86 protein-coding genes, 1 tRNA gene and 2 pseudogenes (1 of these 89 running past the window's edge) are annotated in these 99663 nt (G+C 73.2%); 38 read left to right on the forward strand and 51 right to left on the reverse strand.

Going from position 1 to position 99663, the window contains the following annotated elements:
- Together BUE41_RS07445 and BUE41_RS07450 are read right to left on the reverse strand one after the other, a co-directional pair.
- Nucleotides 1-529, reverse strand: the 5' portion of a protein-coding gene (locus BUE41_RS07445) for an acetoin utilization protein AcuC (protein WP_073456338.1). Its footprint begins 641 nt before the window's first position; the window shows 529 of its 1170 coding nt (coding positions 1-529); the start codon lies at nucleotides 527-529; the stop codon falls past the left edge of the window.
- 60 nt (nucleotides 530-589) lie between these two features.
- Entirely contained in the window at nucleotides 590-1609 is a 1020-nt protein-coding gene (locus tag BUE41_RS07450) for a sulfurtransferase (RefSeq protein WP_073456161.1), read from the reverse strand.
- An 80-nt stretch (nucleotides 1610-1689) separates the two neighbouring features.
- On the opposite strand from BUE41_RS07450, the gene BUE41_RS07455 reads away from it, so the two are divergent.
- Nucleotides 1690-2412 carry an iron-dependent transcriptional repressor DtxR gene (locus tag BUE41_RS07455; RefSeq protein ID WP_073456163.1) on the forward strand — a complete coding sequence of 241 codons (723 nt, stop codon included), beginning with the start codon at nucleotides 1690-1692 and terminating at the stop codon, nucleotides 2410-2412.
- Between the two features lie 92 nt (nucleotides 2413-2504).
- Here the strand turns inward: BUE41_RS07455 and BUE41_RS07460 are convergent, their stop codons facing one another.
- Nucleotides 2505-3737, reverse strand: coding sequence for a DUF4192 domain-containing protein (locus BUE41_RS07460; protein ID WP_073456165.1), 1233 nt, complete (start codon nucleotides 3735-3737; stop codon nucleotides 2505-2507).
- 250 nt (nucleotides 3738-3987) lie between these two features.
- Here BUE41_RS07460 and sthA point away from each other — a divergent pair, with 250 nt between their 5' ends.
- On the forward strand, nucleotides 3988-5415 hold the full coding sequence (gene sthA, locus BUE41_RS07465; protein ID WP_234997034.1) for a Si-specific NAD(P)(+) transhydrogenase: 1428 nt from the start codon (nucleotides 3988-3990) through the stop codon (nucleotides 5413-5415).
- 1 nt (nucleotide 5416) lies between these two features.
- Here the strand turns inward: sthA and BUE41_RS31755 are convergent, their stop codons facing one another.
- The 6 genes from BUE41_RS31755 to BUE41_RS07495 all read right to left on the reverse strand — a co-directional run bounded on the left by BUE41_RS31755 (nucleotide 5417) and on the right by BUE41_RS07495 (nucleotide 13966).
- Nucleotides 5417-6364 (reverse strand): M23 family metallopeptidase, encoded by a 948-nt coding sequence (locus BUE41_RS31755; protein WP_084754561.1) that lies wholly within the window; start codon nucleotides 6362-6364, stop codon nucleotides 5417-5419.
- 360 nt (nucleotides 6365-6724) lie between these two features.
- Nucleotides 6725-10204 carry an indolepyruvate ferredoxin oxidoreductase family protein gene (locus tag BUE41_RS07475; RefSeq protein ID WP_073456168.1) on the reverse strand — a complete coding sequence of 1160 codons (3480 nt, stop codon included), beginning with the start codon at nucleotides 10202-10204 and terminating at the stop codon, nucleotides 6725-6727.
- A 4-nt stretch (nucleotides 10205-10208) separates the two neighbouring features.
- Entirely contained in the window at nucleotides 10209-11066 is an 858-nt protein-coding gene (locus tag BUE41_RS07480; protein WP_073456170.1) for an IclR family transcriptional regulator, read from the reverse strand.
- Nucleotides 11067-11070: 4 nt separating this feature from the next.
- Entirely contained in the window at nucleotides 11071-12117 is a 1047-nt protein-coding gene (locus tag BUE41_RS07485; RefSeq protein ID WP_073456172.1) for a histidine phosphatase family protein, read from the reverse strand.
- On the reverse strand, nucleotides 12114-13043 hold the full coding sequence (locus tag BUE41_RS07490; RefSeq protein WP_073456173.1) for a catechol 2,3-dioxygenase: 930 nt from the start codon (nucleotides 13041-13043) through the stop codon (nucleotides 12114-12116). Before BUE41_RS07490 ends, BUE41_RS07485 begins: the two co-directional genes overlap by 4 nt.
- Nucleotides 13040-13966, reverse strand: coding sequence for a catechol 2,3-dioxygenase (locus BUE41_RS07495; RefSeq protein ID WP_073456175.1), 927 nt, complete (start codon nucleotides 13964-13966; stop codon nucleotides 13040-13042). The genes BUE41_RS07490 and BUE41_RS07495 overlap by 4 nt, the downstream gene beginning before the upstream one ends.
- A 111-nt stretch (nucleotides 13967-14077) precedes the next feature.
- Between BUE41_RS07495 and BUE41_RS07500 the strand changes: the two genes are divergently transcribed.
- The 7 genes and pseudogenes from BUE41_RS07500 (at nucleotide 14078) to BUE41_RS07530 (ending at nucleotide 19334) form a co-directional block, all read left to right on the forward strand.
- Nucleotides 14078-14776, forward strand: a complete 699-nt coding sequence (locus tag BUE41_RS07500) for a hypothetical protein (RefSeq protein WP_073456177.1) — start codon at nucleotides 14078-14080, stop codon at nucleotides 14774-14776.
- A 274-nt stretch (nucleotides 14777-15050) separates the two neighbouring features.
- Nucleotides 15051-15839: an IclR family transcriptional regulator gene (locus tag BUE41_RS07505; RefSeq protein ID WP_073456340.1), complete on the forward strand. Its 789-nt coding sequence runs from the start codon at nucleotides 15051-15053 to the stop codon at nucleotides 15837-15839.
- Between the two features lie 67 nt (nucleotides 15840-15906).
- Nucleotides 15907-16692: a 2-keto-4-pentenoate hydratase gene (locus BUE41_RS07510; RefSeq protein ID WP_234997035.1), complete on the forward strand. Its 786-nt coding sequence runs from the start codon at nucleotides 15907-15909 to the stop codon at nucleotides 16690-16692.
- The gene (locus tag BUE41_RS07515) at nucleotides 16692-17450 is read left to right on the forward strand and encodes a 2-keto-4-pentenoate hydratase (protein WP_073456179.1); all 759 of its coding nucleotides are present in this window, start codon (nucleotides 16692-16694) and stop codon (nucleotides 17448-17450) included. The genes BUE41_RS07510 and BUE41_RS07515 overlap by 1 nt, the downstream gene beginning before the upstream one ends.
- A 28-nt stretch (nucleotides 17451-17478) precedes the next feature.
- Nucleotides 17479-17691, forward strand: a pseudogene (locus BUE41_RS07520) (tautomerase family protein); the annotation flags it as partial.
- Complete coding sequence (locus tag BUE41_RS07525) at nucleotides 17691-18050, forward strand: Rieske (2Fe-2S) protein (protein WP_073456183.1); 360 nt, start codon at nucleotides 17691-17693, stop codon at nucleotides 18048-18050. The pseudogene BUE41_RS07520 and the gene BUE41_RS07525, both read left to right, overlap by 1 nt.
- 90 nt (nucleotides 18051-18140) lie before the next feature.
- Nucleotides 18141-19334: a hypothetical protein gene (locus BUE41_RS07530; protein WP_143172013.1), complete on the forward strand. Its 1194-nt coding sequence runs from the start codon at nucleotides 18141-18143 to the stop codon at nucleotides 19332-19334.
- 206 nt (nucleotides 19335-19540) lie between these two features.
- On the opposite strand, the gene BUE41_RS07535 is transcribed toward BUE41_RS07530, so the two are convergent.
- Complete coding sequence (locus BUE41_RS07535) at nucleotides 19541-19792, reverse strand: hypothetical protein (protein WP_073456187.1); 252 nt, start codon at nucleotides 19790-19792, stop codon at nucleotides 19541-19543.
- Entirely contained in the window at nucleotides 19789-21135 is a 1347-nt protein-coding gene (locus BUE41_RS07540; protein ID WP_073456189.1) for a Rieske 2Fe-2S domain-containing protein, read from the reverse strand. The genes BUE41_RS07535 and BUE41_RS07540 overlap by 4 nt, the downstream gene beginning before the upstream one ends.
- A gap of 76 nt (nucleotides 21136-21211) precedes the next feature.
- Between BUE41_RS07540 and BUE41_RS30065 the strand changes: the two genes are divergently transcribed.
- Nucleotides 21212-21976: an IclR family transcriptional regulator gene (locus BUE41_RS30065; RefSeq protein WP_073456191.1), complete on the forward strand. Its 765-nt coding sequence runs from the start codon at nucleotides 21212-21214 to the stop codon at nucleotides 21974-21976.
- A 2-nt stretch (nucleotides 21977-21978) separates the two neighbouring features.
- Here BUE41_RS30065 and BUE41_RS07550 read toward each other — a convergent pair whose 3' ends face one another.
- The 3 genes from BUE41_RS07550 to BUE41_RS07560 form a co-directional block, all read right to left on the reverse strand.
- Nucleotides 21979-22917, reverse strand: coding sequence for an NADP-dependent oxidoreductase (locus BUE41_RS07550; protein WP_073456193.1), 939 nt, complete (start codon nucleotides 22915-22917; stop codon nucleotides 21979-21981).
- A gap of 190 nt (nucleotides 22918-23107) precedes the next feature.
- Entirely contained in the window at nucleotides 23108-24184 is a 1077-nt protein-coding gene (locus BUE41_RS07555; RefSeq protein WP_234997037.1) for a PEP/pyruvate-binding domain-containing protein, read from the reverse strand.
- A gap of 11 nt (nucleotides 24185-24195) precedes the next feature.
- A complete protein-coding gene (locus BUE41_RS07560) occupies nucleotides 24196-25950 on the reverse strand; it encodes a PEP-utilizing enzyme (RefSeq protein WP_073456197.1) in 1755 nt (584 codons plus the stop codon).
- A gap of 239 nt (nucleotides 25951-26189) precedes the next feature.
- Here BUE41_RS07560 and BUE41_RS07565 point away from each other — a divergent pair, with 239 nt between their 5' ends.
- Nucleotides 26190-26924, forward strand: coding sequence for an HAD family hydrolase (locus tag BUE41_RS07565; protein WP_073456199.1), 735 nt, complete (start codon nucleotides 26190-26192; stop codon nucleotides 26922-26924).
- Nucleotides 26921-27643 carry an SDR family oxidoreductase gene (locus BUE41_RS07570; protein ID WP_073456201.1) on the forward strand — a complete coding sequence of 241 codons (723 nt, stop codon included), beginning with the start codon at nucleotides 26921-26923 and terminating at the stop codon, nucleotides 27641-27643. Before BUE41_RS07565 ends, BUE41_RS07570 begins: the two co-directional genes overlap by 4 nt.
- A gap of 487 nt (nucleotides 27644-28130) precedes the next feature.
- Here the strand turns inward: BUE41_RS07570 and BUE41_RS07575 are convergent, their stop codons facing one another.
- The gene (locus BUE41_RS07575) at nucleotides 28131-28532 is read right to left on the reverse strand and encodes a tautomerase family protein (RefSeq protein ID WP_073456342.1); all 402 of its coding nucleotides are present in this window, start codon (nucleotides 28530-28532) and stop codon (nucleotides 28131-28133) included.
- Nucleotides 28533-28551: 19 nt separating this feature from the next.
- Nucleotides 28552-28965 (reverse strand): DUF4345 domain-containing protein, encoded by a 414-nt coding sequence (locus BUE41_RS07580; protein WP_073456203.1) that lies wholly within the window; start codon nucleotides 28963-28965, stop codon nucleotides 28552-28554.
- Between the two features lie 81 nt (nucleotides 28966-29046).
- Here BUE41_RS07580 and BUE41_RS07585 point away from each other — a divergent pair, with 81 nt between their 5' ends.
- On the forward strand, nucleotides 29047-29985 hold the full coding sequence (locus tag BUE41_RS07585; RefSeq protein ID WP_073456343.1) for an o-succinylbenzoate synthase: 939 nt from the start codon (nucleotides 29047-29049) through the stop codon (nucleotides 29983-29985).
- On the opposite strand, the gene BUE41_RS07590 is transcribed toward BUE41_RS07585, so the two are convergent.
- Nucleotides 29971-30351, reverse strand: coding sequence for a YkvA family protein (locus BUE41_RS07590; RefSeq protein ID WP_073456205.1), 381 nt, complete (start codon nucleotides 30349-30351; stop codon nucleotides 29971-29973). The two genes, BUE41_RS07585 and BUE41_RS07590, sit on opposite strands and share 15 nt — an antisense overlap.
- 63 nt (nucleotides 30352-30414) lie before the next feature.
- Nucleotides 30415-30591: a hypothetical protein gene (locus tag BUE41_RS31200; RefSeq protein WP_200803795.1), complete on the reverse strand. Its 177-nt coding sequence runs from the start codon at nucleotides 30589-30591 to the stop codon at nucleotides 30415-30417.
- A gap of 56 nt (nucleotides 30592-30647) precedes the next feature.
- Between BUE41_RS31200 and BUE41_RS07595 the strand changes: the two genes are divergently transcribed.
- Nucleotides 30648-31904, forward strand: a complete 1257-nt coding sequence (locus tag BUE41_RS07595; protein ID WP_073456207.1) for a vWA domain-containing protein — start codon at nucleotides 30648-30650, stop codon at nucleotides 31902-31904.
- 28 nt (nucleotides 31905-31932) lie between these two features.
- Here the strand turns inward: BUE41_RS07595 and BUE41_RS07600 are convergent, their stop codons facing one another.
- The 4 genes from BUE41_RS07600 to BUE41_RS07615 all read right to left on the reverse strand — a co-directional run bounded on the left by BUE41_RS07600 (nucleotide 31933) and on the right by BUE41_RS07615 (nucleotide 36989).
- Complete coding sequence (locus tag BUE41_RS07600; protein WP_234997038.1) at nucleotides 31933-33495, reverse strand: MDR family MFS transporter; 1563 nt, start codon at nucleotides 33493-33495, stop codon at nucleotides 31933-31935.
- A 97-nt stretch (nucleotides 33496-33592) separates the two neighbouring features.
- Nucleotides 33593-35038 (reverse strand): aldehyde dehydrogenase, encoded by a 1446-nt coding sequence (locus tag BUE41_RS07605; protein ID WP_073456210.1) that lies wholly within the window; start codon nucleotides 35036-35038, stop codon nucleotides 33593-33595.
- Nucleotides 35035-36069: a 4-hydroxy-2-oxovalerate aldolase gene (gene dmpG, locus BUE41_RS07610; protein WP_073456212.1), complete on the reverse strand. Its 1035-nt coding sequence runs from the start codon at nucleotides 36067-36069 to the stop codon at nucleotides 35035-35037. The genes BUE41_RS07605 and dmpG overlap by 4 nt, the downstream gene beginning before the upstream one ends.
- Nucleotides 36066-36989 (reverse strand): acetaldehyde dehydrogenase (acetylating), encoded by a 924-nt coding sequence (locus BUE41_RS07615; protein ID WP_073456214.1) that lies wholly within the window; start codon nucleotides 36987-36989, stop codon nucleotides 36066-36068. The genes dmpG and BUE41_RS07615 overlap by 4 nt, the downstream gene beginning before the upstream one ends.
- 173 nt (nucleotides 36990-37162) lie before the next feature.
- Between BUE41_RS07615 and BUE41_RS07620 the strand changes: the two genes are divergently transcribed.
- Entirely contained in the window at nucleotides 37163-37933 is a 771-nt protein-coding gene (locus BUE41_RS07620; protein WP_143172015.1) for a PadR family transcriptional regulator, read from the forward strand.
- 98 nt (nucleotides 37934-38031) lie between these two features.
- Here BUE41_RS07620 and BUE41_RS07625 read toward each other — a convergent pair whose 3' ends face one another.
- Genes BUE41_RS07625 through BUE41_RS07635 form a run of 3 tightly spaced genes read right to left on the reverse strand, consistent with a single transcriptional unit; the run spans nucleotide 38032 to nucleotide 40727 of the window.
- Complete coding sequence (locus BUE41_RS07625; RefSeq protein WP_073456216.1) at nucleotides 38032-38400, reverse strand: SCO5389 family protein; 369 nt, start codon at nucleotides 38398-38400, stop codon at nucleotides 38032-38034.
- Between the two features lie 11 nt (nucleotides 38401-38411).
- Nucleotides 38412-39374 carry an ATP-binding protein gene (locus BUE41_RS07630; protein WP_073456218.1) on the reverse strand — a complete coding sequence of 321 codons (963 nt, stop codon included), beginning with the start codon at nucleotides 39372-39374 and terminating at the stop codon, nucleotides 38412-38414.
- A 48-nt stretch (nucleotides 39375-39422) separates the two neighbouring features.
- A complete protein-coding gene (locus tag BUE41_RS07635) occupies nucleotides 39423-40727 on the reverse strand; it encodes an MFS transporter (RefSeq protein ID WP_073456220.1) in 1305 nt (434 codons plus the stop codon).
- Between the two features lie 164 nt (nucleotides 40728-40891).
- Here BUE41_RS07635 and BUE41_RS07640 point away from each other — a divergent pair, with 164 nt between their 5' ends.
- The gene (locus BUE41_RS07640) at nucleotides 40892-41815 is read left to right on the forward strand and encodes a proteasome assembly chaperone family protein (protein WP_200803796.1); all 924 of its coding nucleotides are present in this window, start codon (nucleotides 40892-40894) and stop codon (nucleotides 41813-41815) included.
- Between the two features lie 87 nt (nucleotides 41816-41902).
- Here BUE41_RS07640 and BUE41_RS07645 read toward each other — a convergent pair whose 3' ends face one another.
- On the reverse strand, nucleotides 41903-42388 hold the full coding sequence (locus BUE41_RS07645) for a nitroreductase family deazaflavin-dependent oxidoreductase (protein WP_234997040.1): 486 nt from the start codon (nucleotides 42386-42388) through the stop codon (nucleotides 41903-41905).
- 63 nt (nucleotides 42389-42451) lie between these two features.
- A complete protein-coding gene (locus tag BUE41_RS07650; protein WP_073456222.1) occupies nucleotides 42452-44737 on the reverse strand; it encodes a transketolase-like TK C-terminal-containing protein in 2286 nt (761 codons plus the stop codon).
- A 124-nt stretch (nucleotides 44738-44861) separates the two neighbouring features.
- Between BUE41_RS07650 and BUE41_RS07655 the strand changes: the two genes are divergently transcribed.
- Nucleotides 44862-45311 (forward strand): Lrp/AsnC family transcriptional regulator, encoded by a 450-nt coding sequence (locus tag BUE41_RS07655; RefSeq protein ID WP_234997042.1) that lies wholly within the window; start codon nucleotides 44862-44864, stop codon nucleotides 45309-45311.
- A 22-nt stretch (nucleotides 45312-45333) separates the two neighbouring features.
- On the opposite strand, the pseudogene BUE41_RS07660 reads toward BUE41_RS07655, so the two are convergent.
- A pseudogene (locus BUE41_RS07660) lies at nucleotides 45334-46260 on the reverse strand (cupin domain-containing protein); the annotation flags it as partial.
- A gap of 215 nt (nucleotides 46261-46475) precedes the next feature.
- Here BUE41_RS07660 and BUE41_RS07665 point away from each other — a divergent pair.
- Complete coding sequence (locus BUE41_RS07665; protein ID WP_073456228.1) at nucleotides 46476-47321, forward strand: NAD(P)H-binding protein; 846 nt, start codon at nucleotides 46476-46478, stop codon at nucleotides 47319-47321.
- Between the two features lie 64 nt (nucleotides 47322-47385).
- Nucleotides 47386-49092 carry a BCCT family transporter gene (locus tag BUE41_RS07670; RefSeq protein WP_084754563.1) on the forward strand — a complete coding sequence of 569 codons (1707 nt, stop codon included), beginning with the start codon at nucleotides 47386-47388 and terminating at the stop codon, nucleotides 49090-49092.
- Between the two features lie 3 nt (nucleotides 49093-49095).
- On the opposite strand, the gene BUE41_RS07675 is transcribed toward BUE41_RS07670, so the two are convergent.
- Nucleotides 49096-50052, reverse strand: coding sequence for an NADPH:quinone oxidoreductase family protein (locus tag BUE41_RS07675; protein ID WP_073456230.1), 957 nt, complete (start codon nucleotides 50050-50052; stop codon nucleotides 49096-49098).
- 140 nt (nucleotides 50053-50192) lie between these two features.
- Between BUE41_RS07675 and BUE41_RS30685 the strand changes: the two genes are divergently transcribed.
- The gene (locus BUE41_RS30685; protein WP_073456233.1) at nucleotides 50193-51839 is read left to right on the forward strand and encodes a hypothetical protein; all 1647 of its coding nucleotides are present in this window, start codon (nucleotides 50193-50195) and stop codon (nucleotides 51837-51839) included.
- Nucleotides 51840-51954: 115 nt separating this feature from the next.
- Nucleotides 51955-52836: a sterol desaturase family protein gene (locus BUE41_RS07685; protein WP_073456235.1), complete on the forward strand. Its 882-nt coding sequence runs from the start codon at nucleotides 51955-51957 to the stop codon at nucleotides 52834-52836.
- 19 nt (nucleotides 52837-52855) lie between these two features.
- Here BUE41_RS07685 and BUE41_RS07690 read toward each other — a convergent pair whose 3' ends face one another.
- The 4 genes from BUE41_RS07690 to BUE41_RS07705 form a co-directional block, all read right to left on the reverse strand.
- Nucleotides 52856-53359 (reverse strand): nuclear transport factor 2 family protein, encoded by a 504-nt coding sequence (locus tag BUE41_RS07690; RefSeq protein WP_073456237.1) that lies wholly within the window; start codon nucleotides 53357-53359, stop codon nucleotides 52856-52858.
- 47 nt (nucleotides 53360-53406) lie between these two features.
- Nucleotides 53407-55038, reverse strand: coding sequence for a phosphoglucomutase (alpha-D-glucose-1,6-bisphosphate-dependent) (gene pgm / locus BUE41_RS07695; RefSeq protein WP_073456239.1), 1632 nt, complete (start codon nucleotides 55036-55038; stop codon nucleotides 53407-53409).
- A gap of 334 nt (nucleotides 55039-55372) precedes the next feature.
- Nucleotides 55373-55975 (reverse strand): HAD-IA family hydrolase, encoded by a 603-nt coding sequence (locus tag BUE41_RS07700; RefSeq protein WP_073456242.1) that lies wholly within the window; start codon nucleotides 55973-55975, stop codon nucleotides 55373-55375.
- Nucleotides 55976-56003: 28 nt separating this feature from the next.
- Nucleotides 56004-56396: a hypothetical protein gene (locus BUE41_RS07705; protein ID WP_143172017.1), complete on the reverse strand. Its 393-nt coding sequence runs from the start codon at nucleotides 56394-56396 to the stop codon at nucleotides 56004-56006.
- 328 nt (nucleotides 56397-56724) lie between these two features.
- Between BUE41_RS07705 and recC the strand changes: the two genes are divergently transcribed.
- Genes recC through recD form a run of 3 tightly spaced genes read left to right on the forward strand, consistent with a single transcriptional unit; the run spans nucleotide 56725 to nucleotide 65163 of the window.
- A complete protein-coding gene (gene recC / locus BUE41_RS07710; protein ID WP_073456246.1) occupies nucleotides 56725-59982 on the forward strand; it encodes an exodeoxyribonuclease V subunit gamma in 3258 nt (1085 codons plus the stop codon).
- A 7-nt stretch (nucleotides 59983-59989) separates the two neighbouring features.
- Nucleotides 59990-63343, forward strand: coding sequence for a UvrD-helicase domain-containing protein (locus tag BUE41_RS07715; RefSeq protein WP_084754564.1), 3354 nt, complete (start codon nucleotides 59990-59992; stop codon nucleotides 63341-63343).
- Entirely contained in the window at nucleotides 63340-65163 is a 1824-nt protein-coding gene (gene recD / locus BUE41_RS07720) for an exodeoxyribonuclease V subunit alpha (RefSeq protein ID WP_234997044.1), read from the forward strand. Before BUE41_RS07715 ends, recD begins: the two co-directional genes overlap by 4 nt.
- Nucleotides 65164-65669: 506 nt before the next feature.
- Here the strand turns inward: recD and BUE41_RS07725 are convergent.
- From BUE41_RS07725 to BUE41_RS07740, 4 genes are all read right to left on the reverse strand, one after another.
- On the reverse strand, nucleotides 65670-65885 hold the full coding sequence (locus tag BUE41_RS07725; protein WP_073456248.1) for a hypothetical protein: 216 nt from the start codon (nucleotides 65883-65885) through the stop codon (nucleotides 65670-65672).
- A 209-nt stretch (nucleotides 65886-66094) separates the two neighbouring features.
- A complete protein-coding gene (locus tag BUE41_RS07730; RefSeq protein WP_073456250.1) occupies nucleotides 66095-67045 on the reverse strand; it encodes a hypothetical protein in 951 nt (316 codons plus the stop codon).
- Complete coding sequence (locus BUE41_RS07735) at nucleotides 67042-70386, reverse strand: AAA family ATPase (RefSeq protein WP_073456252.1); 3345 nt, start codon at nucleotides 70384-70386, stop codon at nucleotides 67042-67044. The genes BUE41_RS07730 and BUE41_RS07735 overlap by 4 nt, the downstream gene beginning before the upstream one ends.
- A complete protein-coding gene (locus tag BUE41_RS07740) occupies nucleotides 70383-71540 on the reverse strand; it encodes an exonuclease SbcCD subunit D (RefSeq protein ID WP_073456255.1) in 1158 nt (385 codons plus the stop codon). The genes BUE41_RS07735 and BUE41_RS07740 overlap by 4 nt, the downstream gene beginning before the upstream one ends.
- A 117-nt stretch (nucleotides 71541-71657) precedes the next feature.
- On the opposite strand from BUE41_RS07740, the gene rnhA reads away from it, so the two are divergent.
- The gene (gene rnhA / locus BUE41_RS07745) at nucleotides 71658-72098 is read left to right on the forward strand and encodes a ribonuclease HI (protein WP_073456351.1); all 441 of its coding nucleotides are present in this window, start codon (nucleotides 71658-71660) and stop codon (nucleotides 72096-72098) included.
- Here rnhA and BUE41_RS30690 read toward each other — a convergent pair.
- Nucleotides 72095-72256: a hypothetical protein gene (locus BUE41_RS30690; RefSeq protein WP_159444874.1), complete on the reverse strand. Its 162-nt coding sequence runs from the start codon at nucleotides 72254-72256 to the stop codon at nucleotides 72095-72097. The genes rnhA and BUE41_RS30690 overlap by 4 nt on opposite strands.
- 173 nt (nucleotides 72257-72429) lie before the next feature.
- Nucleotides 72430-73527 carry an MFS transporter gene (locus BUE41_RS07755; RefSeq protein ID WP_143172019.1) on the reverse strand — a complete coding sequence of 366 codons (1098 nt, stop codon included), beginning with the start codon at nucleotides 73525-73527 and terminating at the stop codon, nucleotides 72430-72432.
- A gap of 256 nt (nucleotides 73528-73783) precedes the next feature.
- On the opposite strand from BUE41_RS07755, the gene BUE41_RS07760 reads away from it, so the two are divergent.
- Entirely contained in the window at nucleotides 73784-74944 is a 1161-nt protein-coding gene (locus BUE41_RS07760) for a hypothetical protein (RefSeq protein ID WP_073456260.1), read from the forward strand.
- 153 nt (nucleotides 74945-75097) lie between these two features.
- Here BUE41_RS07760 and BUE41_RS07765 read toward each other — a convergent pair whose 3' ends face one another.
- Both BUE41_RS07765 and BUE41_RS07770 read right to left on the reverse strand, forming a co-directional pair.
- On the reverse strand, nucleotides 75098-76111 hold the full coding sequence (locus tag BUE41_RS07765; RefSeq protein WP_073456262.1) for a TerC family protein: 1014 nt from the start codon (nucleotides 76109-76111) through the stop codon (nucleotides 75098-75100).
- A 41-nt stretch (nucleotides 76112-76152) separates the two neighbouring features.
- Nucleotides 76153-76968: a glycerophosphodiester phosphodiesterase gene (locus BUE41_RS07770; protein WP_073456264.1), complete on the reverse strand. Its 816-nt coding sequence runs from the start codon at nucleotides 76966-76968 to the stop codon at nucleotides 76153-76155.
- A 20-nt stretch (nucleotides 76969-76988) separates the two neighbouring features.
- On the opposite strand from BUE41_RS07770, the gene BUE41_RS07775 reads away from it, so the two are divergent.
- The 4 genes from BUE41_RS07775 to BUE41_RS07790 all read left to right on the forward strand — a co-directional run bounded on the left by BUE41_RS07775 (nucleotide 76989) and on the right by BUE41_RS07790 (nucleotide 82180).
- Nucleotides 76989-77657, forward strand: a complete 669-nt coding sequence (locus tag BUE41_RS07775) for an HAD hydrolase-like protein (RefSeq protein ID WP_073456265.1) — start codon at nucleotides 76989-76991, stop codon at nucleotides 77655-77657.
- A 200-nt stretch (nucleotides 77658-77857) separates the two neighbouring features.
- Entirely contained in the window at nucleotides 77858-79378 is a 1521-nt protein-coding gene (glpK, locus tag BUE41_RS07780) for a glycerol kinase GlpK (RefSeq protein WP_073456267.1), read from the forward strand.
- Nucleotides 79379-79415: 37 nt separating this feature from the next.
- Nucleotides 79416-81125 carry a glycerol-3-phosphate dehydrogenase/oxidase gene (locus BUE41_RS07785; protein ID WP_073456269.1) on the forward strand — a complete coding sequence of 570 codons (1710 nt, stop codon included), beginning with the start codon at nucleotides 79416-79418 and terminating at the stop codon, nucleotides 81123-81125.
- Between the two features lie 92 nt (nucleotides 81126-81217).
- Nucleotides 81218-82180, forward strand: a complete 963-nt coding sequence (locus BUE41_RS07790) for a threonine ammonia-lyase (RefSeq protein WP_234997046.1) — start codon at nucleotides 81218-81220, stop codon at nucleotides 82178-82180.
- Here the strand turns inward: BUE41_RS07790 and BUE41_RS07795 are convergent.
- Complete coding sequence (locus BUE41_RS07795) at nucleotides 82173-83075, reverse strand: alpha/beta hydrolase (protein WP_073456271.1); 903 nt, start codon at nucleotides 83073-83075, stop codon at nucleotides 82173-82175. The two genes, BUE41_RS07790 and BUE41_RS07795, sit on opposite strands and share 8 nt — an antisense overlap.
- 104 nt (nucleotides 83076-83179) lie before the next feature.
- Nucleotides 83180-84109, reverse strand: coding sequence for a helix-turn-helix domain-containing protein (locus tag BUE41_RS07800; protein WP_073456273.1), 930 nt, complete (start codon nucleotides 84107-84109; stop codon nucleotides 83180-83182).
- 565 nt (nucleotides 84110-84674) lie between these two features.
- Between BUE41_RS07800 and BUE41_RS07805 the strand changes: the two genes are divergently transcribed.
- A complete protein-coding gene (locus tag BUE41_RS07805; protein ID WP_073456274.1) occupies nucleotides 84675-86123 on the forward strand; it encodes a flavin-containing monooxygenase in 1449 nt (482 codons plus the stop codon).
- A 21-nt stretch (nucleotides 86124-86144) separates the two neighbouring features.
- Here BUE41_RS07805 and gndA read toward each other — a convergent pair whose 3' ends face one another.
- Entirely contained in the window at nucleotides 86145-87584 is a 1440-nt protein-coding gene (gene gndA / locus BUE41_RS07810) for an NADP-dependent phosphogluconate dehydrogenase (RefSeq protein ID WP_073456276.1), read from the reverse strand.
- Nucleotides 87585-87754: 170 nt separating this feature from the next.
- Here gndA and BUE41_RS07815 point away from each other — a divergent pair, with 170 nt between their 5' ends.
- A complete protein-coding gene (locus BUE41_RS07815; protein ID WP_073456278.1) occupies nucleotides 87755-88516 on the forward strand; it encodes a histidine phosphatase family protein in 762 nt (253 codons plus the stop codon).
- 30 nt (nucleotides 88517-88546) lie between these two features.
- On the opposite strand, the gene ygiD is transcribed toward BUE41_RS07815, so the two are convergent.
- The 5 genes from ygiD to BUE41_RS07840 all read right to left on the reverse strand — a co-directional run bounded on the left by ygiD (nucleotide 88547) and on the right by BUE41_RS07840 (nucleotide 92431).
- The gene (gene ygiD, locus BUE41_RS07820; RefSeq protein ID WP_200803798.1) at nucleotides 88547-89404 is read right to left on the reverse strand and encodes a 4,5-DOPA-extradiol-dioxygenase; all 858 of its coding nucleotides are present in this window, start codon (nucleotides 89402-89404) and stop codon (nucleotides 88547-88549) included.
- 15 nt (nucleotides 89405-89419) lie between these two features.
- Complete coding sequence (locus BUE41_RS07825) at nucleotides 89420-90214, reverse strand: SCO1664 family protein (protein WP_073456280.1); 795 nt, start codon at nucleotides 90212-90214, stop codon at nucleotides 89420-89422.
- A gap of 15 nt (nucleotides 90215-90229) precedes the next feature.
- Nucleotides 90230-90790, reverse strand: coding sequence for a DUF3090 domain-containing protein (locus BUE41_RS07830; protein ID WP_073456282.1), 561 nt, complete (start codon nucleotides 90788-90790; stop codon nucleotides 90230-90232).
- An 86-nt stretch (nucleotides 90791-90876) separates the two neighbouring features.
- Nucleotides 90877-91581 carry a histidine phosphatase family protein gene (locus BUE41_RS07835; RefSeq protein ID WP_073456284.1) on the reverse strand — a complete coding sequence of 235 codons (705 nt, stop codon included), beginning with the start codon at nucleotides 91579-91581 and terminating at the stop codon, nucleotides 90877-90879.
- Between the two features lie 25 nt (nucleotides 91582-91606).
- Nucleotides 91607-92431: an undecaprenyl-diphosphate phosphatase gene (locus BUE41_RS07840; RefSeq protein WP_073456286.1), complete on the reverse strand. Its 825-nt coding sequence runs from the start codon at nucleotides 92429-92431 to the stop codon at nucleotides 91607-91609.
- Nucleotides 92432-92484: 53 nt separating this feature from the next.
- Here BUE41_RS07840 and BUE41_RS07845 point away from each other — a divergent pair, with 53 nt between their 5' ends.
- From BUE41_RS07845 to BUE41_RS07855, 3 genes are all read left to right on the forward strand, one after another.
- Nucleotides 92485-93435 carry an aldo/keto reductase gene (locus BUE41_RS07845; RefSeq protein WP_073456287.1) on the forward strand — a complete coding sequence of 317 codons (951 nt, stop codon included), beginning with the start codon at nucleotides 92485-92487 and terminating at the stop codon, nucleotides 93433-93435.
- A 94-nt stretch (nucleotides 93436-93529) separates the two neighbouring features.
- Nucleotides 93530-93781 (forward strand): DUF5703 family protein, encoded by a 252-nt coding sequence (locus BUE41_RS07850; protein ID WP_234997048.1) that lies wholly within the window; start codon nucleotides 93530-93532, stop codon nucleotides 93779-93781.
- Nucleotides 93782-93918: 137 nt separating this feature from the next.
- Nucleotides 93919-95316, forward strand: coding sequence for an alkaline phosphatase family protein (locus tag BUE41_RS07855; protein ID WP_073456289.1), 1398 nt, complete (start codon nucleotides 93919-93921; stop codon nucleotides 95314-95316).
- A gap of 340 nt (nucleotides 95317-95656) precedes the next feature.
- On the opposite strand, the gene BUE41_RS07860 is transcribed toward BUE41_RS07855, so the two are convergent.
- Both BUE41_RS07860 and BUE41_RS07865 read right to left on the reverse strand, forming a co-directional pair.
- Nucleotides 95657-96637, reverse strand: coding sequence for an NADPH:quinone oxidoreductase family protein (locus BUE41_RS07860; protein WP_073456291.1), 981 nt, complete (start codon nucleotides 96635-96637; stop codon nucleotides 95657-95659).
- Between the two features lie 16 nt (nucleotides 96638-96653).
- Complete coding sequence (locus BUE41_RS07865) at nucleotides 96654-97964, reverse strand: M20/M25/M40 family metallo-hydrolase (RefSeq protein WP_084754568.1); 1311 nt, start codon at nucleotides 97962-97964, stop codon at nucleotides 96654-96656.
- Between the two features lie 96 nt (nucleotides 97965-98060).
- Here BUE41_RS07865 and BUE41_RS07870 point away from each other — a divergent pair.
- The 3 genes from BUE41_RS07870 to BUE41_RS07880 all read left to right on the forward strand — a co-directional run bounded on the left by BUE41_RS07870 (nucleotide 98061) and on the right by BUE41_RS07880 (nucleotide 99562).
- Nucleotides 98061-98145, forward strand: a tRNA-Leu gene (locus BUE41_RS07870).
- Between the two features lie 246 nt (nucleotides 98146-98391).
- Nucleotides 98392-98721: a hypothetical protein gene (locus BUE41_RS30075; protein ID WP_073456355.1), complete on the forward strand. Its 330-nt coding sequence runs from the start codon at nucleotides 98392-98394 to the stop codon at nucleotides 98719-98721.
- Entirely contained in the window at nucleotides 98714-99562 is an 849-nt protein-coding gene (locus tag BUE41_RS07880; RefSeq protein WP_200803799.1) for a tyrosine-type recombinase/integrase, read from the forward strand. Before BUE41_RS30075 ends, BUE41_RS07880 begins: the two co-directional genes overlap by 8 nt.
- Nucleotides 99563-99663 lie beyond the last annotated feature (101 nt).

Consider the following 99663-nt stretch of genomic DNA (forward strand, 5'->3'; position numbering starts at 1 on the left):
ACGCGGCCTGCACCCCGTCGCCGTGGTGCACGTCGACGTCGACGTACGCGATCCGCTCGAAGCCGTGGTCGAGCAGCCACGAGATCGCGATCGCGCAGTCGTTGTAGACGCAGAACCCGGAGGCGCGGTCGGCCATCGCGTGGTGCAGCCCACCGGCGATCGACACGGCCCGGTCGGCCCGGCCCTCCGCGATCTCCCGCGCCGCCAGCAACGACCCGCCGCAGACGAGCGCACTCGCCTCGTGCATGTGCATGAAGATCGGGTTGTCCTCGGTGCCGAGTCCGTGCCCGATCCCGAACGGCACCTCCGGAGCCGACTTCACCGCCGACAGGTACGCCGAGGTGTGGATGCGCTCGACCTCGCTGTCCGGGGCCTGCTCCGGCACCAGCAGCTCAACGCCCTCCAGTACCCCCAGCTCGGTGGCCAGCCGCATCGTCAGATCCAGCCGGACCGGATCGAGCGGGTGGTCACCGCCGAGGTCGTAGCTCAGGAAGTCCGGCGTCCAGACGACGGAGGCACGCCTGCTCATGACCGACACCTCATGGCCGACCCCTCACGGCAGACTCCTCATGACCGACACCGTAGGCCGTCACCGCGCCCTGCGCTCACTCCCCGGCCTGATCCGGCGCGTTTCCCGAGAGCGCGCCGTCCCCTCGGGCAGCTGTCCCTCGGCCGGGGCGGGGCTGTCGGCCGGGGCGTACGGTCCGGTGGCGACCGGCCGGCTGGGGTCGGCCACCCAGTTGGACCACGAGCCCGGGTAGAGCGGCAGCGGACGGTCGGCGGGGCGCAGCCCGGCCACCTCGGCGGCCAGCACCAGCGCGGCGGCGGTGATCCCGGACCCGCAGTAGGCGGCCACCGGCTTCCGCCCGGCATCGCCGGCCGGGCCGTCGGCCAGGTCGGCGGCGACGTCGACCCCGGCGAACCGGTCGGCCAGCTGCTCCGGGGGCAACCACCGGCCGTCCTCGCCGACGAACTCCAGCACGGGCACGTTGTGGGCGCCCGGGATGTGCCCGGCCACCGGGTCGAACGGCTCGGTCTCTCCGCGGTAGCGCGCGGCGGCGCGGGCGTCGACCAGCACGCCCTCGCGGCCGATGCGGCCGGCCTCGTCGGCGTCGACGGTGGGCATCGATCCCGGTACGACCACGAGGTCGCCGGGCTCCGGGGCGGGCACCTCGGTGGAGACGGGGTAGCCGGCCGCGCACCAGGCGGCCCAACCGCCGTCGAGCACCGCGACCCGGTCGGCGGGCATCCCCACCCAGCGCAGCAGCCACCAGGCGCGGACGGCGGACAGGCCGTTGCCGTGGTCGTAGGCGACGACCCGCGAACCGGCCGAGATGCCCGCCGCGCGCAGGACCCCCTGCAGCCGCTGCGGATCGGGCAGCGGGTGGCGGCCCGCGGGGCCGGGCGGGTCGGCGAGATCGGCGTCGAGATCGACGAACACGGCGCCCGGGATGTGCCCCTCGCGGTACTCGGGCAGCGTGGACGGGCCGCCGAGCCGGTGCCGGACGTCGAGCACGACCAGCGCGGGGTCGCGTTCCGCATCGGTCCCGACACCAAGCGCAGCAGCCAGTTCGGCGACGTCGACGAGTGGAGTGGATCGATCGTGCATCGGTGCATCTTCCCCGGTATCGCGTGGGTTCGCGACGCACTCACTGGGTAGCATGGGGGCTTGACGAAAGGGCCCTGCGCGTGAACGAGCTCATCGACACCACAGAGATGTACCTCCGCACCATCTACGAGCTGGAGGAGGAGGGCGTCGTCCCGCTGCGCGCACGGATCGCGGAGCGCCTCGGGCAGAGCGGTCCGACCGTGAGCCAGACCGTCGCTCGCATGGAGCGCGACGGGCTCGTGGTGGTGGCGGGCGACCGGCACCTCGAGCTCACGGAGGCGGGCCGGGCCCGGGCGGTCGCGGTGATGCGCAAGCACCGCCTCGCGGAGCGCCTGCTGATCGACGTGATCGGGCTCGAGTGGGAGCTCGTGCACGCCGAGGCGTGCCGGTGGGAGCACGTCATGAGCGAGGCAGTCGAGCGCAAGCTCGTCGCTCTGCTCGACAACCCCACCACGTCGCCGTACGGCAACCCGATCCCGGGGCTGGAGCAGCTGAAGACCCCGCCGAGCGAGCCGGCGCGCACCCTGAACGCGCCGCCCGAGCTGGAGATGGGCCTGCAGCGCCTCGACGAGTACGCGCGCCGCGGCGGCGGCCGGGTGGAGGTGCGCCGCATCGCCGAGCACGTGCAGAACGACGCCGACCTGATGGGCGAGCTGAAGTCCGCGGGCATCGTGCCGGGGCAGGACGTGCAGGTCTCCCCGATCTCCCGGTTCGGTGACCCGGTGCCGGTGCAGGGCGAGGGCACCCCGCCCGGCGAGGTGGCCCCGCTGATCGCGCACGCCGTGCTGGTGCGCGCCCGGTAGCTCGTCGCCGACCACCTCATCCGGCCCGCCCGACCCGTTCGGCGCGGGCCGTTGTGCGTCCACACCCGTCCGCAGGGGCGAGCGCGCCATCGTCAGCACCATCCCTGGGCGGTCTCGAGCAGGACGTCCCGCAGGTCGTCCGGGCGCGGCCCGGACGCGGCGACCGCGCGCAGCCGAGCGCTGAGCACGTGCCCGGGCCAGGCGTCCTGGGCCCGATCGAGCGCCACGTTCGCGAGGGCACCGTCGCCGCGCAGCAGCGCCGAGATCGCGAGCAGGCTGGCCGGGGCGGCGGCCTCCGGATCGGGTGACTCCCGGGTCAGCGTGGCCCACAGCTGCTCGGCGGCCAGGCGTTCCTGCGGGCTGCCGTCGCGGGCCAGCTTCGCGGTCACGACGATCGCGGTGTGCAGCACGCCCGGCGAGCCGAGCGCTACGGCCAGCGCGACGATGCGCTGGTCGTCGAGCGGCCACCGGTTCTCGGCGGCGTCGTGGAGGCTGAGCATCAGCAGGCCGCGCAGATCCTCGGGATCGACCGCGCCGTCGGCGGCGACGACGACGTCGTCGATCAGGTCGGCGACGAGCCGCTCGCGGCGCTCGACGGCAGCGGGATCGGTAGGGGTGACGAGCACCTGCAGCGCCTCCCGGCTCGGCCGCACGACGACGCCGTCGTACGCCGCACCCGCCGCGAACGCGGTGACCGCGGCGGCGGGCACGGTGTCGCGGCAGCGGCACTCGGTGTAGCAGCCCCAGCGGGCGCCCGGCCCGGTGCCCGCGGCCCACACGGCGGTGTGCAGCGGGATCCCGGCCTCCGCCAGCCGCTCGGAGACCTCCGCGGCGAGTCCGGTCATCGGCGGCTCCGGTGGCGATCCCTCGCCGGTCGTCCCGTCCCGCGGCCCGGCCGGGGTGTGTGCGCCTTCGGTGACGACGACGAGCAGGGCAGCGTCCGGCCGGGTCCGCGCCACCGCGGCGACGCCGTGCTCGGCGAACCGCGCCGCCGCTCCCGCATCGTCCGGGCGGGGCAGGTCGCAGCGCAGTAGGAGATCGACGAACGCGCCGCGCAGCGCCACCAGCACCAACGACTCGCGGGGATGGAACCCCAGCATGCTCGGCAGCGCGGCGACCAGCTCGCCGGGACTGCGCACCGGCTGCCTGATCCGGCCCGGCGGGGCACCGGCCCGTGGCCGGGTCGGGGAGGCGTGCTCGCCCGCACTCGTGACGGTGTTCTTCGCGGTGTTCCTGTGCTCGGCGTACGGGTGCTCGGTGTTCCTGTGCTCGGTGTTCCTGTGCTCGGTGTTCCTGTGCTCGGTGTTCCTGTGCTCGGTGGCCATGACCGCAGCGTGGCGGGCCGGGCGGCCGCGTGCCGGGGTGCGTCCGAACGGCTGTGGACAACCGGGACCGGCCCCGGCTCCCGGAGCCCGATGTGGATGGATCGCCCGCGTCGCGGACCGGGTCGCCGAACTCGTCAGTGGGAACCACTACCCTGTCGCGACTTGCCCGCCGCCGGGCGGACGGTAAGGCTGTTCCCGGCACCGTCCGGTGCGCGGAAGGCGACGTGAGGGCGAGGCTATGGCGTCTGACGTGGACACTGCAGAACCGGTGTACGACTACGACCTGCTGGTGATCGGGTCGGGCCCGGGCGGTCACAAGGCCGCGATCGCGGCGGCGAAGCTCGGCAAGAAGGTGGCGGTCGCCGAGAAGCGCAACATGATGGGCGGCGTCTGCGTCAACACCGGCACGATCCCGTCGAAGACGCTGCGCGAGGCCGTGCTGTACCTGACCGGGTTCAGCCAGCGCGACATGTACGGCCCGAGCTACCGGGTCAAGTCCCAGATCACGATCGCGGACCTGCTGGCCCGCTGCGCGCACGTGGTGGGCCGCGAGATCGAGGTGGTGCGCAACCAGCTGCTGCGCAACCGCGTCGACATCCTCACCGGCACGGCCCGGTTCGTCGACGAGCACACGGTGGAGGTCGTCGGCGAGGCACGCGGCGAGCGCCACGTCGTCTCGGCCGCGAACATCGTCATCGCGACCGGCACACGCCCGGCACGGCCGCCGCAGGTGCAGTTCGACGAGGAGTACGTGCTCGACTCCGACGGGGTGCTCGCGCTCGACCGCATCCCCACCACGATGGTCGTGGTCGGCGCCGGTGTCATCGGCATCGAGTACGCCTCGATGTTCGCCGCGCTCGGCACGCGGGTGACCGTGGTGGAGAAGCGCCCGCAGATGCTGTCCTTCTGCGATCCCGAGGTCGTGGAGTCGCTGAAGTTCCACCTGCGCGACCAGGGGGTGACCTTCCGGTTCGGCGAGGAGGTCGAGCGGGTGGAGGTCACGAAGAAGGGCACGGTGACGTCGCTGGTCAGCGGCAAGCGGATCGCCGCGGACATGGTGATGTACTCGGCCGGCCGGCAGGGCGTGACCGACGAGCTGAGGCTGGAGAACACCGGGCTGGAGGCCGACGAGCGCGGCCGCCTCGCGGTGGACAAGACCTACCGCACCACCGTGCCGCACATCTTCGCCGTCGGGGACGTGATCGGGTTCCCGGCGCTCGCCGCGACCAGCATGGACCAGGGCCGCATCGCGGCCTGCCACGCCTTCGACGAACCCGTGCGCGACTTGCAGGAGCTGCAGCCGATCGGCATCTACACGGTGCCGGAGATCTCCTACTGCGGGCGGACCGAGGCAGAGCTGACCGCGGCGTCCGTGCCGTACGAGGTCGGCATGGCCCGCTACCGCGAACTGGCCCGCGGCGCGATCTGCGGAGACTCCTACGGGATGCTGAAGCTGCTGGTCTCCACCGAGGATCGGCGGCTGCTGGGCGTGCACGTGTTCGGCACCAACGCCACCGATCTCGTCCACATCGGGCAGGCGATCATGGGCTGCGGCGGCACCGTCGACTACCTGGTCGACACCGTGCTCAACTACCCCACCCTGTCGGAGGCCTACAAGGTCGCGGCGCTGGACGTGACGAACAAGCTGCGCGCGCTGGAGACCTACTCCGTGGAGTAGGTCAGTACTTCACGCCCTGGGCGTTGAGCCACGGGCGCGGGTCGACGTAGCGCCCGTTCTGCATGACGCCGATGTGCAGGTGCGGGCCGGTGGACTGGCCGCGGTTGCCGACCTCGGCGATGACGTCGCCCGCGTTGACCTTCTGACCGACCTTCACCAGGGACCGGTTGATGTGGCCGTAGACGGTGATGGTGCCGTCGGCGTGCTGCAGGCGCACCCACAGGCCGAAGCCGCTGGCCGGGCCCGAGCTGATCACGGTGCCGGCGGCGGGTGCGCGGATGGGGGTGCCGATCGGGGCGGCGATGTCGAGCCCCTGGTGGGTGGTCCCCCACCGGGCGCCGAAGCCCGAGGTGATCCGGCCGACGATCATCTGGACCGCGCCGCCGGAGCTCGCACCCGCGGCGGCCTTGGTCTGCGCGGCCTTCTTCTCCGCGACCGCCTTCTCCGCAGCGGCCTTCTCCTCGGCTGCCTTCTTCGCGGCCTCGTTGAGCCCGGCTGCCTTGATCAGGGCAGCAGCGTCGGCGATCTGCGGCTGGTCGGCGACGGTCGCGAGCGCGGACTCGGCGGCCTGCGCCACCGCGTCCACACCGGTGGTGGCGACAGTGGCGGGAGCGACCTGCTGCGGCGTGTCAGCAGCGGTGTTCGTCGTGGCCGCGGCGGTCGCGGCGAACGCCGTGCCGATGCTGGTGCCGATGGTGGTGCCGATGCCGTCGAGCGCGCCGGAGGACGAGAGCGCCTGGTGACCCGCGGCCGCCAGCGCACCACCGACGACCACCCCGGCGACGATGCGCAGGGGCGTCGACTGGGTGAGGTCGGCCAGCGTGCTGCCGGCCGGGCTCGCCGCGTGCGAGTGCGGGCGGGCTGCGCCACCTGCCCCCGCTGCCGCCAGTGCGGCGGTCAGCGGGGGCGGGAGGTGAGCGCGGCCCGAGGGGGAGCGGTGCCGTGCCACTACCTTTCCTTCCGGATCGGGCTTGGCCCGGACGTCCCGTCGGGGGTCGGGCGGACCGCTCGGGGATGCGGTCCGTTGTCCGGTCTGTCACCAAGCCGTTATCGATCCGGGGGAAACGTTAGCGAGCCTGCGGCGTTCATGAAGGTTCAGGGGTGAAGAGCTAGCTCGCCGGGCCGGGGCGCGCGACGAGCGGCCATTGCGGCGTGTCGGCCGCGACACGCCGGGTGACGGGACCGCCGTTCACCGCAGCGAACCGGCGAGTCCCCCGTCCACAGGCCGATGTCCCGCGATGTACGGCCCCTCCGGACCGGGACCTACAACGATCGGGTGACCGGCCGGACCGGACGCGGGACGTTCGGCTCAGCGAGCGGGCCTTCCGCCCGGTGTCCCCCCTCGGTGGGAGGGGCGGACGCCGAGCTCGGCAAGTCGATCGTGGTAGCGCGCCACGCCGGCGAGCTTCACGTCCTCGTACCCGCGGACGAGGTCGGCGGCCTCCGCCGCGGCCACGGCCGTCGCGTAGGTGTCCGGGGTCAGCTCGCGCGCCAGGCGCAGCACCATCTCCCGGTACTCATCGCGCAGCTGCCGCTCCAGCCGCCGCATCCGGGTGCGGCCGAACGGATCGAGCGGGGTGCCGCGCAGCACCTTGCCCTTGGCGAGCGCCTTCAGCACCGGCCGCATCCACGGGCCGAACGCGATCTTCTCCGTGCGCCCGGCGGCCCGCAGCACAGGCGGGTGCAGGCGGTAGCGCAGCTTCTTCCCCCCGGGCACCTCGACGGCGAGCTTCGCCTCGAACGCCGGATCGGTGAGCAGGCGCGCGACCTCGTACTCGTCCTTGTACGCGGTGAGCTTGTGCAGCCCGTGCGCGACGGCCTCGGAGAACGCGGTGCCCAGCCCGAGTCGCTGCTCGGCCCGCCACACGGTCAGCACGTCGGCGACGTAGCGGCGGGCGAGCCGCTCGTCCTGGTACTCGGCCAGGTACGCCGCGCGGATACCGGCCTTGCGGCGGGTCTCCCCCGCCAGCTCGCCCAGGTCGTCCCAGGTCCGCGACGGCGCGGCAGCCGGCCGGGCGGTCGCGGCGGCGAACGCCTGCGGGTCTGCCACAGCCACGCGGCCCCAGCGGAACGCGGCGGTGTTGGCGGCGACCGCGACCCCGTTCAGCTCGATCGCGAACTCGATCGCCTCGGCCGACAGCGGCAGCACCCCGGCCTGGTAGGCGGCCCCGACGACGAGGAAGTTCGCCGGCATCGCGTCGCCGAACAGCGCCTGCGCCGCGGCCTGTGCGTCGATCCGCACCACGCGGGCAGCCTGCTCGCCGATGCGCGCGACGAGCGCCTCCACGTCCGGGGCGGGAGCCCGCACGTCGGACACCATCGCGCCGGTCGGCACCGGGCTGGTGGACACGACGGCGGTGGTCGTGGCGGCGTCGGCACGGGCGAGGTTCTTGCCGTCGGCGCCCACGAGGACGTCGAAGGCCAGGTAGGCGGTGGCCGTGCCGACCCGGTTCGCCGGGCCGAGCCCGGCCTCGTCGGGGGCGATGCGCAGGTGGGAGGTCACCGGGCCGGCCTTCTGCGAGAGCCCGGTCTGGTCGAGCCCGTGCACGGCGCGCCCGTCGCGGATCGCGGCCGAGCCGAGCACCTGGTTCACTGTGACGATGCCGGTGCCGCCGATGCCGGCGAGGAACACCTCCCCGGATGCGGGCGGCTCGACGTCGGGCACGGCGGGCGGCTCCGGCCGCTCGGCGCGGCGTCGCGGGGCCTTCGCCGGCGCCTCCACCGTGACGAACGACGGGCAGTCGCCCTTGAGGCAGGAGTAGTCGGTGTTGCAGGAGGTCTGGTCGATGCGGGTCTTGCGGCCGAACTCGGTCTCGACCGGCTGCACGGACAGGCAGTTGCTCGCCGCGCCGCAGTCGCCGCAGCCCTCGCACACCGCTTCGTTGATCACGACGCGCATCGGGCGGACGGGCAGCGCACCGCGCTTGCGCAGCCGGCGGGACTCGGCGGCGCAGCGCTGGTCGTAGATCAGCACGGTGACGCCGGGGATGCCGGCGAGCAGCCGCTGCGCCTCGTCGAGCCGGTCGCGGTGCCACAGCTCCACCCCGCGCGGCAGCGGGTCGAGCGAGCGGAAGCGCTCGGGCTCGTCGGCCACCACCAGCACCTTGGCCACGCCCTCGGCCAGCAGCTTCGCCGCCAGCTGGGGCACCTCCAGCGCGCCGGAGGCGCTCTGCCCGCCGGTCATCGCGACGGCCCGGTTGTACAGCAGCTTGTAGGTGATCGAGACCCCGGCGGCCACGCAGGCCTGGATCGCCAGCTGTCCGGAGTGGGCGAACGTGCCGTCGCCCATGTTCTGGAACATGTGCGTGGCGGTGGTGTAGGGCGCCTGCCCGATCCACTGCGCGCCCTCGCCGCCCATCTGCGTGATCGAGCTGACCGCGCTGGACTCGCGGGTGACGCTGAACGCCACCATCGCGTGGCAGCCGATGCCGCCGCCGGCGACCGCGCCCTCGGGCAGCGTCGTGGAGCGGTTGTGCGGACAGCCCGAGCAGAAGTACGGGGTGCGCTGCACCGGCAGCAGCGGCAGCGCGGCCGGGCGGCGCCGCTCGGGGGCCAGCTCGATGCCGGGCACCCCGGACAGGACCCGGCGCAGCGGCCCGGCGAGCCGGTCGGCGGTCAGCTCCCCCGCCTCCGGCACCAGCGGGCGGCCCTCGGCGTCCTTCGAGCCCTCCACCAGCGGCGCGTCCGGCATCCCGTAGAGGACGTCGCGCACCGCGCCCTCCACGAACGACGACTTCTCCTCCACGACGAGCACCCGCTGCAGGCCGCGGGCGAACTCGCGCACCAGGTCGCGCTGGATCGGGTGGATCATGCCCAGGCGCAGCAGCCGGATCCCGGCGCGGCGCAGATCGGCGTCGGAGAGCCCGAGATCGGCCAGCGCCTGGCGGACGTCGGCGAACGTCTTGCCGCCCGCGACGATGCCGAGCCGCGCGTCCGGGGGGTCCACCTCGACCGTGTTGACCGGGTTCGCCGACAGGAACGCGTGGACCATCGCCCAGCGCGGCCCGTACAGCTGCTCCTCAGCGACCAGTGAGTGCGGCGGAGCGAGGATCGGGTACTGCCGGTAGACGAACGGGGCGCCCTTCCACTCCAGCTGCGGCACGACGGGCGCCACGTCGGCCACGTCCTTGCCGACGGCGAACACCCCGTCGGCGACGTCGGCGACGATCTTCATGCCGACCCACATGCCGGACGCGCGGGAGAGCGCGACCCCGTAGCGACCCAGCCGCACGACGTCCGCGGCGTCGGCGGGGTAGAGCACGGGCAGCCCGTAGCCGGCGAGCGTGCGCTCGCTGATGCACGGGATCGTGGAGGACTTGCAGGCCGGGTCGTCCCCGGCGAGCACGAGCACGCCGCCCTTCGGGTGGGCGCCGCACATGTTGCCGTGCCGCATCGGGTCGCCGGCCCGGTCGACGCCGGGCCCTTTGCCGTACCAGACGCCGACCACGCCGTCGACCGTGCGCCCGTGGCCGGGCACCTCCATCTGGCTGCCCCACACCGCGGTCGCGGCCAGCTCCTCGTTGACGGCGGGCACCAGGGTGAGCCCCGCGTTCTCCTGCAGCTCGGTGGCGCGTGCGAGGGTCATGTCGAGGCCGCCGAGCGGGCTGCCCTGGTAGCCGGACACGAACGTGGCCGTCGAGAGCCCGGCGGCCAGGTCGGCGGCGTGCTGCTCGACCAGCAGGCGCGCGATCGCCTGCACCCCGGTCAGCAGGACCGGGCCCCCTCCGCTGCGGTAGCGGTCGGCGAGATCGATCTCGACCGGTCCGGGACCCAACTCCTGCGCCGTCATGGCCTCACTCCTGGGAACGCTCCAGTGCCGCGGAGACCGTCGCCGCGGCCCGCCGCACGCTCTGTACGACCGCGACCTTACGGGCGCCCAGCACCCGCGACGTCGAGCCGACCACGGAGATGGCCGCCACCGCAACCGTCCGTTCCGCCCGTCGGACGACGATCGGCGCGGCGACCGACGAGATGCCGAGGGTGTGCTCCTCCCGTGAGGCCGCGTAGCCGTCCTTGCGGACCTGCGCGAGCACCTGCTTGTACCGGTTCGGGTCGACGATCGTGAACGGGGTGCGGCGGGTGAAGCCGCGCTCCAGGATCATCCGGGCCATCGGCGGGTTGTGGGCGGCGATCGCCTTGCCCGCGCTGGAGGAGTGGCCGGGCCCGCGCCGGTACAGCTCGGTGTGGAACATCGTGCCGACCCCGCTGCCCTCCAGCCGGTCGATGTAGAGCACGTCCGCCCCGACCGGCACCGCGAGCTGCGCCGTCTCGCGCAGCAGCTCCCGCAGCTCGCCCAGCACCGGCAGCGCCAGCTCGCGCAGCATCAGCCGGTCGACGGCGAGCTGGCCGATCTCGAACAGGCGCAGCCCCAGCCGGTAACGGCCGGACGTCGTGCGCTCCAGCATGCCGGCGGTGGCCAGGGCCGCGAGCATGCGGCAGGCGGTGCTCTTCGCGACCCCCAGCTCCTGCGCCACGCGGGTGGCGCCCAGCTCGGCCTCCCGTTCGAAGCAGCCGAGCACGGCCATCGCGATCGAGACCGACCGCAGCGGCCCCTCGTCCCGCTCGGGTGCGGGGACCAGCGGCGGGGCGTCGGGGCTGAGGACCGCCGGATCCGGGACTGCAGCTTCGAAGTCGAGATCCGTCAGCGTCATCGGCTCAGGCCTCCCAGGCGGGGAACTCGTCCGGTGGCGGGACGTTGACCTCGGTGACCCGGTTCCGGTAGGAGACCAACGCTGTCTGCCCGCCCTCGCGCAGCTTGACCCGGATCTCCTCGGTGTTCAACGGTTCGCCGGGGTCGTAGCCGTGCGCCCAGGTCGCGAACGCCCGCATCGGACCCGAATGGGTGGCGGCGAGGATGCGCGTGTCCTCGGGGTACTCCGCGATCAGCCGGTGGAACCCGCGCCAGAACCGGCGCACGCACATCGCCGGCGGCTCGAAGTACATCAGCGGGATCGTCAGCCACATCTGGATCGGGTCCGCCCCGCCCAGCTGGACGCGGTAGAAGCGGTCGATCTCGACGAGCCAGCGCGGCCGCTCCCCCACCGCCATCCGCTCCAGCTTCTCCATCGTCGACTGGTACTGGCGGAAGGCGGAGGTGACGTCGCGCAGCCCGTCCGGGGTCCAGACGCCGAAGTTGCGCAGCTCCGGGATCGGTTCGGGCTCGGAGACGACGACCTCCTTGCCCCACAGCGCCAGGCCGTCCTTGGCCCCGTTGTAGAGCTGCTCGGCGGTTTGGCGGGCCCGGTTGGTGTCGGCGTGCACGAGCCGGATCCGCTCGCCGTCGTTCCAGCGCCGGGACAGCTCGTGCCCGCGCTGGTGGGCCTGCCAGCTGCCCATCGGGGTCAGCCCGGCGTCGGTGGAGTAGCCCTGGGTGACCCCGTGGCGGATGATCGAGATCTCGCAGACGAACTTCTCCGCCGACCGCCGCTCCAGCGGGGCCGAGATCTCCTTGCCGCGGGTGGCAGCGGCCAGCGCGGGCGTGAACCGCGCTCCCTCGTGCTCGACGAACGTGGTCGGGGGCGCGGTGGTCGTGGTCGCGACGCCGTTGTTCCCGTTCGTGCGCTCGCGGAACCGCCGCAGGTACAGCGGCGTGCCGTCGTCGCCGGCCGGGGCGGCCGGGCCGCGGGCCGTGGTCGCGCTGCGCCGCTCCCGGTACTTCGCCAGGTAGTTCGGCGCCTCGTAGCGGTCGAGGTTCCTCGTCATGAGTGCACCGTGAAGAAGCGCTCGTTGACCTGGCCGTGGTAGTAGAAGATCGCCCGGCCCATCTCCTCCTCGGTCCAGGTGATCGGCTCGAAGTCCGGGTCCACCCAGTAGCCGCCGGTGAACAGCTCGTTGCGGTTGCCGACCGGGTCGAAGAAGTACGTCGTGTAGCCGCGGGTCACCCCGTGCCGCGTGGGCGCCACGTCGATCTCCACACCGTGGTAGGCGAGCGTGTCGGCGGCCTCGCGGATGCCGTTCCAGTCGTCCATCCAGAACGCGAAGTGGTGCAGCCCGCCGTTCGGCCCGGTGATCACCGCGACGTCGTGCGGGGTGTGGCTGCGTTCGAGGAACGTGGCGAGCTGGTGGCCGTCGTTGGCGAGGATCTGCTCGGTGAGCCGGAACTCCAGGACGTCCATGAAGAAGCGGGTGAACGCTTCGACGTCCTCGGCCATGACGAACACGTGGTCCAGCCGGGGCGGGGCGATCCCGACCAGGTCCTGCGGCCGCGGCGGCGGGTTCGTCATCGGCAGCATGTTGCCGACCCGCTCCATCCCGTGCACCAGCTCGACGAGGTGGCCCGACGGCGCCTCGAACCGGATCGCCTCGCCCCAGCCGGGGCCCAGCTCGCGGGCGGCGTAGCGCTTCACCGGAACGCTCACCGCCTGCAGCTTGTCGGTGAAGTAGTCCAGGTCGTCCCGCTCGGCGACCTTGAACGACATGTGGTCCAGCCCGTAGGTGGGGGCCTGGCGCAGGACCACCGAGTGGTGCTCCTGCTCGTCCCAGCACTTGAGGAAGACCTGCTCGGCTCCCCCGCTGGAGCTGCGGGCCGTTTCGACCAGCCCCAGTACCTCGGTGTAGTAGGCGGCGGCGAGCTCCAGGTCCGGGACCCGGACCTCGACGTGCTGCAGGCGAAGGATCCGGTCGCTCATGTGTGCATCCTCAGGAAGCGCTGGCTGACGACGTTCTCGTAGTAGAAGAGCCCCTTCCCGAACTCCTGCTCGGTCCAGGTGATGATCTCCTTGTCGGGGTCGACCCAGTAGCCGCCGGTGAACACCTCGTTGCGGATGCCGAGCGGGTCGAAGAAGTAGATGGTGTTGCCGCGCGTGACCCCGTGCCGCGTCGGCCCCTGGTCGATCTGCACACCGTTGAAGGCGAGGATGTCGGCCGCCTTGCGGATGTGGTCCCAGTCGTCGAGCCAGTACGCCCAGTGGTGCAGCGCGCCGTTCGGCCCGTTGACGACGGCGAGATCGTGCGGGGAGTTGGTGCGCCCGGCGAGCCAGACGCCCAGCTGGTGGCCGTTGCCGTCGAGCACCTGCTCGGTGAGCCGCAGCCCGAGCACCTCGGTGAAGAACTTGCAGGCCTCGGCCACCTCCTCGGCGTTGACCAGCAGGTGGTCCACGCGCGGTGGGGCGATGCCCGGCAGGTCCGGCGGCGGGGCCGGGGCGGGGTTGCGCTTGCCGAGCAGGTTGCCGGTCTTCTCGATCTCCCAGACCAGCTCCATGATCTGCCCGGACGGCACCTCGAAGCGGATCGACTCCCCCTGCCCGACCGCCTCCCCGCGCGAGACCCGGCTGACCTGGGCGCCGTAGGCCTCCAGGCGCTTCTCGAAGTCGTGCAGGTCGTCCTCGGACTCCACGCGGAACGTGAACGAGTCGAGCCCGGCACGCGGGTGGTAGCGCAGCCGCAGGGAGTGGTGGTCCTCCTCGTCCCAGCACTTGAACCAGGCCGCGTCCGAGCCCTCCACGGTGCCGCGCTGCACCAGCTGCAGGCCCATGACCTGCGTGTAGTACGCCGTGGCGAGATCGAGATCGGGAGTGCGGACGTCGACGTGTGCGAGCCGGAGTATGCCCATCGGTGACTCCTTCGTGGGGCCTCCTGCGCTTGACCGCCGAACGGTAACGCTCCTAACGTTCCAGATGAAAGACAGTGCGTTCCGCAAATCGGAACGAAGATCGGAGTCGCGATGCCCGGACCCGAGGAGATGCGCGCGGCCGTCGCCGAGTACGTGACGGCGCTGCACCGGGCCTACCTCGCCCAGGCCGACACGTTCCCGCCCGCGGTGCGCGGCCGGATGCCGCTGCTGGGCCCGGGCGGCCCGATCACCGTCGCCGCGGCGGGGGCGCGCAACCTGCACCTGATCGCCACTCGCGAGCCGCTCGGGCCGCTGCGCGGGCAGGAGATCGAGCTGACCGGCGAGCTGCCCGGTCTGACCTGGGCGCTGCGGTTCTACGACCCGGTCGTCACGCCGGCGCTGGGCACCATCGACGAGTCCGCCGGGCCCGCCAACGCCGAGGTGCGCCAGGCGCTGGGGATCTCCACGAGCATCTACCACGTGGTGGCCCAGCCCGGGTCCGGACTCACCCCGCACCACGCTGCGCACGTCGGGTCGAGCCTCGCGTCCGGGGACTCCGCCGCGGCGCGGGACTTCGAGACGATCCGCAGCCGGGTGCGGGGCCGGGAACGGCTCGTCGACGAGCTCATCGGGGCGACGACGGCCGGGCTGCCGCACGCGTCCGCGCTGCTGGCGAAGGCGATCGCACCGCACAACCGGGCCGTCGACGCGGCAGCGGGTGCGCCCGAACCGGACCCGGTCGAGATCCGCAAAGCGCTGCTGGAGGCCGTCGGCGGACGGACGGGGTGGACACCGGGAGGACCGGCGTGACGGCCGGGGGGCCGGGGAACGGCAGGAGAGCCGCACCGCTGATCGCCGCACCGCTGATCGCCGCACCGCTGATCGCCACAGCGTTGATAGCGCCCGGCGCCTCCGTCGCCGAGCGCGGCTCGCGCGCCGCCACGTCGACGACGGCTCCCCCGGTGATGCTCGGCCGGCCGCGGTGGGGCGCCCCAGAGCACCGGGCCCGGGTGCCGCGGAGGTGGACCACATCCTCCCTGCCGCCCTGTCGGGCCCTGCCGAGCCCCCGGAACCGGAGCTGGCGATGAGCGACGCGACGCTGTCCACCGTCGGCAACGCCGCACGGCTGCTCAAGGCGTTCCTCGAGACCGGCGGCGAGGCCGGGGTCTCGGAACTGGCGCGCCGGCTGGGCCTGGGCAAGTCCACCGTGCACCGGCTGCTCACCACGCTCGTCGCCGAAGGCCTGCTCGAGCAGGACCCGCACACCGGCGGCTACCGGCTCGGCCTGGTGGTCTTCGAGCTCGGCCACGCCGTGCCCGCCCACCGGCAGCTGCACGCCGCCGCCGGCCCGGTGCTGGCGCACCTGCGCGAGCAGACCGGCGAGTCGTCGCAGGTCGGGATCCTCGACCCGAGCACGCAGGTGCCGGAGGTCGTCTACGTCGACCGCCTGGAGAGCGCGTACTCGCTGCGGCTGTTCACCGAGACCGGCCGCCGGGTGCCCGCGCACGCCACCAGCTCCGGGAAGGTGCTGCTCGCGCACCTGCCCGAGCCGGAGCGGGAGAAGGCGCTCACCGCAGCACCGCTCCCCCGCTACACCACCCACACGATCGTCGATCCCGACGCGCTGCGCGCCCAGCTCGATCTCGTGCGCGAACGCGGCTGGGCCGACGCGGTCAACGAGCGCGAGATCGGCGTCGGCAGCATCGCGGCCCCGATCCGCGACGCCTCCGGCGAGGTCGTGGCAGCGGTGAGCATCGGCGCGCCGATCGCCCGCTTCCGCGCCGCGCCGCGCGCCACGCTCGCCGCGGCGCTGGTGGAGGCGGGCGAAGCGGTGAGCAGGCGGCTCGGCTGGAACCCCGAGGCGATCCCGTGAACCCCCGTGTTCCGCTCATCGAAACGCCGGCGATGACCTGCGCACCGTCGAGCGCCAGGATCGCACCGTGACCGTCATCGATGCGCCGGCCATGGCGCGCGCCCTCTACGACGCCCGCCGCACGCGCGTGCCGATCGCCCCGTTCACCGACGCGGACCCCACGCTCGGGATGGCCGAGGGCTACGCCGTGCAGCAGGAACTGATCAAGCTCCTGCTCGCCGACGGCGACGAGATCATCGGCCGCAAGGTGGGCCTGACCAGCAAGCCCATGCAGAAGCTGATCGGGGTCGACTCCCCCGACCACGGGCCCGTCCTGGCCTCCACCGTCTACAACGACGGCGACGAGATCCCGCTGTCGCGGTTCATCGCGCCCAAGGTCGAGGCCGAGATCGTGTTCGTGATGAAGGACCGGCTGCAGGGGCCCGGCGTGACCGTCACCCAGGCGCACGCCGCGATCGCCGGGGCCGTCGCCGGCATGGAGATCGTCGACTCGCGCATCGCCGACTGGCGGATCAAGCTCGCCGACACCGTCGCCGACCTCGCCTCGAACGGGGCGCTGGCGATGTCGAGCCGGATCGTGCCCCTGGAGGGGCTGGACACGCGGCTGATCGGCATGACGCTGACCCGCAACGGCGAGCTGATCGACACCGGCGCCGGCGCGGCCGCGCTGGGCGACCCGATCGCGGTCGTCGCGTGGCTGGCCAACGTCCTCGGCGAGAACGGCGTGGCGCTCGAGCCCGGCCACGTCGTCATGACCGGGGCACTGCACGCCGCCGTGCCGATGAACCCGGGTGACGTCTTCCGCGCCGAGTTCGACCGGCTCGGCCCGATCACGATCCGAGTGGGGGCCTGATGGACGTCCACGACCTCGCCGCGCGGCTGCAGAAAGCGGTCGCGGAGCGCGCCGCCATCGAGCAGCTGTCCACCGACGTGCCGGAGCTGGACCTGGCCACCGCCTACGCCGTGCAGCGGGTGCTGCGCGACCAGGCGGGTCCGCTCGCCGGGTGGAAGCTGGGGGTGACCAGCCGCGCCAAGCAGGCCCAGGTGGGGGTGTCGAGCCCGGTGTTCGGCTTCCTCCCCGCCACGGCCGCGCTGGACCTGGGCGAGCCGCTGGACACCTCGACGTGCATCCAGCCGCGCTGCGAGCCCGAGATCGTGTTCGTGATGGGTCGCGATCTCGCCGGCGCCCACGTCACCGCGACCGACGTGCTCGCCGCGACCGCAGGCGTCGCCGTCGGCATCGAGGTGCTCGACTCCCGCTACCGCGACTACAGGTTCACGATGGCCGACGTCGTCGCCGACAACACCTCGGCGGGCCGCTTCCTCGTCGGCACCCCGGTCCCGCCGACCGGCATCGACCTGCGGCTGGTGGGTGTGGTGCTGGAGAAGAACGGCGAGGTCGTCGCCACCGCGTCCGGGGCGGCGTCGCTCGGGCACCCCGCCTCCGCCGTGGCGTGGATGGTGCGCACCATGGCCGCCGACGGCGACGGCCTGCGCGCCGGCCAGGTGGTGTTCTCCGGCGGGCTCACCGCGGCCGTGCCCGTGGGACCGGGCGACGTCGTCGTCGCCTCGATCGACCGGCTCGGCACCGTCGAGCTGGGCTGCGTCTAGTCGGGATCTAGTTCGGGGTCTAGTTCGGGAGGCTCGCATGCCGTTGATCCAGGTCACGCTCGCGAAAGGACGCACGCCCGAGCAGCTGCGGGCGCTCGGACAGGCGCTCACGGACGCAGCAGAACAGGCGATCGGTGCCAAGCGGGAGACGATCCGCGTGGTGATCACCGAGTGCGAGCCCGAGCACTGGTTCGCCGGCGGCGAGACGCTGGCCGAGCTGCGCGCGGCCGGGAAACGCTGATGCTCGTCCCGCTCGATCCGCGCGAGGCACCGTCCTGGACGGTGCGCGCGCCGGACGGGCGCGAGTTCGCCGTCTTCCGGGTGGGCGACGGGTACCGCGTCACCGACGCGGAGTGCCCGCACAACAAAGGCCCGCTCGCACAGGGCTGGGTGCGAGACGGCGAGACGCTCGTGTGCCCGTGGCACTGGTACCGGTTCGATCTCGGCACCGGCGCCTGCGCGACCACCCGGCAGTACCGGCTGGGCGTCTACCCGGTGCTCGAACGGGACGGGACGTGGTGGGCCGACGTGGGCGAACCGCCCGAGCCGCTGTCGTGGGCGGAGCGGCTGCGCGCGCACGCCCGCCGGGCAGGTTCGTGAGCCCTGGTCCGGACCTGCAGGTTCGGACGACTCGCCCCGCGGATCCCGGTAACGTTGACGACGAGCCGGGTGGAGCGGGAGGGAGGCGCGTTGTTCCGTCGCAACGACCGACCCTCCCCCGCCCCGGACGAAGCCGCGTTCGCGGCCCGCAACGCCGCCACACAAGGCTTCCTCGCCCTCGACGACGAGCAGCGCGCGGCGGCCGAGGCGGTCCGCGTCGCCGACGAGATCGCCGGCGAGCCGCGGCTGCGCGCGCAGTGGGAACAGGTCTCCGCGCAGTGCGACCGGGCCACCGAGGCATACCTCGCGGCCACCCAGCAGTACCCGCTCGACGGCAGCGCGCCGGTCACCGGCTCGAAGGAGGCCGACGAGAAGGCGCTGCGCGAGATCCAGGCGGCCCGCCAGGCGATCACCCGGTTCCGCGCCCAGCACGCCCGGGAGATCGACGAGGCGGACATGCTGATCCGCAACCTCCCGCAGGCCATCCAGAAGGCGCGGGTGGCGCTCGTCGACGCCGACAAGGCGATCACGCAGGCAGAGCGGGCCGGGTACCCGTCGCGGCGGGCGACGGAGATGCTCGTCGAAGCCGTCCGGGCGGAGACCGGGATCGACTCCGCGGCCGGGCTGCGCGACCGGCACGCCGCGGCCCAGCGCACGATCGAGCTGGCCAGAGCCGCCGCGAAGCTGGCCGAGGAGGCGCCGAAGACGGCAGCGTCGGTGCAGTCAGCGCTGCGCAGCGTCCGCACCCGGCGGGAGGCCGCGCTGACGAAGATCGAGGGGATCGAGCCCGCGCTGTCCGCGCTGCGGCGGGAGTTCTCCGAGCCCTGCTCGCGCGATCTCGTCGACGCCGAGAAGGTCGCCCGCGCCGCAGTGGCCGAAGCGACGGCCGCGCTGGACGAGGCGGAGCGGTTCGCCGGGACCGGCGAGTGGGACGACGCGGCCGACGCGGTCGCGCGCGCCCGCGGCGAGCTGGGCCGTGCCGAGGAACGGGTCAAGGCCACTACGGACCGGCTGACGCACCTGCGCGAAGTGAAGGCCGATCCGTCGAAGGAGGCGGCGGACACCCGGTTCGTGCTGCGCGACGCCCAGCGGCTCGTCGTGGACCGGGGCCTGGTGGACCGGTTCGGCCCGATCCTCGACGCGCAGGCGGTGCGGCTGGAGAACGCGCAGGCCCGGCTCACCGGAGTGCACCCGGACTACTGGTTCTACCTGACCGAGCTGCGCGGCATCCGGGAGCGCGTGCGGGCCGTGGTGGACGAGGTGCGGGGGCTGCAGCGCCGCTGAGTGCTCCGGGTTCGGCCCCGGCCGACGGTGAACGAACGGCACTGTCGTCCACTCGGAGTGGACGACAGTGCCGTTCGTTCACCCATGCTCCCGCGGAGGAGGGCCGCACTCGCGGCAGAGACTGCTCGGGACGGCACCCGAGTCAGCGTTCTTCCAGCCGCCGGCCCCGACCGTCTGCCTGGAGCCCACCGCCGGCGCCGGGACGATCAGTGCTCCAGCTCGTGCCCGATCACGCCCTCACCGGTCGGGATGATCTCCCCCGACCAGCCGCACCCGGTGCACGCGCAGTAGAACCGCCGGTCGTCGGCCTCCCAGAACTCGCTCGCCAGCGCCATCTGCGCGCCGCACCGCGGGCAGAACCGCGGTGCGTCGCGCCGGTGCGCCTCGGCGTCGGCGAGGAAGCGGCGGTCGACGACCGCCGGCTGCCACGGCTGCGGCGGTGTCGGGCGCGGTCTCACGAAAGCGGCCCGGAGTCGACCTGCGCCGAGGCTCCGGGCGCGAGCGTCGCCCCGCCGAACCCGCCGACCGGGGTGTACGGCGTGCGGCCCGCGGCCTTGTCCTTGCGCGCCTGCTCGGCGGCCCGCACGTGGATCTTCTTGATCGTGTCGAGCATCGGCGAGAAGCGGGTGGAGCCCATCTCGCAGAAGTCCAGCGCGAACTGGGCGCCGCCGGCGTGGAACTTGTCGATCTCGCACGGCAGGTCGATGCGCTCGTGCGGCTCCCGGATCGTGCCGATCGGGTCCTTGCCCTCAGCGACCCGCGCCATCTGCTCGCGGAACATCTTGCGCAGCAGCGCGATCCCGATGTCGCTGCGGCCGAGGTGCTCGGTGGTCCGGTCGGTGATCGGGCCCTGCGTCACCCACGCCATGATGTCCTGGCCTTCGACGTAGTTGACGACGTGGTTGCCGCGTTCGTCGAACACCGGGATCTGGTAGTCGGGGATCGCGGCCTGCTCGACCGGCTCGTACCCCTCCGGGGCGTGCACCGTGTAGAGCATGAACCGGGTGGTGGTGCGGTTGATCGGTACCCGGATCTGCATCTGGTGGATGCCGCCCCCGCCGACGCGCATGTTGTAGGGGAAGACCAGCGGGTGGCCGACCTTCCAGTCGTCGTTCTCCTCGGTGGCGCCCTTGAGGACGCGGCGCTTGATGATGCCCCACTCGAACGTGTCGAAGCCGATGCGCACGTGCTGCTTGCCGAACGACGCCGGCGCGGTGAAGCCCTCGTGGCGGCCGATGAACTCGAAGTAGCGCCCGTGCAGCCACTCGACGTGGTGCGGGTCGACCGCGTTCTCCATGATCTGCACGTAGTTGCACGGCAGGTCGGCCCAGCCGATGTCGCGGAAGCCGTCCATCACGTAGACGTCGAACCGCGGCAGCAGCGGTGCGGGCTCGGGCCCGATGTAGGCCCAGATCAGCCCACCCAGCTCCTCCACCTTGCCGGCGGTGGCGCGGACGCGGTCCTTGAAGTTGGTGCTGTCCTTCTCGGCGGGCTGGTCGATGCAGGCGCCGTCGGTGTCGAACTTCCAGCCGTGGTAGGGGCAGCGCAGCCCGTCCTCCTCGACCAGGCCGTAGGCCATGGAGGCCTTCCGGTGGGGGCACGGTTCGGGGATGATCCCGTACCGGCCGGACGGGGTGCGCCACAGCGCGAAGAACTCGCCGAGGAGCTCGACCCGTTTGACGGGGAACTCGGCGAGCTCGCGGGTGAACGCCACGGGGTACCAGTACCGGCGCAGCACCTCGCCCATGGGCGTGCCCGCCTCGACCTGGGTCAGCTCATCGTTCTGCTCGGCGGTCAGCATGCGTGGTGGTCCCTTCCGTTCGGGTACGGGGGACGGTAGGTGGCGCGCCGGACACCCAACAAGGAATCCTTCCCGCATGCAGGGAAGTGCCCAGCTCACCTCGGTGCGCAACGCCGCGCGGCTGCTCAAGGAGTTCTCCCGGACCGACCGGGAACTGGGCGTCTCCGAGCTGAGCCGCAGGTTGGGTCTGTCCACGAGCACGGTGCACCGCATGCTCGCGACGCTCACCGCGGAGCGGCTGCTGGAACGGGGACGCTCCGGCCGCTACCGGCTGGGTCTAGCGCTCTACGACATCGGCGCGAGCGTCGGCGGCAACCTGGACCTGCACGAGGCCGCGCTGCCGGTCATGGCGGTGCTGCGGGCCGACACCGGCGAGACCGTGCAGCTGGCCGTCCTCGACGGGCTGGAGTCGGTCTACATCGACCGCCTGGAGAGCCCGCACACCGTGCGGATCTTCGCCCGCGTGGGCACCCGGCTGCCCGCACCCACGACGAGCACCGGCAAGGTCATGCTGGCCGCGCTGCCCCCGGAGGAGCTCGACGCGCGGCTGGCCGCGTGGACGCCGCAGCGGATCACCCCGTACACGATCGTGGACGAGGCGGTGCTGCGCGCGCGGCTGCGCGAGGTCGCCGAGCGCGGCTGGGCGGAGAACCGGGAGGAGTCGCGGGTGGGTGTGGTGTCCGTCGGGGCGCCCGTCCGGGACGGATCGGGCGCGGTGATCGCGGCGCTGTCGGTGGCCGCGCCGACCGGGCGGGCCACGCCGAGCGCGCTCGCGCGCCTGCGCTCCGCGGTGATCGCGGCCGCGGCGCGGGCGAGCGCCCGCCTCGGCGCGCGCAGGTGATCTCAGATGGTCAGGACCAGCTTCCCGGTGGTGTGCCCCAGCTCGCCCGCCCGGTGGGCGTGCCGAGCCCGCTCCAGCGGGAACGTCTCGGACACCAGCACCCGCAGCCGGCGCTGGTCGACGAGCGTGGCGAGCTGCTCGAGCCCGTGGGCGTCGGGTTCGACGATCATGGCGGTGGCGCGCAGGCCGCGGTCGGTGGCGGCGGCGAGCGCCGGGGCCGCGGACGACGACAGGAGGGTCACCATCCGGCCCTCCGGGGCGAGCACGTCCAGCGAGCGCATCGCGACGTCGCCGCCCACGGCGTCCAACACGACGTCGACCGGCTCGATCGCCTTCTCGAAGTCCTCGGCTCGGTAGTCGATCGCCTCGTCGATGCCCAGGTCGGTCAGCAGGTTGTGCTTGGCCGTGGAGGCGGTGCCGATCACGTACGCGCCGCGGGCTTTGGCGATCTGCACGGCGAGGTGGCCCACCCCGCCGGCGGCGGCGTGGATCAACACGCGCTGGCCCTCGCGCACCCCGGCGACGTCGACGAGCGCCTGCCACGCGGTCAGCCCGGCGAGCGGCAGGCCGGCGGCCTCAACGGCCGACAGCCGTGCAGGCCGGTGCGCGAAGTGTCGGGAGGGGGCGACGACGAACTCGGCGTAGGCGCCGGCCTGGCGCGGGAACCACGGCATCCCGAACACCGCGTCGCCGACGGAGAACCGGGTGACGCCCGGGCCGACGGCGTCGACCGTGCCGGCGACGTCCCAGCCCACCGTGAACGGCGGCGGGCCGATCACCTTCGCCATGCCCCGACCGGCGCGGGTCTTCCAGTCGACCGGGTTCACGCCCGCGGCGGCGACCCGCACCCGGATCTCCGTCGGCCCGGGCTCGGGCACGGGGGCCTCACCGAGCTCCAGGACCTCCGGGCCGCCGGTGGAGAGCTGCGTGATGACTCGCACGTGCGATGCCTACCACCGCGGCCCGCTGCGCGCGGATCGGGGCGCCGCTCCCCTGCCGGCGCCCACTCTCCGTGATCACCGGGAACACAGCTCCGCGACGAGAACGACCTCGCGGTGATCAACAGGGCTTGCTGATCACCGCAGGTTCGTTCTCGTCGCGGAGACCGACGGCGCAGAGTGAGCTACCGGATCAGCGGCCGGGGATCGGTTTGCCGCTGAAGATGTACTTCTGCGCCAGCGCCACCGGGTCGTACGCGGCGGGGGTGGTCTCGGTGGCGGTCACCGTGACCGGACGCGACTGCACGATGCAGATCGGATCGCCCGCGCGGCGGTGCCGCGAGATCACCCACTCGACGTCGACCGGGTAGCCGTAGTGCCGCTCGATCGCCTTGACCGATTCGGCGATCGCGACGATCTGCTCGTCGTCGAGCACCCTGCGGTCGGCCAGCCGCTCGGGCATGGCGATCTCGGTGACCCGGCCCTCGGCGAAGTCGAACGCCGAGACCATCTTCTTGTGCGCCACCTCGTACTTGAGGATGCGGTTGTCGGCCTTGCCGACCTCGACGTGGTCGGGATCGACCAGGCCCTGCACGATGGCCTCGCCCCAGCCCCACGACGTCTCGATGACGATCCGATCCGGCTTGCCGGTGACCGGGTGCACCGAGAACGCCACCCCGGACGCACGGGCGTGGATCAGTTCGATCACGCCGACGGCGATCGGCATGTCGTGGTGGCTGATCCCCTTGCGCAGCCGGTAGGACAGCGCCCGCGTGGTGAACAGCGATCCCCAGCACGACCGCACCGCGGCCAGCACCCGCTGCGGGCCGGAGATGCCCAGGTAGGTGTCGAAGATGCCGGCGAAGCTGGCGTCGGCGGCGTCCTCCCCGGTGGCTGACGAGCGCACGGCCGTGGGCGGGTTGACCTCGACGACGCGGTCGGCCAGCTCCTCGTACGCCGCGACGATCTCCGCCTCCAGCGCCGCCGCCATCGGAGTCTCGGAGAACAGGCCCCGGATCGTGGCCGAGGCCTGTTCCACCTCGTGTTCGGCCGGGCTGCTGCCCAGCCCGGAGAGCACCTGGTCGATCCGCTCGTCGAGGCCGGACTCGGCGCAGTGGCGCCGGTAGGCCTCGACGGTGACGGCGAACCCTTGTGGGACCTGCACTCCCGCCCGGTGCAGCTCGGTGAGCCTGCCCATCTTCGACCCGGCCACGGCCACCGCTGTGGCCGGATCGACGGAATCGACCCAGACGATGGAATCGGTCCCCACGAGAGCTCCCGTCATGTGTCCGCCCCGGCGAGATCGGCCGCCCGCTTCAGGATGGTCACCTTGCCGTTCGTGCCGTCGACCTCGATCGTGTCGCCGTCCTTGATGGCGATCGTGGCGACGCCGACCGCGGTGACGGTCGGGACGCCGTACTCACGGCCGACGATGGCGGCGTGGCTGAGCATGCCGCCGCCGTCGCAGACCGCGCCGCCGATCTTGCCGAAGGCCGGTGTCCAGTTGGGCGAGGTCGACTCGCAGACGAGGATCTCACCCGGGGCCACACGGTGCAGCTCGTCGGAGCTCTGCAGCACGCGCGCCACCCCGACGGCGCGGCCCTTCGCCGCGGGCACCCCGGCGAGCTGGGTCTGCTCGGCGGCGTCCGGGTTCTGCACGGCGCGCAGCGAGCCCGGGTTGATGCCGAAGATCTCGATCAGGACCGGGTCCTCGACCGATTCGGGGATCGTGCCGAGCACCTTCGGCATCTCCGCCCGCTTGTGGAACCAGTGGTCGAAGTACTGCCGCCGGTCGGCCACCAGGCTACGCAGCTCGCCCGCGTACGGCTTGCCGTTCGCGACCTCGAGCAGCTCGGGCCAGAACAGGTAGATCATGTCGTTCTTGTCGTCGGCCCCGACGCGGGCGGCGAGCTCCTGGCAGATGTGCCGCAGCGGCAGCATGACCTTCAAGTCGATGTAGAAGTTGTGGTCGTCCTGCCACCAGGGGAAGTTCGCAGCCCGGTTGGCGGCGAGACCGCCGTCGAAGACCGCCTGCTCCTCCTTGGTGAGCCCGGACCGCGCCGCCTCGATGGCGGCCTCGCGCTCTTCGATCGCGTTGCGCTGGGCGGCGTCGAAGTCGTGGTCGGTGTCCTTCATCAGGAACGTCTTGATGTTCCCGAAGGCGTTGGTGTTGTCCTCGATCCAGCTGGGGACGCCGACGTCGCAGGTGGCGTCGGAGCGGTGGCCCCACACCTGCAGCCAGTCGTCGAAGTCCGTGAGCCACTGGGACGCCGAGCCGCCGTGCGCGAGCAGGGCCTGGCGCATGTTCTCCGGCTCGTTCTCGGCGAAGACCTGCGACAGCCCGGCCTCGCGGGCCTTGATCGCGAGCTTGTACAGCTCGCGGTCCAGCTCCATGATCTTGGTGTCCTCGCCCTGGAGGAACTTCCCGATCAGGTTCGTGTCGATGCCCATCTCCGCGCACGAACCGTAGAAGGACAGGAAGTTCACCAGCATCGGGTACATGACCGCGAAGTGGATCTCCATGGCGCGCTTGTGGTAGCGGCGCGCCTGGTGGAGGAGCTTCGGGAAGTCCTCCCGCGGCACCTTGGTGAGGTCGATGCCCTGGAAGTAGTTCCAGGTGTCCTCCAGCTCGTCGCGCCCGGCCTCCCAGATCGAGGTGAAGTTCTGCAGGAAGTGCGGCAGGTTGCGGGCGAGCCGCTGGGCACGGGCGTTGATCTCGCGCGGATCGTCCTCGGGGATCGGCGACCCGTACAGGTGGGTGCCGGCGAACCGGCAGGTCACGCCGCGCCCGGGTGGCAGCGGCAGGTTCTCGGAGGCGCTCTGGGTGCCGTGGCAGTAGCCGTCGGCGCTCCACAGCGTCGCCGCAAGCGGCGTCAGGCCCCGCGACCAGTGGAAGTCGAGGAACCAGAAGGCCTGCTCGTCGCCGGGCTTGAACGGCGACGGAGCGTCGACGACGTACGGGAAGTCGAAGAACTCCGGCTTGTAGCCGGGGTACCACTCACCGGTGAAGGGTTCGACGGGGACGACGTTGGTCATCGGACCTCCAGGGGCTCCGTGTCGTTCGCCCGACCGTGACAGCGGACACATCCGCCGAGCAAGCCACCCGTTCCCGCCTGCCGAACAACCGGGCCGCACCCGATCGTGTTCTGCGCAGCCGAACGTGCGCCTTCCCGCAGGTCAGCGTCGTCTCGTACGGTCCAGCGCATGCCGAGCGCGACGACGAGGGCGTCCGAGGTAGCCGTCCGATCGGTGAGTTCCGCGGCCCGAGGACGCTCATGACGCGGCGGGCCCTGCTGCTCGACCTCGGCGGCACCGTGTTCCGCTCCGGCAGCGAGCTGCTCGGGCTGCTCGCCGAGCGTGAACCGCGGGTGCGCGCGGTCGCGGCCCGCCGCGGCCCGCTCGGCACGGAGCCGGATCCGCTGTGGGATCGGATGATCGCCGCGGAGATCGGCGAGCGCGACTACTGGCACGCCCGCAGCGCCGAGATCGGGGCGGCGCTGGGCCGGGACTGGCCGATCCAGGAGTTCATGCACCTGCTCTACGAGCAGCCGGCCGCGGTCGGCGCCGACATCGTCCGCCCGGAGGCCGCGGCGCTGATCGGCGCGGCGCGCGCCGCAGGGATCCGAGTGGGTGCGCTGACCAACGACCTGCAGGCCTTCCACGGCGGCGCCGGCATGAGCGCGCACCCGCTGCTCGCCGAGCTGGATGCGCTCGTGGACGCCAGCGTGACGGGCGTGATGAAGCCCGACCCGCGGGCGTTCGCGCTCGGCGCCGAGGCGCTCGGCGCGGACCCGGCGGACATCGTGTTCGTCGACGACATGCCGTGGAACGTCGCCGGGGCCCGGCGCGCCGGGATGATCGCGGTGGAGGTGGACCTGCGGGACCCGGCCGCGGCCTTCGAACGGGCAGCCCGGGAGCTGGGGTTACCGGTCCCGGTGGAATGCAGCGAACGGCACTCTCGTCCACTCGGGGTAGACGAAAGTGCCGTTCGTCGCGAGGGAGACAGATGAGCGGGAGCGAACTGGCGGTCGTCGTCGGGTCATCGGGGGCGCTGGGCTCGGCGATCGCCGCCCGGCTGCGGCGCGCGGGGCTCGACGTCCTCGGCGTGGCCCGGGGTGCCGAGCCGCCGGACTGCCGCGCCGACATCGGCTCCGACGACGCGGTGGCGGTGATCGCGGCGGCGGTCGGTGGGCGGCCGGTGCGGATGGTCGTGCAGGCCGCGGGGCTGCCGCCGACCGGTCCTCTGGCGACGATCGAGCCGGACGCACTGGGCCGGGCGGTGGCGCTGAAGTGCGGCGGGCTGCTGCGGCTGGTGCGAGCGGTGGACGGGCAGCTGGATCGCGGATCGCGGATCGTCGCGCTCGGCGGGCACTTCGGCAGCGAACCCGCGCCCTACGCGTGCGCGGCCGGGGTGACCAACGCGGCCCTGGCGAACCTCGTCCGGCAGCTGGCCGACGCGTACGGGCCGCGCGGGATCACCGCGCACCTGGTCGCCCCTGGGCCCGCCGACACCCCGCGGCTGCGCGGCCTGGCCGCGGCGGCGGCGGCCGAGCGCGGCGTCGACGTGGCCGAGGTGCTCGCCGAACGCGCGGCCGAGTCACCGCTGGGTCGGCTTGTCACGCCCGAGGAGGTGGCGTGGGCGGTCGCCGCCCTGCTCGCCCCGGAGGCCGACGCCCTGCTCGGCTCGACGCTGGGGCTGGACATGGGAGCGCGGCGCGGGATCCTCTGAGCCGGACGGCAGCGGGCGGAGCGCGTAGTTGATCTTTGTCGGAAAGCCACCCGCCTGCCGGGAACGGCGGGAAGGAGGCTCCCGTAGACGTGTTCCACCTCCACTGCCCGGTCCTCGCGCACCACACTGCGCCGCACCGCACCGGGCCGAGCACCACCGCAAGGTGGCCGCCTGCTCGCGCGTCGACGACGGCGGGGAGGCGCGCAGCGCCCGAGGAACGAGGACGCGCCCGGCCATCACGGGACTGCGAGCAGCGAGGCCGCCGTCAAGCAGGCACCGCGCGAGCGGCCGACGTCGAGGTGCGGGAGAGACGCACGGCGCGCCCGAGGGACGAGGGCGCGAGCACCGGAGGAGAACCTCGCCGCCTCACGAGCCCGATCACCTGCAGAACCGTCGAGGGTTCACAGGCGCGCGAGCCCGCGCTCTGCGACGAAGGAGCCGAGCGCGGGCGACGCTGTGGCTTTCCTGCCGTGCCGACCCCGGCTCGTCAGGACCTCGCCCTCGCCGCGATCTCGTCCCGCCTGACCGAGCTCGCCGGCACCCCACCGATCCCCCAGTCGTCCGGCGACACCGGGATGATCCGCCCGCGGATGCTGCGGCGATCCACGCCGAGCACGTCGACGAGGGCGTCGGTGAGCGCGCCGAGCAGCCGATGTCGCTGCTCCACCGGCCGATCCGCAAGCACGATCGCGGTGAAGTACGGTGCGGCGACCCCCGCTACGCCGCCGACCGCCCAGTGCTCGGGGCGGTGGAGGGTGAGGTAGGCGCGCACCCGCTCGAGCGGTGACTCCAGCACCTCGGCGTAGCGCCTGCTCATCGTGCGCAGCAGCTCGGCCTGCTGGTTCGCGGTGTGCATCCCCTCGACCAGGTGCACCTCGAGGATCGGCATGCGCACACCGTAGCGCCGTTCAGCGCATTCGCCGCCGCACTCGTTCCTGCCAGGCGACCAGCACCGGAACTCCGGCCAGCTCCAGCACCGCGGCCGCGACGTACAGCGGGTGCGGCCGGCCGACCTGCTTCCAGGACAGCAGCCGCCCGATGCCGCCGAGGAACCCGGCCGCCCCGATCAGCCGCAGCGCCCCGGTGGCGTGTTCGATCTTCGGGATCGACGCCCAGATGACCGGGGCGGTGACCAGCAGGAACGCGCTGTTCACGCGGTACTCGCTGTCCAGCGCGGGATCGGTGGTGCCGGTGGAGCCCGGCAGCGCCCGCGGCCCCTTGACCAGCCCCACGGCACCGGACAGCGCCGGGACGAGGGACAGGGCACCGAGAGTGATCTGCAGAGCACGGCGACTGCGCGCCGATCCGTTCGACGAGCCCATGCGGCCACCCTGCCACCGCGGAGCCCGCATAGGCTCGGCCCCGTGGATCTCGCCGCGACCGCGCTCCCCTACGCCGTCCCGATGCGGACCCGGTTCCGCGGCATCACCGTCCGCGAGGGCGTGCTGATCGAGGGCCCGGCGGGCTGGGCCGAGTTCTGCCCGTTCCCCGAGTACGACGACGCCGAGGCCGCCCGCTGGCTCGCGACTGCCGTCGAGCAGGCGACCGTCGGGTGGCCCGAGCCGGTGCGCGAGCGGATCCCGGTGAACGCGACCGTGCCCGCCGTCGACCCCGAGCGCGCGCACGCGATCGTCGCCGCGTCCGGCTGCGGCACGGCGAAGGTGAAGGTGGCCGACCACGCCGACTCGCTCGCCGAGGACCTCGAACGGGTCGCCGCGGTCCGCGACGCCCTCGGCCCCGAGGGCCGCATCCGGGTGGACGCCAACGCCCGCTGGGACGTCGACGGCGCGGTCGCCGCGATCCGCGCCCTGGACCGCGCCGCGGACGGGCTGGAGTACGTCGAGCAGCCGTGCGCCACGGTCGAGGAACTGGCCGCGGTGCGCCGCCGGGTGGACGTGCGGATCGCGGCCGACGAGTCGATCCGCCGCGCCGAGGATCCCCTGGCTGTCGCGGAGACTGGGGCCGCGGACGTGGCGGTGATCAAGTGCACTCCGCTGGGCGGGGTGCGGCGCGCACTGGAGATCGCCGAGGCGTGCGGGCTGCCGTGCGTGGTGTCGTCGGCGCTGGAGACCAGCGTCGGGCTGGCCGCGCAGCTGGCGCTCGCCGGTGCCCTGCCCGAGCTGGACTTCGCCTGCGGCCTGGGCACCATCACGCTGTTCGAGACCGACGTGGTGCCCGACGCGGACTCGCTGCGCCCCGTCGCCGGCCACCTCGCGGTGCCGCGCACCCCGCCGGTGCCCGATCCGGCGCGGATCCCGCCGATGAGCCCGCAGCGGGCAGCATGGTGGCGCGACCGGATGACCCGCTGCGCCGCGCTTCTGGAGGGGTCACCCCGCCGGTGAGCCGACGACGGTGGGCCGCCCTGCTCGTTCCCAGCGCAGGAACCGCTCCGCCTCGACGAGCAGCGCGCCGGCCAGCCACATCGCGACCGCGCCGTCGTCGATCAGCCCGAACGGGCCGAGCGCCAGCTCAGGCAGGAGATCGACCGGCGAGAGCAGGTAGGCCACGGCCAGCACGAACACGAGCAGCCGACCGCGGGTGAGCAGCCGGTAGCGGCCGGAGAGCGCAGTGCCGGCCATGCGCGGCACTGCGCCGGCGAGCTCGCCCAGGCCGGGCGCGCCGGATCGCCGGCTCGCCATGACGGCCTGCCAGAACATGCGCAGGGCCGCCGTGCGGCGCGCGCTGGTGGTCGCCGAAGTCGTCGCCATGCCCGATCAACGCGGGACCGCGGTGCCGCGTTCCCACCGGCGCGCGGGTCAGGTCGCGATCCGCTAACGGAGCGCGCCGCTGCGCTTCTTCTTGACCGCCGCGACGGTGCCGGCGACGAGCAGCACCACCGCGGTGAGCACGACTGCCCAGAACAGCAGCTTCGCCAACAGGCCCAGCACCGAGAACAGGATCCACAGCCCGACCACGACGGCGAGCGCTATTCCGACGATCCGCAGCATGTCCGGTAGACGTGCGGCGTCACCGGATGGTTCCCGCCACCGGCAGAATGCGCCGTATGCCCGATCTTCAGCGCGGCGCCAACGCGCCCCTCTCCGGTGGCCCGCTGGATCTCGCGGTCCTCGGCGCCCGCCCCGGCGCAGTTGACCTGTTCGTGTTCCAGCTCGGTGCCGACCGGCGGGTGCGCTCCGACGCGGACCTGGTGTTCTTCAACAACCCGGCCTCGCCGGAGGGCGCCGTGCGGCTCGCCGGGACCGACCGGGTGCAGGTCGATCCGGCCGGCGTCCCCGCCGATGTGGCCCGGCTGGCGGTCGCCGTCGCGCTCGACGCGGGCGTGCCGGGCGCGCTCGCCGACGTGCCCGGGCTCGGTGTGACCGTCACCGACGACGGGCAGCGGATCGTGGCCCGCGCCGAAGGGCTCACCACCGAGCGGGCGGCGGTGCTGGTCGAGGTCTACCGCCGCGGTGGCGGCTGGAAGGTCCGCTCGGAGTCGGCGGGCTGGACCGAGGGCCTGGCGGCGCTGGTGCGCGAGCACGGGGTCACCGTCGACGACGCCCCCGAGGAGCCGCAGCCGGCGGCCGCGGTGCGCACCGTGCCCGGCGAGGAGAAGCTCTCCCTGGTCAAGCGCCAGCAGCTGGACCTGCGCAAGAAGGAGGTGCACCGAGTCCTGCTGACCAAGGGCGCCGCCGGGGAGCGCGCGCGGATCCTGCTGGTGATCGACAAGACCGGGTCCATGCACCGCCAGTACCGGGACGGCGTCGTGCACCGGGTGGTGGAGCGGATGGTGCCGGTGGCCGTCCAGCTCGACGACGACGGCGTCCTCGAGCCCTACCTGTACGCGCGCTCGTTCGCCCGGCTGCCCGACCTGCGCGTGGCCGATCTCGAGTGGTGGCCCGGGCAGTTCCTGCACCTGCGGGGCGTGCACGGCGGCATCGACTACGACCGGATCGGCCACGCCAACGACGAGATCGCGATCATGACGGAGGTCATGGCGGGGCTGCGCGGCCGGCGCACGCCGACGCTGGTGCTGTTCTTCACCGACGGCGGCTTCTCCCGCAAGCGCGAGATCGCCGAGCTCATGACGGAGGCTGCGCACCTGCCGGCGTTCTGGCAGTTCGTCGGCATCGGCAAGGCCAACTACGGCCTGCTGGAGTCGCTCGACGAGCTGCCCGGCCGGGTCGTGGACAACGCGGGCTTCTTCGCCCTCGACGACGTCGACTCCGTCTCCGACGCCGAGCTCTACCAGCGGCTGCTCAGCGAGTTCCCGGACTGGCTGCGCGCGGCCCGGGCCGCCGGCATCGTCGGTGCCGGCTGATCGGTGCCGGCTGATCGGTGCCGGCTGATCAGTGCATCATGACGGCCGGCCCGTCGGAGCCGGACGGCCCCGACCGCAGGAACAGCGCCAGCACGATCCCCACTGCGGTCAGCGCGGAGGTCACCAGCATGAGCTGGTCGAGCGCGTCGACGAACACCTGCGTCTGGGTCCGCGCGTACAGCTGGTAGGTCTGCAGCATCGCCTGCTCGGCGGCCGGGCCGACCGCGGGCGCCCCGGCGGGCACGAGCGCGGCCCGCCCGCTCAGCAGCGACGCCTGCCAGTTGGTCATGAACGCGGTGAGCACGGCCAGCCCGAACGCCTGGGACGCGCGCTGCACGACGTTGTTGTAGGCGCTCGCGGCGGGCACGAGGTGCGGCGGCACCGCCGCCACGCCGCCGCCCATGATCGGCATCATCGCCAGCCCCAACCCGACGGCGCGCAGCACCAGCAGCCACACGACGGTCGTGCGGGAGGTGTCGACGGTGAGGTCATGCATCAGGAAGGTGCCGTACGCGCTGATCGCGAGGCCCGTGACGGCCAGCCAGCGCGGTCCGATCCTGTCGTAGAGCAGCCCGGCGACCGGCATGACGACGGCCATGGCCAGAGCCTGCGGCAGCAGCATGAGCCCGGCCTCGAACGCCCCGAGGCCCTGAGCCTGCTGCAGGAACAGCAGCACGTAGAACACGACCGCGAACAACCCGGCGACCTGGATCGCGATGAGCAGCAGCGAGTTCGTGTACTGCCAGGTGAGGAACACCCGCACGTCGAGCAGGGGCTCGTCGACCTCGAGCTCGATCACCACGAACAGCGCCAGCGAGAGGATCGAGATCGCGAACAGCGTGACGATCGGGCCGGACGTCCAGCCCCACGCGCTGCCCTCCTCCAGGGCCAGCAGCAGCGCTCCCAGCGACGTCGCGATGGCGGCGAAGCCCCACAGATCGAACTTGCCGGCCCGCTCGGTGTCGAAGGACGGCAGCACGACCACGGCGGCGAGCGCGCCGAGCACGCCGATCGGCAGGTTGATGAAGAAGATCAGCCGCCAGTCGACGTACTCGACGAGGTAGCCGCCCACGACCGGGCCCAGCGCCGGGGCGAAGATCACCCCCAGCCCGTACACGGCCATGGCCTGGCCGATCTTGTCCTTCGGCACCAGCGCGTAGACCATCGTGAGCGTGACCGCGGGCAGCACCCCGCCCGGGATCGCCTGCACCACGCGGAAGACGATCAGCGAGTCGAGGCTCCACGCCAGCCCGCACAGCACCGAGCCCGCGGCGAACAGGACCAGCGCGATGTTGTAGACGCGCTTCATCCCGAACCGCAGGCCCAGCCAGGCGCTCACCGGCACCACGACGCCCTCGGCGAGGGTGTAGGCGGTGGCGATCCACTGGACCTGGTCGGTGGTGGCGCCGAAGTCGCGCTGGATGTCGACCACCGCAACGTTGACGATCGTGGTGTCGAGGATCGACATGAACATGCCGGCGACGAGCACCAGCATGGGCAGGATCCAGCCGCGCTCGCCCGCGGTGGGCTGCGCGATCTCGGCTGCCTGACGGACGGGTGCGTCCTCACGGACCCGGTCGTCGACGCTCACCCGCCGATCGTGGCAGCAGGAGGTGAGCGCCGACGCCGTCCGTGATCAGCGACACCGCGATCTTCCTCACGATCAGGTGAGCACGTCGCCGATCGGGTCAGCCGCGGTGGTCGATCGCCATCACCACCGCTTTGGGCTCGGTGAAGAACTCACGGCTGAAGTTCCCGCCCTCGCGGCCCCACCCGGAGTCGCCGAACCCGCCGAACGGGGCGCGCAGATCCCGGATGAAGAAGCAGTTCGTCCAGATCGTGCCCGCGCGCAGCTGCGCGGCGACCCGGTGGGCGCGCGAGAGGTTCTCGGTGAACACCATCGCGTTGAGCCCGAACGGCGTGTCGTTGGCGGCGTGCACGGCCTCCGCCTCCGTCTCGAACGGGGTGACGGTGACGACCGGGCCGAACACCTCCTCGCGCTGCAGCGGCGCGTCGGCCGGGACGTCGACGACGACGGTGGGCCGTACGAACCAGCCGTCGGCGAGGCCGCCCGTCAGCACCTTGCCGGACCCGCCCCGCTCCGCCGCCTCGACGTAGCCGCGAACCTTCTCGTAGTGGGTGCGCGAGGCCAACGGGCCGATCTGGGTGCCGGACTGCTTCGGGTCGCCGAGCACCAGCGCCTCAGCAGCCGCGACGAACCGGGTGAGGAACTCTTCGAGCACCGGCCGCTGCACGTACAGCCGCGATCCCGCGAGGCACACCTGGCCGGCGTTGCTGAAGATCGCCTTGATCGACCAGTCGACGGCCGTGTCCAGGTCGGCGTCGGCGAACACCAGGTTCGCGCCCTTGCCGCCCAGCTCCAGGCTGACCGGGGTGAGGTTCTTCGCCGCTGCCGCGGTGATGATCCGCCCGGTGCCCGACTCGCCGGTGAACGTGATCCGGTCGACCCGCGGGTCCTCGGTGAGCGCGGAGCCGGCTGAGTTCGGCCCGTACCCGTGCACCACGTTGAACACGCCCGGCGGGATGCCCGCCTCCAGCGCGAGCCTGGCCAGGAGCGTCGCCGAGACCGGGGTGTCCTCGGCCGGCTTGAGCACCACGGTGTTGCCCCAGGCCAGAGCCGGGGCGACCTTCCAGCTCTCCAGCATGAGCGGGAAGTTCCACGGCGCGATGGCGGCGACCACGCCGGCCGGCTCGTACCGGGTGTAAGTGTGGTGGCCGGAGTCCATCGGCAGCGTCTCCGCGGCGGCCAGCCGGGCGTGGTCGGCGAAGAACCGGAAGTTCTGCGCAGTCCGCGGCACGTCCTTGCCCTTGGCGTCGGCCAGCGGCTTGCCCATGTCGCGGGTGTCGGCCATGGCCAGCTCGTCGGCGTGCTGTTCGACCAGGTCGGCGAGCTTGTGCAGCAGGGTCCCGCGCTCGGCGAAGCCCATCCGCGGCCACGGCCCCTCGTCGAACGCCCGGCGGGCCGCGGCGACGGCGAGATCGGCCTCCGCCGCCCCGCCGAGCGCCACGCTCGCCCAGACCTCCTGCGTGTACGGGTCGACGGAGTCGAAGCGCGCGCCGTCGAGCGAGTCGCACTCGTCCCCGTCGATGACGTGCCCGAACGTCTCGGTCATGCCTCGACCCCCTCGGCCGCGAGCTGGATCGCCACGTCGATGATCATGTCCTCCTGGCCGCCGACCAGACCGATCTCGCCGCAGCGGCGCAGGATCGCGTGCGCGGGCACCTTGTAGCGCTCGGCCGCGGTCTCGGCGTGCAGCAGGAAGGACGAGTACACGCCGGCCCAGCCCTGCACGACCGCGTTGCGGTCCATCTTCGGCCAGCGCGGCAGGTACGGCCGCACGACGTCCTCGGCGGCGTTGAACAGGGCCATCACGTCCACTCCGGTGTCGACGCCGAGCCGGTCGAACACCGCGGCGAGCACCTCGGTCGGCGAGTTGCCCGCCCCGGCGCCGAGGGCGCACAGCGACCCGTCGATGTAGCGGACGCCGCACTCGTAGGCGATCACCGAGTTCGCCACGCCGAAGCTGAGGTTCTGGTGGCCGTGGTAGCCGACCCACGCCTCGTCGCCGACCTCGGCGACCAGCGCCTCGAACCGGGCCTTCGCCTCGTGCATGAGCAGCGCACCCGCCGAGTCGGTGCAGTAGGGCGCCTGGCAGCCGGCGTCGACCATGATCCGGGCCTGCTTCGCCAGCTCCTCCGGCGAGGTGCGGTGCGCCATCATGAGGAACCCGACGGTCTCCATCCCCAGGTCGCGGGCAGCGCCGAAGTGCTGCGGGGAGATGTCGGCCTCGGTGCAGTGGGTGGCCACGCGGACCATGTCGGCGCCGGCGTCGTGGGCCCGTTTCAGGTCCTCCACGGTGCCGATGCCCGGCACCAGCAGCACCGCGATCCTGGCCTGCTTGGCCTCCTCGCGGGCGGCGGCGATCAGCTTCATCTCGTCGGTGTGGCTGAAGCCGTAGTTGAACGAGCTGCCACCGATGCCGTCGCCGTGGGAGACCTCGATGACCTCGACGCCCGCGGCGTCGAGCGCGCGGACGGTGTCGCGCACCTGCTGCTCGGTGAACTGGTGCGCCATGGCGTGGCTGCCGTCGCGCAGGGTGGTGTCGATCAGACGCACGTCGTGCGCGAGTTCCGGCCGGCTCATGCCTGGACCTCCTGCTGCTCGGCCTCGAGCTTGCGCGCGGCCATCAGCTCACCCACCCGGGCCGCCGCGGCGGTCATGATGTCGAGGTTCCCGGCGTACGGCGGCAGGTAGTCGCCGTTGCCCTTGACCTCCAGGAACATCGCCACCCGGGCGTTGCCGCCCCAGTTCTCGCGCGGCTCGTCGTACTGCGGCTCGGCGCGCAGCGTGTACCCGGGGACGTACTGCTGGACCTCGGCCACCATCTCGTGGATCGAGGCGGTGATCCGGTCGCGATCGGCGTCCGGCGCGATCATGCAGAAGACCGTGTCGCGCATGATGATCGGTGGCTCGACCGGGTTGAGGATGATGATCGCCTTGCCGCGCTGCGCGCCGCCGACCTCGGCCACCGCCCGGGAGGTGGTGTGGGTGAACTCATCGATGTTGGCGCGGGTGCCGGGGCCCGCCGAGCGGGACGCGACCGAGGCGACGATCTCGGCGTAGGGCACCGGGGTGACGCGGGAGACCGCGTACACCATCGGGATCGTGGCCTGCCCGCCGCAGGTGATCATGGAGACGTTCGGTGCGTCGATGTGGTCGCGCAGGTTGACCGGCGGGCACACCATCGGACCGAGGTGTGCCGGGGTGAGGTCGACGGCCTGGATGCCGGCCTCGGCGTAGCGCGGGGCGTTGGCGATGTGCGCCTTCGCCGAGGTGGCCTCGAAGACGATCTCGGGCAGCGGGTCCTGGCGCAGCAGCCAGTCCACGCCCTCCGCCGACGCCGCGATGCCCTTCTCCCGCGCCCGCGCCAGGCCGTCCGACTCGACGACCCCGACCACGTACTTCACGTCGACGAGCGCGCTGCGCTCCAGCTTCGCCAGGAGGTCGGTGCCGATGTTGCCCGGTCCGACGATGGCCGCCGGGACCGCTGTTGCTGGGCTCATGCGGGCGATCGTCGCGCCGGCGCGGGCGCGGCGGGAACAACGACGTTCCGCTCATCGAAACGCTTGACGCAGAAGGTTGTGAGCGCCGTCACCTTCTTCTTGTGATAGATTCCGATATATCGTGAAAGCACGCGAGCTACTGCTCGCCCTACGCCCACCCGAGGAGATCCGCGATGACCGCGAACCCCGCTTTCGACCTGCCCTTCGGGCCCGCGATCGGCCGCGAGCTGCGTCGCCGCTTCCGCGGCGGCCCGCCGTTGCGCCCCATGGCCAGCCCGATGAACGCAGCTCACGACGTCCCCCGCCACGAGGCCGGACCCCACTTCGGCGACCACGGCGACGACCCGCGCGCCGAACGTCTCCGCCACGCGCGCCGGCCCGGTTTCGGCCCCGGCTTCGGGCCCGAGTTCGGCCCGCCGTTCCGGCCCGGCCCGTTCGGCCCGTTCGGTCCCGGCCGCGGGTTCGGCGGCCGGCGCGGGCGCCGCGGCCGCCGACCTGCCCGCGGTGACATCCGCCTGGCCGTGCTCGCCCTCGTGGCCGAGCAGCCGCGGCACGGCTACGAGATCATCCAGGAGATCGCCGAACGCACCGGCGGCGCGTGGCGGCCGAGCCCCGGCTCCGTCTACCCCACGCTGTCCCAGCTGGAGGACGAGGGCCTGGTCTCGATCGAGAAGAGCGAGGGCCGCCGGGTCGTCAGCCTGACCGAGGCCGGTACCACCTACGTCGACGAGCACCGAGAGGAGCTCGACCGGGTGTGGGAGTCGGTCACCGACGACCCGGCCGACCCCGAGTCCGCCGCGGCCCGCGCGCTGATGGAGCAGCTGCACCAGCTGATCGCGGCCGCGCACCAGGTCGCGGCCACCGGCACGCCGGAGCAGATCACCGCGGCGGCCGAGTCCGTGACCGAGGCGCGCAAGGCCATCTACCGCCTGCTGGCGGAGTGAGCCCGGCCCGAGCGCGACGAACGGCCCTTTCGTGAGCAGCATCGCTGACGAAAGGGCCGTTCGTCGTCCGTCGACCCATCAGCGGTCGCGCAGACCCATCAGCAGTCGCGCAGCTGCGGGGTCTGGTTCAGGATCTGCGCCCGCGGGCTGATGAACTCCTGGTAGGCCGCTCCCCCGACCTGGTCGAGCGGGAAAGCGCCGACCTTGTGGCAGTTCTGGAACGCCAGGGCCACCCCGAAGTGCCGTTCCAGCGCGGTGCGGATGGACGTGCTGGCCAGCGCCCGAAGCAGCTGGCCGCGGTGGGCCTCGGACGGCGGCGGGACGGAGTGCTCCCCGTTCTCGACCGCGGCGGTCACGACCTCCCACGCGTACGGCAGCGACTCGCGCACGACGGCGAGGAACTGCTCGTCGGTCAGCTCCCCGCGCTCGGCGGAGGCGAGGACGTCGGCAGGGACATCGAGCGACATGTGGACTCCTGTCAGCTGACGGGAACGGGATAGGTGAACTCGGGATCGATCTGCTCGGCCAGGTCGGTGCCGGTCGAGCGGTTCCCCCACGCAGCGGCGTTGCGCAGGTGGAAGTCGATGGTCGTGCGGTGGTAGCGGTCCCAGAACGCGTCGTCGCGCGGCTGCGCGTCGAGGGCGGCGCGCACGGCCTCGAACGCGGCCCGGTTGACCGGTTCCAGCTCGGCGACGGGGGCGGCGGTGCCGCGCTCGGCGGCCCGGACCCACGCCGAGTGGTGGACGCAGCCCAGCAGCGCACCCGGCTCCACCTTGTCCACCTCGGCGCGCAGCCACTCCTCGTCGGCGGTGTCGGTGACCTTGTTGCCGAGCACGCGCAGCGGGACACCGAACTCTGCGGCGTGGCTCGCGTACTGCCGGTACACGCCGACCCCGCGCCGGGTCGGCTCGCAGACCAGGACGGTCAGGTCGAACCGGGTGAACAAGCCGGAGGCGAAGGCGTCCGCACCCGCGGTCATGTCGACGACCACGTACTCCCCCGGCCCGTCGACGAGGTGGTTGAGCCACAGCTCCACCGCGCCGGTCTTGGAGTGGTAGCAGGAGACGCCGATGTCGGACTCGGCGAACTCGCCGGTGACGACGTACGGCACCTCGGCCGGTGCTGCGTAGCGGCGCAGCACCTCGTCGTCGGGATCGAGGTGGACGAGCCGCGATCCGCGCCCCGGCGGCGTCGTCTTGATCATGACGTCGGCGCTGGGGATGCGCGGGTTGGTGCCGCGCAGGTGGTCCTTCAGCCAGGGGAGATCGGTGCCCATCGCGCGCGGCGGCGGGCCCTCGTGGCCGAGCGCGACACCGAGGTGCTGGTTGATGTCGGCGTCGACGGCCACCACCCGGTGGCCGGACGCGGCGAGGAGGCGGGCGAAGACGGCGGCAGACGTGGTCTTGCCGCTGCCGCCCTTGCCGACGAAGGCGATGCGCATTCGCCAACGATAACGGTTTTCACTTTCGTGTGAAGCTGTCGGGGCCGATCATCGCCCGAGTCGGCGAGCCAGCGCCTCCCGCAGCGGCGGGACGACCACGCCCTCCGCCGCGAGCTTGCGGCGGGCTGTGCGCCGGCACAGCAGCACGCCGACGATCGCGACGGCCCACACCGCGTACTGCACGGTCCAGGCGACCCGGAACGCCTCCGGGGTGTACGCGTCCGGCGAGACCGCGCCGAGCACCGCGCCCACGGCGAAGGCGATCAGCAGCGTCGCGGTGAAGCCGCCGATGTTGACCAGCGCGACGGCGGTTCCGCTGCGGTGGGCGGGGTTGAACGTGCGCGCGTAGTCGAACCCCACCATCGAGCCCGGCCCACCGGTGGCGAGCACGAGCACCAGCAGGACCAGCAGCCACGTCGGCGCGGGCGGTGGCACGAGCAGCACCACCGTCCACATCAGCGCAGTCGTGACGATCACCGCGATCACCAGCAGCGACCGGCGCATCGGGTGCCGCGCGGTGAACTCCCCGAACAGCGGACCGGCCGCGATCCCGGTCGCGACGAGCAGCGTGAGCATCCCCGCGGCCGCGGCCGGGCTCCACCCCTGCCCGGCCACCAGGTACGGCACCCCCCACAGCAGGGCGAACACATGGCCGGAGAACTGCGTGCCGGTGTGCGACCAGAACCCGAGCCGCGTGCCCGGCTCCCGCCACGAATCCCGGACCCCGGCCAGCACGTCCCGCAGGCCGCCAACCCGTGGGGGCGCCGGCACGCTCGGCGGACGGTCGCGCACCACGATCCAGGCCGCGGTCGCCACGAAGACCCCGATCCCGCCGGCCGACACGAACGCCGGTGTCCAGCCGGCGCCGTGCAGCACCGCCGCCAGCGGCAGGGCCGACAGGACCTGCCCCAGCTGCCCGATCAACCCGGTCAACTGGGTCATCAGCGGCACCCGCCGCGCGGTGAACCACGCCGGCACCAGGGAGAACATGCTGACGAACGTCATCGCGTCGCCGATGCCGACGAGCACCCGCGCGGCGATCGCCACCGGCAGCGTGGTGGACAGCCCGAGCAGGATCTGCCCGGCGGCCATCGTCAGCCCGCCCACGGTGATGACCTTGCGGGCGCCGAACCGGTCGAGCAGCACCCCGGCCGGCACCTGCAGCGCCGCGTAGACGATCAGCTGGAGCACGATGAAACCGGACAGCAGCGCCGGTCCCGTGGTGTAGCGTTCGGCGGCGTCCAGCCCTGCCACCCCGAACGAGGTGCGGTGCATGACGCCGATCAGGTAGGCCGCCAGACCCACCGTCCAGACGACGGCAGACCGCCGGTCGAGTCCCCAATCCGCAGCCATGACGGCCCCCATCGTGCGTCACGAGCAGTGCTGACCGGTACGCGGTGCGTGCGGGGTCACCTGTGCGGCCGATCGCACACGCCCCCTGCCTGCACGAGCCACCGGCGGACCGGGATGCTGTGTGTGCGGTTCCACGTTGTCGACCGCGAGGAAGGGATGTGGACGTGGTGCTCGACCCAGCCGGGCTGTACGAGATCGTGGCCGACATCGACGTCGACGACCCGGTGCTCATCGTGGCGCTCGACGGGTTCGTCGATGCAGGCGCCGCCACGCGCCTCAGCGTGGCCGCGCTGCTCGCCGGGCAGGAGCCTCGCACGGTCGCGCGGTTCGACGTCGACCAGCTCGTCGACTACCGGTCGCGCCGGCCGGCGCTGCGGTTCGACACCGACCACTGGGCGTCCTACGCGGCGCCGCAGCTCGACGTCGTCGCGCTCGCCGACACCACCGGCCAGGAGTACCTGCTGCTGGCCGGCCCCGAGCCGGACACCCAGTGGGAGCGGTTCTGCGCGGCGATCGTGCAGCTGGTGCGCCACTTCCACGTGCGTCTGGTGATCAACCTGTCGGCGATCCCGCTCGCCGTGCCGCACACCCGCCCGATCGGCGTGACCGTGCACGGCACCCGCCCCGAGCTGACCGAGGGGCACGAGGCGTGGTTCTCGACCGCCGAGGTTCCGGGCAGCGCGATCGCGCTCATGGAGTACCGCCTCGGCGAGGCGGGCCACGACGCGGTGGGCTTCGCCGTGCACGTGCCGCACTACCTGGCCCGCGCGGAGTACCCGCAGGCCGCGCGCGTGCTGCTCGACCACGTGGGACTGGCCGCCAAGCTGTACCTGCCGACCGAGGCGCTCTCCGAGGCGGCCCGCCAGGCCGACGAGGAGATCTCCGCGCAGGTCGCGGCCTCCGACGAGGTGCGCCAGATCGTCGACGCGCTGGAGCGCCAGTACGACGCGGTGGTGTCCGGCCGCGGCGACCGCGGCGTGTTCGGACTGGACGGCAACCTGCCCAGCGCGGAGGAGCTCGGCGCGGAGGTGGAGCGGTTCCTCGCCGAGCGCACCGATCCGCCGGAGGAGCCGCCCCGCCAGTCCTGACCCGGCGCGCAGGGTGGGGACCCCGCGCACATGGCCCACCCCAGCATGTGCGCGGAGACCGCACCCTGCGCGGGTCCGAGTTCCGGCTCAGCCCGGTTCCAGCGCGACCATCGGCAGCTGCTCCGCCGCCCGCAGCCGGTCCGCCGCCCCGCCGCGGTACCGCCACCCGAGCAGCGCCGAGAGCAGCCGGCGCACCAGGGGTGCGGCCGGCCCGTGCCGCCGCTCGTAGGCCGCGAGCGCGTCGGCGGCCTCCGGGATGCCCAGCCGGCGGGCAGCGACCGGCGTCCGCCTCCGCCCGACGGTGGCCGCGGCGGGTCCACCTGCGGTGAGGTTGCGCAGCCAGTCCGCGTCGCCGAATCCGGCGACCACGATCGGCGCCCCGGAGACCGTGCGGCCGACGATCTCCAGCGGCGTCGTGTACGCCCGCCCGGACCGACGACCGGTGTGGTGCAGGAGCAGGAAGCGCCGGCCGAGCACACCGCCCAGCCCGTGCTCGTACAGCCACAGCACCACCCGGGTCGCCGCGCTCAGCACCGGCCGCGCCCGCACGTCACGACTCCCGCGCCCCGCCACGTCGGCGACCGTAGCCCCGGGGTGGTGTGTGCGCAGGTCGTGCCGTGCACACGCGGCCTTGGGTCAGCGGACGTCCAGTGCCGCGGCCACGACCGAGTCGGCGTCGATGCCGTGGTAGCGGTACACGTCGCGCAGCCCACCGGACTGGCCGAACTTCGTCACGCCCAGGTGGACGGCCCGCACGCGGTGGATGTTCGCGAGGAACGCCAGCGTGTGCGGGTGCCCGTCGAGCAGCGTGACCAGCGGGGCGGCCCGGTGCTGCGGGAACGCCGACTCGAGCACCCACGTGTCGGCCGAGCCGCGCCCGGAGCGGGCCTGCACCGCCTCGAAGACCAGGCCGGGGCTGGTCACGCACACCACGTCGGTGGCCACGCCCTGCTCGGCGAGCCGGTCGGCGGCGGCGAGCGCCTCGGGCACCATGGCGCCCATCGCCGCGACCGTCACCTCCGGTCGACCCGCGCAGCGCCGCAGTGGGTACGCCCCGGCCACCACCTGGCGCCGGCGCAGTTCGCGGGCCGCCGGGTCGGCCGGCACCTGCGCGAGGGACTGGTCGACCGGCCGCGTGGACAGCCGCAGGTAGGCCGAGCTGCCGTCCGGCCTGCCCAGCTTGGCGAGGCAGGCCAGCAGCGTCCACTCCACGTCGATCGCGAAGGCCGGCTCGTAGGCGACGCAGCCGGGCTGCTCCAGCCCCACCGACGGCGTCGTGATCGACTGGTGCGCGCCGCCCTCCGGTGCCAGCGACACCCCCGACGGGGTGCCGACCAGGATCGACTGGCCGCCCGCGTAGATCCCGAACGACCACGGCTCCAGCGCTCGCTCGACGAACGGGTCGTAGACGACGCCGATGGGCAGCAGCGGCTCACCCCAGCGGCTCCACGTGGCGCCGAGCTCGCCGAGCAGGCCGACGAGGTTGGTCTCGGCGATGCCCAGCTCGATGTGCTGGCCGTCGGGCCGTTCCCGCCAGTGCAGGATCGTCTCGGGATCGTCGGCGAACCAGTCGACGCGCTCGCGCGGCGACCACACCCCGACCTTGTTCACCCAGCCGCCGAGGTTGGTGGAGCTGGACACGTCCGGGGCGAGGGTGACCACCCGGCGGGCGGCGTCCGGCGCGGACCGGGTGAGGTCGAGCAGCGTGCGGCCCAGCGCCGCCTGGGTGTTGGCGGTGCCGCTCGGGGTGCGGCCGAAGTCCGTGGGGACCTCGACCTTCGGGGGCGCGGGCACTGGGTCGCGGCGCAGGCGCTGCGCCACCTCGGCGCACAGCCGGGCAGCGTCGGAGCCCTCGGGGAACCTCGCCCACGGGTCGTCCACGTCGGCGCCGACCCGCTCGGCGAGCTCGGCGAGCTGCTCGTGGGTGAGCAGCGCGGAGTGGTTCTGCGGGTGCCCCTCGGTTGCGAGCCCGTAGCCCTTGATCGTGTAGGCGAAGATCACGGTCGGGCGCGAGTCGTCGATGTCGGTGAACGCGTCGCCGAGCGCGTCGAGATCGTGGCCGCCGAGGTTGCGCAGGGCCGCGACGAGGGTGTCGTCGTCGAGCTGGTCGACGAGCGAGCGCAGCTCGGGGTTGTCGGGCAGGCGCGTGCGCAGCTCGGGCGCGGAGCACCGCAGCAGCCGCTGGTACTCCGGGTTGGTCATCTCGTCGATGCGTCGGCGCAGCTGCGGCCCGCCGGGCATGCCGAACAGCTTCTCCAGCAGCCGGCCGTACTTGACGGTGATCACCTGCCAGCCGGCGGCCTCGAACATGCCCTGCAGGCGGGGCGCCCCGATGTTGGGCACGACGCGGTCGAGGGACTGCCGGTTGAGGTCGACGATCCAGCAGACCTCGCCCAGCTCGGCGACCATCGGGTCGAGGATCGCCTCCCACACCGCACCCTCGTCCAGCTCGGCGTCGCCGACCAGCGAGTACTGCCGGCCCTCCCCCGCGCGCACGTAGCGGCGGGCGATCGCGCCCCAGATCGGAGCGGTGGCACCGATGCCGACCGAGCCGGTGGAGTAGTCCACGGGGTCGGGGTCCTTGACCCGGCTCGGGTAGCTCTGCAGCCCGCCGAACTCGCGCAGCGTGGTCAGGTGGTGCTCGTCCAGCTCACCCAGCAGGTAGTTGATGGCGTGCAGGACGGGTGAGGCGTGCGGCTTCACCGAGACCCGGTCGCCCGCGCGGAGGTGCTCGAACCACAGCGCGGTCATGATCGTCGCCATCGACGCGCTGGACGCCTGGTGGCCGCCGACCTTCAGCCCCTCCGGGTTGGGCCGTACCCGGTTGGCGTGGTGCACGATCGCGGTGGCGAGCCAGAGGACCCGCTTCTCGATCTCCAGCAGGGCGGCCGGCGAGGTCCCGATCACTGTCGTCCCCTCCATTGGTCTTCTTGCGACGACAACTGCAACACGACTCGACCTACTGCACAACCTGGTCACGAGTCCTTGAGCAATCTGCACGTTCCCGGGACTCCGAGGCTTCCCCGGAGGGGGCAGACTGCGCAGTGTGGACGCGACCGACGCCCGACTGCTGCTCGCACTCTCCGAGGATCCCCGCGCCTCCGCGCTCGCGCTCGCCGAACGGCTCGGGGTCTCCCGCAACACCGTGCAGGCCCGGCTGGCCCGGCTGGATCTGTCCGCCGTCGAGCTGCGGGTCGACCCGGCCGAGCTGGGTTACCCGATCACCGCGTACGTGCTGATGGTGCTGCGCCAGCGCTACCTCGACCAGGTCGCGGAGGAGCTGGCCGCGGTGCCGGAGGTCGTGGAGGTGCTCGGCATCTCCGGCGAGGTCGACCTGCTCGTGCAGGTCGTGGCCCGCGACGGCGACGATCTCTACCGGATCGCGGGCCGGCTGCTGGCCATCGAAGGCGTCGAGCGCACGACTACGTCGCTGGTGATGCGCCGGCTGGTGCCGCACCGCCTCGAACCGCTGCTGCGGCGGATCGCCGATCAGTGATCTGCCGGGCGATCCGCCGGGCCCGCTCGCGGTGCTCGCGCGGGCTGATCCCGTGCACCCGCTTGAACGCCGCGGAGAGCGCGAAGCCGGAGCCGTAGCCGACCCGGCGGGCCACCGCGTCGAGCGTGGCGTCGGTGTCGCGGAGCAGATCGGCGGCCAGGGCCAGCCGCCGCCCGGCCAGGAACGCCATCGGTGGCTCGCCGACCAGCTCGGTGAACCGGCGGGCCAGCGCAGCCCGCGACACCCGCGCCTGCGCGGCCAGCTCGGCGACCGTCCACCGGCGCGCCGGATCGGCCTGCATGGCGCGCAGCGCGGGGCCGACGACCGGGTCGGCGGCCGCGACGTACCAGCCGGGAGCGGGCGCGCCGGGTCGCTCGAACCAGGTCCGCAGCGCGGTGACCAGCAGGAGATCGAGGAGCCGGTCGAGCACGACCTCCTGCCCCGGCCGCTCGGTGCTGATCTCCTGGGCGAGCATCGCCAGCACCGGTGAGTCGTGGCCGAACCCGTCGAGCACCATGACCCCGGGCAAGCCGGCGAGCACGCGCCCGCCGAGCGTGCTCGCGTCCGCGTAGTTGCCGACCAGCACCTCGGTGCTGCCCGCGGCGCTGTTGCCCCACGTGCGCACGCCGAGCTGGGTGGTGGTCTCCACGGGCCGGCCGTCCGGGGTGGCGCACTCGCCGTCCGGGAGGATCACGATCTCCGGCGGGCGGCCGGCGGTGTCGGCGATGTCGTACTCCTGCCCACCCACGGTGATCACGAGGTCGCCGGCCCGCAGGTCGATCACCCGGCCGTCGGCGAAGCGCATGTGCGCCTCACCGCGCACGACGGCGAGCACGGCCAGCGCGACCTCGTCCCGGACGCGCAGCGACCACGGCGGCTCCATGACCGTGCGCAGGAGGAAGGCACCCCGCGCCCGCGGGCCGTCGAGGAGACCGCCGAACTCGTCCACGCGGTGAGCCTAGACGCACACGCATGTCTGGCGGGCAAGTCATGCGCGCACCGCTCAGCGCCGCCCTGAAGGCCACGAACGGCACTTTCGTGGCAGCATCGCCGACGAAGGTGCCGTTCGTGGAGGTTCAGGCCTGAGCCGGCAAGACGCTCACGCATGTCGATGAGCTTCTGAACCATTCAGCGTCTCACCATCTCCGGCTTGAATCCTCGGGCATGAGCCAGAACGTCCTCGTCATCGGTGCCACCGGCAAGACCGGGCGCCACGTCGCCGAGCGCCTCACCGCCGCGGGCCACCGGGTGCGCCCGGGGTCCCGCTCGGCCGCCGTCCCGTTCGACTGGGCCGACCCCACCACCTGGTCAGCGGCGCTCGCCGGGGTCGACGCCTGCTACGTCGCCTACTACCCGGACCTCGCCGTGCCCGGCGCCGCGCAGACCGTCGCGGAGCTCGCAGCGGCGGCCGGGCGCGCCGGGGTCCGCAGGCTGGTGCTGCTGTCCGGCCGCGGCGAACCCGGCGCCGAGGCCGCTGAACGGGCCGTGCGCGCCGTCTTCCCGGTCGCGACCGTGGTGCGAGCCGCGTGGTTCAACCAGAACTTCAGCGAGGGCCACTTCCTCGGACCGGTGCTGGCGGGCACGGTGGCGCTACCCGTCGGGGACGTGCGCGAACCCTTCGTCGACGCCGACGACATCGCGGACGTCGCCGCGGCCGCGCTGACCGACGACCGGCACGGCGGCGAGCTGTACGAGGTGACCGGCCCGCAGCTGCTGACGTTCGGCGAGGCCGTGGCGGAGATCGCCGCCGCGACCGGGCGGGCGATCGACTTCGTACCGCTTCGGCTGCCGGACTACCTGGCGCTCGCGCCCGTCGAGCTGTCCGCCGACGAGCTGTGGCTGGTGGAGCACCTGTTCCGCGAGGTGCTCGACGGGCGCAACGCCCGCCTCGCCGACGGTGTGCAGCGGGCGCTGGGCCGTCCACCCCGAGACTTCGCCGCCTACGCCCGTGCCACCGCGGGAACGGGGGCGTGGCCGACCGGCGCGGGCCAGCCCGTGGAACACCGGTGACGGCCCGGCCCCGGCCGCTGTCCTCCGTTTGCGGACCACCGCACGACCGCGCACTGTGTTGCGCATGACGCTCCAGGAACCGGCCGCCGGACCGTCCGCCGAACCCGAACCCGATCTTCACGAGCCCGGATCGGCGGAGCGGGGCCCGGTGCTCGACCGGTGGATCTTCGGCGTCGCCGCGGTGCTCGTGCTGGTCTTCATCGCGTGGGGCATGTTCGCCACGGACAACCTGGCGACGGTCTCCTCGGCGGTGCTGACCGGGGTGATGGACGTGGGCGGCTGGGCCTTCGTGCTCGCCGCCAGCGGCTTCGTCGTGTTCGCGCTGTGGGTGGCCTTCGGCAGGTACGGGAAGATCCCGCTGGGCCGCGACGACGAAGCGCCGGAGTTCCGCACCTCGTCGTGGATCGCGATGATGTTCAGCGCCGGCATGGGCATCGGGTTGATGTTCTTCGGCGTCGCCGAGCCGCTCGCGCACTTCACCTCGCCGCCGCCCGGCACCGTGCCGCCGGGGTCACCGGCGGCGCTCGACGTCGCCATGGCCACCACCCTGTTCCACTGGACGCTGCACCCGTGGGCGATCTACGCGGTGGTCGGCCTCGCGATCGCGTACTCGACGTTCCGCCGCGGCCGCCGGCAGCTGATCAGCTCGGCGTTCACCCCGCTGATGGGCCGCCGCAGCACCGATGGGGCGTTCGGCCGGGCCGTGGACATCCTGGCGATCTTCGCGACGCTGTTCGGTTCGGCCGCCTCGCTGGGCCTCGGCGCGCTGCAGATCGGCGGCGGGCTGGCCGCCAACGGCATCACCGGACTGCCCAAGGCGGTGCTCGTGGGGATCATCGTGGTGCTGACGATCGCGTTCATCGTGTCCGCGGTGACCGGCGTCGCGAAGGGCATCCAGTGGCTGTCCAACATCAACATGGTGCTGGCCGGCATCCTGGCGCTGTTCGTGTTCGTGGTCGGCCCGACGATCCTGATCCTCAACCTGATCCCGACCGCGATCGGCGACTACTTCCGCGATCTCGCGCAGATGTCGGCCCGCACCGCGGCCACCGGCGGCGACGCGATGGCCGACTGGCTCTCCGGCTGGACGGTCTTCTACTGGGCGTGGTGGATCTCCTGGACGCCGTTCGTCGGCATGTTCATCGCACGGATCAGCCGCGGCCGCTCGATCAAGCAGTTCGTCGTCGGCGTCATGCTGATCCCGAGCCTGGTGAGCCTGCTGTGGTTCGCGATCTTCGGCGGGGCCGCGATCGACCGCCAGCGCTCCGGGATCGACCTGGCCGCGGCCGACACCGAGGGCCAGCTGTTCGGGCTGCTGCACACCTACCCGCTCGGCGGCGTGCTCAGCGTGCTGGCGATGGTCCTGGTGGCGATCTTCTTCGTGTCCGGCGCGGACGCGGCGTCGGTCGTCATGGGCACGCTCTCGCAGCGCGGCACGATCGAGCCGAACCGCTGGGTGGTGGTGTTCTGGGGCACCGTGATGGGCGCGATCGCGGTGATCATGCTGCTGGTCGCGCCGGGCGACGAGGCGCTCACCGGCATCCAGAACATCACGATCATCATGGCGGCGCCGTTCGCCCTGGTGATGATCGCGCTGTGCGTGGCGCTGGCGAAGGACCTCCACGACGACCCGATCTCCCGGCGCGACCGGCGCGCCGTGGCCGCCGTGGAGCAGGCCGTGGAGTACGGCACCCGCGCCCACGACGGCCGGTTCATCCTCAACGTCAAACCGGAGGACGAGGCCGATCCGGCCCTGCGCAGGAAGCGCTGACGGTCAGGGTTCGAGCACGACCTTGCCGAGCACGCGGCGCTCGTCGATGCGGACGAGCCCGTCAGCGGCCTGTTCCAGCGGCAGCACGACGTCGACCAGCGGGATCAACCGGTCCATGTGCGGGAGCAGCTGGTTCCACTGGTCGACGGCGTAGCCGGGACGGTCGAAGGCGAACGCGCCCCAGCCGACGCCGACCACGTCGATGTTGTTGAGCAGCAACCGGTTCACCTTCACCGTGGGGATCTCCCCTGCGGTGAAGCCGACGACCAGCAGCTTGCCGAACGGGGCGAGGCTGCGCAGGGAGTCGGTGAAGCGGTCGCCGCCGACCGGGTCGACGACCAGGTCCACCCCGCGCCCGCCGGTCAGTTCCTGCACCGCGTCCTTGAAGCCCTCGACCGCCACGGTGTCGGTGGCGCCGGCCCGCCGCGCGATCTCGGCCTTCGCCTCGGAGGAGACCACGGCGATCACGTGAGCGCCGAGCGCGGTGGCCAACTGGGTGACGGCGGTGCCCACGCCGCCCGCCGCGCCGTGGACGAGAACGGTCTGGCCGGGCTTCAGCTCGGTCCGCACCCGCAGGGCGAAGTGCGCGGTCAGGTAGTTCATCGGCATCGCGGCGCCCGCTGTGAAGGAGACGTCGTCGGGCAGCGGGAAGACCATGTCCGGCGAGACCGCGACCTGCTCGGCCGCCCCGCCGGTGCCGCAGAACGCGGCCACCCGATCACCGACCCGGACGTCCGCGCCTTCGGGCGCCGCGAGGACGACGCCGGCGACCTCGGAGCCGAGCGTGTACGGCCGCTCGGGCTCGTACTGGTAGAGGCCGCGGGTCTGCAGCAGGTCGGGGAAGTTCAGCCCCGCCGCGCGGACCTCGACGAGCACGTGCTCGCCCGGGTCCGGCGCGGGGACGTCGCGCACCTCGACCGCCTTCGGCCCGTCCAACGTCACGATCTGCACCGCACGCATGCGCCGCACGCTACCTGGCTGCGCACCCGCCCCCGGCCGAACGCGCACATGACCGCAGATGAGCACAGGTGACCGCAGATGACGCTGCGTGATCCACCCCGGTTCGCCGGAACCGGCGCGGGGTGGAAAGCTGGCCCGCGGTGCGACTCGTCTACGACTCAGAAGACCTCATCGGGTACTGGCGTGCCCGGGATCGGCTGCGTCTGCAGATCGTCGCCTGGGCGCGGCGGCGCGGCGAGTTCGTCGAGCCGTCGCTGGTGGCGGCCGCGCTCGACCACAAGCACTCCGTCGACGGCCGCCTCGGGCACTGGACGCGCGCGCACATCGCCGACGCGCTCGCCGTGTGGTTCCCGCGCACGGTCGCGCTGCTGGAGGAGGACCGGCCGGCCGTGCCGGCCGCCCTGCACGCGGTGATCGGGTTCCTCGCCGAGCAGGACTGGCTCGACTCCCGCTCGGACCCGCCGGAGGAGCTGCACGCGCAGATCGAGGATTCCACGCCCGCCCTGCACGACGCGTGCGCCGATGAGCGCAACCTCGACCTCGGCACGTTCTGGGCGGTGCAGATGCTGCGCCACCGGGTGCCGACGGCCGACCCGGTGGCGGTGTCCCGGTTCCTGGCTCAGGTCGACGCCGGGGAGATCGAGATCGATCGGGCGGCACTGGAGGAGATCACCCGCCGCCAGGCCGAGCCGCCGGAGCCGGAGCCGACGGCCTTCCCGCCGGTCGTGCTGCCCAGCGCGGCGGCGCTGCTCGCTGCCGCCGATGCGAGCCCGGCGCTGGCCCGGCTGCGCGCGTTCACCCGCTGGGTGCGCGCCGGCCGGCCGCTGCGCAACGGGCGGCTGCTGCTGGAGGACGCCCGCGCGGTGGCCGAGCTGCTCGACGTCGACCACTTCTCCCGCACCCGGGCCCGCTCGGCCGAGGACCTGCCCGAGGTCTCGCTGATCATGGACTGGGCGCTGCAGTCGCGACTGGTGCGCGTCGTGAAGGGCCGGCTGGTGCCGGTGAAGAGCGCTGCTCCCCTGCTGTCGCGGCCGATCGAGCTGTGGCAGCGGCTGTTCTCCGCGGTCGGCGGGTTGGGCGAGCACTTCGGCGGCACCAACGTGTTCGGTGCGCCGTCGCTGTTCGGGATGCCGCTCGGCGACGCGCTGCAGCTGCTGCTCGGCCTGCTCTACAGCGCGGGCGGTGACCCGGTGCCGGTGGAGCGCTTCCACCGGCTCGTGCGGGACACCGTCAACGAGGAGATGGGCTGCGTCGTCGACGACCTCGCCGGAGACGTCGAGCAGCGGCTGTGGCGGCGCGACGTCACGGCGCTGCTGGATGCGCTGGAGCTGCTCGGGGCCGTCGAGCTGGGCGAGAGCCCGGACGGGATCGAGGAGCACGAGGCGCTCGTGGCCCTCGCCGGCCGCGACGATCCCGATCCCACGCTCGTCTCGCTCACCCCGATCGGCATCTGGGCGGTGCGGGAGATGCTCATCGAGCAGGGCGAGATCGCTCCGCTGGCCGGTGAGCTGGCTGACGAGGACATCGAGTACGTGATCGTGAAGTCGGCGCCGCTGCGGGCCGAGGTGGCCGACGCGGAGCTGTCCGCGTGGGTGGCCGCCCGCCCCCGGCGGCAGGCGGCGAGCGAGATCATGCGCCTCCTGCAGCGCCTGGAGGACGGCCCGCACCGCGAACTGGCGCTGCGGGCGCTGGCGAAGACCGGCGACTCCGCACCGCCGCCCCAGCGGCGGGCGCCGAGCAGCTCGGGGCCGCGCGTCGACTGCCACGTGCGGGCTCGGCGGGGCTGACGAGGGCGCTGCGATCGGCGCTGTACTCGGCCTGTGATCGGCGCTGGGATCGGCGCTGAACCGCCTGGTGGCGCCGGGATTGACCCCGAAGTGACCCGCGGGTAACTTGCGTTCGATGGACGCGCCGTTCTGGGCCGACATCAACGTCCCGCTGCTCGTCGCGATGCCGTTCTTCCTGCTGTTCATCGGCATCGAGGTCCTGACGATCGCCCACTCCGATCTGCCCGAGGGCGAACGTCCGCGCGGCTACGTGTTCCGCGACGCCCGCACGAGCATCTCGATGGGCGCCGGATCGCTGGCCTTCATGCTGATCTTCAAGCTGGCGACGCTCGTCGTGTACGTGGCGCTGTGGCAGCTCGTGCCGTGGAAGCTGCCCGCCGACACGTGGTGGAGCTGGGCGGCGATGGTGGTGCTCGTCGACCTGGGCTGGTACTGGAACCACCGGTTCGCGCACCGCGTGCGCATCGCCTGGGCCGGGCACCAGGCACACCACTCCAGCGAGTACTTCAACTTCGGCACCGCGCTGCGGCAGAAGTGGAACCCCTGGTCGGAGGCGATCTTCTGGCTGCCGCTGCCGCTGCTCGGCTTCCCGCCGTGGATGATCTACATCGCGTTCTCGGTCAACCTGATCTACCAGTTCTTCATCCACACCGAGACCGTCGGGAAGCTGCCCGCGCCGATCGAGCTGATCCTCAACACGCCGTCGCACCACCGGGTGCACCACGGTTCCGACCCGGAGTACTTGGACAAGAACTACGGCGGCATCCTCATCGTCTGGGACCGGCTCTTCGGCACGTTCCAGGAGGAGCTGCACCGCCCGCGCTACGGGCTCACCAAGCCGGTGAACACCTACAACCTGCTGAAGCTGCAGTACGGGGAGTACGCGCGGATCATCGCGGACGTGCGGGCGGCGCGGACCTGGCGAGAGCGGCTGGCGTACGTCTTCGGGCCGCCCGGCTGGGCGCCCGCCGAAGAGGCACCGGCGCGCGGCGCGTGACGGCGCGGACGGGGCCGTCCTACGCGCGGGCCGCGGCCAGGGCCACCGCCGGGTCGACGCCCAGCTGGACGCACAGGCCGGCGTGGTCCCACAGCGTGCGGTGGGCGCTGATCCGCGACTCCGTGCGGCCGGCGGTGGAGCGGTGCCGGAAGCTCACCACCCCGATGGCGAGCACCTCGGCTCGCTCCCCGGTCGCCGGCACTCCCGGCAACAGCCAGGGCAGCTCGCGGTCGTGGGTGAACCGCACCCGCACCTCGTCCACGACGCGGCGCTGATCGACCGTGCGCGACACGCGTTCGAACTCCAGGTCGTCGGGCAGCGCGGGCAGCACGTCCTCGGCCAGGTAGCGGCGGATCGCGGCGGGATCGCCGCCTCCGGTGCCGATCGGGGCGTTGACCAGCACGCACGTCTCGCCGAGCAGCGCCTCGGCGGCGGCCGCGTCACGATCGACGTGCACGGCCGCGTGGAACGCGTCGCGCACCTGCTCGATCTGCCGCATGAGCTGCTGGATGCCCATGGTCACCCGGCCAGGCTCACACGCCGGGCGCCGGCCGGCAACCGAGCGTCTGATCAGCTGGTGAGAGCCGCGGCGACCACCGCCTGCGCCTCCTCCTGGATCCGGGCCAGGTGCTCGGGGCCGCGGAAGCTCTCCGCGTAGACCTTGTAGACGTCCTCGGTGCCGGACGGGCGGGCGGCGAACCAACCGTTCTCCGTGACGACCTTCAGCCCGCCCAGCGGGGCGCCGTTGCCGGGTGCCTCGGTGAGCCGCGCGATGATCTTCTCGCCGGCCAGCTCGTCGGCGGTGACGTCGGCGGCGGAGAGCTTGGCGAGCTTCGCCTTCGCCTCGGGGGTCGTGGCGACGTCGATGCGCGCGTAGGCGGGGGCACCGAACCGCTCGGTCAGCTCCGCGTACTGCTGCGACGGGGTCTTGCCGGTGACCGCGAGGATCTCCGAAGCGAGCAGGCACAGGATGATCCCGTCCTTGTCGGTGGACCACACCGTGCCGTCCTTGCGCAGGAACGACGCACCCGCGCTCTCCTCGCCGCCGAACCCGAGGCTGCCGTCGAGCAGGCCGGGCACGAACCACTTGAACCCGACCGGGGTCTCCACGAGCCTGCGGCCGAGATCGGCGGCCACCCGGTCTATCATCGACGAGCTGACCGCCGTCTTGCCGATCCCCGCGCCGGCGGGCCAACCGGGCCGGTGGGTGTAGAGGTGCTGGATGGCGACCGCGAGGAAGTGGTTCGGGTTCATCAGCCCGGCGTCTGAGGTGACGATGCCGTGCCGGTCGGCGTCGGCGTCGTTGCCGGTGGAGATCGGGAAGCGGTCGCGCGCGGCCACCAGCGACGCCATCGCGTAGGGCGACGAGCAGTCCATGCGGATCTTGCCGTCCCAGTCGAGCGTCATGAAGCCGAACTGCGGGTCGACCGTCGGGTTGACCACCGTGAGGTCGAGGCCGTGCCGCTCGGCGATCGCGCCCCAGTAGGCGACGCTGGCGCCGCCCAGCGGGTCGGCGCCGATCCGCACGCCCGCGGCCTTGATCGCGGCGAGATCGACGACGTTCGGCAGGTCGTCGACGTAGCTGCCGAGGAAGTCGTAGCCGGGGAGTTCCTCGGGGTCGACCGCGCGCCGGCGCACCCCCGCGAGGCCCTCCTCCAGCAGGGCGTTGGCGCGGTCGGCGATCCACGCCGTCGCCGAGGTGTCCGCGGGGCCGCCGTTGGGCGGGTTGTACTTGAACCCGCCGTCCGACGGCGGGTTGTGCGAGGGAGTGACGACCACGCCGTCGGCGAGCCCGTCGGTGCGGTCACGGTTGTGGCGCAGGATCGCGTGCGACACCGCCGGGGTGGGTGTGTAGCCGCCCGCGGCGTCGACGAGCACCGTGACGTCGTTGGCGGCGAACACCTCCAGCGCGGTGCGCCACGCGGGCTCGGACAGGGCATGGGTGTCGCGGCCGATGAACAGCGGCCCGGTCGTGCCCTGCGCCGCCCGGTACTCCACGATCGCCTGGCTCGTCGCGGCGATGTGGTCGTCGTTGAACGTCGTGGTGAGCGACGAGCCCCGGTGCCCCGAGGTGCCGAACGAGACCCGCTGGCCGGGCACCGACGGATCCGGGTGCCGCTCGGTGTAGGCGGCCAGGAGGGCGTCGATGTCGACGAGGTCGCGGGGCTCCGCGGGGGTGCCGGCACGAGGGTCGTTCGCCATGGCGCGCACCCTACCGGCGGGAGTGGGGCATCGCCCGGGCCCGGCGGACGTGATCGTCGCCGCGTCAGGTGCCGGCGCGGATCGCGGTTCTCACGACGACGAGCCGCGGTCATCGCAACGGCGAGTCGTCCGGTGCAGCCCGGCGAGTCGCCCCTTCCAGCAGCGCGAGTCGCCCCTCCCAGCAGCGCGAGTCGCCTCTTCCAGCAGGGCGAGTCGCCCCGAGCAGGAACCTGAGCCGTCCGGAACGGGACGCCGGCGCCGAGGGCCATCACAGAACCCGCACCCCTCCGTCGCGGAGTCCGCGACTCGCCGCGGTGAGAACGGCGACTCGCCGTCAGGAGATCCGCAACTCGCGTCCCAGCACCGCCAGCGTCTGCGGCCCCTCCCAGACGTGGGCGGCCCAGCCGTGGGCCCGGGCCGCTTCGACGTTGGCCGGGCGGTCGTCGAAGAACACCACGTCCTGCGGCGCCGTGCCGTAGGCCTCGTCGGCCGCCGCGTAGATCGCCGGGTCCGGCTTGGCCAGCCCCACCTCGGCGGAGAACACCAGCACGTCGATCCGTCGGCTCCACTCCGCCGCACGCACCGCTGCGGCCAGCGGCGCCGGAGCGTTCGACAGCACCCCCAGCCGCACCCCGTCCGCGTCGAGCCCCGAGATCAGGCGTGCGCTCTGCGCGGGCAGCGCCGACCACTTCGCCGCGTCCAGCGCGGTGAGCCGGGTGATCAGCTGCGGCTCCGGTGCGACGTCCAGCGCTCGCAGGACTCCCGTCCAGTACGCGGTGTCGTCGCCGCCCAGGTCGTAGGCGAGCCGGCCCGGCCAGTACGCGGCGGTCAGCCGCTCGAGTTCGACGCCGATCTCAGCGGCCAGCGCCGGCAGCACCCCCGTCGACGGGACGAGCACGTCGCCGAGATCGAACACGACGGTCGGATGATCACCCATGCCCCGACCGTACGTCCGACGCGTCCGGTTACGCGCTGCGCTGCTGGGGGATCCGCAGGTGCAGCGGGAGCATCGAGCGCGGGGTCGAGTCGGTGGTCAGGTGGTAGTGCCCGCGCCGGGACCGGTTGCAGCGGTACGCCCGCAGCGGCCGCGCCCCCAGCTGCTCCAGCTCCCGCGCCGCCGCCTCGGCGGCCTCCCGGGTCTCGTAGATGATCTTGCCGTCGGTGCCGCGCCCCTGCCGCAGGGCGACCGTTCCGTCCAGCTCCGCGCGGCTGGGCGTGCAGAAGACCGGGCGCCCGTTGCGCTGCAGCCGGGCGTGCCGGGCGACCACCTCACCACGGGCCGCGTCGCGGATGCCGCGCTGGGACGGGAGGAGAACCTGCTCGACGCCGGCCCGCTCCTGCTGCCTGTCCCGATCCATCTCGGCCTCCCTCTCCGCGATCTTTGCCCGTCCCATCGCGCAGCCCCCAGCCTTCCGTTATCGTGCCGGCGGCGGGATACCACGATCGTGTCGTTTCACCATCGCAGTCACTTACCGTAGTCGATCGTGGCCGTTCTGTCGCCGTCCAATGCGGACGGCGGATCTCCGGGCCGGTCCGTCTCACTGTCGCAGGCTCACCCGATCAGGGGTTGCGTGATCGGCCGTTCCCCGGTCGGCAACCCGGGCGCGGGTGATCGCGGGACGAGTACCCCGACACGCCCGCACCCCGGCGCGGGAACCGTCGGACCCCCTCCCTACCGTGCACAGCATGGGCGAGCTGGTGGTGCACCGCGCGGAGCGGGCCGACGCGCTGGCCGACGCCCTCGCCGAGCTCCTGGCCACGCCGCTGCCCGACCCGTTCGCTGCCGAGATCGTCGCCGTCCCGGCCCGCGGCATCGAGCGCTGGCTGGCGCAGCGCCTGTCGCACCGCCTCGGCGCCGGCGGATCCGACGACGGCGTGTGCGCCGGCGTCGAGTTCCCCGCCCCGTCCGGGGTGGTCGCCGCGGCGGTCGGCGGCGCCACCGGGGTGCCGCCCGACGCCGATCCCTGGCGGCCCGCCCGCGCCGTCTGGCCGCTGCTGGAGGTGATCGACACGAGCCTGGACGAGCCCTGGTGCGCGCCGCTCGCCGCCCACCTGCGCGCCGCCCCCGGCCGCCGCTACGCCGCCGCGCGCCGGCTCGCCGAACTGTTCGCGCAGTACGCGGCGCAGCGTCCCCAGCTCCTGCGCTCGTGGCGGCAGGGCGGCGGCGCGGGCGTGCCCGACCTGGAGTGGCAGGCCCGCCTGTGGCGCCGGCTCCGCGAGCGGATCGCCGAGCCCGATCCCGCCGAGCGCCTCGACACCGCCTGCGCCGCCCTGCGCAGCGACCCGGCGCTCGCCCCGCTGCCGCCGCGGCTGTCCCTGTTCGGCCCCACCCGGCTCACCGAGGAGGAGCTCGCCGTCCTCACGGCCCTGGCCGAGCACCGCGACGTCCACCTGTGGCTGCCGCATCCCTCCCCCGATCTGTGGTCCCGCCTCCCGCGGATCGACGAGGTGCCGCCGCGCCGCGCCGACCCGACCGCGGCGCTGCCCCGCCACCCGCTGCTCGCCTCGCTCGGCCGGGACGTCCGCGAGCTGCAGGTGCGGCTGTCCGGCCGAATGTCTCGCTCGGTGCACCATCCGCTGCCCGAGCCACCGCCCACGCTGCTCGGGCGGCTGCAGCGCGAGCTGCGCGACGACGCCCCACCGGTCGTCCCCACGCCGATCGGGCCGGACGACACCAGCGTGGCCGTGCACCTCTGCCACGGCCCCGACCGCCAGGTCGAGGTGCTGCGGGAGATCGTGCTCGGCCTGCTCGCCGAGGACCCCACCCTCGAACCGCGCGACATCGTGGTGCTCTGCCCCGACATCGAGAGGTTCGCGCCGCTGATCTCGGCCACCTTCGGTCTCGGCGACGTCGGGCATCCCGGCCATCGCCTGCAGGTGCGCCTGGCCGACCGGGCGCTGCGCCAGGTCAACCCGCTGCTGGACACCGTGGAGCGGCTGCTGGAGCTGGCGCAGCACCGGCTCACCGCCTCCGAGGTGCTCGACCTGCTCGCCTCCCGCCCGGTGCGCACCCGCTTCGGGCTCGACGACGACGACCTCGAACGGCTGCGCTCCCTCGTGATCGCCGCCGGCGTGCGCTGGGGCCTCGACGCCGCCCACCGCGCCCCCTACAAGCTCGACGGGTTCCCGCAGAACACCTGGGCGGCCGGGCTGGATCGGCTGCTGCTCGGCGTCGCGATGCCCGCCGCCACCCGCGATTGGCTGGGCACCGCGCTCCCCCTCGACGACGTCGACTCCAGCGACACCGAGCGGCTCGGCGCACTCGCCGAGTTCGTCGACCGCCTCGCCGGCGTCCTGTCCGGCCTCACCGGGGAGCGCCCGCTGCAGGCGTGGATCGAGTGCCTGCTCGGCGCGCTCGACCTGCTCACCGCCACTTCCCCGACGGAGGCCTGGCAGGGCGCGCACGCCCGCGCCGAGCTGGCCGACGCCGTCGTCGAGGCCGGCCCGCACGCCGGCACCGTCCCGCTCGGGCTGGCCGACGTGCGCGGCCTGCTCGCCGAGCGGCTGCGCGGCGGGCCCAGCAGAGCGAGCTTCCGCACCGGCAGCCTCACCGTCGCCACGCTGGTGCCGATGCGCTCGGTGCCGCACCGCGTCGTGTGCCTGCTCGGCCTCGACGACGGCGCGTTCCCGCGCACCACCACCGTCGACGGCGACGACCTGCTGGCCCGCGAACCCCGCGTCGGCGATCGCGACCTGCGCTCCGAGGACCGCCAGCTGCTGCTCGACGCGGTGTGCGCGGCGACCGAGCGGCTCGTCGTGATCGCCTCGGGCGCCGACGAGCGCACCGGTGCCCGGCGCCCGCCCGCCGTGCCGCTGGGCGAGCTGCTGGACGCGATCGCGGCCACCGCGGGCGATCTGTCCCGCGTGCTCCACCGCCATCCGCTGCAACCGTTCGATCCCCGCAACTTCCGCGCGCCGGCCCCGTTCAGCTTCGACACCGCGAACCTCGCCGGAGCCCGCGCCGCGGCCGGTCCGCGGGTGCCGCCGCAACCGTTCCTGCCCCGACCGCTGCCGCCGCAGGAGCGGGATCCGCTGCCCCTGGAGGATCTGGTCGCGTTCGTGGAGCACCCGGTCAAGGCGTTCCTCACCCAGCGAGCCGGGGTACCGGTCGGCGAGGACGACGAGGAGCCGCCGGACGCGCTGCCCGTCCAGCCCGACGCGCTGGCCCGCTGGTCCGTCGGCGACCGGCTGCTGCGCGACCGGCTGGCCGGCCACGATCTCGATCGAGCGCGCAAGGCGGAGTGGCGCCGCGGCGCCCTCCCGCCGGGGGCCCTGGGCGACGCGTTCCTCGCCGAGGTGCTCGACGAGGTCGAGCCGCTGGTCGCCGCCGCCGAAGAGGTGCGCGGCGGCGAGCCGCCCACCGACGTCGACGTGGACGTCCAGGTCCCGGACGGCCGCGTGGTCGGCACGCTGTCCGGGATCCACGGCCGCCGGCTGGTGCGCGTGGAGTTCTCCCGGCTGGCCCCCAAGCACCGGCTGCGGGCCTGGGTGCAGCTGCTGGCGCTGACGGTGGCCGAGCCGGGGCAGGAGTGGACCGCCGTCACGATCGGCCGCGGCCAGTACACCGGGATCGCCGTCGCCCGGCTCGGGCCGGTCGCTCCGGACCACGCCCGCGCGGTGCTGGCCGACCTGGTCGAGCTGGCCGCGATGGGCCGCTGCACCCCGCTACCGCTGCCGACGTTCGCGGGCTGCACGTACGCGAAGGTGCGCCATGCGGGCGGCGAACCGTACGACGCGCTGGAGGAGGCGAAGCGGGCGTGGTCGGCCGGGGCGGGCGCGGAGCAGAGCGATCCGGCGCACCGGCGGGTGTGGGGCGAGGACGCCGACGCGGAGGCGGTGTTCGCCGAGCCGGGCCCGCCCGGCGGGGAGCCCACTCTGTTCGGCACGCTGGCGAGGCGGCTGTGGGAGCCGCTGCTGCGGGCGGAAGACCTGGTGCGGCGGTGAGCGCCCGGTGACGTCGCTGCTGTCGGTCGCCGCGTTCGACGTGTGCGGCGCGCTCCCCACCGGCACCACCGTGCTCGAGGCCAGCGCCGGCACGGGCAAGACGTACACGATCGCGTCGCTGGCCGTCCGCTACGTCGCCGAGGGCCACGCCGAGCTACCTGAGCTGATGCTGGTGACGTTCGGCCGCGAGGCCACCCAGGAGCTGCGGGAACGGGTCCGCGAGCGGCTCGGTGCGGCGGAGCGGGCACTGCGCGACCCGGCCGCGGCGCGCGCATCGTCGGACGCGGTGATCGCGCTGCTCGCGGCCGTCGACGACGCCGAGGCGGCCCGCCGCCGGGAGCGGCTCACCCGCGCGCTCGCCCAGTTCGACGCGGCCACGATCGCCACCACCCACCAGTTCTGCCAGCAGATGCTCGCAGGGCTCGGCGCGGCCGGCGACCGCGATCCCGACGCGGTGTTCGTCGAGAGCATCGAAGACCTGATCACCGAGGTCGTCGACGACTTCTACGTGCGCAAGTACGGCGACCGCTCGGCCGGCACCCCGGCGTTCACCCGCGAGGAGGCGCTGAGGCTTGCCCGGATCGCCGTGGGCGACGGCCAGGCCCGGCTGGAACCGCGCGACGCGGAGCCGGGCAGCACCGCCGACGTGCGCTACCGGTTCGCCACGGCGGTGCGCGCCGAGGTGGCCCGGCGCAAACGGGAGCAGCGCATCTACACCTTCGACGACATGCTCACCCGGCTCGCGGCCGCGCTCGCGGACCCGGCGCGGGGGGCGGCCGAGAGGCTGCGGGCCCGGTTCCGGGTGGTGCTCGTCGACGAGTTCCAGGACACCGACCCGGTGCAGTGGGGCATCCTGCGCCGCGCGTTCCACGGCCACACCACGCTGGTGCTCATCGGCGACCCGAAGCAGGCGATCTACGCGTTCCGCGGCGCCGACGTGCGCAGCTACCTCGACGCCACCGAGGTCGCCGACAGCCACGCCACGCTCGCCACCAACTGGCGCAGCGACGCCCCGCTGCTCGACGCGCTGGCCCAGGTGTTCGGCGACGTGGCCCTGGGGAACGAGCGGATCACCGTGCACCCGGTGGGGGCGGCGCACACCGGGCAGCGGATCCCCGGCGTGCCGTTCCGGGTGCGGGTGCTGGGCCGAGTCGGACTGCCGGCGGCGAAGAGCGGACTGGTGTTCGCCAAGGAGGCCCGCCGGGCGGTGGCCGCCGACGCGGCCGCGGACATCGCCGAGCTGGTCGCCGGGGACACGGTGGCGCCCGGCGACGTCGCGGTGCTGGTGCGCACCAACGACCAGGGGGCGCTGATGCACGACGCGCTGCGCGCCGTCGGGGTGCCGGCGGTGCTGACCGGCACGTCCAGCGTGTTCGCCACCCCTGTGGCCACGGAGTGGCTGCAGCTGCTGGAGGCGTGCGAGGCGCCGCGGGCGAGCCGGCTGCGCGGGGCCGCGCTGACCTGCTTCCTCGGCCACACCGTCGAGGAGCTGTGCGGCCCGGACGCCGACCAGCTGCTCGACCGGATCGGCGGCCAGGTGCGGGCGTGGGGATCGCTGCTGCGCGAGCGGGGGGTGGCAGCGCTGCTGGAGGCGGTCACCACCGACACCGGGCTCCCGGAGCGGTTGCTGCGGCAGGCCGGCGGTGAGCGCACCCTCACCGATCTGCGGCACATCGGCCAGCTGCTGCACGAGGCCGCGACCACCGGACACCTGGGCCCAGCCGCGCTCGCCGACTGGCTCGGGCACCGCATCCGCGAGGCCACCTCGGGCAACCGGGCGGAAGCCGGTGCGGGCAGCGCACGCAGCCGCCGGCTGGAGTCCGACGCGGCCGCCGTGCAGATCATCACGATCCACCGCAGCAAAGGGCTGGAGTTCCCGGTCGTCTACGTGCCGTTCGGGTGGGACCGCAATGTCCGCGATCCCGACGTGCCGCTGCTGCACGACGCAGCCGGGGCGCGGGTGCTCGACGTCGGCGGCCCGACCGGCGAACGGTTCCGCGACCACGTGGCCGCGCACAAGTTCGAGGAGGCCGGCGAGGATCTGCGGCTGCTCTACGTGGCGCTGACCCGGGCGCGCAGCCGGGTCGTCACGTGGTGGGTGCCGGCCACGACCACGGCCACGTCACCGGTGCACCGGTTGCTGATCGGGCGGCCCGCGCCGGGCACGGTCCCCGAGCTGGCCTACCGGGTACCCGCCGACGATGCGGCGCTGCAGGCGCTGCGTGCACTGGAGTCGCCGGTGCTGGCGGTGGAACCGGTGCGGCCGCGCGCGGTCGTTCCGCCCGCGGTGCCCAGCGACCCGGCCGACCCCGAACCGCTGGTGGCCGCCCGGTTCGACCGCGAACTCGACCTGCGCTGGCGCCGCACGTCGTATTCGGCACTCACCGCGGGTGCGGGCCACGGGCCGGGCGTGGGCAGCGAAGCCGACACGCGCAGCACCGACGACGAACCCGGCATCGACGCCGACCTGGACCAGCATCCCGTCGACGAGCTGGAGGTCGCCGTGCCCGCACCGGTCGGCAGTGCGGCGGCCGCGATCCCGTCGCCGATGGCGGAGCTGCCCACGGGTACCGGCTTCGGCACGCTGGTGCACGCCGTGCTCGAGGCGGCCGACCTCACCGCTGCCGATCTCGGCGCGGAGCTGGTGGCGCAGTGCCGGGCCCAGCTGGCCCGCCACCCCGTCCCCGGCCTGGAGGCGGAGACACTGGCCGCGGCGCTGCGCCCGGCGGTCGAGACGCCGCTGGGGCCACTCGCCGACGGGTTGCGGCTGGCCGACGTCTCCCCGCGCGACCGGCTCGCCGAACTGGACTTCGAGCTGCCGCTCGCCGGTGGGGACACGCCGCGTCCGCGGGACGTGCGGCTCGGCGAGCTGGCCCCGCTGCTGCGCAAGCACCTGTCCGCGGCCGATCCACTGGTCACCTACGCCGACGTGCTGGCCGACCCGGAGCTGCAGGACCAGCCGCTGCGCGGCTACCTGACCGGCAGCATCGACGCGGTGCTCCGGCTGCCCGGGCCGCGGTTCCTCGTCGTCGACTACAAGACGAACTGGCTCGGCACCGCGCCCGGTGAGCCGCTGACGGCCGCGCACTACCTGCCGCCGCTGCTGGCCGGCGCGATGATCGCGGCGAACTACCCGCTGCAAGCGCTGCTGTACGGAGTGGCGCTGCACCGCTACCTGCGCTGGCGGCTGCGCGACTACGCCCCCGAGCGGCACCTGGGCGGGGTGCTGTACCTGTTCGTGCGGGGCATGTGCGGACCGGCCACCCCCACCGTCGACGATGTGCCGTGCGGCGTGTTCAGCTGGCACCCACCGGCAGCGTTGATCACCGAGCTCTCCGACCTGCTGGACGGTGCTCGGTGACCGCCGCGCTGGACGTCGGGGATCCGCGGCTCGCCGTCGGCGCCGGTGGGCTGCTGGCGGAATTCAACCGGGCAGGCGTGCTGGAGCCCGCCGACGTGCACGTCGCCGCCCGGCTGGGCCGGTTGGGCGGCGAGGAACGGCAGGAGGTGCTGCTCGCGGCGGCGCTGGCGGTGCGTGCGGTGCGCCTGAGCTCGGTGTGCCTGGACCTCGCGACAGCCGACCACACCGTGCTCGGCGAGGGCGACGAGGTCCTCGACACCTCGGTGCTGCCGTGGCCGGAGCCGGCCGCGTGGCTGGCAGCCTGCCGAGCGTCGCCGCTCGTCGCGGTGGGAGCGGACGCGCCGTCCGGGCGGCCGCTGCGGCTGGTCTCCACCGGTGCGGCGCACCTGTTGTACCTGGAACGGTACTGGCACGAGGAGGAGCTGGTCCGCACCTCGCTGCAGGAGCGCGCCGCCATGGAGCCGCCGCCCGTCGATCTGCTGGCGCTGCAGGCCGGGCTCGACCGGTTGTTCCTCGAACCGGACGCGGTGCGGCAGCGGCAGGCAGCGGCGGTCGGGGTGCTGCGCCGGGTCACCGTGCTCGCCGGCGGTCCCGGCACCGGGAAGACCACCACCGTGGCACGGCTGCTCGAGCTGCTGGCCGAGCAGCCGGCCGTCGGGCGGATCGCGCTGGCAGCGCCCACGGGCAAAGCGGCGGCGCGCCTGCAGGAAGCCGTCACCGAGGTGCTGCCACCGCACCTGCGCAGCCGGGTGCCGGAGGCGTCGACCCTGCACCGGCTGCTGCGCTGGCACCCCGCGCTGGGGTTCCGGCACCACCGCCACCACCATCTGCCGTACGACGTCGTGGTGGTGGACGAGACGTCGATGGTGTCGCTGTCGATGATGGCGCGGCTGCTCGACGCGGTGCGGCCCGCGGCGCGGCTGGTGCTGGTGGGCGATCCCGACCAGCTGGCGTCCGTCGAGGCCGGGGCGGTGCTCGGCGATCTCGCCCGCGCACCTGGGCGGCCCGAGCCGTGGCTGGACGCGCGGCTGGCCGAGATGGGTGTGCCCGGCGGTGTCGTCCACGGGGTGGTCACGCTGGAGCACGTGTGGCGGTTCGGCGGGGCGATCGCCGAGTTCGCCCGCGCGGTCCGCGACGGGGACGCCGACGCCGCGGTGGACCTGCTGCGCCGCGACGATCCCGCGCTGCAGCTCGTCATGCCGCCAGAGGAGGATCCGCGCGCGGTCGACGCGGTGCGTGCGGACGTCGTCGCGGCGGGGCGGGCGCTGATGGAAGCCGCCGACGCCGGGGACGCGCCCGCGGCCGTCGCGGCGCTGGACGAGCACCGGGTGCTGTGCGCGCACCGCCGCGGCCCGTACGGGGTGTCCCGCTGGACCGCGGAGATCGAACGCTGGCTCGCCGCGGACCAGCCGCACCGCCCGCGCGGCCCCTGGACGCCCGGCCGCCCCGTCCTCGTCACGTCGAACGACTACGACATCGGCCTGTTCAACGGGGACACCGGCGTCGTCGTGGCCGGCCCGGACGGGCCGCGGGTGGCGTTCGCCCGCGGTGGAGCGCCGCAGCTGTACGCCCCGGCCCGCCTGCCCGAGGTCACGACCGTGCACGCGATGACCGTGCACCGCGGGCAGGGCAGCCAGTTCCGCCGCGTGACGGTCGTGCTGCCGCCGTCGGAGAGCCCGCTTCTCACCCGTGAGCTGCTCTACACCGCGGTCACCCGCGCCCGCGCGTCGGTGCGGATCGTGGGCACCGAGGAGTCGGTCCGCGCCGCCGTCGCCCGCCCGGTCGCCCGCGCGAGCGGCCTGCGCGACCGCCTCGCCTGAGCACGGGGGTGACGCCGGGACCGGGCCCGCGCGGCGCGAGTTACCCCGACGGGCCGCGCGAGTTGCCCCAACGGGCAGCGCGAGTCACCCCAAGGGGACGCGCGAGTTACCCCCACGGGCCGCGCGAGTCACCCCAAGGGGACGTGCGAGTTGCCCCGACGGGGAGGGCGTGTTGCCCCCGCCAAGACCGCGAGTTTGCGGTTTCCAGGACTGCGAGTCGTTGATCGTCTGGCCGCGAGTCGTGGTTTCGTGACGGTCGGATGTGGCCCCCAGGCCCGCTAGGAGCCACGCGCCGGACGCCCGGCACCGAATCCCCATCTCCGTGTGTCAGCAGATCCGCAGCTCGCCGTCATCGATTCCCCGACTCGCCGTCAGGAAAGGACAACTCGCCAGTCAGGATGGGAAACTCGCGCGTCCCGTCGGGGCGACTCGCACTGCCCGTCGGGGCAACTCGCACGTCCCCTTGGGGCAACTCGCGCGGCCCGTCGGGAGAACTCGCCGGGGCGTTACCGCAGGCCGCCGATTCCGCGAGCCGAGTCCCACGAGCCGAAGTCCGGGCGCTCGTGGTCGGCCGGGCGCGGGGCCTCGCAGCCCTTGGCGTGCAGGAAGGAGTGGCGCCAGGTGATCGTGCCGTCGGGGTGGGCGTGATCGATGTGGGCGAGCCGCACCACGGGCTCGGCTTCGCCGATCTGGCCGCAGCACCGCTCGCACAACATGATCATGATGTCCTCCAGCCCACTCGGGTACAGGGCCGGGCACCGGGGTCCACGTCGACTCGGTTCACCCGTTCGGTGGTTCACGCTTCCCGGCCATTGAATCGCCAGAGCGCGGTCAACGGGATGTGGCATCGGCCACGCTTCCTTGCACCCAACAAACATCCCCAGGTGAGCGCATGATCAGCGGCCGGGCCGCGAGCAATCACACAGATCGTTCAACCGACGAGGATCGGCTTCGCGGCCGCTCGCCGCAATGCCCGGTACAGCACAGCGGGCTCGCCCAGACGGCGGCGCAGGGCCCGTTCGAGGCCCGCGATCGGGTACAGGTTCTGCGGGGCACGTGCGTCCTTGTACGCGGTGGAGGCGTAGCGGACGAGCGTCGCCTGGCTGAGCGCCGCCAACTCGACGGACGCCGGACCGGCCGGGGCCTCCACCCGCACGACACCCGCCCACGGGGCACCGGCCGCGCCGGGCAGCCGCAGGTACCAGGTGTGCCGCTCCCACGACGTGCCGAGTGCGAACACCGGCGTGCGCTGTCCCGGCTCCAGCGCCGCCACGACCCCGCCGAGCTGCGGCGGCAGGTAGTCGCTGCGGTGGCTCTTGACGAACCCGATCGCGCGCGGCAGGTGCGCCCGCCCGCGCAGCGGCCCGTCGACGACGAGCAGGTCACCGGCCTCCCCGACCCCTTCCCGGGCGCGCTCGGCCACCTCCAGCTCGACGTCGCCCAGCGCCCGCTGCAGCGCGAGCGTCAGCAGCTGCATCGGTGCGACGTCGGCCCGCTCGGCCGTCGGCACCGCCGTGTACGTGCCCGCGGACGTGACGATGTCGACGGCGTCCCGCGCCGTGGTGAACAGACCTCGGCGGACCTGCGGCACCACCAGGTGCGCGCCCTGGTCGGGGCAGCAGCACATGACACCGGCGGCGTACGACGCGCACAGAGCGGGCGCGCTCTCCCTGCCCTGGTCCACCCACACCTGGGCGTCGACCCGCCGCACCCCGTCGACGAACAGCACCGCCGACGGCGGCACGACCGGCACCGGATCGATCGGCGCCCACCGCGCGGCCGGCACCTCGACATCGGGATCGACCAGCGCCGACGACGCGCCCAGCTCGGTGTCGAGCCCCGTGCCGTAGCTCGGGTCCCACGGGTCGACGGTGAACTTCACGGACTCTCCCGCTCCACCGTGGCCGTGCGCTGGTCGCGCCGCACCGCGAACCGGACCGGCACCCGCTCGGCCAGCGCCGGCACGTGCGTGATCACCCCGACCATGCGGTCACCCGCGGCGGCGAGGTTCTCCAGCGTGCTCGCGACGACGTCGAGGTTGGTGTCGTCGAGGGTGCCGAAGCCCTCGTCCAGGAAGATCGACTCGAGGCGTGCGGCCCCGGTGGCGGCCAGGTTCGAGATCTGCGCGGACAGCGCCAGTGCGAGGGCCAGGCTGGCCTGGAACGTCTCCCCGCCGGACAGGGTCTTGACCGGACGGCGGGAGTCGGCGTCGGCGTGGTCGACGACGAGGAACTCGCCGTTGTCGTGGGTCAGCTCGAACTGCCCGCCCGAGAGCTCGGCCAGGCTCCGCGACGCATCGGTGACGAGCGCGTCGAGCGCCGAGGCCACGAGCCAGCGCGGGAACTGATCGGAGCGCAGCAGCCCGCCGAGCATCTTCGCGACCTGGTGCGCCTCCTCGGCGCGGTCCCGCTCGGCGACCAGATCGGCGACGGCCGCGCGGCGCTCCACGATCCGCTCGTGCGCGGCCCGCGCCCGCGTGGCCCCGGTGGCCACCGCGGTGATCGCCCGGGTGGGCTCGGCCGCCAGCTCGTCGGCGAAACCGTCGGACTCGGCGATCACCCCGTGCTCGGCCAGCTCGGCGGTCAGCCGCCGGGCCAGCTCCCCCACCCGCTCCCGCGCCGCAGCGGCCGCCCGTTCCGCCGCCTCCACCTGCGCGGCCCGCTCGGCACGCGCGGTCTCCGCCCACCCGAGCAGCGCTGCCCACGCCTCCGGCAGCCCGCCGGCCGCCCCGTCCCCCTCGTCGAGTTCCGGCGCGCCGAGCGCGACGAGGGGGTCCCGGGCGGCGCGCAGGACCCGCCAGCCGGCCGCGACGGCGCGTTCGACGTCGGCCGCGGCGGTGTCGGCGATCCGCTGCTCGCGCCGCGCGGCACGCAGCTCGGCATCCGCGGCCTCCGCGGCCCGCTCGGCCGCGGTCACCCTGGCCAGCGCGGCCTGGGCCGCCTGCGGTGACGGGGCCCCGTCGAGCGCGGCCCGCAGCGCCTCGATCCGCCGCTCGATCGCAGCGACGGCAGCACGCGCCTCCTGCTCGGCCCGGGCGGCGGCGGTCTCCGCGCTGCGCCGCTCCGCGACGGCCCGCTCCGCTGCGCGCAGCGCCTCCTCCGCGCTGAACCGCTCCTGCTCGGCGGCGGCCGCGGCGGCGGTGGCCGCGGGCAGCTGCGCCTCCCGTTCGGCGGCTTCGGCGGCGGCCCACTCCAGCAGCGCCGCCCATCCGCTGAACGGGTCGTCCTCGGCGGCCGGGGCGCCGAACGGGACCAGCGGGTCTCGGGCGGCGCGCAGCGCGGCGGCGGCCCGGGCGGCTTCGGCTCGCACGTCCTCGACGGCGGCGGCCGCGGTCGTGACGGCGGTGCGCGCGGCCGTCACCGCGACGGCGGCGCGCTGCTGCTCGGCTTCCACCCGGTCGAGCGCGGCGACGGCGGCGGCGTGCGCGGCCTCGGTGGTGATCCCGGTCTCGGCCAGGCCCGCCTGCAGCCGCTCCACGACGGCGGCCTGGCGGGTCACCTCCGCCTCTGCCCGGCTGAGCGCCGCGACGGCGGTGGCGTGCGCGGCCGTGGCTCGCTCGTGCTCCTGCTCGGCCGCGGAGAGGCGCGCCTCCGTGTCGGTCTCGGGAGCCTCGTCGGCGGGGGGCACCGTCGCGACGGTCTGCGCGCAGACCGGGCACTCCTCCCCCGCCACGAGCGATGCGCGCAGCGTGGCCGCGAGCCCGGACCGGACGGCGGCGGTGTGCGCGGCGCGGGCGTGGTCGCGCCGCTCCCGGGCGGCGGTGACGGTGGTGGCGGCGGCGTCGACCGTTCGGCGGGCCTGCTCGACCGCGGCTGCAGCGGCCGTGTGCGCCTGCTCGGCAGCGGCCAGATCGGCGAGGTCCCGGCGCACCCGGTCCAGCACGGCCCGCGGCAGCACGTCCGCTCCCGCGGCCCGGGCGGCCGCCTCGGCCCGCTCGGCGGCCGCCAGCTCGGCGACCGCCCGCTCGTGCTCACGGACGGCGGCCTCCTCGCGGCCGCGCAGCGCGTCGAGCCCCGCGGGCGCGGTCAGGCCGCGCAGCGCGGCGCGTTCTGCGCGCAACCGCTGGGCGTGCTCGTCCGCGCTGCGGTGCGCGGCCACGGCGGCGTCGACGGCGGCCCGCGCCGCGCTCTGCACGGCCAGTGCGTCGACCGCGTCCCGCTCCGCCACCGTGTACTCCGACGTCGCCTTGGCCAGCCGGTCCTGCGCGCCGGGCAGCTCCGCGACGGCGGCGGCCAACTCCTCGTGGTCGTGCAGCACCCGCTCCAGCCGGGCCCGGGGCGGCTCGGCGGCCAGCGCCGCGCGCGCTGCGGTGTCGGCCTCCTCCGCTCGGGCCAGCGCCGCGGCGGCTCTGCGCGCCGCCTCGACCGCCGACGCGCGCCGGGCGCCCAGCTCGGCGAGCCCTTCCGGTGCCCGCACCGCGGACAGCCGCGCGATCTCGTCGTGCAGCCGATCGAGCCGCTCGGCGGCGCCGCGCTGCTCCGCGAGCGCCGCGGACAGCTCCGGCACCGCCGCGGCGACCCGCTCGGCCAGCGCTTCCAGCTCCGCCACCCGGGCCGCGGCCGCCTGCTCGGCCTCGGCGGTGGCGTCGGCGTACCCGGCCAGCTGCTCTTCCAGCACCTCGGCGCGCTGGCGCTGGGCCGCGGCCTCGGCGTTGGCCTCCTTCGCGATCCGCTCGTAGACGTCCAGGCCGAGCAGCCGGACCAGCTTCTCCTGCCGTTTGCGCGGCTCGGCGTGCAGGAACTCGGCGAACTCGCCCTGCGGCAGCACCACGCAGGTGCAGAAGTCGGCGAACGTGAGCCCGAGCAGCTGCGTGACCGCCGCGGTGGTGTCGCCCGCGCCGTCGGCGATCGGCTCGGTCTCCTCCTCCGCCGCGCCCGTGCCGGAGGGGTCGCGCAGCCGCTCCAGCCGCGCGCCGCGCACCGACACCGACCCGGACGCGGCCCGCCGCAGCTCCCGGGCGACGACGTAGCGATCGCCGCCCACGTCGAACACCAGCCGCACGGCGCCCCGGTTCTGGGTGGGGGCCAGCGCGTTGGCCACCGACCGCGGGTTGTCCCAGCGCGGCACGGAGCCGTAGAGGGCGAACGTGAGCGCGTCGATCACCGTGGACTTGCCCGACCCGGTGGGCCCGACCAGCGCGAAGTAGTCGGCGCCGGTGAAGTCGACGAGGGTGTGCTCGCGGAACGCCGCGAACCCCGTCATCTCCAGCAGGACCGGCCTCATCCACCCGCCACCTTGTCGTGCAGCCTGCGGAACAGCTCCTCGACGCGGGGGTCCTCGACCGAGCGGGTACCGAGGTACTCGTGGAACAACTGGGCCGGCGTCGCCGCGGCGGTGCTGGGCCGCGACCGCGCGGGGGTGACCGGAGCGGCGAACTCGGGATCGATGCGCACCTCGAGCGCGTTCGGGAGCACCGCCGTCACCTCCTCCCGCAGGCCGGCCCGCGCCGGCTCCTTGACGTACACCCGCAACCAGTCGTCGCCGACGGTATCGGCGAGTTCCGACAGTTCCGCGACGGTGCCGCGCACGGTCCGCAGGCGCCGCCCCGACGTGATCGGGATGTCGGTGACGGTCGCCGGCACGCCAGGCGCGGCCTCCACCAGGCAGACGACGGGGGCGTTGTCCTGCTCTCCGAAGTCGACCGCGAGCGGCGCCCCGCTGTAGTGCACCGGCGCCGGGGCGGGCAGCTGCTGGCGGCGGTGCAGGTGCCCGAGCGCCACGTAGTGCGCCTCCACCGGGAAGATGGTCGCCGGCACCGCGTACTCGAAGATCGTCTGCGCGGCCCGCTCGCCGCCGCCGAGCTTCCCGTCGAGCACGGTCAGGTGGCTCATCACGATGTTGACGGCGTCGTCGCGGAACCCGCTGGTCAGCGACTTGAGCACGGCACGCAGCTGCTGGTCGTAGGTCCCGGTGTTCTCCGCGGCCGTGTGCGTGATCAGGTCGACGGCGCGCACCGCGTAGCGCTGCGACAGGAACGGCAGCACCGCCAGCGTGCCGCGCTCGCCGGTGCCCCGCGCGGTGAACTCGATCAGCCCGCCGCGGTCGGCCGTGCGCACCGAGCCGACCAGGGTGATCCCGGCGGCGTTCGCGAGCGGGCGGTAGGCGTCGATCATCGACGGGTTGTCGTGGTTGCCGGCGATCGCGTAGACCTCGGCGCCCGTGCTGGCCAGCCCCATCAACGTGCGCACGACGAGGTGCTGGGCCTGCGCGGACGGTGCGGCGGAGTCGTAGAGATCGCCCGCGACGAGGACCGCGTCGGGCTCGTGCTCGCGGGCGATCGCCACGATCTCCCGCAGCACCTGCTCCTGCTCGTCGAGCCGGCTCCGGCCCTTGAGGGTCTTGCCGACGTGCCAGTCGGACGTGTGCAGCAGTCGCATCGCGCGCCATCGTATGGGCCGGCACCGACACGGTCGCGGAGGCGCCCCGTGGGCGGCGGTGGGCGGTCGGTTCGCTAGCGTCGGCGGCGCGGAACGGGAGGAGGCAGCGTGCCGGTCGTGCAGATCTGGACCGACGGCGCGTGCAGCGGCAACCCCGGCCCCGGTGGCTGGGGCGCGGTGCTGCGCTACGGCACCGCGGAGAAGGAGCTGTACGGCGGGGAGGGCGGCGCCACCACGAACAACCGGATGGAGCTGACCGCGCCGATCAAGGCGCTGGAGACGCTCACCCGCCCCTCCGTGGTGGAGATCTGGACCGACTCGACGTACGTGCGCAACGGGATCACCAGCTGGCTGCCGAAGTGGAAGGCCAACGGCTGGACGACCGCGGCGCGCACCCCGGTCAAGAACGCCGATCTGTGGCGGCGGCTCGACGAGGCGGCCGCTCGGCACACCGTGTCGTGGCACTGGGTGAAGGGCCACAACGGCCACCCGGAGAACGAACGGGCGGACCGCCTGGCCCTGCGCGGGCTCGAGGAGGCCCGCCGCGAGCGGAGCTAGAACACCAGCAGCGTCACGACGAGCAGCACGGCCACCAGCCCGGCGCCGAGCACCACGGCGGTGACCCGGTCGAGCGCGGGCCGGCGCGTCGACGGGAGGGCCAGCTCCTCGACCAGCACCGGGTTGGGCGGGCGGACCCGCTGCAGCGGCACGGTCACCGGCGCATCCTCGTCCGGTGGGGCACAGCGCTGCGCGGGGATGAGTGCTACCAGGTTCGCCGGGATCGGCTCGGTGGCCGGTTCGCCTCCGTCCGGGTGGCCCTGTGCGGGGATCACGTTGATCTGTTCGGCTGGTCGGCCGCACCCGTTACACACCCTGGGTCACCGACCGGCTACCGCACGGAGCGAATGCGGTAGACCAGCACGGCCCCGACCGCCCCGACGACGGCGGGCACCCCGCACAGCGCCGCGTACCCGCCGGGCCCGGTGACCAGCGCCGCCGCCACGACCGGCGCGAGCACCTGCGGCAGCGAGCTGGCGATGTTGAGCACACCGAGGTCGCGGGCCCGGTCGGCCGCCGCCGGCAGCACCTGGGTGAGCAGGGCGAAGTCGACCGCGGAGCAGGTGTCGAAGCCCAGCCCGAGCAGCACGGCCGCGACCAGCACCCCGCTCCAGGTCAGCCAGCACGCCATGAGCACCGCGGCGCAGGCCATCAGCAGCGCACCGCCGCAGACGAACGCCCGCCTGCGGCCCAGCCGGTCCGACGCGATCCCGGACACCAGCGACGCGACGAGCACCGCCGCCAGGTTCACGCCGGTCGCGATCGTCACGGCCGTCTTCGAACCGGCCACGTGCACGACGTCGGCGAGGAAGTACAGGTACGGCAGCGCGATCGCGGTGCCCAGGTCGACCAGGAACCGGGTGACCCACGCCCACCCGGAGTCGGGGTGGCGGCGCGGGTCGATCCAGAAGCCGGCGAGGAACGAGCGCCACTCGGAGCGGGTCGGCGCCACCGGCCGGGCCCGCGGCCGGCTCAGCACGAACGGCAGCCCGGCCAGCAGCAGGAACGCAGCGCAGCCGAGGTACCCGGGGGCGGCGGCGTCGCCGAGGTGGGCCAGACGGGTGTCGATCGCGACCCCGACGATCAGCGCGAGCCCGGACCAGCCGGCCGCGGTGCCGCGCTGCCGCACCGGCACCTGATCGGGGACGGTGGCCGAGGGCGCGGCGTGGGCAGCGTTGAGCGCGGCCTGCACGACGCACCACCCGAGCACCGGCCACCAGCGACGCGCCCCGGCGAGCAGCACCAGCCCGGCCGCACCGCCGGCGAACCCGGCCGCGACCCACGGCACGCGCCCGCCGAACCGGGACCTCGCGCGGTCGCAGAGCGCGCCGAACACCGGGTTGGCCACCAGCGAGGCCGCCGCGCCCAGACCGAGCACCAGCGCGAGCGCACCCTCCTTGCCGGGCCCGGCCACCGCTTCGGCCTGCATCGGCAGCAGCACCTGGATCGCCCGAACAGGCCGGCGAACAGGCCCACCCACGCCGGCGCGAACCGCAGGATCCACCGGCCGCGGACGGGCTGCACCGGTTCGTCGATCAGCTGCTGAGACGGGTGACCGCCTCAGCGCCCACCGGTCACCACCCGTCCTCGTGCACGGCCCCATCGTCGCGAACGGGCCCGGCCACGGCGAACGCAAGCGAGCGGGCGCTTGCGGCGGCCCCGGTCGCGTCGGGGACGATCCCCTGGTGACCAGCACCCGCGTCCAGGCCCGTGGCGCGGACCTGCGCGCATGGACCACCCGGCTCGCCCCGGCCGCTGTGTACCTCGCGGTGCGCGGCGTCGGACTGGTGGTGCTGGCGATCATGGCCGCCCACGACGGCACGACGCTCGTGGAGCGGCTCACCAGCTGGGACGGCGCCTGGCTGCTCTCCATCGCCCGGCACGGTTACACCGACCTGCCCGCCGACCACGTCGACGCGTTCGGCAACCGCACCCCGGTCACCCCGTACGGCTTCTTCCCCGGCTATCCGCTGCTCGTGTCCGCGGTCGGGTCCCTGACCGGTGGCGACCTCGTGGCCGCCGGCCTGGTGGTGTCGCTCGTCGCCGGGATCGGGTCCGCGTACGGGCTCACCGCGCTCGCCGCCGCGGTGCCCGGCGGCTCGCGGCGGGCCGGGCTGGCGCTGGTGGCGCTGTTCGCGGCGATGCCGATGGGTGTGGTGCTGTCGATGGCCTACACGGAGGCGCTGTTCTGCGCGCTCGCCGTGTGGGCGCTGGTGGGCGTGCTGCGCGAGGACTGGCTGCTGGCCGGGGTGTGCGCATTCGGCGCGGGGCTGGTGCGGCCCACCGGCAACGCGGTGGCCGCCGCCGTCGTGCTCGCCGCGCTGGCCGCGGTCGTGGCGCGCCGCGGCGGCTGGCGGCCGTGGGCCGGCGCGCTGCTCGCCGGGGCGGGCATCCTCGGCTACCTCGCCTACGTCGGCGTGCAGGCGGGCAGCTGGGACGGCTGGTTCCGCATCCAGCGCGAGGGCTGGGGCTGGTACTTCGACGGCGGCCGCGGCACCGCGGACTTCGTGGCCGGCGTGCTCGGCGGCGGGGACCGGCTGTTCGACGTCGTCGTCGTGGCGGCGCTGATCGCGACGATCGTGCTGTTCGTGATCTGCGCGGCGATGCGGCTGCCCTGGCCGCTGCTGGTGTACGCGCTGGTCGTGCTGGTGACGGTGTGGGGCACCGAGGGTCTGATGAACGCCAAGCTGCGGCTGCTCGTGCCGGCGTTCGTGCTGCTCGTGCCGGTGGCGATCGGGCTGGCGCGGCGGCGGACGAGCACCGTGGTGGCGGTGCTGACCGGGCTCGCGCTCGCATCCGCGTGGTACGGCGGCTACGCCCTCACGATCTGGCCGTACGCGGTGTAGGTGGCGGCCGGCTCGGGGAGTCGCGGGAAGGCGCAGCCTTGATGGCGCCCGGCTCCCTCGTCGCCGAGCGCGGCTCCTGCGCTCCTGAACGACCGCCGTGGCCACCTCCCGGTAGTGCTCGGGCCCGGTGCGGTGAGGTGCGGCTGCGCCACCTCACTCCTGCGGCTGCGGTTTCTCCGCCCGGCGCGGGCTGCCCGTCAGCGAGCCCGCGTGCGCCACGAGCGTCGGGTCCTTGCGCGTCTTGATCAGGCTGGCGACGGTGACCACCGCCAGGACGCCGACGATCACGCCCAGCGAGAGCGGGGTGGGGATCTCCGGCACGGCCGGGGAGACGTCGACGTGCAGCCAGTGCAGGATCAGCTTCACCCCGATGAACGCGAGGATCAGCGAGAGCCCCGTCGACAGGTACACCAGCCGGTCGAGCAGACCCTTGACCAGGAAGTACAGGGCGCGCAGGCCGAGCAGGGCGAACGCGTTGGCGGCGAACACGATGAACGCGGAGTCGGTCACCCCGAACACGGCGGGGATCGAGTCCAGCGCGAACAGCAGGTCGATGCCGCCGATCGCGACGAGCACGATCATCAGCGGCGTGACCATCCGCCGCCCGTCGACCCGGGTGAAGAGCTTGCCCCCGTCGTAGGCGTCGCTGATCGGCAGCACCCGCCGGGCGGTGTTGACCACGATGTTGTTCTCGACGTCGGGGTCCTCGTCGCGGTGCCGGAACAGCTGCACGGCCGTGTAGAGCAGCAGCAACCCGAACAGCAGGAACACGAACGACGCCAGCGACAGCAGCGCGGCCCCGATCGCGATGAAGACCACCCGCATGACGAGAGCGAGCACGATGCCGAAGGTCAGCACCTTCTGCTGGTGCTCCTCCACCACCGCGAACGTCGACATGATGATCACGAAGACGAAGAGGTTGTCGACCGACAGGCTCTTCTCGACGATGTAGCCGGCGAAGAACTGGGTGCCCGCGTCGGCGCCGTAGGCCAGCAGGAACCAGACACCGAAGGCCACGGCGACGCCGACGTAGAACACCGACCAGGCCGTGGCCTCCCGGAACCCGACGCGGTGCGGCCGCAGCCAGCCGAGCGCCAGGTCGAGCGCGAGCAGAGCGAGGATCAGCGCGATCGTCACGATCCAGGTGAGCGTGCTGATCTCGATCATGCGCCGATCCTCCGCTCTTCTTTACCGACGCTTTACCAACGTCAGCCGACGCCCACGGGTTCCCGCGGACCGACCGCCGGTAGACCGGCGAGCACCGACCGGATCAGCGCCGGATCGTCCGTCGTGATCTCCTGCGCCCCGACGGCCAGGCTCGCGTACAGGTCGGCGGCCGTGTCGACCGCCCACACGCGCGCCCGCGAGCCGCCCGCGATCCAGGCCCGGACCTGTTCGGGGTAGGCGGCCAGGTAGTCCGTACCGGGGCCGGCGATGCCGACCGAGCCGTCGGCGAGCCGTTCGGTGCCCGCCTCGTACTCGAGGTCGACCAGCTGGCACAGGTACCGGCCCGGCACGACGTCGAGCAGGTAGCCGACCGCGTCGGCGTCGAAGCTCATGAACGACACGTCCACGTTGGCCAGCCGGCTGCGGTGCGGGGTCCAGCCGCGCCTGCCGAGCACGGAGAGCACAGCGTCCTCCAGCGCGGGCCCCTCCTGCGGCTCCTCGTGCTTGAGCTCGACGGCCAGCCCGACCGGGCGGTTCGCCGCGAGCAGCAGCTCGAGCAGGTCGTCGAGGGTCAGGAGCTGGTCGGCGAGCACGGCGCCCTCCGGCAGCTCGACGCCCTTCCAGGTCCAGATGTCCAGGTCGCGCAGCTCAGCAAGGGTCCGCTCGCGGACCGGCCCGAAGCCGTCGCTGGTGCGGTCGAGGGTGTGGTCGTGGATCACGACGACCTCACCGTCGTCGCTGAGGCGCACATCGCACTCGACACCGTCGGCGCCGTCGGCGAGTGCCTGCAGGTAGGCGGCCCGCGAATGTTCGGGGAAGCGAGCCGATGCGCCGCGGTGGGCGTACACAAGGGTCACTGGACCTAGGCTAACGCGACGTGCGCACCGTTCTCCTCGACCTCGACGGAACCCTCGCGGATTCAGCGTCACAGATCATCGAGCACCTGGCGAAGGCCATGGTCGGTGCCGGGGTGCCCGTTCCCGAGAAGGCGGTGCTGGACACGCTCGTCGGGCCGCCGTTCGAGACCGCACTGCCCGCGCTGGGCGTGAGCATCGAGGCCACGCGCGAGATCATCCGCGCCTACCGGCGCTCCTACGACCCGGTCGCGGCCCGCACGACCCCGCTCTTCCCCGGCGTGCCCGAGACGCTCCAGCGGCTGCGCGCCGGCGGGCTGCGGCTGGCCCTGGCGACGTCCAAACCGGAGCACCTCGCCCGCCGCATCGTCGCCACCACCGGGATCGACGTCCACCTCACCGAGATCGGCGGTGCCGACGACACCGTCGGGCGGGTCGGCAAGGCGAAGGTGGTCGCGGACGTCCTGCGCCGGCTCGAGATCGACCCGGCCACCGACCCGGTGATCATGGTCGGCGACCGTAGCCACGACGTCGACGGTGCGGCCGCGAACGGCGTGCGGACCATCGGCGTGGGCTGGGGCTACGCAGTGCCCGGCGAGTTGACGGGCGCGGTCCTCGTCGTGCCCGACCTGGCCGCGCTGGAGGAGACGCTGCTCGGCGACGAGATCTGGGAGCGCCCCGCCGCCGCCTGACCGGACGGGTACGTCGCCTGGGCCAGCAGCGCCGCCGAGCCCGGCGCCGACGAGATCGCCGCCCTGCACGTCGCTGCGACGACGTGGTTCGGCCTGCCCGCACCCGCGCTGCAGCCGGTCTGGCGCGCCACCCCTCCCCCGGTTGCCGGCCGTGATCACCGGCGAGAAGGATGACCGGGCGACGAAGGGAGGGGAGCTCGATGGCGGAGTTCGTCGGTGCCGTCGACCAGGGCACCACCAGCACGCGCTTCATGATCTTCGACCACGACGGCAACGAGGTGGGCCGCCACCAGCTCGAGCACGAGCAGATCCTGCCGCAGGCGGGCTGGGTCGAGCACAATCCCGTGGAGATCTGGGAGCGCACGTCCGCGGTCATCCAGACAGCGCTGAACACGACCGGCCTGACCGCCGCTGATCTCGTCTCGCTCGGCATCACCAACCAGCGCGAGACCACCGTCGTCTGGAACCGCAGGACCGGCCGGCCGCTCTACAACGCGATCGTCTGGCAGGACACCCGCACCGACCGGATCGCCACCGCGCTGGAGCGCGATGGCCGGGGCGCCGTCATCCGCGCGAAGGCCGGGCTGCCGCCCGCGACGTACTTCTCCGCCGGCAAGATCCAGTGGATCCTGGAGAACGTGGACGGCGCCCGCGAGGCCGCCGAACGCGGCGAGGCGATCTTCGGCACCACCGACACGTGGCTGCTCTGGAACCTGACCGGCGGCCCCCGCGGGGGCGTGCACGTCACCGACCCGACCAACGCCAGCCGCACGATGCTGATGAACCTCGAGACGCTCGACTGGGACGACGAGCTGCTGTCGTTCTTCGGCATCCCGCGGCAGATGCTGCCGGAGATCCGACCGAGCAGCTGCCCCGGCGACGGGTACGGGCGGACGCTGCCCATCGGGCCGCTCGCCGGCGAGGTGCCGATCAACGGCGATCTCGGCGACCAGCAGGCCGCCACCGTCGGGCAGGTGTGCTTCGCGCCCGGCGAGGCGAAGAACACCTACGGCACCGGCAACTTCATGCTGCTCAACACCGGGACCGAGCCGGTGCGCTCGTCCTCGGGGCTGCTCACGACCGTCTGCTACCAGTTCGGTGACGAGCCCGCGGTGTACGCGCTGGAGGGCTCGATCGCCGTGACCGGCTCTGCCGTGCAGTGGCTGCGCGACCAGCTCGGCATCATCTCCGGGGCCGCGCAGAGCGAGGACCTGGCCCGGCAGGTGGAGGACAACGGCGGGGTGTACTTCGTGCCCGCGTTCTCCGGCCTGTTCGCGCCGTACTGGCGCTCCGATGCGCGCGGGGTGATCGTGGGGCTGTCCCGCTACAACACCAACGCGCACCTGGCCCGGGCCACGCTGGAGGCGATCTGCTACCAGAGCCGCGACGTCGCCGAGGCGATGGTGGCCGACTCCGGCGTCGCGCTGGACGTGCTCAAGGTCGACGGCGGCGTCACCGCCAACGAGCTGTGCATGCAGATCCAGGCCGACGTGCTCGGCGTCCCGGTGGTGCGGCCGGTCGTCGCGGAGACAACCGCGCTCGGTGCGGCCTACGCCGCCGGGCTCGCCACCGGGTTCTGGAGCTCCACCGACGAGCTGCGCGCGAACTGGAAGGAGTCCAAGCGCTGGGAGCCCCGGTGGAGTGACGCGCAGCGCACGGAAGGGTACGAGCGCTGGAAGAAGGCCGTCGCGCGGACGTTGGACTGGGTAGACGTCGGGTGATGCCCCGGCCAGGAGCCATGCGGTAAGGAGCCAGAGGATGAGATCGGTCGCGCTGTCCCCCGCCTACCGCGAGGCCGCGCTGCAGGCGATGCGGTCGATCGAGCTCGACGTGCTGGTCGTCGGCGGCGGCGTCGTGGGGTCCGGGGCCGCGCTGGACGCAGCCACTCGCGGGCTCGTCGTCGGGCTCGTGGAGGCGCGCGACTTCGCCTCCGGCACGTCCAGCCGGTCGTCGAAGCTCATCCACGGCGGCCTGCGCTACCTGGAGATGCTCGACTTCCGACTGGTCCACGAGGCGCTCACCGAGCGCGGACTGCTCATCGAGAAGCTGGCGCCGCACCTGGTGCGGCCGGTGCCGTTCCTCTACCCGCTCACCCACCGGGTGTGGGAGCGGTTCTACGCCGGCGCCGGCGTAGCGCTCTACGACGTCCTGGCCCGGGTGTCCGGCCGCAGGGCGGGGCTGCCCATCCACCGGCACCTCACCCGGCGCGGTGCGCGGCGGCTCGTCCCGGCGCTGCGCAAGGACGCGCTGGTCGGTGCGCTGAAGTACTACGACGCGCAGGTCGACGATGCGCGGCACACGCTGTTCGTCGCACGCACCGCCGCGTCGTACGGAGCGCACGTCGCCTCGCGGGCTCGGGTGATCGGGCTGCTGCGCGAGGGCGAGCGGGTCACCGGGGCGAAGGTGCGCGACCTGGAGTCCGGTGACACGTTCGACGTGCGCGCCAAGCAGGTCGTCAACGCCACCGGCGTGTGGACCGACGAGACGCAGGCCATGGCGAACGAGCGCGGGCAGTTCCACGTGCGCGCCTCGAAGGGCGTGCACCTCGTGGTGCCGCGCGACCGCATCCGCGGCGACGCCGGCCTGATCCTGCGCACGGAGAAGTCGGTGCTGTTCGTGATCCCGTGGGGGCGGCACTGGATCATCGGCACCACCGACACCGACTGGCGGCTCGATCTCGCCCACCCCGCGGCGAGCGCCGCCGACATCGACTACCTGCTCGACCACGTCAACGCGGTCCTGGAGCAGCCGCTCACGCACGAGGACGTGGAGGGCGTCTACGCCGGGCTGCGGCCGCTGCTGGCCGGTGAGTCGGAGTCGACGTCGACGCTCTCGCGCGAGCACGCGGTGGCGCACACGGTGCCCGGCCTGGTGGTCGTGGCCGGCGGCAAGTACACGACCTACCGCGTCATGGCCCAGGACGCGATCGACGCCGCGGTGTACGCGCTGGACAAGAAGGTGCCGCCGTCGGTGACCGCGGACGTGCCGCTGCTGGGCGCGGAGGGGTACGCAGCGCTGCGGAACTCGCGCAACGTGCTCGCGCAGACCTACGGCCTGCACGTCGCGCGGATCGATCACCTGCTGGGCCGGTACGGGTCGCTGATCCACGAGGTGCTCGCGCTCGTCGCCGACGATCCGAGCCTGGCCGAGCCCGTCACCGGTGCGCCGGACTACCTGCGCGCGGAGCTCGTCTACGCGGCCTCGCACGAGGGTGCCCGGCACCTCGACGACCTGCTCGCGCGCCGGACCCGCATCTCGATCGAGACGTTCGACCGCGGGCTCGGCGCGGTCGAGGAGGCCGCCGAGCTGGTCGCGCCCGTGCTCGGGTGGAGCCGCGCGCAGATCGACCGCGAGGTGGAGCACTACCGCAAGCGCGTCGAGGCGGAGCGGGAGAGCCAGCGCATGCCCGACGACGAGACCGCGGACTCCGCCCGCATGGGCGCCCCGGACGTGGTGCCGCTGGTGTGAACGTGCCTCGCGCCGAGGACGGCGTCGGCGGGGTCGAGTCGCCCTGTCGATCACGCACGACGTCGTTCTCGACGAGGATTACGGTGGTCCGGGTGGGCGATCTGCTGACCATCGACGACATCCGCGCCGCGGCCGCGCTGATCGACGGCCGGGTGCTGCGCACCCCGACCCTGCCCTCCCCGGGCCTGTCCGCGCTCCTCGGTGTGCCCGTCACGGTGAAGCTGGAGCTGCTGCAGCACACCGGCTCGTTCAAGCCGCGCGGGGCGTTCGCGAAGATCCTCGGTCTGTCCGCCGCCGAGCGCGGAGCGGGCGTGGTCGGGGTGAGCGGCGGCAACCACGGCATCGCCCTCGCCGAGGTCGCCGGCCGGTTGGGCGTGCGGGCCACCGTCGTGATGCCGGAGTCGGCGCCTCCGCGGTCGATCGAGACGGCCCGCGCTGCGGGCGCCGACGTGCGGCTCACCCAGGACATGGCGGCGGCGTTCGCGCTGATGGACGAGCTGGTCCAGGCCGGCGCGACGCTGGTGCACCCGTTCGACGACCCCGCCGTCGTGGCCGGGCAGGGCACCGTCGGGCTGGAGTTCGCCGAGGCCGCCCCCGACGTCACCGACGTGCTGGTGAGCGTCGGGGGCGGCGGGCTGATCTCCGGCGTCGCGACCGCCTTCCGCGCACTCGTGCCCGGCGCGCGCGTGTGGGGCGTGGAGACCGAGGGGGCCGACGCGATGAGCCGCGCGCTGGCCGCCGGCGGGCCCGTCGACGTCGCGCTGACCTCGCTCGTCACGACGCTGTCCGCCCCACGCGTCTCACCGCTGACCTACGACCACGTCGCCGCGCTCGTCGAGGACGTGGTCGTGGTACCGGACGCCGAGGCCGTCGCGGGCACGATCACGCTGGCCGAGCAGCAGAAGGTGTGGGCCGAGCCGGCCGCCGGGTGCCTGGTGGCCGCCGCCCGCACCGTGCTGGAACGGGTCGGCCCCGGCGCCCGGCTCGGCCTGGTGATCTGCGGCGGCAACGCGACGGTCGCCGACGTGGCGCGCTGGTCCGCGGACCTCAGGTGAGGTGGGTCAGGAACCAGTCGCGCTGCACCGGGCTGGACTGCTTGAACGCGTCACCGACGTACGCGTCGAAGTGCCCGCCGGGCAGGAGCAGCAGCTTCTTCGGCTCCGCCGCCTGCTCGAAGGCCTTCAGCGCGATGTCGGCGGGCGTCAGGTGGTCGCCGGCGGCGACGACGAGCAGCAGCGGCGTCGGGCTGATCAGCGGGAGGTAGAAGCCCGGCTCGTAGGCGAGGAAGAGGTCGACCGAGCGCAGCGTGACCTCGTTGCGCCAGGTCTTCGCCCGCTCGCGGATCGGGCCGAAGAAGAAGTCGTGCGTGTCCGCGGTGGGCAGCACGCACTGCTCGTCCGGGCTCTTCTCCCACGTCACGGGGATCATGCCCGGCTTCTCACCCTGGTAGCGCGCGACGCGGTCGGCATCGAGCGCCTGGCGCAGCGCGGCGAAGTGGTCCGAGCGGATCAGCCGGCGGGCGTTCTCGCTCCCGCTGATCAGCGGCACCTGGGAGACCACGCACTTGACCCTGCGGTCGATGGCCGCCACGACCAGGACGTGCGCACCGGAGTAGCTCGAACCCCAGATGCCGATGCGGTCGGCGTCGACGTCGTCGCGCAGGCTCGCCCAGGTGATCGCCGCCCGGTAGTCGTTGATCTGCTGCCACGGGTCGATCTCGCCCGGCACGGGCTTGTCGCTGTCGCCGAGGTTGCGGTTGTCGTACACCAGCACCGACAGGCCCGCGTCCGCGAACACCTCGGCGAAGTCGTCGAGGTGCATCTCCTTCGTCGCGGAGAACCCGTGCGCCATCACGACGGTCGGCGTCGGGCCGGTCGCCCCGTCCGGGCGGTAGAACCAACCCCGCAGCGTCACGCCGTCGTCAGCCGGGAACGAGATGTCCTCGCGCATGGCCTCCTCCTCGTCATCGTCGTCGTGGAAGGACCTTCAGGCTGTCGACCGGCCGGTGCCCCTGTCTGCGCACTGCGTGCAGAAAGATCGGCGATCCGTGCGGATCATCGACGCACCGCGCCGGGGGTCACCCCGTACTGCGCGCGGAAGGCGCGGGTGAACGTGCCCTGGTCGGCGAAGCCCCACCGGTGTGCGACCTCGGCGACGGTCACGTCCCGGCCGACCCGCTCCAGCTCCGCGCGCGCCCGCGCCAACCGCCTGCGGCGCACGTAGCCGGCGACCGTGTCGTCGCGAGCGGCGAACAGCTCGTACAGCGACCGCAGCGACATCCCCGCAGCGCGGGCGATCTCCGCCGGGACCAGGTCCGGGTCGGTCAGCCGCTCCTCGATGATGTCGCGCACGGCCGCCCAGCGCTGCTCGCGGCAGCCGAGACGGCGGTCGTGGCGGGCGTCGAGAGCCCCGGCGAGCAGGTCCAGCGTCGCGGTGACGGCGGCGCTGGTCGCAGCGTCGTCCGGGGCGCCGCACACGGTGTCCACCGCGGTGTCGAGGAACGCCCGCAGCAGCCGGGTGCCCGGCCCGTCGTGCAGGACCGCGCCGACGGCGTCCGGGCCGAGGTCGCACAGCCGGTCACGGGGTACGAACAGCGTCCGCTTGCGGATGTGCGCCGGCACCGCGAACTGCGCCTCCACGGTGCTGTCCCACACGATCGCCATGCCCGGGGTCAGCCGGACCTCGGTGCGGGCGAACTGGACGACCTCGGTGCCGTCGAGGACGAACAGCGCGCCGACGTACTCGCCGGGGGAGCCCGCGATCTGCCGGCGGCCGCGGCGACCGGACACCGGACCCGACTCGCAGTCCACGACGCGCAGCGGACCGATGCGGTGCTCGACGACCTCCTCGCTGCCGCCCGCCACCGACGCGTGGTCGGCGACCAGGTCCCACGGCAGGTGGCTGGCGCTGATCGCGTGGCGATAGCCCTCCAGCGCATCGGCTGGCGGCAGCGAGCGCAGGGGCCACGTCTGCACGGCCGACATACTCCGACCGTAACCGTGACGCACGACGCGACACAGAGCCGCACGGACGAACACCCCCTGCCGGGTGGCCGCCGCGCGGGTGGCGGCACGAGTCCTCCCGCACGGTCGCGCGAGTCCTCCCGCACGGTCGCGCGAGTTCTCCCCCGCGATCGCGCGAGTTCTCCCCCGCGGTCGCGCGAGTTCTCCCGCACGGACGGGCGAGTTCTCCCGTGCAGACCAGCGAGTCGTGGATTCCGCGCCGGCGCGCTGCGGTTTCCGGGTCGGCGAGCCGCGGTTTTCCACGGAGTGACGAGGATTCTCGACGATCATCCCGGGCGACGAAGTCACCCTCCCGCACGGGAGGACACGCCCAACCGTACGAGGCAACTCGCCGGTCGGAGGGGGGAAAAAGCTCGCCCTCCCCTGCTGGAGAACTCGCCGACCCGGACGGGACAACTCGCCGACCCGGACGGGACAACTCGCCCGCCCGGAACCCGCAACTCGCCGCTCGGGGTGGACAGCTCAGGCCAACTCCGGCCTGCGCGGGCCAGGACGGGCCGACGTGCCCCGTGCCACACTCCCCGGCATGTCACGGACGCGCGTGGTCGTCGTCGGGGCCGGGTTCGGCGGCGTGGCTGCGACGATCGAGCTGGCCCGGCACGGCCTGACCGACGTGAACGTACTGGAGGCCGCACCGGAGATCGGCGGGACGTGGCTCTACAACACCTACCCCGGCGCGGCCTGCGACGTGCCCAGCCACCTGTACTCGTTCTCCTACGCCCAGCGCCGCGACTGGACCCGGCTGTGCTCACCGCAGGCGGAGATCCTCGACTACCTGCGCGGCGTCGCCCGGGACCACGGCGTGCTGGAGAAGGTCGTGTGCAGCACCCGGGTCAGCTCGTGCGCCTGGGACGACGACACCGCCACGTGGACCGTCACCGCCGAGGACGGGCGCACCTGGGAGGCCGAGGCGCTGATCGTCGCGACGGGGCAGCTCAACCAGCCGTCGATCCCACGCATCGAGGGCCTCGACGACGTCGCCGGGCACTCCTTCCACTCCGCCCGCTGGGACCACGCCCACGACCTCACCGGCCGCCGGGTGGCGGTGATCGGCTCGGGCGCCTCCGCCGCGCAGTTCGTGCCGGAGATCGCGAAGCAGGTCGCGCACCTGACGGTCTTCCAGCGCACCGCGAACTGGTTCCTGCCCCGCCGCAACCGCCGCTACCCCGGCTGGGTGCGCGCCGCCGTCCGACACGTGCCCGGCCTGCAGGCCTACCGGCGGGCGTTCGTGTTCCACTACGCCGAGGCGCTCACCGCGAGCATCCGCCATCCCCGCACGATCGGCCGCGTACTGGCACTGCGCTCGGCGGCGTTCATGCGGCTGCAGCTGCGCGACCCCGAGGTGCGCCGTAAGGCCTGGCCGGACTACACGTTCGGCTGCAAGCGGGTCCTGTTCTCCTCCACCTACCTGCCTGCGCTCCAGCGGCCGAACGTCGAGCTGGTCACCGAGCCGATCGCCCGGTTCGTACCGGACGGCGTGCGGACCGTCGACGGCCGCGTGCACGCCGTCGACACCGTCATCTGGGCCACCGGGTTCGCCACCACGCGGTTCATGTTCCCGATGGAGATCCGCGGCAGCGGCGGGATCGAGCTGGAGAAGGTGTGGGCCGACGGCCCGCACGCCCACCTGGGCATGACCGTGCCGGGCTTCCCGTCGATGTTCCTGATGTACGGGCCGAACACGAACACGTCGGGCGGCTCGATCATCTTCTACCTGGAGCAGCAGGCCGCGTACGCCCGTCAGGCGCTGCAGGCGATGCGGGCCCGTGGCGCGTCCTCGGTGGTGGTGCGCGAGGACGTCGAGGCCGCGAGCGACGCCGCGCTGCAAGCCCGCTTCCCCGGCACGGCGTGGTTGGCCTGCGATTCCTGGTACCGCGACCGCACGGGCCGCGTCGTCACCAACTGGCCCGGCTACATGAGCGAGTACAAGCGTGCGACCGACCGGTTCGACCCGGCCGAGTACGAGTTCGCCTGACGCCGGCCGCGCGCTCGTCCTTCACGCGTCCGTGCGCACCTCCACGCCGTCCTGCGGCCAGCGGGTGTGGTACCAGCCCTCGGCGTCGATGCGCTGGTAGGTGTGCGCGCCGAAGAAGTCGCGCAGCCCCTGGATGAGGTTGGCCGGGCCGCGCTCGCGCCGGTACGCGTCGTAGTAGGACAGCGAGCTGGCGAACGCCGGGATCGCCACCCCCTGCTCGGTCGCGGTGATGACCACGCGCCGCCAGGCGTCCTGCGCGTTCGCGACGGCCTCGGTGAAGTACGGGACCATGAGCAGGTTCTCCAGGTCGCCGTGCTCCTCGTAGGCTTCGGTGATCCGGTTGAGGAACTGCGCGCGGATGATGCAGCCGCCGCGCCAGATCCGGGCCATGGCGCCCAGGTCGAGGTTCCAGCCGTAGTTCTTCGACGCCGCCCGCATCTGCGCGAAGCCCTGCGCGTACGCGACGACCTTCGACGCGTAGAGGGCCTGGCGGATGTCCTCGACGAGATCGGTGCGGTTCGCGGCCTCGCTCGGGTTCGGCCCGACGAGCACCTTCGACGCTGCCTTGCGCTCCTCGCGCAGCGACGAGATGCCGCGCGCGAACACCGCCTCGGTGATGCCGGTGAGCGGGACACCGAGGTTGAGCGCGTCGATCGCGGTCCAGGTGCCGGTGCCCTTCTGACCGGCCTGGTCGACGATGACGTCGACGAGCGGACGGCCGGTCTTCTCGTCGGTCTTGGCGAGCACCTTCGCGGTGATCTCGATGAGGAACGACTCCAGGTCGCCGGAGTTCCACTCCTCGAAGATCTTCGCGATGGCCGGCGCGTCCAGCCCGGCGACGTGGGTGAGCAGGTCGTACGCCTCGGCGATGAGCTGGATGTCGGCGTACTCGATGCCGTTGTGGACCATCTTCACGTAGTGCCCGGCGCCGTCCGGCCCCACGTGGACGCAGCACGGGGTGCCGTCGACCTGCGCGGCGATCGACGTGAGGATCTCCTCGACCTCGGCGTACGCGGACGGGTCGCCGCCGGGCATGATGCTCGGCCCGTTGAGCGCGCCCTCCTCACCGCCGGAGACGCCGACGCCCATGAACCGCAGCCCGCGCTCGGCGCACTCCTGGGTCCGCCGGATCGTGTCCGGGAAGTGCGAGTTGCCGGCGTCGATGATGATGTCGCCCTCGTCGAGCAGCGGCACCAGCTCCTGGATGACGGCGTCGACGGGCGCGCCCGCCTTCACCATGACGATGATGCGGCGCGGCCGTTCGAGCGCCGCGACGAACTCCTCGGTGCTCTCGGCCGCCGTGAAGGTGCCCTCCCCCGAGTACGCCTCCATGAACTCCTCGGTGCGGGCGGAGGTGCGGTTGTGGACCGCGACGGGGATGCCGCGGCGGGCGATGTTGCGGGCGAGGTTGGCGCCCATGACGGCCAGTCCGGTGACGCCGATGCGGCTGAGTTCGGTCACGAGCGGAAACGCTACCCTCGCGCGCCCGCGCGTCGAGAACGAAGTTGTGGTGATCCACATGCCTTCTTGATCACCACAACTTCGTTCTCGACGCGCCGGAGAAGGCCCGTGTTCCGCTCTCGGGTACGCGGCCGCAGCCGGATCGTCCCGTTCGTCGTAGCGTCACGCGGGTGGACTACGAGGTGGTGCTGCTGCGGCACGGCGAGACCCACGGCTACGACGACGACCACGGCCTGACCGAGCGCGGCGAGCAGCAGGCCACCGCACGCGGCGCCGAGCTGGCCGACGAGATCACCCCGGGCACGATCGTGCGGATGCCCCACGCCCGCACCGCCCGGGCGACCGCCACCGCGGTCGCGCTGCGGGCCGCGCTCGTGGCGAAGCTCGGCCACGAGGACGGCATCGGCCCGCTCTACCCCGAACCCTTCTTCGACAACCTCCGCTACTCGCTGCACGGTGAGACGGTCGACACCACCGGCGGTGCCGCTCCTGCCCGTTTGGCCCTGCCACCCGGCGAGCTGCCCGAATGGGCGCGCGAGTACGACCGCTTCGACTCCGACTTCCGCGCCGGCGCCGCGGCCGGGAACCCGATCGAGTACTGGCTGCGCAACCCGACGCTCTACTTCGAGCCGCCGCAGATCGCGGCTCACCGCATGTGGCGGGGCGTCGCGACCGCCGCCGACGGGCACGACCCGGCCGGCGGTCCCCTGTTGGTCCTCGCTTCGACGCACTCGGCGCCGATGCGCGCGTTCGTGGCGACCACGATCGGCAGCGACCCCGGCGAGCCGCACAACCTCGAGGACGTACGGGTGCGCGTCCGCCAGGACGGCTCCGCCCGCGTGAGCTTCCGCGAGCACGTCGTCGAGACGTCGATCCCCGGCCACCTGCCGCCGTGGATCGACCGGACGTGGTTCGAGACCTTCGGTCGTTGATCCAGTTCGCCGCGGACGCCAGATCTGACGTCAGATGTTCTGGTCCTGCGGTGCCGGGTCGGTCGCGACCCGCGGTCCGGGCGGCCCGTCCGGCGCGGGCGGCGGCGTGATCCCCAGTGTGTACGCGGTCATCGACAGCGACCCGTACTGGTAGCCGTCGACGAGCACGTCGGTGCCCCCACCGGCGGCGGCGCCCAGCCCGGCGAGGTAGGCCAGCGGCAGGAAGTGGTCGTCGGTCGGGACGGCGGCCGCCCAGTCGGGCGACTCGGCCAGTGCGGGCAGCCGTCCGGGATCGCCGAGGACCAGCTCGCGGGCGGCGTCGTCGAAGCGGCGGGCCCAGTCGAACCCGTCGTCGGGCAGGTTCGGGTCGATCCCGGCGAGGTTGTGCACGACGTTGCCGCTGCCCAGCACGAACACTCCGCGCTCGCGCAGCGGGGCCAGCTTCGCGCCGAGCTCCAGGTGGTACTCCAGCGGCTTCATCGCGTTCACCGACAGCTGAACGACGGGCACGTCGGCCGCGGGTAACATGTGCGTGAGCACCGACCAGGTGCCGTGGTCGATCCCCCAGCTGTCGATGTCGGCGCCCACCCAGGTCGGCTTGACGATCTCGGCGATCTCCGCGGCCAGCTCGGGTGCACCGGGCGCCGGGTACTGCAGGTCGAACAGCTCCTGCGGGAAGCCGAAGAAGTCGTGGATGGTCCGCGGCCGCGGCATCGCGGTGACGGCCGTGGCGTGGATGTACCAGTGCGCGGACACGACGAGGATCGCCCGCGGCTTCGGCAGCTCCGCACCCAGCCGCGCCCACGCGGACGTGTAGCGGTTGCGCTCCAGCGCGTTCATCGGGCTGCCGTGGCCGACGAACGCGGCCGGCATCGGGGTCTCGGCCATGGGGGACCTCCGGGATCAGAAGGCGGGCCACGGGATCGCCGGACCGTACCCCGACGGCGGCGGGTACACCCGGGATTCGAGCAGCGCGTCGACGCGGTCGGCGAACGCGCGCGTCTCCCTCCGGGTCACGTGCTGGCCCAGCTCGTCGGCCAGCCCGCCGTCCAGCCCGGCGCGCAGCTTCTCCAGGCCCTCGATCACTTCAGGCGACAGCTCCTGCCCGACGAACCCCCACAGCACCGTGCGCAGCTTGTCCTCGACGTGCATGGTCAGGCCGTGGTCGACGCCGTAGACGCGGCCGTCGACCCCGGCGAGCACGTGGCCGCCCTTGCGGTCGGCGTTGTTGACCACGACGTCGAACGCGGCCAGCCGGCGCAGCTCCGGGATGTCGGCGTGCACCAGCACGGCGGGCCGGCCGCCGTCGTCGCGGGCCCGCAGCACGGCCACCCAGCCGGGCGGCACCTCGGTCGGGGCGCACACGTCGACCAGCTCGCGCTCGTCGTCGGTGTCGATCCACAGCTGCACCATGCCGGAGCCGAAGGGTCCGTCGCGCAGCACGGTGGGCGGCACGACGTGGAAGCCCATGGCCTCCGACACGAGGTAGCTGGCGACCTCGCGGCCGGCCAGCGTGCCGTCGGGGAAGTCCCACAGCGGCCGTTCGCCGCGCACCGGCTTGTAGACGCACTGGGCGGCCAGGCCGTCGTGCGTGATCGACCCGAACAGCGTGGCGTTGGAGGCATCGACGAGCCGGCCGGTGATCTCGATGCGACCGTGCTGCAGCAGCGCCGGCACCGCCGGGTCTCGTGGGTCCACGGGGCGGTCAGCGGGTCATTCGGCAGCCGTCACGCGCTGCCGGTAGCCGTTGAGCCGCACGCACACGTGCCCCGTGGCGTCGAGCGGTTCGGCGCACAGCGGGCACGGCGGGCGCCCGGCCTGCACGACGCGCTCGGCCCGGTCGGCGAACGCACGCGCCTGCATCGGGGTGAGGAACACCCGCAGCGCATCGGGGCCTTCCTCGGTGTCGTCCAGGACGACGGACTCGTCGACCTCCTCGTCGGTGACGGCGAGCAGCTCCACCACGATCGACTTGCTCTCCGCGTCCCAGCCCAGGCCCATCGTGCCGACGCGGAACTCCTCCTCCAGCGGCAGGGCGAGCGGGTCGAGATCGGCCTCGGGGACGTCCTCCTCCACGCCGAACCGGCGCGCGATCTCGGCCAGCAGCGCGCTGATCCGCTCCGCGAGCACCGACACCTGCTGCTTCTCCAGCAGGACGCTCACGGTGCGCGACCGTTCGGCGGCCTGCAGGTAGAACGAACGCTGGCCGGGCTCGCCGACGGTGCCGGCGACGAAGCGCTCCGGCTGGCGGAAGACGTGGATGACGCGTGACATGGCACCGTCGAGAGTAGTCCGCCGCGGCCGTCGGAGCACGTCCGTGGTGGTCGTTCGCCCGGTGGTGGGTGCGCCGGTCCGCGCGGTCAGGCGTTGGTCGCCCCGCCGACGACGGCGTCGGAGCTCGGCGGCTTGGCGGTGCGGCGGCGCTTGCGCTTGGGCGGCGCGAGCCCGGACAGGTCCCCGCCGACGTCGTTGATCCGGGAAACGAACGGCCGGGTCTGCGTGTAGTGAACGACGCTGATCGAGCAGGTGTCGACCATGATCCGCTGGAAGTTGTCGAGGTGGGTGCCGAGCGCGTCGGCCAGCACGGCCTTGATCACGTCGCCGTGGGTGCAGGCGATCCAGATGGCGTGCGGCCCGTGCTCGGCGGCGATGCGGGCGTCGTGGCGACGCACGGCGGACACCGCGCGGTGCTGCATGGCGGCCAGCCCCTCGCCGCCGGGGAACACAGCGGCCGACGGGTGGGCCTGCACCACCTTCCACAGCGGGTCCTTGGCCAGTTTCCGCAGCTCACCACCCGTCCAGGAGCCGTAGTCGACCTCGGCGAGCTCGGGTTCGGTGAGCGGCTGCAGGCCGCGCTCGGCGGCGAGCGGTGCAACGGTCTGCTCGCACCGCAGCATCGGCGAACAGACGATCTCCGCGACCGGGACGCCCTTGAACCGCTCGACGATCTTCTCGGCCTGACTGCGCCCCACCTCGTCCAGCTCGACGCCCGGGGTGCGTCCGGCGAGGACCCCGGCGACGTTGGCCGACGAGCGTCCGTGGCGCAGCAGGATCATCGCGGTCACGACGTCGAGCCTACGTGCGGATCGATCACGTGGCGCTGATCCAGCCGGACACGAGCGCCTGGAACAGGACCACGCCGAGCACGATCCGGTACCAGACGAACACGTACACGCTGTGCCGCTTCACGTAGCCGAGCAGCCAGTGGATGACGGCGAAGCCGACGACGAACGCGATGAGCGTGCCGACGATCATCTGGGGCACGTCCGGACCGTCCGGGGTGACGCCGATGTCGGGGATCTGGAACAGCCCGGCGGCGACGACGGCGGGGATGGCCAGCAGGAACGAGTAGCGCACCGCGGCCTCGCGGGTGTAGCCGAGCGCCAGCCCCATCGTGATCGTGCCGCCGGAGCGGGACACGCCCGGCACCAGCGCCATCGCCTGGGCGAGGCCGAGCAGGATGCCGTCGCGCAGGCTCATGTCGCGCAGCTCCAGCTTCTGCCGGCCGTAGCGCTCGGCCAGGCCGAGCAGGATGCCGAAGACCAGCAGGGTGGAGGCGACGAGCCAGAGGTTGCGCGCGACCGTCTCGATCTGGTCGCGGAAGACGAAACCGAGCACGGCGATGGGGATGGTGCCGACCACCACCAGCCAGGCGAGCCGGTAGTCGGCGTGCCGGCGCACCTGTGGGTCGACGTGGCCGCGGAACCAGGTGGCCGCGAGGTGACCGATGTCACGGGCGAAGTAGATGAGCACGGCCGCCTCGGTGCCCAGCTGGCTGACCGCGGTGAACGCCGCTCCCGGGTCGTGGCCGAAGAACACCTCCGAGACGATCCGCAGGTGTCCCGACGACGAGATCGGGAGGAACTCGGTGAGGCCCTGCACCAGACCGAGCACGACCACTTCCAGCCACGTCACGGCGCGTGACCGTACCCGTCCGGGTCACGGGGGCGGCGCCTAGGCTCCCGCTGGTGCAGCGACGACGGGTCGGGGCCAGCGGGCTGGAGGTCTCCCGCCTGGGCCTGGGAACGATGATGTGGGGTGCCGAGACCGACGCCGAGACCGCCGCGGAGGTGCTCGCGGCCTTCGTGGACGCGGGCGGCACGCTCGTCGAGACCGCCGACGCGTACGCGGAGGGCGCCGCTCAGGAGGTGCTCGGGACGCTGCTGGCGAAGGTGGGCCGCGACCGGCTGGTGATCGCGGCCCGGTGTGCGCTTCCCCACGGCGCGCTGGGCGACGGGCCCGCCCGCGGGGCGCTGCTGACCGCGCTGGACGCCACGCTCGTCCGGCTGGGCACCGACCACGTCGACCTGTGGCAGCTGCCGGCGTTCGACCCGTCGATCCCGCTGGACGAAACGCTCTCGGCGGTGCAGGTGGCCGTCTACCAGGGCAAGGCGCGCTACTGCGGGCTGGTCGGCCCGCAGGGTTGGCAGCTGGCCACGGTGGCCGAACGGGCGCGCACGCTCGGCCCGGTCGCGATCCCGGCCTCGGCGCAGGTGGAGTACTCCCTGCTGCACCGGGCGGCGGAGCACGAGCTGCTCCCCGCTGCCGCCCACCACGGGATCGGCGTGCTGGCCTGGGCGCCGCTGGGCCGCGGCGTGCTCACCGGCAAGTACATCGGCGGCACGCCCGCCGACTCCCGCGCCGCCTCCCCCACCATGGCCGCCTACGTCGAGGCACGCCGCACCGAGCGCGCTTCGCGCATCGTCGCCGCCGTGATGACGGCCGCCGACGGGCTGGGCACGACCCCGCTGGCCATCGCGATGGCGTGGGTGCGCGACCGGCCCGGTGTCGCGTCCGCGCTGGTCGGGGCCCGCGACGCCCGCCAGCTGGCGGCGTCGCTGGCCGCCGAGCCGGTGACGCTGCCGGCGGAGATCCGCGAGGCGCTCGACGACGTGAGCGCTGTTCCGCAACCCGCCTGAGGATGCCTGGCCGCGCCCGCCCGACGGTCCTATGGTGGGAGCGTCCGCCTGGTTTCCCGGACGGCGCAGGGCACGACGCACGAGGAGGTGGCCGGTGGCTCGTAGCTCGACCGCCACGACCGAGGAGGGCACCGAGGGGCATCTGGTCGACGGCGACTGGGAGTACCGCCCCGTCCAGCTCCCAGGCGACGTGTCCCGCATGACCGCCGCGGTGCGCCTGGCGATCCAGGCCGAGTTCGGGGGGTGGGAGCTCTCCCGCGTGCGGCTCTACCCGGGCGGGGTGCGGAAGGTGTGGCTGCGGCGCAGGCGCACGTCCGACCTGCTGCCGGAGCCGACGATCTCCTGAGCGCGGTGCAGTGACCACGGTTTCCTGAGGCGCGCTCAGCCTTTCGGTCGTACGCTCGGTTACTCGCCGTCGATGTAATGGCCGATCCGGTCACACCGATGGATCACGAGGGGCTCTGCAGTACGAGGGGGGAAGTCGTGCAGCAACCAGGATCGAGCCGGGCAACGTCCCGGACCATCCTCATCGAGTTCAACGAGCTGAGTCCGCGGCTGCTCGACCGGTTCATCGCCGAGGGGCACCTGCCGGCGTTCCGGGCGTTCCGCGACTCCTCGGTGGTGTTCACCACGGACGCCGGTGAGGACCCGCCGGCGCTGGAGCCGTGGATCCAGTGGGTCACCGTGCACAGCGGGCTGCCCTACTCGGAGCACCAGGTGTTCGCGCTCGGCGACGGCCGACGCAAGCTGACGAAGCCGCTGCTCGGCGACGTGCTGGCCCGGGCGGGCGTGCCGGTCGGGATCTTCTCGTCGATGAACACGAACTACCTGCGCCGCCCCGGCGACGCGGGCTACGTGGTGCCGGACCCGTGGGACGTCGACGGGGTGGCCTACCCGCAGTCGCTGCAGCCGTTCTACGAGACGGTGTCGGCCGCGGTGCAGGAATCGTCGCGGGACGCGCTGCCCGGCCCGGCGCAGCTGGCGAAGTTCGGGCTGTTCCTTGTCCGCAACGGCCTGCGGCCGGCCACGGTGAAGCAGGCGATCGCGCAGCTGGTGAACGAGAAGCGCACCGGCGGGGGCCGCTGGAAGCGCGCGACCGTGCTCGACGCGCTCAACTACGACGTGTTCCGGGCGCTCAACAAGCGCTTCGACGTGCGGTTCGCCACGTTCTTCTCCAACTCGACCGCGCACTACCAGCACTACTACTGGCGCGACCTGGAGCCGGAGCTGTTCACCGAGCCCGGCGACGGCACGTACGCCGAGGCCGTCCTGCACGGCTACGAGTCGATGGACCGGCTGCTGGCGAAGATCATGGCCGACTACCCGGACGCGCTGCTCATCCTGGCCACGGCGCTGTCGCAGGAGCCGTGGACCGACACCGAGAAGCGCACCTACCGGCCCCGCGACTTCGCCGAGCTGCTGGCGTTCGCGCGCGTGTCCGGCGGGGTGGCGAAGCCGATGATGGCCGAGCAGTTCGTCGTCGCGCTGCCCGGGGAGCAGGCCGCGATCCGGGCCGAGGAGCAGCTGCGTGCGCTCGTCACCGACGGCGGGGAGCCGGTGCTGAAGGTCGACCGCGACGGCGACCAGCTGCAGGTCGGCGCCCGCCGCGCCGCCGCGGCGGACGGGGCGGTCGTGATCAACCCCGAGACCGGGGCACGGCGTCGCCACGACGAGCTGTTCTACGCGATCCACACCACCCGCTCCGGCCGTCACCACCGGGACGGGGCGCTGTGGTTCCGCACCGGGGAGCACCGGGTCGTGCCCGGGCGCGTGCCGCTCACGGACATCGCGCCGACGATCCTCGAGCACTTCGGGGTGCCGCAGCCGGAGCACATGAAGGGTAAGCCACTACCGCTGCGTGCACCGGCGAGCGTGAGGTAGGCGCAGGAGAGCCACCGCGTTGATCGCGCCCGGCTCCCCTGTCGCCGAGCGCGGCACGCGCGCCCCCGAGTCGACGACGGCTCTGCGGCCGATCGGGCTCGCGGCCCGTGAGTCGCTCGCGCGGTGCACACGGCCCCCCGTCGTTCCTCCGAGGGCCCCTGCGCACCTGCCCACCGTCGTCGACGCGCGCGAGCGTCGTGGTCACCTCCCGGTAGTGCTCGGCCCGCCGCGGTGAGGCGCAGTACGGAGCGCGAGGCCCGGGCGCCGTGGAGGTGGATCGCATCTGCAGGAGCTTCGTCCCTTTCACGTCATGGTGTGAGAGGGCTCTCCTGCGACCCGGTCAGGGGAGCAGGACGACCTTCCCCGTCGTTCCGCGGGACCCGAGCGCCTTGAGCGCGGCCTTGGCCTCGGTCAGCGGGTATTCCGCTCCGACCAGCGGATCGATCTTCCGCTCCCGCCACAGCTGCGCCAGCGCCTCCTGCCACTGCGGGATCAGCTCCGGGCGCATCTTGCGGTAGAGCCCCCAGTGCACGCCGACGACCGAGTAGTTCTTCACGAGTGCGTGGTTGGTGGGCGCGTCGGCGATCCGCCCGCCGGCGAACCCGATGACCAGGATCCGGCCCTCGAACGCGACGGCGCGCCGGGAGGCGTCGAAGACGTCGCCGCCGACCGGGTCGTAGATCACGTCGGCGCCGCGGCCGCCGGTGAGCTCCTTGACGCGGGCGACGATGTCCTCGGAGCGGTAGTCGATCACGTCGTCGACGCCGAGGCCGCGCACGACCTCGCACTTCTCCGGCCCGCCTGCGGTGCCGATGACCCGCGCCCCGGCGGCCTTGCCCAGCTGCACGGCCGCCGTCCCGACGCCGCCTGCCGCGGCGTGCACGAGCAGGGTCTCCCCCGGCTGCAGCCGGGCTCGCTGGTGCAGCGCGCAGTAGCCGGTCTGGTAGGTGACGAACATCCCGGCCGCCTGGGCCGCGGACATCCCCTCCGGCCAGGGCAGCGTCGAGTCCGCGTCGAGCACGGCCAGCTCGGCGTAGCCGCCCTTGCCCATCGGCGGGGTGCCGAGCACCTTGTCCCCCACCGCGGCGGCCGCGCCCTCACCGGCCGCGACGACCTCCCCGGCGATCTCCAGGCCCGGGGTGAACGGCAGCGGCGGCTTCTCCTGGTAGCGGCCCTGGCAGAGCAGGATGTCCGGGAAGTTGCACGCCACCGCGGCCACCCGCACCAGCACCTGGCCGGGACCCGGTTCGGGGTCGGGGAGCTCCTCGAACGTCAGGACGTCCTCTGGTTCGCCCAGCTCGTGGACCTGCCAGCCCTTCATCGGTGCTCGTCCTCCTTCAGCAGATGCGCAGGAATCGATCCAGCACGCGGGTGCCGAACTCCAGCGCGTCGATCGGGACCCGTTCGTCGATGCCGTGGAACAGCGACGCGAAGTCCAGGTCCGGGGGCAGCCGCAGCGGCGCGAACCCGTAGCAGCGGATGCCGAGGGTGTGGAACGACTTGGCGTCGGTGCCGCCGGAGAGCATGTACGGCACCGTCGTCGCGGTCGGGTCCTCGGTGCGCAGCGCCTCCAGCATCGCCTGCGTCAGCGGCACGTCGAACTCGGTCTCGACGGCGGGCAGATCGGTGACCCACTCACGGGTCACGTCCGGCCCGATCAGCTCGTCGACCTCGCGCAGGAACGCCTCCCGGCGGCCGGGCAGGACCCGGCAGTCCACGACCGCCTCCGCCGACGACGGGATGACGTTGGCCTTGTAGCCGGCCTTGAGCATCGTCGGGTTCGCGGTGTCGCGCACGGTCGCCCCGACGATCCGCGACAGCGGCCCGAGCTTCGCCAGGGCGCCCTCCAGGTCGTCCTCGGGGAACTCCAGCCCGGTCAGCTCCCCGATCCGGTCGAGGAACGCCTGCACCGTGGGCGTCAGGACCAGCGGGAACGTGTGGTTGCCCAGCTTCGCCACCGCCTCGGCCACCTTCGTGACGGCGTTGTCGTCGTGCAGGAAGGACCCGTGCCCGGGCTTGCCGCGAGACCGCAGCCGCATCCAGGCGATGCCCTTCTCCGCGGCCTCGATGAGGTAGACGCGCTGGTCCTCGCCGAGGGTCAGGGAGAACCCGCCGACCTCGCCGACCGCCTCCGTGCAGCCCTCGAACAGGTCCGGCCGGTGCTGCACCAGCCACTGCGCCCCGTACGCGCCGCCCGCCTCCTCGTCGGCGACGAAGGCGAACACGATGTCCCGCGGCGGCACGTACCCGGTGCGCTTGTAGTGCCGGGCGACGGCGAGCGTCATCCCGACCATGTCCTTCATGTCGACCGCACCCCGGCCCCACACGTAGCCGTCCTGAACGGCGCCGGAGAACGGGTGCACCGACCACTCGCTCGGCTCCGCCGGCACCACGTCCAGATGGCCGTGCACCAGCAGCGCGCCCCGGCTCGGATCGGCGCCCGGCAGGCGGACGAACACGTTGTCGCGCCGCGGAGCGCCCGACTCGATCACCTCGGGCTCGTAGCCCACCTCGGCGAGCTTCTCCGCGACGAACTCGGCCGCCTCCCGCTCGCCGACCACCGTCTCGGGGTCGCCGGTGTTGGAGGTGTCGATGCGGATCAAGGCGGAGACGAGGTCCACGACCTCGTCGGCTGGGCTGGCGGTCACGATCGTCTTCCTACCATCGACGCCCGGATCGCATACCCCCGCGCGGTCCCGCGGAGGCGTGGGCTAAGCTTCTCTCGTCGCGCACGACGCGGCGATGTCCGAGTGGCGGAATGGCAGACGCGCTAGCTTGAGGTGCTAGTCCCCGTTATAGGGGGTGGGGGTTCAAGTCCCCCCTCGGACACCCAGACGTTGCACACCTGCGACGAACCACGTTCCAGTGTCAGAACGCGCTTGAACACGCGTGTGCAGCAGCGACGCGCCCGTGGCGGTGGTCGTCGTGACGAGCGCCGCCATCGCGCCCCTGCTGCTCCCGGCCCGGACACCCAGCGATGGACCAGCACGCCCGGCCCGGGCGGCCGCTATCCCTCGCCGCGGATTGGCGCTACCGGAGCCACCGATCACCCGCACCGCGGACACCGTCTACGGGATGTCCGTCCTCGATCGTGGCGGGCGGATCGCCGATCGCGCGGCGTTCGCCGCGCTGGGCTGGACGCCCGACACCAGGCTGCGCGTCCACATCGCCCGCACCCACCTCACGCTGCGCCCGGCCCTCGACGGCCCGGTGGCGGTCAAGAATCACCGGTTCATCTGGTTGCCCGCCGCGACCCGGCATCGGCTCGATCTGCGACCCGGAGATCGAGTATTGCTGGCCGCGGAACCCCAGCGGCAGACGCTGGTCATCTACCCACCCGCCGCGCTTGACGCGCTGCTGACTCATAGACGGTCGGCCTCGAAGGCCGGTGACCGCGATGAGTAACGACACGCCCGACCGGCCCAACCCGAGCACTGCGGACCTGGATGCGGCCCGGATCCTGCTGTCGCGACTCGGGCTAACAGCCGAAGACCTCCTCGACGCACCGGCCGCCCGCGTGGCAGTGCCGACCTTCCGCGACTACATCCCGATCGTGGCCGCCGGCGCACGCCCCGGCACCCGCCGCGTTTACAGCAGCTACTGGAACCGGATCGACAAGCACTGGGGCGAACGCCGGATCGACGAACCCACCCCGTCGGAGATCCGCCAACTCCTGGTCGACATGCAATCCGAACTGGTCATCCGCCGCAGCGGACGCGGCGGCCACAGCGCCACCGAACACATGATCGCCGCACTGCGCTGCCTCTACCGGCGCGCCGAGGAAGACGGCCTGATCACCGCCGCCGCCAACCCGGCCAAGAAGGTGGACAAGCCGCGCCGACCACCCTCGACCCGCCGCGCCGTCGCCGACACCCGACTCGCAGAGATCGTCCAGGTGGCCGCCACGACCGGTGACGATCCCGCCCTGGACGCACTCATCCTGCGGCTGCACATCGAAACGGCATGCCGCCGCGGTGGCGCGCTCGCACTGCGCCCGATCGATCTCGACCCGGACCAGTGCTTGATCTCGCTCCGGGAGAAGGGCGACACCACCCGATCACAACCAGTCTCCCCCACGCTGATGAGCCAGCTGCTCGCACACACCAACGAACGCAGTGCAGCCGCGACACCCGGCGGCCCGCTGCTGCGGTACCGATCCGGACAGCGGATCACCCGCCGCCGCTACGACTACATCTGGACCCGACTCGGCCAGCATGAATCGCCCTGGGTGGTGGAGAGGCTCTGATCTAGCAAGGAGACTGGAGCCGTGCCTGCACCTCGGAAGTTCGATGAGGAGACCCGCGCCCGCGCGGTGCGCCTGTACGCTGACCGGCTGCGTGATCACGG

Source organism: Pseudonocardia thermophila (genome assembly GCF_900142365.1).
Classification (GTDB): domain Bacteria; phylum Actinomycetota; class Actinomycetes; order Mycobacteriales; family Pseudonocardiaceae; genus Pseudonocardia; species Pseudonocardia thermophila.

What these genes read in the sequence shown, in the direction of transcription:
- BUE41_RS07785 (WP_073456269.1), top strand. Translation starts at nt 79,416, where the DNA reads ATGAGATCGGTCGCGCTGTCCCCCGCCTACCGCGAGGCCGCGCTGCAG.
- BUE41_RS07880 (WP_200803799.1), top strand. Translation starts at nt 98,714, where the DNA reads ATGAGTAACGACACGCCCGACCGGCCCAACCCGAGCACTGCGGACCTG.
- BUE41_RS07570 (WP_073456201.1), top strand. Translation starts at nt 26,921, where the DNA reads ATGAGCGGGAGCGAACTGGCGGTCGTCGTCGGGTCATCGGGGGCGCTG.
- BUE41_RS07540 (WP_073456189.1), bottom strand. Translation starts at nt 21,135, where the DNA reads ATGCTGACCGCCGAGCAGAACGATGAGCTGACCCAGGTCGAGGCGGGC.
- BUE41_RS07515 (WP_073456179.1), top strand. Translation starts at nt 16,692, where the DNA reads ATGGACGTCCACGACCTCGCCGCGCGGCTGCAGAAAGCGGTCGCGGAG.
- BUE41_RS07575 (WP_073456342.1), bottom strand. Translation starts at nt 28,532, where the DNA reads ATGCCGATCCTCGAGGTGCACCTGGTCGAGGGGATGCACACCGCGAAC.
- BUE41_RS30075 (WP_073456355.1), top strand. Translation starts at nt 98,392, where the DNA reads ATGTCCGTCCTCGATCGTGGCGGGCGGATCGCCGATCGCGCGGCGTTC.
- BUE41_RS07740 (WP_073456255.1), bottom strand. Translation starts at nt 71,540, where the DNA reads ATGCGACTGCTGCACACGTCCGACTGGCACGTCGGCAAGACCCTCAAG.
- BUE41_RS07605 (WP_073456210.1), bottom strand. Translation starts at nt 35,038, where the DNA reads ATGACCGAGACGTTCGGGCACGTCATCGACGGGGACGAGTGCGACTCG.
- BUE41_RS07765 (WP_073456262.1), bottom strand. Translation starts at nt 76,111, where the DNA reads ATGATCGAGATCAGCACGCTCACCTGGATCGTGACGATCGCGCTGATC.
- BUE41_RS07830 (WP_073456282.1), bottom strand. Translation starts at nt 90,790, where the DNA reads ATGTCACGCGTCATCCACGTCTTCCGCCAGCCGGAGCGCTTCGTCGCC.
- BUE41_RS07630 (WP_073456218.1), bottom strand. Translation starts at nt 39,374, where the DNA reads ATGCGCATCGCCTTCGTCGGCAAGGGCGGCAGCGGCAAGACCACGTCT.
- BUE41_RS07800 (WP_073456273.1), bottom strand. Translation starts at nt 84,109, where the DNA reads ATGTCGGCCGTGCAGACGTGGCCCCTGCGCTCGCTGCCGCCAGCCGAT.
- BUE41_RS07485 (WP_073456172.1), bottom strand. Translation starts at nt 12,117, where the DNA reads ATGACGAGGAACCTCGACCGCTACGAGGCGCCGAACTACCTGGCGAAG.
- BUE41_RS07450 (WP_073456161.1), bottom strand. Translation starts at nt 1,609, where the DNA reads ATGCACGATCGATCCACTCCACTCGTCGACGTCGCCGAACTGGCTGCT.
- BUE41_RS07860 (WP_073456291.1), bottom strand. Translation starts at nt 96,637, where the DNA reads ATGAAGGGCTGGCAGGTCCACGAGCTGGGCGAACCAGAGGACGTCCTG.
- recC (WP_073456246.1), top strand. Translation starts at nt 56,725, where the DNA reads ATGGGCGAGCTGGTGGTGCACCGCGCGGAGCGGGCCGACGCGCTGGCC.
- BUE41_RS07580 (WP_073456203.1), bottom strand. Translation starts at nt 28,965, where the DNA reads ATGGGCTCGTCGAACGGATCGGCGCGCAGTCGCCGTGCTCTGCAGATC.
- BUE41_RS07755 (WP_143172019.1), bottom strand. Translation starts at nt 73,527, where the DNA reads ATGCAGGCCGAAGCGGTGGCCGGGCCCGGCAAGGAGGGTGCGCTCGCG.
- BUE41_RS07480 (WP_073456170.1), bottom strand. Translation starts at nt 11,066, where the DNA reads ATGACGCTGACGGATCTCGACTTCGAAGCTGCAGTCCCGGATCCGGCG.
- BUE41_RS07700 (WP_073456242.1), bottom strand. Translation starts at nt 55,975, where the DNA reads ATGGGTGATCATCCGACCGTCGTGTTCGATCTCGGCGACGTGCTCGTC.
- BUE41_RS07525 (WP_073456183.1), top strand. Translation starts at nt 17,691, where the DNA reads ATGCTCGTCCCGCTCGATCCGCGCGAGGCACCGTCCTGGACGGTGCGC.
- BUE41_RS07585 (WP_073456343.1), top strand. Translation starts at nt 29,047, where the DNA reads ATGCGGACCCGGTTCCGCGGCATCACCGTCCGCGAGGGCGTGCTGATC.
- BUE41_RS07490 (WP_073456173.1), bottom strand. Translation starts at nt 13,043, where the DNA reads ATGAGCGACCGGATCCTTCGCCTGCAGCACGTCGAGGTCCGGGTCCCG.
- BUE41_RS07615 (WP_073456214.1), bottom strand. Translation starts at nt 36,989, where the DNA reads ATGAGCCCAGCAACAGCGGTCCCGGCGGCCATCGTCGGACCGGGCAAC.
- BUE41_RS07620 (WP_143172015.1), top strand. Translation starts at nt 37,163, where the DNA reads ATGACCGCGAACCCCGCTTTCGACCTGCCCTTCGGGCCCGCGATCGGC.
- BUE41_RS07805 (WP_073456274.1), top strand. Translation starts at nt 84,675, where the DNA reads ATGTCACGGACGCGCGTGGTCGTCGTCGGGGCCGGGTTCGGCGGCGTG.
- BUE41_RS07505 (WP_073456340.1), top strand. Translation starts at nt 15,051, where the DNA reads ATGAGCGACGCGACGCTGTCCACCGTCGGCAACGCCGCACGGCTGCTC.
- BUE41_RS07565 (WP_073456199.1), top strand. Translation starts at nt 26,190, where the DNA reads ATGACGCGGCGGGCCCTGCTGCTCGACCTCGGCGGCACCGTGTTCCGC.
- BUE41_RS07500 (WP_073456177.1), top strand. Translation starts at nt 14,078, where the DNA reads ATGCCCGGACCCGAGGAGATGCGCGCGGCCGTCGCCGAGTACGTGACG.
- BUE41_RS07625 (WP_073456216.1), bottom strand. Translation starts at nt 38,400, where the DNA reads ATGTCGCTCGATGTCCCTGCCGACGTCCTCGCCTCCGCCGAGCGCGGG.
- BUE41_RS07635 (WP_073456220.1), bottom strand. Translation starts at nt 40,727, where the DNA reads ATGGCTGCGGATTGGGGACTCGACCGGCGGTCTGCCGTCGTCTGGACG.
- BUE41_RS31200 (WP_200803795.1), bottom strand. Translation starts at nt 30,591, where the DNA reads ATGCTGCGGATCGTCGGAATAGCGCTCGCCGTCGTGGTCGGGCTGTGG.
- BUE41_RS07495 (WP_073456175.1), bottom strand. Translation starts at nt 13,966, where the DNA reads ATGGGCATACTCCGGCTCGCACACGTCGACGTCCGCACTCCCGATCTC.
- BUE41_RS07590 (WP_073456205.1), bottom strand. Translation starts at nt 30,351, where the DNA reads ATGGCGACGACTTCGGCGACCACCAGCGCGCGCCGCACGGCGGCCCTG.
- dmpG (WP_073456212.1), bottom strand. Translation starts at nt 36,069, where the DNA reads ATGAGCCGGCCGGAACTCGCGCACGACGTGCGTCTGATCGACACCACC.
- BUE41_RS07675 (WP_073456230.1), bottom strand. Translation starts at nt 50,052, where the DNA reads ATGCGTGCGGTGCAGATCGTGACGTTGGACGGGCCGAAGGCGGTCGAG.
- BUE41_RS30065 (WP_073456191.1), top strand. Translation starts at nt 21,212, where the DNA reads ATGCAGGGAAGTGCCCAGCTCACCTCGGTGCGCAACGCCGCGCGGCTG.
- BUE41_RS07725 (WP_073456248.1), bottom strand. Translation starts at nt 65,885, where the DNA reads ATGATCATGTTGTGCGAGCGGTGCTGCGGCCAGATCGGCGAAGCCGAG.
- BUE41_RS07665 (WP_073456228.1), top strand. Translation starts at nt 46,476, where the DNA reads ATGAGCCAGAACGTCCTCGTCATCGGTGCCACCGGCAAGACCGGGCGC.
- BUE41_RS07560 (WP_073456197.1), bottom strand. Translation starts at nt 25,950, where the DNA reads ATGACCAACGTCGTCCCCGTCGAACCCTTCACCGGTGAGTGGTACCCC.
- BUE41_RS07670 (WP_084754563.1), top strand. Translation starts at nt 47,386, where the DNA reads ATGACGCTCCAGGAACCGGCCGCCGGACCGTCCGCCGAACCCGAACCC.
- BUE41_RS07460 (WP_073456165.1), bottom strand. Translation starts at nt 3,737, where the DNA reads ATGGCCACCGAGCACAGGAACACCGAGCACAGGAACACCGAGCACAGG.
- ygiD (WP_200803798.1), bottom strand. Translation starts at nt 89,404, where the DNA reads ATGGCCGAGACCCCGATGCCGGCCGCGTTCGTCGGCCACGGCAGCCCG.
- BUE41_RS07735 (WP_073456252.1), bottom strand. Translation starts at nt 70,386, where the DNA reads ATGAGGCCGGTCCTGCTGGAGATGACGGGGTTCGCGGCGTTCCGCGAG.
- BUE41_RS07795 (WP_073456271.1), bottom strand. Translation starts at nt 83,075, where the DNA reads ATGCGCGAGGACATCTCGTTCCCGGCTGACGACGGCGTGACGCTGCGG.
- BUE41_RS07650 (WP_073456222.1), bottom strand. Translation starts at nt 44,737, where the DNA reads ATGGAGGGGACGACAGTGATCGGGACCTCGCCGGCCGCCCTGCTGGAG.
- BUE41_RS07595 (WP_073456207.1), top strand. Translation starts at nt 30,648, where the DNA reads ATGCCCGATCTTCAGCGCGGCGCCAACGCGCCCCTCTCCGGTGGCCCG.
- pgm (WP_073456239.1), bottom strand. Translation starts at nt 55,038, where the DNA reads ATGGCGAACGACCCTCGTGCCGGCACCCCCGCGGAGCCCCGCGACCTC.
- BUE41_RS07705 (WP_143172017.1), bottom strand. Translation starts at nt 56,396, where the DNA reads ATGGATCGGGACAGGCAGCAGGAGCGGGCCGGCGTCGAGCAGGTTCTC.
- BUE41_RS07475 (WP_073456168.1), bottom strand. Translation starts at nt 10,204, where the DNA reads ATGACGGCGCAGGAGTTGGGTCCCGGACCGGTCGAGATCGATCTCGCC.
- BUE41_RS07685 (WP_073456235.1), top strand. Translation starts at nt 51,955, where the DNA reads ATGGACGCGCCGTTCTGGGCCGACATCAACGTCCCGCTGCTCGTCGCG.
- glpK (WP_073456267.1), top strand. Translation starts at nt 77,858, where the DNA reads ATGGCGGAGTTCGTCGGTGCCGTCGACCAGGGCACCACCAGCACGCGC.